General features: G+C 42.1%; 88 protein-coding genes and 1 tRNA gene (2 of these 89 cut by a window edge). 42 read left to right on the forward strand and 47 right to left on the reverse strand.

Going from position 1 to position 115,343, the window contains the following annotated elements; all coding sequences use genetic code 11:
* A protein-coding gene (locus tag AXF23_RS06785; protein WP_102048098.1) for a GYF domain-containing protein crosses the window boundary here: on the reverse strand, nt 1-412 show its 5' portion. Its footprint begins 458 nt before the window's first position; the window shows 412 of its 870 coding nt (coding positions 1-412); the start codon lies at nt 410-412; its stop codon lies beyond the left edge, outside the window.
* A 310-nt stretch (nt 413-722) separates the two neighbouring features.
* On the opposite strand from AXF23_RS06785, the gene AXF23_RS06790 reads away from it, so the two are divergent.
* A complete protein-coding gene (locus AXF23_RS06790) occupies nt 723-1,433 on the forward strand; it encodes a DUF421 domain-containing protein (protein ID WP_102048097.1) in 711 nt (236 codons plus the stop codon).
* A gap of 186 nt (nt 1,434-1,619) precedes the next feature.
* Complete coding sequence (locus tag AXF23_RS06795; protein WP_107624769.1) at nt 1,620-2,171, forward strand: isochorismatase family protein; 552 nt, start codon at nt 1,620-1,622, stop codon at nt 2,169-2,171.
* A gap of 191 nt (nt 2,172-2,362) precedes the next feature.
* Here AXF23_RS06795 and aroC read toward each other — a convergent pair whose 3' ends face one another.
* Entirely contained in the window at nt 2,363-3,451 is a 1,089-nt protein-coding gene (aroC, locus tag AXF23_RS06800) for a chorismate synthase (RefSeq protein WP_107624770.1), read from the reverse strand.
* A gap of 133 nt (nt 3,452-3,584) precedes the next feature.
* Nucleotides 3,585-4,187, reverse strand: coding sequence for an FKBP-type peptidyl-prolyl cis-trans isomerase (locus AXF23_RS06805; RefSeq protein ID WP_107624771.1), 603 nt, complete (start codon nt 4,185-4,187; stop codon nt 3,585-3,587).
* Nucleotides 4,188-4,528: 341 nt separating this feature from the next.
* On the opposite strand from AXF23_RS06805, the gene AXF23_RS06810 reads away from it, so the two are divergent.
* Nucleotides 4,529-4,897, forward strand: coding sequence for a hypothetical protein (locus AXF23_RS06810; RefSeq protein WP_199222169.1), 369 nt, complete (start codon nt 4,529-4,531; stop codon nt 4,895-4,897).
* Nucleotides 4,898-5,257: 360 nt separating this feature from the next.
* Here AXF23_RS06810 and AXF23_RS06815 read toward each other — a convergent pair whose 3' ends face one another.
* The 5 genes from AXF23_RS06815 to AXF23_RS06835 all read right to left on the reverse strand — a co-directional run bounded on the left by AXF23_RS06815 (nt 5,258) and on the right by AXF23_RS06835 (nt 11,394).
* The gene (locus AXF23_RS06815; protein WP_107624773.1) at nt 5,258-6,343 is read right to left on the reverse strand and encodes an ABC transporter permease; all 1,086 of its coding nucleotides are present in this window, start codon (nt 6,341-6,343) and stop codon (nt 5,258-5,260) included.
* A 7-nt stretch (nt 6,344-6,350) separates the two neighbouring features.
* Nucleotides 6,351-7,409 (reverse strand): ABC transporter permease, encoded by a 1,059-nt coding sequence (locus AXF23_RS06820; RefSeq protein WP_107625820.1) that lies wholly within the window; start codon nt 7,407-7,409, stop codon nt 6,351-6,353.
* A 199-nt stretch (nt 7,410-7,608) separates the two neighbouring features.
* Nucleotides 7,609-9,084, reverse strand: a complete 1,476-nt coding sequence (locus AXF23_RS06825) for an ATP-binding cassette domain-containing protein (RefSeq protein ID WP_107624774.1) — start codon at nt 9,082-9,084, stop codon at nt 7,609-7,611.
* Between the two features lie 8 nt (nt 9,085-9,092).
* Nucleotides 9,093-10,109 (reverse strand): HlyD family secretion protein, encoded by a 1,017-nt coding sequence (locus AXF23_RS06830; RefSeq protein WP_107624775.1) that lies wholly within the window; start codon nt 10,107-10,109, stop codon nt 9,093-9,095.
* Nucleotides 10,110-10,122: 13 nt separating this feature from the next.
* A complete protein-coding gene (locus tag AXF23_RS06835) occupies nt 10,123-11,394 on the reverse strand; it encodes a TolC family protein (protein ID WP_107625821.1) in 1,272 nt (423 codons plus the stop codon).
* A 180-nt stretch (nt 11,395-11,574) separates the two neighbouring features.
* On the opposite strand from AXF23_RS06835, the gene AXF23_RS06840 reads away from it, so the two are divergent.
* The 5 genes from AXF23_RS06840 to AXF23_RS15820 all read left to right on the forward strand — a co-directional run bounded on the left by AXF23_RS06840 (nt 11,575) and on the right by AXF23_RS15820 (nt 17,025).
* Nucleotides 11,575-12,447, forward strand: coding sequence for a helix-turn-helix domain-containing protein (locus AXF23_RS06840; RefSeq protein WP_107624776.1), 873 nt, complete (start codon nt 11,575-11,577; stop codon nt 12,445-12,447).
* Between the two features lie 706 nt (nt 12,448-13,153).
* Nucleotides 13,154-15,250, forward strand: a complete 2,097-nt coding sequence (locus tag AXF23_RS06845; protein ID WP_107624777.1) for a S8 family serine peptidase — start codon at nt 13,154-13,156, stop codon at nt 15,248-15,250.
* A 120-nt stretch (nt 15,251-15,370) separates the two neighbouring features.
* Nucleotides 15,371-15,859, forward strand: a complete 489-nt coding sequence (gene fldA, locus AXF23_RS06850) for a flavodoxin FldA (RefSeq protein WP_009012932.1) — start codon at nt 15,371-15,373, stop codon at nt 15,857-15,859.
* 48 nt (nt 15,860-15,907) lie between these two features.
* Nucleotides 15,908-16,267, forward strand: a complete 360-nt coding sequence (locus AXF23_RS06855; RefSeq protein WP_176414839.1) for a DUF2023 family protein — start codon at nt 15,908-15,910, stop codon at nt 16,265-16,267.
* A 578-nt stretch (nt 16,268-16,845) separates the two neighbouring features.
* A complete protein-coding gene (locus AXF23_RS15820) occupies nt 16,846-17,025 on the forward strand; it encodes a hypothetical protein (RefSeq protein WP_146156731.1) in 180 nt (59 codons plus the stop codon).
* Nucleotides 17,026-17,057: 32 nt separating this feature from the next.
* On the opposite strand, the gene AXF23_RS06860 is transcribed toward AXF23_RS15820, so the two are convergent.
* Nucleotides 17,058-18,317 (reverse strand): nucleotide sugar dehydrogenase, encoded by a 1,260-nt coding sequence (locus AXF23_RS06860; protein WP_009012936.1) that lies wholly within the window; start codon nt 18,315-18,317, stop codon nt 17,058-17,060.
* Nucleotides 18,318-18,625: 308 nt separating this feature from the next.
* Nucleotides 18,626-20,131, reverse strand: coding sequence for a glutamine synthetase family protein (locus tag AXF23_RS06865; protein WP_009012937.1), 1,506 nt, complete (start codon nt 20,129-20,131; stop codon nt 18,626-18,628).
* A 216-nt stretch (nt 20,132-20,347) separates the two neighbouring features.
* Here AXF23_RS06865 and AXF23_RS06870 point away from each other — a divergent pair, with 216 nt between their 5' ends.
* Entirely contained in the window at nt 20,348-20,869 is a 522-nt protein-coding gene (locus AXF23_RS06870; protein ID WP_107624778.1) for a GNAT family acetyltransferase, read from the forward strand.
* A 228-nt stretch (nt 20,870-21,097) separates the two neighbouring features.
* Here the strand turns inward: AXF23_RS06870 and AXF23_RS06875 are convergent, their stop codons facing one another.
* The 5 genes from AXF23_RS06875 to AXF23_RS06895 form a co-directional block, all read right to left on the reverse strand.
* Entirely contained in the window at nt 21,098-22,072 is a 975-nt protein-coding gene (locus tag AXF23_RS06875; protein WP_107624779.1) for an endonuclease/exonuclease/phosphatase family protein, read from the reverse strand.
* Between the two features lie 27 nt (nt 22,073-22,099).
* On the reverse strand, nt 22,100-22,894 hold the full coding sequence (locus AXF23_RS06880; protein WP_107624780.1) for a prephenate dehydrogenase: 795 nt from the start codon (nt 22,892-22,894) through the stop codon (nt 22,100-22,102).
* A gap of 212 nt (nt 22,895-23,106) precedes the next feature.
* Nucleotides 23,107-24,171 carry a bifunctional 3-deoxy-7-phosphoheptulonate synthase/chorismate mutase type II gene (locus tag AXF23_RS06885; RefSeq protein ID WP_107624781.1) on the reverse strand — a complete coding sequence of 355 codons (1,065 nt, stop codon included), beginning with the start codon at nt 24,169-24,171 and terminating at the stop codon, nt 23,107-23,109.
* A 74-nt stretch (nt 24,172-24,245) separates the two neighbouring features.
* Nucleotides 24,246-25,385: a pyridoxal phosphate-dependent aminotransferase gene (locus AXF23_RS06890; RefSeq protein WP_233251254.1), complete on the reverse strand. Its 1,140-nt coding sequence runs from the start codon at nt 25,383-25,385 to the stop codon at nt 24,246-24,248.
* Nucleotides 25,386-25,483: 98 nt separating this feature from the next.
* Nucleotides 25,484-26,314: a prephenate dehydratase gene (locus tag AXF23_RS06895; protein WP_107624782.1), complete on the reverse strand. Its 831-nt coding sequence runs from the start codon at nt 26,312-26,314 to the stop codon at nt 25,484-25,486.
* A gap of 645 nt (nt 26,315-26,959) precedes the next feature.
* On the opposite strand from AXF23_RS06895, the gene AXF23_RS06900 reads away from it, so the two are divergent.
* The gene (locus AXF23_RS06900) at nt 26,960-27,910 is read left to right on the forward strand and encodes an aldose epimerase family protein (RefSeq protein WP_107624783.1); all 951 of its coding nucleotides are present in this window, start codon (nt 26,960-26,962) and stop codon (nt 27,908-27,910) included.
* Nucleotides 27,911-28,026: 116 nt separating this feature from the next.
* Nucleotides 28,027-28,896 carry a hypothetical protein gene (locus AXF23_RS06905; RefSeq protein WP_107624784.1) on the forward strand — a complete coding sequence of 290 codons (870 nt, stop codon included), beginning with the start codon at nt 28,027-28,029 and terminating at the stop codon, nt 28,894-28,896.
* A 106-nt stretch (nt 28,897-29,002) separates the two neighbouring features.
* On the opposite strand, the gene AXF23_RS06910 is transcribed toward AXF23_RS06905, so the two are convergent.
* The 10 genes from AXF23_RS06910 to AXF23_RS06955 all read right to left on the reverse strand — a co-directional run bounded on the left by AXF23_RS06910 (nt 29,003) and on the right by AXF23_RS06955 (nt 43,800).
* Nucleotides 29,003-30,922, reverse strand: a complete 1,920-nt coding sequence (locus tag AXF23_RS06910; RefSeq protein WP_107624785.1) for a heavy metal translocating P-type ATPase — start codon at nt 30,920-30,922, stop codon at nt 29,003-29,005.
* Nucleotides 30,923-31,019: 97 nt separating this feature from the next.
* Complete coding sequence (locus tag AXF23_RS06915) at nt 31,020-31,232, reverse strand: heavy-metal-associated domain-containing protein (protein WP_107624786.1); 213 nt, start codon at nt 31,230-31,232, stop codon at nt 31,020-31,022.
* Nucleotides 31,233-32,087: 855 nt separating this feature from the next.
* Entirely contained in the window at nt 32,088-32,651 is a 564-nt protein-coding gene (locus AXF23_RS06920) for an AraC family transcriptional regulator (protein ID WP_107624787.1), read from the reverse strand.
* The gene (locus AXF23_RS06925; RefSeq protein ID WP_107624788.1) at nt 32,648-34,012 is read right to left on the reverse strand and encodes an MATE family efflux transporter; all 1,365 of its coding nucleotides are present in this window, start codon (nt 34,010-34,012) and stop codon (nt 32,648-32,650) included. Before AXF23_RS06925 ends, AXF23_RS06920 begins: the two co-directional genes overlap by 4 nt.
* Nucleotides 34,013-34,393: 381 nt before the next feature.
* Nucleotides 34,394-35,518: a UDP-N-acetyl glucosamine 2-epimerase gene (locus AXF23_RS06930; protein ID WP_107624789.1), complete on the reverse strand. Its 1,125-nt coding sequence runs from the start codon at nt 35,516-35,518 to the stop codon at nt 34,394-34,396.
* A 109-nt stretch (nt 35,519-35,627) separates the two neighbouring features.
* Nucleotides 35,628-36,584, reverse strand: coding sequence for an SPFH domain-containing protein (locus AXF23_RS06935; protein ID WP_107624790.1), 957 nt, complete (start codon nt 36,582-36,584; stop codon nt 35,628-35,630).
* A 102-nt stretch (nt 36,585-36,686) separates the two neighbouring features.
* Nucleotides 36,687-37,136: an NfeD family protein gene (locus AXF23_RS06940; protein ID WP_107624791.1), complete on the reverse strand. Its 450-nt coding sequence runs from the start codon at nt 37,134-37,136 to the stop codon at nt 36,687-36,689.
* Between the two features lie 549 nt (nt 37,137-37,685).
* The gene (locus AXF23_RS06945; RefSeq protein ID WP_107624792.1) at nt 37,686-38,588 is read right to left on the reverse strand and encodes a M48 family metallopeptidase; all 903 of its coding nucleotides are present in this window, start codon (nt 38,586-38,588) and stop codon (nt 37,686-37,688) included.
* A gap of 137 nt (nt 38,589-38,725) precedes the next feature.
* Nucleotides 38,726-40,036, reverse strand: a complete 1,311-nt coding sequence (locus AXF23_RS06950; protein ID WP_107624793.1) for an MFS transporter — start codon at nt 40,034-40,036, stop codon at nt 38,726-38,728.
* 11 nt (nt 40,037-40,047) lie between these two features.
* Nucleotides 40,048-43,800: a DUF4922 domain-containing protein gene (locus AXF23_RS06955; protein ID WP_107624794.1), complete on the reverse strand. Its 3,753-nt coding sequence runs from the start codon at nt 43,798-43,800 to the stop codon at nt 40,048-40,050.
* Nucleotides 43,801-44,026: 226 nt separating this feature from the next.
* On the opposite strand from AXF23_RS06955, the gene AXF23_RS06960 reads away from it, so the two are divergent.
* The 3 genes from AXF23_RS06960 (at nt 44,027) to AXF23_RS06970 (ending at nt 46,227) form a co-directional block, all read left to right on the forward strand.
* Nucleotides 44,027-44,296 (forward strand): hypothetical protein, encoded by a 270-nt coding sequence (locus AXF23_RS06960; protein ID WP_107624795.1) that lies wholly within the window; start codon nt 44,027-44,029, stop codon nt 44,294-44,296.
* Between the two features lie 145 nt (nt 44,297-44,441).
* Complete coding sequence (locus AXF23_RS06965; protein WP_107624796.1) at nt 44,442-45,263, forward strand: hypothetical protein; 822 nt, start codon at nt 44,442-44,444, stop codon at nt 45,261-45,263.
* 34 nt (nt 45,264-45,297) lie between these two features.
* A complete protein-coding gene (locus AXF23_RS06970; protein ID WP_107624797.1) occupies nt 45,298-46,227 on the forward strand; it encodes a cation diffusion facilitator family transporter in 930 nt (309 codons plus the stop codon).
* 221 nt (nt 46,228-46,448) lie between these two features.
* Here AXF23_RS06970 and AXF23_RS06975 read toward each other — a convergent pair whose 3' ends face one another.
* The 8 genes from AXF23_RS06975 to AXF23_RS07010 form a co-directional block, all read right to left on the reverse strand.
* Nucleotides 46,449-49,301 carry a M16 family metallopeptidase gene (locus AXF23_RS06975; protein ID WP_107624798.1) on the reverse strand — a complete coding sequence of 951 codons (2,853 nt, stop codon included), beginning with the start codon at nt 49,299-49,301 and terminating at the stop codon, nt 46,449-46,451.
* A 9-nt stretch (nt 49,302-49,310) separates the two neighbouring features.
* Complete coding sequence (locus AXF23_RS06980; RefSeq protein ID WP_107624799.1) at nt 49,311-50,639, reverse strand: thioredoxin family protein; 1,329 nt, start codon at nt 50,637-50,639, stop codon at nt 49,311-49,313.
* A 166-nt stretch (nt 50,640-50,805) separates the two neighbouring features.
* On the reverse strand, nt 50,806-51,279 hold the full coding sequence (locus AXF23_RS06985; protein ID WP_107624800.1) for a hypothetical protein: 474 nt from the start codon (nt 51,277-51,279) through the stop codon (nt 50,806-50,808).
* A 2-nt stretch (nt 51,280-51,281) separates the two neighbouring features.
* Nucleotides 51,282-51,914, reverse strand: coding sequence for a fasciclin domain-containing protein (locus AXF23_RS06990; RefSeq protein ID WP_107624801.1), 633 nt, complete (start codon nt 51,912-51,914; stop codon nt 51,282-51,284).
* Nucleotides 51,915-51,955: 41 nt separating this feature from the next.
* On the reverse strand, nt 51,956-53,503 hold the full coding sequence (locus AXF23_RS06995; protein WP_107624802.1) for a RagB/SusD family nutrient uptake outer membrane protein: 1,548 nt from the start codon (nt 53,501-53,503) through the stop codon (nt 51,956-51,958).
* A gap of 6 nt (nt 53,504-53,509) precedes the next feature.
* Nucleotides 53,510-56,995, reverse strand: coding sequence for a SusC/RagA family TonB-linked outer membrane protein (locus AXF23_RS07000; RefSeq protein ID WP_107624803.1), 3,486 nt, complete (start codon nt 56,993-56,995; stop codon nt 53,510-53,512).
* A gap of 379 nt (nt 56,996-57,374) precedes the next feature.
* Complete coding sequence (locus AXF23_RS07005; RefSeq protein WP_107625822.1) at nt 57,375-58,652, reverse strand: DUF3078 domain-containing protein; 1,278 nt, start codon at nt 58,650-58,652, stop codon at nt 57,375-57,377.
* A gap of 197 nt (nt 58,653-58,849) precedes the next feature.
* Nucleotides 58,850-59,533: a porin family protein gene (locus tag AXF23_RS07010; protein WP_107624804.1), complete on the reverse strand. Its 684-nt coding sequence runs from the start codon at nt 59,531-59,533 to the stop codon at nt 58,850-58,852.
* 1,108 nt (nt 59,534-60,641) lie between these two features.
* Here AXF23_RS07010 and AXF23_RS07015 point away from each other — a divergent pair.
* The 7 genes from AXF23_RS07015 (at nt 60,642) to AXF23_RS07045 (ending at nt 67,666) form a co-directional block, all read left to right on the forward strand.
* Nucleotides 60,642-61,520 carry a cell division protein FtsX gene (locus AXF23_RS07015; protein ID WP_089365814.1) on the forward strand — a complete coding sequence of 293 codons (879 nt, stop codon included), beginning with the start codon at nt 60,642-60,644 and terminating at the stop codon, nt 61,518-61,520.
* Nucleotides 61,521-61,613: 93 nt separating this feature from the next.
* On the forward strand, nt 61,614-61,856 hold the full coding sequence (locus AXF23_RS07020) for a DUF3098 domain-containing protein (RefSeq protein WP_089365815.1): 243 nt from the start codon (nt 61,614-61,616) through the stop codon (nt 61,854-61,856).
* Nucleotides 61,856-62,782, forward strand: a complete 927-nt coding sequence (locus AXF23_RS07025) for an undecaprenyl-diphosphate phosphatase (RefSeq protein ID WP_107624805.1) — start codon at nt 61,856-61,858, stop codon at nt 62,780-62,782. The genes AXF23_RS07020 and AXF23_RS07025 overlap by 1 nt, the downstream gene beginning before the upstream one ends.
* A gap of 21 nt (nt 62,783-62,803) precedes the next feature.
* Nucleotides 62,804-63,502, forward strand: coding sequence for a tRNA pseudouridine(55) synthase TruB (gene truB, locus AXF23_RS07030; protein WP_107624806.1), 699 nt, complete (start codon nt 62,804-62,806; stop codon nt 63,500-63,502).
* Nucleotides 63,503-63,523: 21 nt separating this feature from the next.
* Nucleotides 63,524-64,708, forward strand: coding sequence for an S-adenosylmethionine:tRNA ribosyltransferase-isomerase (locus tag AXF23_RS07035; protein WP_107624807.1), 1,185 nt, complete (start codon nt 63,524-63,526; stop codon nt 64,706-64,708).
* A gap of 1 nt (nt 64,709) precedes the next feature.
* Nucleotides 64,710-65,120, forward strand: a complete 411-nt coding sequence (folK, locus tag AXF23_RS07040; protein ID WP_107624808.1) for a 2-amino-4-hydroxy-6-hydroxymethyldihydropteridine diphosphokinase — start codon at nt 64,710-64,712, stop codon at nt 65,118-65,120.
* 113 nt (nt 65,121-65,233) lie between these two features.
* Complete coding sequence (locus tag AXF23_RS07045; protein ID WP_107624809.1) at nt 65,234-67,666, forward strand: C10 family peptidase; 2,433 nt, start codon at nt 65,234-65,236, stop codon at nt 67,664-67,666.
* Between the two features lie 313 nt (nt 67,667-67,979).
* On the opposite strand, the gene rpsO is transcribed toward AXF23_RS07045, so the two are convergent.
* Nucleotides 67,980-68,255: a 30S ribosomal protein S15 gene (gene rpsO / locus AXF23_RS07050; protein ID WP_004360506.1), complete on the reverse strand. Its 276-nt coding sequence runs from the start codon at nt 68,253-68,255 to the stop codon at nt 67,980-67,982.
* Nucleotides 68,256-68,462: 207 nt separating this feature from the next.
* Between rpsO and typA the strand changes: the two genes are divergently transcribed.
* The 4 genes from typA to AXF23_RS07070 all read left to right on the forward strand — a co-directional run bounded on the left by typA (nt 68,463) and on the right by AXF23_RS07070 (nt 73,718).
* Nucleotides 68,463-70,265 (forward strand): translational GTPase TypA, encoded by a 1,803-nt coding sequence (typA, locus tag AXF23_RS07055; RefSeq protein WP_107624810.1) that lies wholly within the window; start codon nt 68,463-68,465, stop codon nt 70,263-70,265.
* A gap of 346 nt (nt 70,266-70,611) precedes the next feature.
* A complete protein-coding gene (locus tag AXF23_RS07060; RefSeq protein WP_107624811.1) occupies nt 70,612-71,853 on the forward strand; it encodes a DUF1810 family protein in 1,242 nt (413 codons plus the stop codon).
* Nucleotides 71,854-71,877: 24 nt separating this feature from the next.
* Nucleotides 71,878-72,780, forward strand: coding sequence for a hypothetical protein (locus AXF23_RS07065; RefSeq protein WP_146156732.1), 903 nt, complete (start codon nt 71,878-71,880; stop codon nt 72,778-72,780).
* A 155-nt stretch (nt 72,781-72,935) separates the two neighbouring features.
* Nucleotides 72,936-73,718 carry a radical SAM protein gene (locus tag AXF23_RS07070; protein WP_107624813.1) on the forward strand — a complete coding sequence of 261 codons (783 nt, stop codon included), beginning with the start codon at nt 72,936-72,938 and terminating at the stop codon, nt 73,716-73,718.
* 160 nt (nt 73,719-73,878) lie between these two features.
* Here the strand turns inward: AXF23_RS07070 and AXF23_RS07075 are convergent, their stop codons facing one another.
* From AXF23_RS07075 to AXF23_RS07100, 6 genes are all read right to left on the reverse strand, one after another.
* Nucleotides 73,879-74,730 (reverse strand): hypothetical protein, encoded by an 852-nt coding sequence (locus AXF23_RS07075; RefSeq protein WP_009012319.1) that lies wholly within the window; start codon nt 74,728-74,730, stop codon nt 73,879-73,881.
* A 1,169-nt stretch (nt 74,731-75,899) separates the two neighbouring features.
* A complete protein-coding gene (gene lpxA / locus AXF23_RS07080; RefSeq protein ID WP_009012318.1) occupies nt 75,900-76,682 on the reverse strand; it encodes an acyl-ACP--UDP-N-acetylglucosamine O-acyltransferase in 783 nt (260 codons plus the stop codon).
* Between the two features lie 31 nt (nt 76,683-76,713).
* Complete coding sequence (locus AXF23_RS07085; RefSeq protein WP_089365824.1) at nt 76,714-78,093, reverse strand: efflux transporter outer membrane subunit; 1,380 nt, start codon at nt 78,091-78,093, stop codon at nt 76,714-76,716.
* A 21-nt stretch (nt 78,094-78,114) separates the two neighbouring features.
* Nucleotides 78,115-81,378 carry an efflux RND transporter permease subunit gene (locus tag AXF23_RS07090; RefSeq protein ID WP_107624814.1) on the reverse strand — a complete coding sequence of 1,088 codons (3,264 nt, stop codon included), beginning with the start codon at nt 81,376-81,378 and terminating at the stop codon, nt 78,115-78,117.
* Nucleotides 81,379-81,460: 82 nt separating this feature from the next.
* Complete coding sequence (locus tag AXF23_RS07095; RefSeq protein ID WP_107624815.1) at nt 81,461-82,795, reverse strand: efflux RND transporter periplasmic adaptor subunit; 1,335 nt, start codon at nt 82,793-82,795, stop codon at nt 81,461-81,463.
* A gap of 198 nt (nt 82,796-82,993) precedes the next feature.
* On the reverse strand, nt 82,994-84,418 hold the full coding sequence (locus AXF23_RS07100; RefSeq protein WP_107624816.1) for a CCA tRNA nucleotidyltransferase: 1,425 nt from the start codon (nt 84,416-84,418) through the stop codon (nt 82,994-82,996).
* A gap of 599 nt (nt 84,419-85,017) precedes the next feature.
* On the opposite strand from AXF23_RS07100, the gene AXF23_RS07105 reads away from it, so the two are divergent.
* The 10 genes from AXF23_RS07105 to AXF23_RS07155 all read left to right on the forward strand — a co-directional run bounded on the left by AXF23_RS07105 (nt 85,018) and on the right by AXF23_RS07155 (nt 95,904).
* Entirely contained in the window at nt 85,018-85,182 is a 165-nt protein-coding gene (locus AXF23_RS07105) for a single-stranded DNA-binding protein (protein ID WP_107624817.1), read from the forward strand.
* A 52-nt stretch (nt 85,183-85,234) separates the two neighbouring features.
* Nucleotides 85,235-87,277, forward strand: a complete 2,043-nt coding sequence (locus AXF23_RS07110; RefSeq protein WP_107624818.1) for a hypothetical protein — start codon at nt 85,235-85,237, stop codon at nt 87,275-87,277.
* A gap of 807 nt (nt 87,278-88,084) precedes the next feature.
* The gene (locus AXF23_RS07120; RefSeq protein ID WP_107624820.1) at nt 88,085-88,633 is read left to right on the forward strand and encodes a DUF1599 domain-containing protein; all 549 of its coding nucleotides are present in this window, start codon (nt 88,085-88,087) and stop codon (nt 88,631-88,633) included.
* The gene (locus AXF23_RS07125; protein ID WP_107624821.1) at nt 88,626-90,746 is read left to right on the forward strand and encodes a BT_3928 family protein; all 2,121 of its coding nucleotides are present in this window, start codon (nt 88,626-88,628) and stop codon (nt 90,744-90,746) included. The genes AXF23_RS07120 and AXF23_RS07125 overlap by 8 nt, the downstream gene beginning before the upstream one ends.
* 97 nt (nt 90,747-90,843) lie before the next feature.
* Complete coding sequence (locus AXF23_RS07130) at nt 90,844-91,509, forward strand: SPOR domain-containing protein (RefSeq protein ID WP_107624822.1); 666 nt, start codon at nt 90,844-90,846, stop codon at nt 91,507-91,509.
* A gap of 67 nt (nt 91,510-91,576) precedes the next feature.
* On the forward strand, nt 91,577-92,170 hold the full coding sequence (gene folE / locus AXF23_RS07135; RefSeq protein WP_107624823.1) for a GTP cyclohydrolase I FolE: 594 nt from the start codon (nt 91,577-91,579) through the stop codon (nt 92,168-92,170).
* A 33-nt stretch (nt 92,171-92,203) separates the two neighbouring features.
* Nucleotides 92,204-92,821: a DUF4840 domain-containing protein gene (locus AXF23_RS07140; RefSeq protein ID WP_107624824.1), complete on the forward strand. Its 618-nt coding sequence runs from the start codon at nt 92,204-92,206 to the stop codon at nt 92,819-92,821.
* A 56-nt stretch (nt 92,822-92,877) separates the two neighbouring features.
* Nucleotides 92,878-93,627 carry an exodeoxyribonuclease III gene (locus AXF23_RS07145; protein WP_107624825.1) on the forward strand — a complete coding sequence of 250 codons (750 nt, stop codon included), beginning with the start codon at nt 92,878-92,880 and terminating at the stop codon, nt 93,625-93,627.
* Nucleotides 93,628-93,636: 9 nt separating this feature from the next.
* A complete protein-coding gene (locus AXF23_RS07150; protein ID WP_107624826.1) occupies nt 93,637-94,389 on the forward strand; it encodes an SGNH/GDSL hydrolase family protein in 753 nt (250 codons plus the stop codon).
* Between the two features lie 33 nt (nt 94,390-94,422).
* The gene (locus tag AXF23_RS07155) at nt 94,423-95,904 is read left to right on the forward strand and encodes an MBOAT family O-acyltransferase (protein ID WP_107624827.1); all 1,482 of its coding nucleotides are present in this window, start codon (nt 94,423-94,425) and stop codon (nt 95,902-95,904) included.
* A 360-nt stretch (nt 95,905-96,264) separates the two neighbouring features.
* Here AXF23_RS07155 and AXF23_RS07160 read toward each other — a convergent pair whose 3' ends face one another.
* The 5 genes from AXF23_RS07160 to xpt form a co-directional block, all read right to left on the reverse strand.
* The gene (locus AXF23_RS07160; RefSeq protein ID WP_107624828.1) at nt 96,265-97,374 is read right to left on the reverse strand and encodes an energy transducer TonB; all 1,110 of its coding nucleotides are present in this window, start codon (nt 97,372-97,374) and stop codon (nt 96,265-96,267) included.
* Nucleotides 97,371-97,934 carry a DUF4251 domain-containing protein gene (locus AXF23_RS07165; RefSeq protein WP_107624829.1) on the reverse strand — a complete coding sequence of 188 codons (564 nt, stop codon included), beginning with the start codon at nt 97,932-97,934 and terminating at the stop codon, nt 97,371-97,373. The genes AXF23_RS07160 and AXF23_RS07165 overlap by 4 nt, the downstream gene beginning before the upstream one ends.
* A gap of 149 nt (nt 97,935-98,083) precedes the next feature.
* Nucleotides 98,084-98,536, reverse strand: coding sequence for a hypothetical protein (locus tag AXF23_RS07170; RefSeq protein ID WP_107624830.1), 453 nt, complete (start codon nt 98,534-98,536; stop codon nt 98,084-98,086).
* Nucleotides 98,537-98,846: 310 nt separating this feature from the next.
* Entirely contained in the window at nt 98,847-100,190 is a 1,344-nt protein-coding gene (locus AXF23_RS07175) for a nucleobase:cation symporter-2 family protein (protein ID WP_089365566.1), read from the reverse strand.
* A gap of 281 nt (nt 100,191-100,471) precedes the next feature.
* A complete protein-coding gene (xpt, locus tag AXF23_RS07180) occupies nt 100,472-101,044 on the reverse strand; it encodes a xanthine phosphoribosyltransferase (protein WP_009012297.1) in 573 nt (190 codons plus the stop codon).
* A gap of 222 nt (nt 101,045-101,266) precedes the next feature.
* On the opposite strand from xpt, the gene AXF23_RS07185 reads away from it, so the two are divergent.
* Nucleotides 101,267-103,342, forward strand: coding sequence for a TonB-dependent receptor plug domain-containing protein (locus AXF23_RS07185; RefSeq protein WP_107624831.1), 2,076 nt, complete (start codon nt 101,267-101,269; stop codon nt 103,340-103,342).
* Nucleotides 103,343-103,523: 181 nt separating this feature from the next.
* On the opposite strand, the gene AXF23_RS07190 is transcribed toward AXF23_RS07185, so the two are convergent.
* A complete protein-coding gene (locus AXF23_RS07190; protein ID WP_107624832.1) occupies nt 103,524-105,689 on the reverse strand; it encodes a family 20 glycosylhydrolase in 2,166 nt (721 codons plus the stop codon).
* A gap of 283 nt (nt 105,690-105,972) precedes the next feature.
* On the opposite strand from AXF23_RS07190, the gene AXF23_RS07195 reads away from it, so the two are divergent.
* Complete coding sequence (locus tag AXF23_RS07195; RefSeq protein WP_107624833.1) at nt 105,973-107,058, forward strand: hypothetical protein; 1,086 nt, start codon at nt 105,973-105,975, stop codon at nt 107,056-107,058.
* Between the two features lie 496 nt (nt 107,059-107,554).
* Here AXF23_RS07195 and AXF23_RS07200 read toward each other — a convergent pair.
* Nucleotides 107,555-107,632: transfer RNA gene (locus AXF23_RS07200), tRNA-Pro, on the reverse strand.
* Between the two features lie 123 nt (nt 107,633-107,755).
* On the opposite strand from AXF23_RS07200, the gene aroA reads away from it, so the two are divergent.
* From aroA to tsaE, 5 genes are all read left to right on the forward strand, one after another.
* Entirely contained in the window at nt 107,756-109,009 is a 1,254-nt protein-coding gene (gene aroA / locus AXF23_RS07205; protein ID WP_107624834.1) for a 3-phosphoshikimate 1-carboxyvinyltransferase, read from the forward strand.
* A gap of 54 nt (nt 109,010-109,063) precedes the next feature.
* The gene (locus tag AXF23_RS07210) at nt 109,064-109,462 is read left to right on the forward strand and encodes a hypothetical protein (protein ID WP_107624835.1); all 399 of its coding nucleotides are present in this window, start codon (nt 109,064-109,066) and stop codon (nt 109,460-109,462) included.
* A 64-nt stretch (nt 109,463-109,526) separates the two neighbouring features.
* Complete coding sequence (locus tag AXF23_RS07215; RefSeq protein WP_107625823.1) at nt 109,527-113,069, forward strand: type IX secretion system periplasmic lipoprotein PorW/SprE; 3,543 nt, start codon at nt 109,527-109,529, stop codon at nt 113,067-113,069.
* Between the two features lie 18 nt (nt 113,070-113,087).
* A complete protein-coding gene (locus tag AXF23_RS07220; RefSeq protein ID WP_107624836.1) occupies nt 113,088-114,704 on the forward strand; it encodes a T9SS response regulator signal transducer PorX in 1,617 nt (538 codons plus the stop codon).
* Nucleotides 114,705-114,938: 234 nt separating this feature from the next.
* Nucleotides 114,939-115,343: the 5' portion of a tRNA (adenosine(37)-N6)-threonylcarbamoyltransferase complex ATPase subunit type 1 TsaE gene (tsaE, locus tag AXF23_RS07225; RefSeq protein WP_107624837.1), read on the forward strand. It continues 6 nt past the right edge of the window; only the first 405 of its 411 coding nucleotides appear in the window; its start codon is at nt 114,939-114,941; its stop codon lies off the right edge, out of view.

The raw sequence follows: 115,343 nt of genomic DNA on the forward strand, positions 1-115,343 counted from the left end.
CGTTGACGGTGGCAGTTATAACCGTTGAGAGAACTTCCTTGTGCTGTTCGGCCTTTGGACAGGTAATTATCATCGTTGCAATCAAGACAACGAATGAAAGCAGCAAAACCAAGAGACAACCAGTGTGATGCTTCTTCTTTGGTGCATGTTGCGGTTGTTGATTTTCCTCTTGTGGTGTAGCTTGAAGGATGGGTCTTGCTTCTACGAAAGGTATCTCTTCCTTATTAGCAGCCTCGTTGGTAGACTCTTTATTCTCAAAGCGTGTGCGAAGCTCTTCAATCTGGTTTGCTTGCACCCATTCAGTACCATCTGTAGGCATTACCAATGTCGTAGACTCTAAGTTTCGCTCTACTAATTCGTTGAGGCTATAAGGCCCTCTTTTCTCCTCACCTACCTTAATATAATATTCCATTCTTATCTGTTTTTAATGTCAAAGATGGATTTCTCCATTGTTTAGGAGTCTATCCATAACTCTATCTGTTTGTTTGCTGCGAAGTTATATATTATTTCTGAACTGACAAAGGAGTTATTTCTTTTTTTGAATTAATAGTTAGCTCTGGTGCTGTTTATGGCTAACTTGTAGGGTGTCCGTAAGTTGAAAAGGCTGATTGGTAGTATTTTTTAGGCGTCTTACTTGTGAGTTCAGTATAAAAGATGTATTTTTGCAGCGATAAAAAGAGCGAAAACAGAAATTATAATAACGTCTTAACAACAACGAAAAAATGATTGATTTTGTTCAACCCTACCTTGCCATTGCCGTAAAGTTAATTACGGGCATGATTGGTATTCTTGCCTTCTTGCGCATAACTGGTAAGGCTCAGATGGGACAGTTGACCCCACTTGACACCGTGAGTGCCTTTGTGATTGGCGCATTAGTCGGTGGTGTCTTATACAACCCAGACATGTCTATCGGGCACCTTCTCTTCGCTTTAGCTGTGTGGACAGGCTTTAATATGCTCGTGCGCTTTGCTATGCGTTCAGCTCGCCTACGTCATTTAATTAAGGGAGAGAGTGTCTTTCTTGTGAAGAACGGTGTTATCAACTTCGGAAACTTCAAGCGTAACAGTATCGAAATGGAGCAGTTTCGTTTGCTATTAAGGCAGAAAGGCATCTTTTCTATGTTTGAAGTAGAGGACGTATTGTTTGAGGCTAATGGTTCAGTAACAGTCCTTCCTTCTGGTAAAGCATCTGAGTCTTTCCTCTTGATAAACAATGGTGAGTTTGTAGAGAGCGGTCTTAAGCATAGTGGACGTTCGCAGGAATGGGCGTTACGTCTCATCAAGAAGAATGGTTTTGAAGGTCCTGGAGACCTCTTCTGTATGGAGTGGACGCCAGGTAGGGGTATTTACTTTGTTACTTACGATGGCCATGTTAAGCGTGGAATGGTAGAAGTAGATGCGCATGAAATTGAGCCTGATAATGCACAAGTATAAAGGTTGAAATATAAAGTAGTGATACATGACAAGTGTGTCACTATTTTTCTATAATCTTCTAAGTGGTGGAAAGGTATTTGATAAGATATTAATATAAATAATGTTGGATAATCTTTCTGATTTAATCTACTTTATAACAGAAACGAAGAAGATATTAATTCTTATTATATAAAGGAATTATAGTATATGAAAAAACTATTGTTAATAGTCGATCCACAAGTCGACTTTATTACAGGCTCACTTCCTGTTGGAGGGGCTGCCAAGGCTATGGATGCATTGGCAACGTATGTAAAGGAACAGAGTGAAGAGTATTCGGTGAAGATAGTAACAGCAGATTGGCATCCTTATCATCATAGTTCGTTTGCTGATGAAGGTGGGTTATGGCCACGCCATTGTGTACAACATTCTGTTGGTGCAGCTATCTGGGATTCTTTGTTGGTTGCACTTAATGAGTCGAAGGGTGGTTTCACCTTATTATATAAGGGTAACAGCATAGAGAAAGATGAGTATTCAATTATGCAGAACGCCGAATCAGCAAATATCCTTAGTAGGTTGATTAAGGCGTTGAAGATAGAGCAAATAGATGTATGTGGATTGGCTGGAGACATCTGTGTACTGAACACAGCAAAGGACTTAAAAGAAGTCATCGGCGATGTAAGGCTTAATGTCCTTAAAACTTATTCCCCTTCTCTGGATGGTGGAGTCGCTTTAAGTGCCTTTGTGGAAACGCTAAAATAAAAGAGAAGATTATCTGTTAGCTCTGTTCCATTACAAGTGTGAAGATCTATAAACGCTTAGAAGGAGTTAAGTCTATATCCTCCGTAGCTACTATCTGTAGATGATTAGCTTGAGAGGATATGGACTTAACTCCTTCTATTCTTTGTCTTATTCGTTGTAGTAGATGGCAACTGTTGAACGAAGAGTACTATCTAAAGTCTGTTAGTCTTGCTTATTAACAGGGCGTCAAGTATTGTCATCGCAGCCATTGCCTCGACGATAGGGACAGCACGAGGTAGGACACAAGGATCGTGTCGACCATGTACATCCATCGTAATCGCTTCCCCCTCCATCGTTACTGTTTGCTGTTCCATGAGTAAGGTAGCGACAGGCTTGAACGCAACACGGAAGTAGATGTCCTCTCCGTTACTGATGCCACCTTGTATGCCACCGCTATGGTTGGTCTCAACATTGCATATTGGGTGATGCATACTATCGTTGGTAGGGAGGAAAGTGTCGTTTTGCTGGCTACCTCGCCATGCCGATCCAGCAAAGCCTTCACCATATTCAAAACCCTTCACAGCATTGATGCTAAGCATCGCAGCACCTAATTGTGCATGGAGCTTACCAAACTCAGGCTCGCCTAAGCCCACTGGGCATCCTTTGATAACACATGAGATAACCCCACCAATCGTATCGCCTTCATGCTTCACTTGGCTGATGAGCACTTCCATCTCTCTTGCTTTGAGAGGGTCGGGACAGCGAACTGGATTCGACTCGATAATACTTAAATCATATTTATGATAGTCTCTTTCAAGTTTGATGTCGCCCACCTGTGATGTATAAGCATAGATGCTGATACCCTGCTGGCGCAATACAAGTTTGGCCAACGCCCCTGCTACGACACGTGAAAGGGTGATACGTGCTGAAGAACGCCCCCCTCCTCGGTAGTCACGAATACCATACTTCGTGTAATAAGTATAGTCCGCATGAGATGGACGGAAGATGTCACGGATGTTATCATAGTCCTTTGAATGGTGATTAGTATTACGGACAAGAAAGCCAATAGGCGCACCTGTTGATTTTCCCTCAAACACACCGCTTAGCAGTTCTACCTGGTCTGCTTCTTTCCTATCCGTTGTGATATGGCTTTGTCCCGGTCGGCGACGTGCCAGTTCACGTTGGATAAAGTCTGTGTCAATGGTAATACCTGCTGGCATACCATCTACTATACCACCCACAGCAGCCCCATGGCTTTCCCCAAAGGTGGTTAGTGTGAAGAGTTTTCCGAATGTATTCATATCAAAGAGTCTATGAATGATTATCGTGGAATGGGATGTCTAATAAGAGAAACATGTTGTTTATTTTCTCTTATCAGACCTTGCTCTTTTCCTATAGCATTGTTAATGACGAATAGGAAAGGGTGCGTAATTCTTAATGACAGCCACAGCAGCTTTCTTCGCCTTCCTCATGACCTCCGCAGCCACAGCCACTTCCGCAGTCGCTACCGCAACCTCCGCCACATCCACCACCGCAGTGATGCTGCTTCAACTTCTCGAAGAAGTCTTTTACTTCCTCTTCGCTTGCCTTACGATTCTCGTAGACATGGCCACGGAAAATAAGGTCTTTGCCTGCAAGAGGGTGGTTGAGGTCGATAGTAACCTTATCGTCATCTATATCCAAGACCGTACCTAAGAAGCGTTGACCTTCTTCGTTCTGCAAAGGAACGACGGCTCCTTTATAGATGTTTTCGGCATCGAAGACTCCATTAGCTGAGAAGGTTTCTTTGTTAAAGTCTATAACACTGCTGGCATCATGCTCTCCGTAGGCCTCTGCCTTTGTGAGTGTGAACTCAAAATCAGCATCTTCCTCAAACTTAACAATCTCCTGCTCAAAAGCGGGTAAGGACAAGTCGCAACCCGTATAAAGCTCCATAGGCTTCATATCATCTGTTTCTTCGAAGAGTTTCTCCTCACCATTTACATTGCAATATAGTTTGTAGCTGACTACTACAAAACGATGTTTGTTATTCTCCATTACTGTTATTTTATTCCTTATTAAATATGTATATCTGCAAAGGTAATGATTTCAAATGGAATAAAACCTGCTTAGTTACTGTTTTTTCCTTTTCGTTGTGCTATTCAGTATGGTTTGTTAGGAAGAGGAGGGTAGAATTATCTTTTTTGTTACTGATATAAATCAAACGTATTGACGTGCGTCAAAAATATAAATAAAAACGAACTTTAAGTAACGAATAGTTATATTATATGCGAGTAATCTTGTAACTTTGCACTCGTAATAAGGACATTAATTACAGAATATAAGATAATAACAAGTCTTTCTGAAAGGCTTTAATTAAGAAAGAAAGGATAATTAACATGAAGAAGATTGTATTGACAGTAGCAGCGGTAATGAGTATGACTTTGGCTTTCGCAGCAGGTGAGAACGATAACAACAACACAACTACAAACACAAATGCATATAAGTTCAATGTTAGTACATACGCTTTGAGTCGTGCTTTGAACCTTGACTTCGACCAGGTAGACGTTGTTGAGGACATCAACCGCACATTTGCTACAGAGATGATGAATGCGTCTGTCGCTGAGGGTTCTGAGCGTGAGTCTAAGATTCAGAATGCTATCAAGAAGGATCTTTCTTATATGCGTTATATTTTGAACGACCGTCAGTATCGTGAGTACGTTAAGCTTCTCAATGTGACACTGAACAATCGTGGTCTTAACAAGTAAATTGTTTCCTCTCTCCTAAAAGGGAAGGGGTCAAATAAGACAATAATGAAAGCTATGAATCAGCATACTGGTTCATAGCCTTTTTTCGATAGTTTTCTTTATTACTTATGAGTATGTAAAGCTCACGCCTATTGCCTTATATCGAGTATAATTGTTTAGTATAAGCCTCTCTAAAAATAGCTTTAATCGCTATTCTCAATCGCTAACACCACACGTCCTGAGCTTTTGTACTATGCTATTAAATGGTTAAAGAAGGCTTTTCTTACCATTGAATAATACTTCATTATCCGTTAAAGACAAACGAATATGGGGAGAGCTTTATGAGATACCGAGAAATTAATGATAACTCAAACAGCTATTCTAATGATTCTTCTTATAGCTTTGTACAGCCCAACAACCCATGACAAGACCGATGCCAAGGAGTGCGAGGACCTGATGTAAGATGCTCTTTAAGTTTCCACCACGAATGAATACAGTGCGCATCGCATCTATGAAGTAGCTTACTGGGTTGGCGTATGTAGTGAGATAAGCTGCAGCTGGCATTGAACGAGTAGGAGTAAAGAGGCCAGAGAGCAAGAGGAGTATCACAACAAAGAACCACATGACAAGTATGGCTTGCTGCATTGTGTCCGAGTAGTTGGATATTATCAAGCCGAAGGACGAGAAGAAGAGGGCTAACAACATCGCTAAGAGATAGATAAGGGCCACATTACCCACAGGAGTAATGTCGTATAAAGCCCATGACAACAGTAGACAAACAGTGATAACGAAGGAGGCTATCAGCCAATAAGGGATTAACTTTGCAAGTATAAACGTCCATTTATTTACTGGTGTCACATTGATCTGTTCGATTGTACCAGCCTCTTTCTCCCCGACAATATTCAATGTTGGCAGAAAGCCTGTTGTCATCATCATTATTATCGCAAATAGTGCGGGAATCATATAACGCTTATAATTCAGCTGTCTATTAAAGAGATAGAACGTAGAAACGTTCGTTTGCAACGCCTGCAAAGTAGGGACAGCATTGGCCGTCACCATCTGTGAGAGGTAAACAGACCCTATCGATCCCTTCGTTCCGTTAACGGCATTGGCTGCAATGAGCACTTGCGGCTTGTTGCCCAAGGTCAGGTCACGACTATAATGTTGGGGTATCACCACAACGATGTCGGCCTCAGAATGTTCGATATCATTGAGGGCTGCGGTATAGGAAGGCTGTTGTCCGTGGAAAGAGAAATAGTTATTGGCTGCAATCTCATGTACCAACTGTTGTGAAAGAGTAGACCTATCATTGTCTACTACATCAACAACAACATTCTTCACCTCCATATTCATGACCCAAGGCATGATACACATAATCATGACGGGGAACATAACAATAAGGCGGGGGAGGAACGGGTTGCGTCGAATCTGTGTAAACTCCTTTCGTAGAAGATATTTCAGTATCATAATGAAATTACTCTAATCGTTTGTTAAACATGGCGAGCGATAGTCCGAGCAGGCCGATGAGCATACAGATTAAGACTATCATCTCGTGCATCACTTGCCTTACTCCCACCCCCATAATCATTAGTTTGCGCATAGCACTGGTATAATAACGTGTCGGAATGATAGCCGAAACGTATTGCAACACCTTTGGCATTGACTCAATAGGGAAGAACATACCAGAAAGCATCACGATAGGCATGAGCAGTACCATTGCTGATAACAACAAAGCAACTAACTGTGTTTTGGCAATGTTAGAGACGAGTAAGCCCAATGAGAGGGCTAAGAGGATATAGATAGTAGAGATAACGAATATCCAGAACACCGACCCCTGCAAGGGAACACCGAGTAGGCTGTTTGCCATAAGTAGGATGACAATTAGGATGATGAAGGCAAGTACCAAGTAAGGAATGACCTTTGCGATGACGATAAGTATTGGTCGAACGGGCGATACCAGCAGCACCTCCATTGTTCCCCTCTCTTTTTCACGAACAATAGAGATAGAAGTCATCATGGCACACACCAACATCAACAGTGTTCCCATGATAGCAGGAACGAAATTGTAAGCCGACTTCATCTGTGGGTTATACAATAGCTTCGTGTTTACTAAGCCGTTATTCGGATTCGTAATGACGGCATTGGCGTATTGAGTCCATTGTTGCGCCATATTCGGGTCGGCACCATCAACAATAAATTGTAGGCCTGAATGTCCGCTGGCATAGTCCTTTCCAAAGACGATAGCCAAGTCGGCCTTTTGGTCTCGGATAGCTTGTTCGGCCTCTATGGGAGTAGCAACAACCTGCTTTATCGTGAAATACTCCGATGCAGATAAGCGGTCGACAGCCTGCTGAGTAACGTAATCAGTATTACTCATCACTATCACCGTACGTACATTCCGCACGTCATTCCTAACGGCATAACCAAAGAGAAGCATCATGATGATAGGCATTCCAAAGAGAATCAGCATTGTTCGTTTGTCTCGAACAATGTGTTTAGCTTCCTTGATAATGAATGATATAAATTGTTTCATTGCTTGTTGGTTTCCTTTTTGCATGTTGTCATGCTCTTCTAAGCGATTTTCTCAAAAGCTCTTAAGCTTTCCACGAAAAGCTCTTAAGCTTTTTCACAAAAGCTCTTAAGCTTTCTCAAAATTATTCGCGAACTTTTTGTGGATTGTTCGCGAACATTTTCTAAATTCTTCGCGAGTCTTTTGTAGCATCTTATGTGACTTAGTCTGAACTTCTCTTCGCCTGTCGAGCTAAGTAGGTAAAGACCTGGTCAATATCGGGTTTATTGAACTTCTGTTTCAATTCCGTGGGTGTTCCAAGGGCTTTAATCTTCCCATCAACCATGATGGAGAGGCGGTCGCAATATTCAGCCTCGTCCATATAGTGGGTAGTAACAAAGACCGTTATACCTCTCTGGGCGGCATCATAGATTAATTCCCAGAACTGTCTTCGTGTAGCAGGGTCAACTCCTCCTGTCGGTTCGTCGAGGAAGACGATACCAGGAGAGTGGAAGATACTCACCGAGAAGGCCAATTTCTGTTTCCAACCTAAGGGCAGGCTTGACACTAAGCTATCACGATGTTCCGAGAAATTCAGGCGTTGGAGAAGAGCGTCTGTCTTGTGTTTAATCTCTTTATCGTCCATTCCGTAGATACCAGCAAACAGACTGATATTCTCTGCCACAGTAAGGTCTTCATAGAGAGAGAATTTCTGACTCATATAGCCAATGTGCTTCTTTATCTGCTCATAGTCTGTTCGGATGTCGTATCCCACAACCCTTCCCGTCCCACTTGTGGGCTGGCTGAGTCCTGTGAGCATGTGCATCGCTGTAGTCTTACCAGCTCCGTTGGCCCCAAGAAAACCGAAGATTTCCCCCTTTCTCACCGTGAAGGAGATGTCGTCAACAGCGTGGAAAGTGCCGAAAGCCTTTACCAGATGTTCCACTTCAATAACGTTTTCTGTTGTGCTTCCCACCTTGTTGTTATTATGCTTTTCATCATGTTCAAGGTTGGGAGGACTAAAGATGTCGCTAAACTCATGGAGTATCTTTTCTGGCGAACCAATACCTCTTATCTTGCCTTCCGATAGGAAAGCCACCCGTTCACAGCGTCTCACCTCATCAAGATAAGGGGTGGAGGCAACGATGGTTATCTCCCGCTTTTTCAGTAGGGAGAGTATGTCCCATAACTCCTTACGGCTAACAGGGTCGACACCCGTTGTCGGCTCGTCCAAGAAGAGAACACTCGGCTTATGAACAAGAGCACAGCAGAGGGCTAACTTCTGCTTCATACCACCCGATAGTGCCCCAGCCTTGCGGTCTTTGAAGGGTTCTATCTGCGAATAGATAGCCTTGATTGCATCGTAGTTCTCCTCAACTGTGGTGCCAAAGAGCGTCGCAAAGAAATGGAGGTTCTCCTCTACTGTTAAGTCTTGATAGAGTGAGAACTTCCCTGGCATATATCCAACCCGCTTTCTTATCTCCTTCATTTCTTGTATGACATCATACCCCTCAACCCTTACGGAGCCTTCGTTAGGAAGGAGCAAAGAACAGAGAATGCGATAGAGTGACGTCTTTCCCGCACCATCTGGGCCGATAACACCGAAGAGCTCACCTTTCCTTACAGAAAAGCTGACGTCTTGTAATGCCTGTACTTTGCCGTATCGCTTAGATACTTGGTTTACTTCTATTGCGTTCATCAGCATTGTTAAAACTTCACCTCACCGTACATACCTATCTTCACATAGCCATCGTTCGTGAATTGTATCTTAATGGCATACACCAAGTCGGCCCTTTCGTCGTCTGTAACAATGGTCTTTGGCGTAAACTCTGAACGGCTTGATATCCAGGTGACCACGCCATTATAGGTTTTCTTCTGACCTTTCCCATAGTCGGCCATGACCTTTACCTTCTGTCCTATCTTCACACGTTTCAATTGCTCGGAGGTAACGTATGCACGGAGAAACATCTTCTTGGTGTCGGCAATCTTGAAGAGTGGCTTACCAACAGGGACATACTCTCCAGCCTCAACATACTTCTCCAAGACCGTTCCTATAATCGGACTCCGTACGAAGGTGTGTGCTATTTGGTCGTCGAGTTGGGCTTGTTGTGTACGTACTCCAGCCTGTTGAGCATTGATACCAGCCTGTTGTGCGTCTATACCCTCCATCTGTGCCGTAATCCCTTTGTTCTGTTCGGCCAAAGAAGTGTTCTGACTGCTTATCTGTTCTTCTGTGGCAGCAAGTTGTTTCAGCAATACCTGTATCTGATAGTCTATGTCATCAACTTGCTTCCGAGCGACGGCTCCGTCCTGTAAAAGCTCTGCAAAGCGTTGACGCTCCCGTTGCTGGTTTGCAATCTGCTGTCGGATAGCTGCTACCTGCTTCTTCAAATCAAGTTGTTTGCTGCTCGTTGCCAGCTGATTAGCAGCCAACTGGCGTTTGTTAGCGGCTAATTGTCCGTGTGTGGCAGCAAGTTGTTCGTTGCTACTCGTCAGTTGTTCACGTTTCAAAGTGAGTTGTCGAGCATCAATCTGACCCACTGTCAAACCTCCATTCAACACCTCTCCTTCGCTCACATTGAAGTTCTCAAGCTGTCCAGTCGACTCTGCCGACACAGTTACCTCAGTAGCCTCAAATGTCCCAGTAGCGTCATAGTCTTTCTTGTCTTTCGCACATGATGCCATCATCAAAGCACCGAGGCTTATTAAAAGAAGCTTTTTCATATCTTTAGTTGTTTTATTCGTTGTTGGTGAACTTTAAGTTATACATCTCTTTGAGCATGTCAATCTCGTGTATAGCTTGCTGTGCCTTGGCAGCATTCTCATTGTTTATCTCTCTAAGCAAACTATTTACATCAATAATACCATGAGCCAGTTTCGATTCAGCTGCCTTACGGATATGGGTGCGCAAGTTGATGATTTCGTCGTCGTTCTGCATCATTTTGCGGTACCTATTGATATTCTCTTTCTGTTGTATCTCGTCTATACTGTTGTTAAACAAGAATACTTCTCGTGCATTCTCTATTTGTTCTCGTTGTAGTCTCAGTCTTGCTTTATCATTCTTATGAGTATAGAGTGCACCGATGTTCCACGATAGTTTTACGCCCACTAAGCCGTTCAGACTCCATTTATGTTGCATCATATCCTCAAACATATTGAGTCCCGGATAACCATAAAAGCCTTGTGCAAAGAGTCCTAAATGTGGCTTCAATCGTGCGTCTAAGGCTTTTTCTTGTACTTCAGAAAGGCGTAATTGATTATCAAAGAGCCTCATCTCTGGTCGGGTATTCGTTGATACAACTGCGTCAAGGGCTTGAGGTTTCTGCAGATGAGTAATTTCAATACCACAGAAGACGCTTAATATCCTATTTAACATCAGTTTCTGTGCTTTCAGACTCTCGTTTGCTTGCTCTGCGCTAAGCCGTTCGGCCCTCACGTTCTCATAGTCGCTTGTTGCTGCCGTACCACCTTTCACCATGGCGGAGAGTTTCTGCTCGCTCGATTGTAGCAGTGCTTTGACATCATCATTGAGTTTGATTTGTTCGTCAAGGAGCAAGAGTGAGAAATATAACTCATTGACCCTCTGTCGCACTTGGTACAGGTTTACCTCATTCTCAGCCTCCTGCACCTTTCCTTCCTGGCTGGCTATCTTACGCTGACCACTGATAGCACCACCGTCATAAATAGGTTGCTGTACATCAATAGATAGCTTATATTGGTCTTTCCTAAGACCTTTCATCTTCAGTCCTACCTGCTGGAACATACTTTGCAGATGGTCAGGCCATTCAGCAACAGCGCTCTGATAAGTAGCTTGGGCTGCTGCAGTCACCTGTGGCAACCACCCTTTCTGAATGTTCTTAACCGTTAAGTCGGTCGTCTTAGCTATCAAGTCATAACGCTTGATAATGGGATAGTGCTTCTCTGCAGCACGCTGACACTCGTCCAAAGTCTGTGCTTGTACAACTGATGCCGAAGCAATCAGCGAGAGGATTAATACCTTTATTCTCATATACTTTCCTGTCATTTATGGTCTAATTACTTTCATTTGACAAAGATAAGTTTATTCTGATACAGAATGGTAATGCTTTGCACCGAATAAATTGTCATATTGTACGATTTCTATATAATATCACCTCGTATTCACAAAGATAATGTTAAATTTGCAATCTAATCATACAATAAGGCAATTATGGCGGAAGTAAAGAACATCAATGCGCTCTCTATGGAGAGTATTGACCTTGATGAAGTCTATCAGCAACCCGAACAAGGAAAGATATTGATGAACGATGACATCGTATTTGTTATGGGTGGACATCTTCAAAACACTCGTTTTCTCTTGGAGGGAAAGATTTATCAGATGGTTGAACCTCGATTGATACTGGCGTTGAAAGGTCATGCTGATATTTGTGTTAACCTTCAAGACTGCCATGTTGAGAAAGGTTCTGTCATGCTCTTGCCGACAGATACGATTGTAGAAGTTAAAGAAATATCAGAAGATGCACGTGTTGTTGCAATAGTGTTCGGGGACGGCATGGACATTATGGACGAGATTGTTGTCAGTACCTCACCAAGTGAATTTGCCCGTTTGATGCGTATCGTGTATCTTGCATGGGACTTTCTACAGATTAAACCCTATAGAACTAAGACCATACAGAGTCTTTTGCAATCAGTGGTTACGGATATTCAATACATAAACGACCTTGAAGAGGGGAATACAAAACGTGGTTCGACATCACGTTCGCACGACCTTTTCTTGCAGTTTAAGCGCCTCGTGCATCGTCACTGTACGCATGAACGCTCTATTCCCTTTTATGCTGAACAATTGCATGTGACACCCCATCATCTGTCGGCTATCATCAAGAAGGCAAGTGGTAAGAGTGTTATGCACTGGGTTAATCGTGCTACTATTCAAGAGGCAAAAGTACTTTTAAAGACAAATAACGCTATGGGGTATGAGATAGCAGACCGTTTGAACTTCCCTAACGCGTCTGCCTTTTCCAAATACTTCAAGCGAGAGACTGGAATGACACCACGAGAGTATCAGGAGAAAATGACTTTATGATGGATACTCTCTGTTTTTCTGAGTAGTAGTCCCTGTGAGTTTGATGTTGTCATCGCATGATTTTTCATTTTACTGACCATGTTTGGCTCCCTTTCTTCCTATCTTCTCTGGCAGTGATGAGGCTCAGCTTGTGTTGTGTTAACGCTCCGAATGAGTTGTGGCAATGCCTGTCCGCCTTAGACAGGGAATACACTTAACGAATTGGCAAGCATAGACGAAGATAAAGCAGACAGTGTTGTCTTAACTCCATTCACGCCTATTCAGTTCTTAACTCCTTTCCCTCTTGTCAATATTTTTCGCTCCCCTCGATTCCAATACATGCTCTTCAAGGGGCAAGAAGAGGCCTAACTACATTCAAGAACATGCCCTTCTTGCGTGTTGAACATGCCCTTCTTGGGGCAAGAGGGGCGTCTTCTTCAACGCTATTTATAATCGGTTGATTTATTGAAGGTTATAGACTCGTTTGTAGAAGACTTTTTACTCCTTTTTTGAGGGTAATTAGTTTGAAATAATGTAATATATTTTTACGATTATGATAGTCTTTTTCCTGTGTGGAGTGATGTGTTAGAGGTCTCATTCATGACACCGGACGAAGAGATAGTTATGGGGTTGGTTATGTCTTTCTAAATAACTTTGCATACTCCATTTATTTTTTGTTCCTTTGCAGAAACATATTGATTAAGTAATTAAAACGCTATATCAGTCAATGAGATATTATCTATTTTCTATTCTGTTCTTCCTCGCTATCGGTCTAAACGCACAGCGACCACGTTACGACAAGATGTCGCCTTTCGTACGTGAGGCTATGGTGTCTTCGCTTACAGCGAAGCAACTCACTCGCTCTTATTCAGAAGATAGAGTGCTAACAGCCTTTGTGCGCATTGATGGAAATGCTGCCGAACTACTACATAAATATGGAAGTAAAGAACTTGCACGGGTAGGGAATGTTAGTATTGCAGCCATTCCACTCAGTCAGTTAGGTGCTTTGTCTTGTCATCGTCGAGTGAGTAAGATTGAAACAGGTAGGCGTTGTAGCATACAGATGGACACGACGCGACTGGTTGTCAATGCCGAGCCAGTCTATAGAGGGACGGGGTTAGCACTGTCATATACTGGGCGTGGGGTCGTTGTAGGCGTCCAAGATATTGGGTTCGACCTAACGCATCCTAACTTCTATACGTCTGATATGAGTCGATATCGCATTAAAGCATTATGGGATCAACTGTCTCGAGACACTATAGGGTCTAACCTCTTTGTTGGACGTGACTATGTTGGTGAGGAAAGTTTACTGCGATTAGGATGCCCTTTGGATGGAACTTCACAAACACATGGTACGCATACTGCTGGTATTGCAGCGGGTAGTGGGGCTGAAGGGGATGGTGTGCTATCACCTTATAGAGGGATAGCTTGTGAGGCCGACCTCGTCTTTGTTGATAATGCAGCAGACAATTACGGATTGATAGAACCAAGGGATTACTATAAGTACACCTATGCTACGGATGCACTTGGTTTTAAGTATATATTTGATTATGCTACCCAACATCATCAGCCATGTGTCATCAATTTTAGTGAGGGAAGTCCGCAAGACTTTCGAGGAGATGATCAATTATATTACGAGTTGCTTGTTGGATTAACAGGACCTGGACGTATCATTGTTTCTTCAGCTGGGAATGATGGTGCGAAGACCACCTATATTCATAAAGGTATTGATAAGGAACGTGCTGGAACATTTTTGCGTGGTAATTCAAAGAGCTTTGGCTGTACAGCTAAGTCTCGTCAACCTTTCATGTTCCGTGTGTCTATATATAATAAGGTGGAGTCTCCTAAAACGGTTGATGTGAGTACGGTGCGAGTGTGTTCATCTAAGGACTCACTTCTCACAGACTCTGTTCTCGTGGATGGAAAGATGTATAAATGGAGCGTTCTCGCCTTCCCTAATAGTTATAATCGCCAAGAAACAGCTTACGACTTACGGCTTAGTTGTAAGCAGAGGTTGGGAGATAATCCAAAAGTCTCGCTTCAAATCATGGGTAGAGATGCTGATGTTGAGCTTTATCGTACGTCTGGTGAGATGTTTACCGATGTCCTTGACCCTACTCTAAACGCTGGGGATTGTAGTAGAACAGTCTTCTCTCCATCCTCTTCGCCCGATGTTATCTCTGTTGGGGCAACTGGATATCGTACTCAGTTCATAAACTATCTAAATGAAAAGAAGGTCTATAACAATGGTACGAACGGTGTTCGCACACCTTTTTCAGCCATGGGTCCTACATTCGATGGGAGAATTAAGCCTGATGTAATGGCTCCTGGACAAAACATCATATCGTCGTATAGCTCCTTCTATATTAGTAATACGCATAGAGAGGATGGGTCTGTAAAGAATGACTTAAAGAGCGATATTCGTCGTTTCGAGTATAATGGACGTACCTATTCGTGGAATGCTAATGCTGGAACATCAATGTCTGCGCCCGTTGTGACAGGTGCTATCGCTCTTTGGTTACAAGCTGATCCTACATTGACAACCGCCGATTGCATGGATATCTTTGCCAAGACATGTACGCATTATGACTTATCACTTAGCTATCCAAATAATCTTTATGGATATGGACAGATTGATGTTATGGCTGGACTACAGGAGGTATTACGTAGAAAGGCTTTGGGTATCAATGCTATTGAGCGTAAGGAAGAACCATCAGATAATCGTATATTCCTCTTAGATGGTCGCTATGTGGGTACAGATGATAGTAATCTACCTAAAGGAATATACATAAGAAATGGAAAGAAGTTAATGAAATGTAATTAAAGACTCCCTAAAAGTAGGTATTTTGCACAAACCATCATTTTTAGGTATTGCACGTAATATAATTTCATTGTATCTTTGCAAGCGTAAAGAAAATAATGAATTAAATTAGTAAAAAGAAATATGAAGAAGACAATTGTTGTTTACGGTTCATCAACCGGTACATGTGAAAGCATTGCAAATACCATTGCTGAGAAACTTGGAGTTGAAGCTATTAACGTATCAGACTTTAATGCTGATGTAGTAGCAGAGAATGATAACCTTATCCTTGGGTCGTCTACTTGGGGCGCAGGTGAGTTGCAGGATGATTGGTATGATGGTATTAACGTACTGAAGAATGCTGACCTCTCTGGTAAGACTGTTGCTATCTTTGGTTGTGGTGATAGCGAAAGCTACTCAGATACATTCTGTAGCGCAATGAAGGAGATATATGATGCAGCTGAAGGTGCTAACATTCTTCCAGGTGTTTCAACAGACGGTTATACCTTTGATGATAGTGAGGCTGTTGTTGACGGTAAGTTCGTTGGCCTTGCATTGGATGACGTAAACGAAGATGATAAGACTGAAGGTCGTATTGATGCTTGGTTAGAAGCTATCAAACCAGCATTGTAAAGGCCTTATAACTTACAATATAATTATTCATACAAAGGGATAACTATGATGACAGATATGATGTCCGCCGATATGAAGGTGCTGATGAATCACATCTACGAGTACAAGAAAGGTGTTCGACAGATGGTCTTATATACTTGTAATAAGAAGTATGAGTCATTCGCCACGCTCCGTCTTGAGCATCAGAATATCCCATATATCATACAGCCGGTGGGTCGTGACCGTATGAATCTATTCTTCGGTCGACAGGAGTGTCTTGATGCCATCCGGCTGATGATAACCAAACCTCTTAACCAACTAACGCCCGAAGAGGATTTTATCCTTGGTGCAATGTTGGGTTATGACATTCGCGTACAGTGCGAGCGGTACTGTGAACGCAAGTGTCGCACCTGTAAATGTGCGACATAAGCCAGAATTATTAAATGATAATCTTGTTCGCGAAATAAATTATTTCATAATGTTTTTGTATTATAAATAGGCTTGTCGTGAGACAGGCCTTTTTATCTTTAAACGCTTAAGTATAGTTATTAGAGATACCTTTTACGCTATCTTGTTTATATGATATATGTCCCAACCATGATTTTATGCGTACTGTAAGTATGGTTATGTGTCTGGGTAATCTCCTTATAAGCATATTTGTCTTGTGAATAATACCACATTTAGCTTAAATGTACGTTGCGATTATATTTAATATTTGTCGTATCTTATTGATGAGTAGTTGGTTAAGAGTGTATAAGATGTGACAGATATGACAGGAAAAATAGTTTTACCTAAAAGTTGATAGAGTGATGTTTAGATTATAAAGGGTGGTAGAAGGCTCTATATGAAAGGTTGATGGATGATATTTACAGTATTTGGTTAGTATATAAAACAGCGAGGGTTCCCTGTTATACAGGTAATTTTATATTGACTTTGGAGAGTTAATAATCAATATGACCAAGTAAGAAATACTCACTTTTAGAGGTGTAAGTCTCATTTACTAACAAATGGGTATAACGTTCTTTGCTCACCTCTCGTATGCAGTACGCCATCAACAGTCATGGTGGTTACAGGTGACTCGACGAGTAGTGAGTATAGGACAAAATACTACTTGTCCGCACCTCGGAGGGCGTATACCAGCATCACTCATGGTGAAAGCTGTTAGCACCATGAGTGACGAGTATTAACACATTGGTTGGGGATGGAAAATAGGATGATATTAATCCCTTCTAAATATATCTCGAGTGTACACTTTCTCCTTCACATCATCAAGGCATTTATCATAGCGGTTGGCAATGATAGCATGACAACGGCGTTTGAAATCAGAAAGATTATTGACAACAAGACTACCAAAGAAGGTTGCACCGTCTTCAAGTGTAGGCTCATAGATAATAACTTGTGCCCCTTTAGCCTTAATGCGCTTCATAACTCCTTGGATAGAACTTTGGCGGAAATTGTCACTATTTGACTTCATTGTCAGTCGATAAACACCAATGATACATTCTTTCTCTTCGTCGGGATTATAGTCTCCACGGTCGTAGTAATCATAATAACCAGCCGTGTGTAACACTTGATCGGCTATAAAGTCCTTACGAGTACGGTTACTCTCGACAATAGCTTGGATAAGATTCTCTGGGACATCAGCATAGTTGGCAAGCAACTGTTTGGTGTCCTTTGGCAAGCAATAGCCTCCGTAACCAAAAGAAGGATTATTATAGAATGATCCAATACGTGGGTCAAGACAAACACCCTGTATGATATTAGATGTATCAAGCCCTTTCACCTCAGCGTAAGTATCCAATTCATTGAAATAGCTAACACGCAGTGCGAGGTAAGTATTAGCAAATAGCTTTACAGCCTCAGCCTCGGTCAATCCCATGAAAAGGGTTGGGATGTTCTCTTCTATTGCCCCTTCTTGTAATAACTGGGCAAATACATGGGCCGCACAGTCCAATCGTTCGTCACCTTCGGGGCGACCAATGATGATACGACTTGGATAAAGATTATCGTAGAGCGCCTTACTCTCACGCAGGAACTCGGGTGCAAAGAGAATATTATCGCACTTATATTTAGCTCTGATATTCTCTGTGTAGCCAACCGGAATCGTAGACTTAATGACCATGATAGCCTTAGGATTCACCTTCATTACGATTTCGATGACCTCTTCAACATGTCGTGTGTCAAAGTAGTTCTTTACTGGGTCGTAATTAGTTGGTGTGGCAATGACTACAAAGTCAGCATCTTTATAAGCCGTCTCTGCATCCATCGTGGCGGTGAGGTTTAAGTCCTTCTCGCTCAAATACTGTTCTATATAATCGTCTTGAATAGGCGAACGCTTATTATTAATCAGTTCCACCTTTTCTTTAACTACGTCAACAGCCATTACAGGGTGGTGTTGACTCAGCAATGTAGCTATACTGAGACCCACATAACCAGTTCCAGCCACAGCTATCTTTACGTCTTTAATATCCTTATCCATTGTTTTGTTCAGCTTGTTTGCAAAGATACGTATTTTTATTTGAATACTACAATCGATTATAAGAAAATCCTTGCAAAATCTCTCCTTGCATTTGATTTACTTGCCTCTCAGCTTTTTAGTGTTCTTTTGTTATTGTTTGTATGAAAGATAGAGAGGTGTAAGTGATAGATAGAAATGACTTACGTTCAGTGTAAATCATACTGCAACAGGTAAAAGACGATGATTATAAAAATCCCAGACAACCATTTTGTTGCCTGGGATTTTATGTTAGTACTAATCTTATTTACAGTTTAGATAGATGTTTTGTTTTATCCGCAGTGGAAGTACTGGCGAACAAGTTTTTCCATCATCATCTCCTTGCCCTCTATCTCTTGACGTAGTGTACGGTCATTGTATGAGCGGAGCTGTTTGATGATACCATCAATCATGGCAGGAGAGAACACATCATACTCTTCATAAACCTTGCGTTGACGTTCCAAGCAATCCGCTGAAGCAGCACAGCTATCAGGCAGTTGAGCCAATGTAGCATAGCGTTCAGCATTCTTTGGATCGTGGATGTCACCGTCAGCAAAGGTTCTCTCTGCCTCTGCCTCAGCGTTGGCCATCTCGAAGCCATGGCGACAAGCAACGCAAAGACCAGCCAAGAGCTGATAGATATCAGCCGAAGCGTCAGGTGAACGCATCTCGACAGTCTGCTTGATAGAGTAGTCACGTGCTGTAAGTGGCTCCACGTTGTTAGCCTTATGGCACATATCTTCGCCAGAAGTCCAGCCTAATGGTACACGAACAAGCACAGAACGGTTGCTCATACCCCAGCATACATTTGTTGGAGCCTCCTGATGTGGAACAAGACGGAAGTAAGATGTTGGGTTCTTATTACCAAAGGCAGTGATACTTTCTGCCAAATCCATCATACCCGCAATAGCCTTACGAGCGTCCAGTGACAACTTACCATTGTCTAACATCATATTCTTTCCGTCCTTCATTATGCGCATGTGGATGTGCATACCAGACCCGGCTTTGCCCACAGTAATCTTAGGAGCGAAAGTAATATCAAGTCCTTCCTCATAACCTAAGCTGCGGATAACCCATTTAGCAATGAGTAATTGCTCCGCACACTCGTTTGCAGGGACTGGTAAGAACTCAATTTCGTTCTGTTCATAGCAGCGTCCATTCTCCACGAAGTTGCCCACCTCAGAGTGTCCATACTTAATTTTTCCGCCACACTCGGCAATTAGTTGCATAGAGCGCATGCGGAAATCGTTACCCTTAGAGAAAGGTGTACTCTCGTGATAACCATGTTGGTCGTCAGCAGGGAACACTCCCTCATCCTCTCGGATAACATAATACTCTAACTCACCCATAGCCTGAAACTCCATGCCTGTCACTTTCTTAAAGGCATCCATAGCCTTTCGGAGCGTGTACTCAGGTGATGAAGCTAACGGATTGCCGTCACGATCGAAGAATGAACAGAGCATGCAAAGCGTTGGAATCTCTGAGAAAGGATCGATGAAAGCCGTAGAGAAACGAGGCATTACATAGAGGTCACTACTTCCTGCAGCAATGAAGCTGAAGAGTGAAGAGCCGTCAACGCGCTCGCCACTTGTAAGGATTGTCTCCAAGTAGTCGGGGGTGTGGAGCATGAAATTCAATGTTTTCAATCGTCCATCACCAGCAGGATACATAAAGTTTACCATTTTGATATTCAAGTCTTCGACAACTTGTTTGATGTCATCTTTCGTAAACTCATGTGCATTCTTCCCAAGGTGTGCTTCCAGCCTATTAGCTGAACGCGTAAAAAGGTTATTCTCCATTGTCATAGGTTTTATAAAGTTAGTATTCGATTCTGCTGACAAAAATACATATTAATTTCTTTATTCGCAATTATTTTACGTACTATTTTTCTTCACATCATTATTGGTAACCATCTTGTCCTTTTTCTTTTTGTGTCTTTTTCCTATCTATGTGAACCTTGATGTTAGGTTTTCTTTGTACTTTTGTATCGTTGGAGTAATAAAAGGAGATATCTTATGACAAAAAAGAAAACAATAAATCTGTCGAATGGTCGTACTGTTAAGAAAGCTTCTATAGGGGATTTGTCTGTTGTAATGGACTTTATTGAACAAGGGAAAGCAAAGATGATAAAAGCTGGCAATCCTAATCAATGGTCAGCAAACTATCCTGCTGTAGAGACCATAGAGCGTGACATTGTGCAAGGCGATTGTTATCTGCTTTATGAAGGAGGCAAGGCCATTGCAACATTTGTATTCAAAGAGGGGCCAGAGCCTAATTATCAGCGTATTGATGATGGCAGTTGGCTCGACGATCTACCTTATTATGTTATCCATCGTGTGGCATCTGCAGAAGGTGTACATGGTGTGATGGCAGACGTCATCAGCTATTGTTCGTCGTTTACCTCCTCCATTCGTATTGACACACATGCAGACAATCGTCCTATGCAAGCATCCTTGACTCGCTTAGGTTTTGTTTATTGCGGTGTTATCTATGTGGAGAATGGGGATAGTAGACGAGCTTTTCAACGTATCTTTTAGCTATCTATCACCGTATTACTTTGTTCCCTCTTTCAAAGTAAGTGATTGTTTACGTTTTAGACCTCTAAGTTCTCCTTCCTAATAATAAGTCTCGTAATTGATCGTTAAGTTCTTCTTCTGAATTATTTTCATGAAAAGAAGAATTTATTTACACGAACGGAAATATTTTTTTTCATGAAGAAAAATATTTTTCTTCATGAAAATAAATCAAAGAGAGAGTTGTTTGCTTCAATGGTGAAGACGTAGAACAAGTGGTAAATGGTCGCTAAATCCATTGTTAAAACGCATTCCATTATAGTTACGGCGGGGCTTTACTCCGCCGTATTTCGTATCTTCTTCTAACAAGAAGGGTGCATCATTGATACGACAACCAGCCACCCACGACCGTAGGTTATCACTAATGAGCATCTGGTCGAGGCTACCCCACTCTCCATGATAACGATAGGTTCCTTTCGCACCATTACGTCCCTGCACCCCTGCCGACACATTAAACAACCCATGGTCGTATGCGAGTAAAAGCGAAGGACTGTCAGCATAATCATTGAAGTCGCCCATCACCAATAGTTTCGGTTCTGTATAAGTACGGCGAAGAGAGTCTATCGCATTGCATAACCGCTCCATCACGTGTTTTCTAAAAGGTCGGGAATAAAGTTCGCCACCCATTCTACTCGGTGCATGAAGTAGGAAGATGTGTAGCGTATCACCGTTTTCTATTTCGCCTTCTACATGTAGGATATCACGAGTCGGGCGCATATTCTTCATCGGTTTGACGCGTAACGTATCCGCTTTAATCAAGCGGAAGGAGAAAGGCGAGTACAATAAAGCCACGTCAATACCACGAGCATCATTAGAGGAAGTCATCACATACTCATAACGAGCCTTACGTAACAATGAACGACGAGTAAGATCAAAGAGCACACTATCGTTCTCCACCTCACATAAACCCACTATATCGGGTAGCGACCAACCGCTGCTATCTTCCCCACAAGCAATGATTGCTTGTCCTATCCTATTCAGTTTCTGCCAGTATTTAGTACGTGTCCAATGACGGGGAGAGTCTGGCAAGAACTCATGGTCGTCTTTTAAGGAATCATGCCGAGTATCAAACAGGTTCTCGGTATTGAACTCAACAATCGTTAAACGTGTTTGAGCTACTGACAGAAGCGTACTCAACAGAAGAAAGGAGGTTAATAATATGCGCATAGTAGTTAGGTTTTAAGGATATAGCAATTATTTCTTTATTTCAATATCTCGTGCCACATGATTGCGAATCTTGGTTAGATAAGCTTTCATTTTAGCTGCATCTTTATCGTTGATAATCTGTAACAGTTCCTTTAACTCTGTGCGTATCTGTGCCACTTGGTCATACGTATAAGGATTGAATAGAATCTCTTGCAGCAGATAATCGTCTTCGTTCAATACTCCCTTAGCTATCCGCATGTGCCGTTTGAAGGTCGTACCTGGTGCATCTTGGTGTTTCATCACAGCCGCAAAGACGAAGGTAGAGACAAAGGGAATACTCAAAGAATAAGCTACAGTCTTATCGTGTTCCTCGAAGCTATACTCATATATATTCAAGCCGAGACTTTGGTAGAGGTCCTTAAAGAAGATTCGGCCCATATAATCGCCTTCACTGATAATGATTGCATTCTCTTCACTTAGCTGATTGAGGTTGGCGAAGGTTGGACCAAACATCGGGTGCGTAGAGACGTATGGGTGGCCACAGTGGTCATACCACGCTTTCAGGCCCGTCTTTACCGAACTGATATCAGACAAGATACAGTCCTTCGGTAATACGGGTAGCACCTCTTCAAATGCTGATAACGTATATTTCACTGTTACAGCATTGATGACAAGCTCTGGTAGAAAGCCTTTCACTTCCTCCAAAGACGTAAACCTCTGACAGTTATAAGTAAAGCGAAGACGGCGTGCATCCTTCTCGTAAGCAGCCACTTCATGGTCGAAACTGAGCAAGTCGATGAAGAAACTTCCCATCTTTCCTGCTCCCATAATTAGTATTCTCATGTTTGCTTGAGTGTTAGGTGATTGGTGTTGGGTGATAAATGATAGGTGGTGATGAATTGTTGTGTTGGGTGTTTACGAATTATAATGGTGACTGTTAGGTGATGAGTAGTGAGTAAAGAAAAGCACATTTAGGAGATTTTTACATAACGTCATTACATCCCCTTCATCACTATTCATCAACACCTAACACCCATCACCCAACACCCACTACCCTATTTATTCACTATCTCCAATTGTTGACGTACACTTTCCTCATGTATGAGTTCAAAGACTTGAGCAGCAAAGTTAGCATCCATACCACAAAGACTTGCTTGTGCACCACGCTTCTCAAGGATTTCATTGTACCGACCAGCCTGAAGAATGGTCATGTTGTGCTCCTTCTTAAAGGTTCCTATCTCTCGACAAATACGGAAACGCTTGGCAAGTAGACCCATCAAAGAGTTGTCTATCTCGTCTATCTGTGTACGAAGGAAACGCAGCTCTTCGGCGGTTGAGTTATGATCACGCACCACTAAGAGAGAAAGGATATAATCGAGTATTTCAGGGGTGACCTGCTGTGCGGCATCACTCCATGCCTTCTCTGGACTACAATGACTCTCAACAATCAGACCATCAAACCCTAAGTCCATCGCCTGTTGGCAAAGGGGCGCTATCAAGTCACGTCGTCCTCCAATATGACTTGGGTCACAGATAATCGGCAGACCAGGTATTCTTCGGCGCAACTCAATAGGAATCTGCCACATAGGAGCATTCCTATAGATCTTCTTTTCATAACTTGAGAATCCTCGATGGATAACTCCCAGTCGCTTCAAGCCTGCTTGATTAAGACGAAGAAGTGCCCCTATCCACAGCTCAAGGTCTGGGTTTACAGGGTTCTTAACCAATACTGGGATGTCTACTCCTTGTAAGGCATCGGCCAAAGCTTGCACCGCAAAAGGATTAGCAGACGTTCTTGCACCTATCCACAAGATGTCCATATCATACTTCAAGGCAGCCTCAACATGCTCAGGTGTAGCTACTTCGGTAGCAATCAGCATTCCTGTCTCTTCTTTCACTTGCTTCATCCATGGTAAGGCCATCTCACCATTACCCTCAAAACCACCCGGTTTCGTCCGTGGTTTCCATATACCTGCACGGAAAATATGGCATCCCTTGGCTGCAAGATTGCGTGCTGTAGACATCACCTGTTCTTCTGTTTCAGCCGAACAAGGACCAGCAATAACTATAGGGCGTTCCTTATCGCTCGGTAGTCGTAAAGGTTCTAACTCTAACTCCATAATTATCTATCTTTTAGTCTTTACTTTCTTAATTGTTCTCCAAAGGTAATATAAATGATGCATATAACCTTATTTTACCAGTCTAAAGATGCAATACGGGCGTACGCTTCCTTCATCTGCTCGTCTTTTGCACATAGAGAGAGGCGCACATAACGTCGACCATTACTCCCAAAGATGAAGCCAGGCGCTATAAACACATGTGCTTCATGTAACACACGCTCTGTCAGTTGTTCTGCATCAACATACTTCTCGGGTATCTTACCCCATAGAAACATACCGACTTGAGCCTTATCATAGGTGCAACCTAACAGTGTCATTATCTCTTCTGCGATAACTCGACGGGAGCGATAAACGGCTATGTTATAGTACTGATGCCACTCATCTGTATTCGTATTCATGGCTTCGGCTGCTGCTAACTGAATACCTCTGAAGGTTCCTGAGTCGATATTACTCTTCACTTTCAGTATCCATGAGATGAATGTTGGGTTGGTAACGCACATTCCAACACGCCAGCCTGGCATATTATATGACTTCGAAAGGGAGTTAAATTCAATACAACAATCCTTTGCGCCAGGTACTTGTAACAGGCTCAACTTCTCCCCTTCATTGAGAATAAACGAATAGGGGTTATCGTTAACGACAACTATACCATGTCGACGAGCAAAGTCTACTAAGCGTTGATAGGTCTCTCGACAAGCATTCCCACCTGTTGGCATATTCGGATAGTTGGTCCACATCAGCCGAACTCGGCTTAAGTCCATTTGCTCTAATGCATCGAAATCAGGTTGCCAACCATTGTCTTCCCTCAAGTCATAGGTGACCACCTCTGCTTCTAATAGTCGGGAGAGTGCTGTGTAGGTAGGATAACCTGGATTAGGAACCAACACCTGCTCGCCAGGATTTACGAAGGCCAAGGTGACATGTAGGATTCCTTCCTTAGAGCCAATGAGAGGTTGTACCTCTGTAGCAGCATTTATCTCTACATCATACCACCGTTTATAAAAGCCAGCCATAGCCGTACGGAGTTCTGACGTACCTATTGTAGGCTGATAACCATGCTCTGACGATAGGCAGGCTACCTCACAGAGTTTATCAACAGTTTGTTTTGACGGTGGCATATCTGGGCTGCCAATGGCCAAGGAGATGATATCCTTTCCCTCAGCGCTCATCTTTGCCACCTCCTTCAGTTTGCGTGAGAAGTAGTATTCTTGCACCTCCTACACTCTATTTGCTGGCTGTATCATAGGCAGTTGTTTTGTTGTCTTTTGTTATTGTTCCTCCTACTGAGGCATTGCCTCAGTACTCCTTCCCTCTAATTCTCCTTATACTCCCCCAATATCTTGATACTTTTCACCAAAGGAGTGATGGCATGTATTGCCTGACGATAGCGTGTAAAGTTATCGAAGGTCAAGTCTACATAGAAGAGATACTCCCACTCGTGACCGATAACGGGCAATGACTGAATCTTCGTAAGATTGATGTCATAGAAGGAGAGGATGGTTAACACCTTACTTAAAGAGCCTTCTTCATGTGGGAGAGAGAAGACTATACTCGACTTATCCACCTCTGTCAAGGAGCGTAGGAGGTCGGCTTTCTGTGGATGACAAGCCACCAGAAAACGTGTGAAATTATGTTTATTGTCTTCAATTGAGTCTTCCAAAATCTTCAGTCCATAAAGTCTTGCGGCGTCAGCAGAACATATTGCAGCACAACCATGGCATTGGTTCTCTACAATATAAGCTGCTGAACCAGCGGTATCGTCAGCTTCTACTGCCTTTATAGTAGGATGATTACTAAGGAAAGAACGGCATTGCATAAGGGCTACAGGGTGAGAATGTACCTCAACAATGGTTGACCAGTCATCATCTGGCAGACAACAGATACAATGCTGGATATGTAGACGCTGCTCACCAACGACCATTGTACCTGATTGACGCAGTAGATCGTAATTATGCAACAGGCTCCCTGCTATCGTGTTCTCTATTGCAAGCATAGCAATAGCAGCAGAATCACTCTTCACCTCAGCAAATACATCCTCAAAGGTAGCGCAGCAAGTGAGTTGTATCTGCTCATTTGCAAAATATAGATGGGCTGCAATATCGTGAAAACTCCCGTACTCTCCTTGTATAGCTATTCGTTTCATTCGCTTCTTCTGTCTGTTGGTTATCAACTAATATGTACTAAAACGAAAACGATCCCACTCTGTATTGAGCGGGACCGTTTCGTTATGTATTTCTAAAAAAACTTTATTCTCTTAAGTTGAAATCTATACGCAACTTCCCGCTTTGCACTTTTCTGCAAAGTAAAAATAGAAGTAACGGAAAGATACATAAAGTTTCTTCATATCTTCGATTTCGTTTATATTCGCCTGCAAATGTATTACTTTTATTCTTTACAAGCAAGTATTTTGAGAAAAAATTACTTTTTCTCCATCATTATCTTACGTTTTTTGCTATTTCTTTCTTATCGTTCTCTGACAAAGAACACGCTCAAACTCATATCTATTTACATCTATCTTAACCCACTAAAACAAGCATTTCCTATCGATTTAGGATATAACATCACTTAAATACGTCATGCCCTTCTATTAAAATAAGGAAATTCTAAGCAACATATAAACTTTTTTACTATCTTTGCATAAGATAGGCTGCACTCGACAAAATAAGAGCAAGCTCTCTTTATACTCGTTTGCACTATCTTTGCATAAGATAGGCTGCACTCGACAATACGAATGCAAGCATTCATTGTACTCGTTTGCACTATCTTTGCATACATAATAGAATGACCTATGAAACAGTTATATGCAATACTGACAGTAGCAATGCTTAGCGTTGTCCTCTGCTCACACGCACAAGATCAGGTTCAAATTCGACTTGTGAACAGCAATGGTATGGAGGCTGTCATCAGTAACTATGGTGCACGTCTTGTCTCTCTTACTGCTCATAACTGGAACGGTAGACTGGAGCCTGTCGTTAAGACATATACTAATAAGGAGGAGTATATGAAAGACAGAACCTTGGGAGCAACACTCCTCTTCTTTGGTAAGAATCATGAAGAGACCTTGTCAGGGAAGATGTGGGAGCTTGTTAGTTCTGACAACCAATCGGTTACACTACGATATGTGACTTCAGAAGGTGAGAACGGATTAGATGGAAAGTTAAACGTTACCGTTACCTATACCCTATCCGACCAAAACGCACTTGACATAGACTACCGAGTTGCGACGACTGCTAAGACTAACTTGGAAGTAACAAACGGTATATGCTTTAACCTTTCAGGTGAGATGCACCGCTCCATCATCAAACAGCATCTTTGGGTTGATGCTGTTCAGATGAACACATACAATGCACAAAGACAACTGACAGGTGTTCTTCAACGTATTAAAAATACTCCTTTCGATTTTACTAAACCAAGAGAAATTGGCGAAAGAATTAGAAGTACAAGGAATGGATACGACAATGCCTATCAGTTGCGACACCCTGATAATATGCAGAAGCCGGCCGCCATCCTCTTTGATGCACAAAGCGGGCGTGCAATGACAGTCTATTCAAGTGAACCAACCCTCAACATCAACACCTACGGAAAGGATAGTCAGGGGATTACATTACAACCGATTCACACGGGATACAATAGCGGTATGGAGAAAGTAAGTAATGAACTACAGCCTGGACAGGTACTCCACAGTGCCACAGTCTTCTTCTTCACAACCGATCCACCACTGATTATGCGTACGAAATAACACACATGTGCTAACGTCATGAGCATAGTTCAGCGTCATATCAACATCTTGAAAAAGCGCTAATTATCATTAAAAGACTTGGTGATTGGCCTTCAAATATTTATATTTGCAACCAAATGAAGAAATATAGTTTCATAATAGCGGCTATTCTCTGCATGCCTTTACATGCACAGAATACTAAAGAGAATCACAATGGGAACACTTCTACAGTGGAGCCCATCGAGTCGGCGCGTCTACAAGGGCCACGTGAAGCCACTGAGGCAGAGAAGGAATATGCCAGACAAATGGCTGAAGACCGTGCACAACAGGCACAAATCGACAATAATCTACCCCTTATTACGGAGAACGGACAGACCGTTACGCCAAACGACTACTATTATCCGGCTTGGGGATATGGTGTTGGACCATGGAGATTACACAAGGGTCTGAACATCAACCTTGGTGCTTCGGCCTTTGCGAGCTTTGGACATGGTAACAATCATGGTGCTGGTTTCTCACAGGACGTATCGTTGATGTATGTAACAAACCTCTCTAAGAAAGCTACATTGGCTGTGGGTGGATATGTAAACCACCTTACCTATCGTGGCGACAACTATTTCGTCGGTGGTGTCAATGCTGTCTTTGGCTATCAGTTCAATGAACATTGGAGTGCATACGCATTTGTTCAAAAGGCCTTCACATCCAACAACTTCGGCCAAGCCTTTGGTTATGGAGCCTACGGTTCACCTTATTGGGCAGGCTACGGTGGCTTCGGCTATTCTCCTTTCGGTTATGGTTATGCATCAATGGGATACGGATACGGACCGATGGGATGGGCTTACGGCACTGGAGTAAGTCGTTACATGGACAGAATTGGTGGTGGTGTGACTTATCAATGGGGTTCAAACAACCAGAATTCAGTTTCTGTTAGCGTAGAGTTTGACCGTCTCCCTTCTCAACATAATGGTTTCTATAATACCAATCGATACGATTATCCTGTGAGATAAAGAGGTATTACAAATACATAGAAAACAAATAGAGTTTACTATTTACTATCGTTCATTGCAGAACAAGTAATTAGTAAACTCTATTTTTTATAAGCCTAAATCAAACTTACTTCATCCATCTTAAGCGAAGACTATTAAGTACAACACTAACACTGGAGAATGCCATCAACGCACTTGCCCACGATGGGGTAATCTGCCAATCAATGCCGAAAGCATACAGCAGACCGGCTGCTAATGGAATACAAACAATGTTATAGATGAAAGCCCAGAAGAGATTCTCCCAAATCATACGTACTGTATTGCGACTCAACTGTATCGCTTCTGGGATAGCCGACAAGTCATCTCCCATGAGTGTCACCTGTGCTACATCCATAGCTACGTCCGTTCCCCTACCAATAGCAATACTTACGTCTGCCAAAGCCAAAGCTTGTGTATCGTTAATACCGTCACCTACCATTGCTACTCGCTTCCCTTCGGCTTGCAGCTGTCTAACAAGATTCTCCTTATCTTGCGGCAACACCTTACTATGATAGTGTTTTATACCAGCCTTTTCAGCCCAATAGCGAGCCGCCTCGTCCTTATCTCCACTCATCATATAGACCTCAATCCCCTTCTTCTGTAGCTCATCCATAGCCTCACGAGCATTAGGCTTTAATGTTTCACGCTCTTCAAAAGGAAGGTTATCAGCCTTTGTAAAATCAATATTCTTATTAGGTATGGTCAAAGTTCCCGTCTTATCGGTCACCAACACATCAACCTTACGCAGACTCTCTAAGGCTGCAGCATCCTTAATAAGGATTTGTTTCTGAGCGGCTTTACCAATACCAACCATCAGGGCAGTTGGTGTTGCCAATCCCATTGCACATGGACAAGCAATGACTAAGACGGCAACAGCTGACATGATTGCCTGTGGTAAAGCACTATTCCCTCCTATCAACCACCATAAAAGAAAGGTAACAAGAGCAATACAAGCTACCACTGGAACAAATACTAAGGCTGCTTTATCAACGATTCGTTGGACTGGAGCCTTTGAACCTTGTGCTTCTTGTACCATTTTAATTATGTGAGCTAAGGCTGTATCCTCACCAACTTGACGAGCACGCATGCGGAACTTACCTTGACTTGGTATTGTTCCTGCCAACACCTTTGAGCCTTTTTTCTTCTCCGCAGGCGTTGGTTCACCCGTTATCATACTCTCATCAACGTAGGCTGCATCAGCTGTCATAAAGCTTTCTGCCCATATCACCTCACCATCTACAGGTACCTTTTCACCAGGACGAACCTCCAAAACATCCCCAACCTCAATGGTTGAGAGTGGAACCTCCTCTATCTTGTCGCCATCAACGATATGTGCTGTCTTCGGAGCCATACCCATCATCTGACGAATAGAAGATGCCGTACCGTCTTTAGCCTTCTCTTCTAACAGTCTACCAGTCAAAACGAAGGTTATAATCATTACCGAAGCATCAAAGTAGGTGTGCCATACAACTCCCCTACTTGCCCATACGGCGTCTCCCCAAAACGTGTTAAACGCACTGAAAAGAAAGGCAATACCCGTAGACAAAGCCACCAATGTATCCATGTTTGCACTGCCATGACGCAACTGTCTAAACGAAGATACATAGAACTGCCGACCGCAATAAAGCATGTTTGCCAAGGCTATCAATAACGCAACCTGATTGGCTATATCACGTGAACCCAAGTCTATCCATCGCATAGACACACACATCACAGCTATTGAGAACAACCATGACAACGCAGTCTTACGCTTTAAGAGTACATACTCACGCTTCTCTATCTCGTCTACCGACGTCTCCTTATCTATCACTAAGTCATATCCAAGCGCATTGATTTCAGCCTTCATCTTCTCAAGTGAGATAACCTGAGGATTGAAATCAATCAAAGCTGAACGCCCAGGTAGCGAAACTGAAGCAGAATTAACACCCTTGAGTGTATTCAACTTCTTCTCTATATTGGCTGAACAAGCTGAACAAGCCATACCAATAACTGGAATTGTTTGTTTCATAATGATACTATTTTTATATTCCCCTTACCAGCGAAGGGGAAGGATTCTACAAATGAAAAGAGCATAAAAATATGCTCTTTAGAGTATAAATAAGCTGTTACAAGCTCAGCTCATAGCGTCCGCTGTTGTCTACAGCTTCCTTGATTTCAGAAGGATTAACCTTACTTTCGTCATACTCAACTGTGACATTGGCCTCATCAAGATTAGCTTCAGCAGACGCTACACCATTAAGTGTTTTTAAGGCATTCTCAACGTTGGCCTTACAATGTACACACTTCATACCGCTTACTGCATAAACATTCTTTTTCATAAGTCTTTCCTTTCTATTAAAATTATGTTGTTACTATTCTGCTTTATTCTTAACGCTTGCAAAGATACACATATATTATCTATCATCTCTTACAGAATTATGGATAAAAGTTATAACTTCTCGCATTCAGTCCATACGACTACTCAGCCCATGAAGATAGATTTCTTTCAACATCTCAATACGTTAAACACTTACTCTATTATACAGTTTATTTTTTAATTTAGTTTGCTGTCACATTTAACACTTCATGTAATCGACTGTAAACAAAGTAGTTAAGCACTCATAAAAGATGACAGTAATGACAGCAAAATTAGTTTCTACGAGAAATCATTACGATTGGATTAACTGCTTAAAGTTATCATATATAAGGTTGTAGACATCATTGAATTTGTTAAAAAATCAAGAAAAGGAGCTTTGCGCACGACTTTTTAAGTTCATGAGTTACACCTTACAAACATGCGATTATTCTGCTTTATATTCGTGTCAATCATAGTCTTCTTGTTATCGATTACGTTTGCAAAACATTGAAAGATATTTACAAAAACAAAAGAAACAATCAGATGTAAAAGAACAAAGTACGCTCTCAAGTTAAGTTAATAACCCACATGAAATCAAATAGTTATAAACAACCAAGAAGAAGGGCCTTAGTAAGCATCAAGAAGAGGCCTGTCAACACTCAAGAAGAGCATGTTCTCAAAGGTAGTTAGGCGTTTTCTTCAACCTTAAAGGGCATATACTGGCATCAAGAGGAGGGAAAAATATTTACAACGAACACCTTTCCATATCCTATAATAACATCTGTCAACGAACTTCACCCCAAGCTACTCCCGAAAAAACGATGCTTATTTCGACTACTTAAAGCTTATCCAAAGATGTTCGAGGAATATCTTTCATCGCCTTAAACCGACTGGGTGTCATACCCGTCACCGACTTAAACTGGCTGGAAAGATAGGCCACAGAAGAGTAGTTCATACGAAGGGCTATCTGCGTCAAGGTCAACTCATCATAACGAATAAGTTCCTTCACCCGCTCTATGCGCAACTCGATATAATAGCGTTCAAGGGTCTTCCCCTCTACTTCTGAGAAGAGTTTTGAGAGGGCACTATAATCCTGATGAAGCTCTGAGGATAGGTAATCGCTAAGATTGGTTGAACTCTGATTATCACGATAACGGACAAGTCGGATTAAAGCAGACTTGATTTGATCGATTGTCTGCTGTCGCTGGTCATCGAGGAGTTCAAAGCCGAGCTGCTCGAGGACTGTCCGAAGTGTCGAAAGCTGGTCGGATGAAGGTTCTTTCTCAAGGTCTACCTCACCCAACTCTACCTTTGTAGGACTTAGTCCAACACGCTGCAATGCTTGGCTAACAGCCATTTTGCAGCGGTCGCATACCATATTCTTAATATAAAGTGTACTCATACTTTTGTTTTCCTTTCTGCTGCTTCTCGTGTAAACTCACGGAAGGTGTAAACGACAATAGGTACTGTAAGCGTGAAGGAGAATATGTCGCTGACTGCTTGACACATCTCAACGCCCAACAGACCGAAGTGTGCTGGGAGAATAAAGATAAGCGGAATGAAGAATAACCCTTGTCGGGCAGCAGCCAAGATATTAGCGCGCCACGGCTTACGGCAGGTTTGTGCGAGCATATTACTTGCCAAGATAAGGGAGTTAAGAGGGAAGGCACAGAGCTGCCAACGCAAGGCCACAACGCCAATAGCAATCACTTTCGGGTCATCACGGAAAACTCCTATAAGACTGCCACTAATGATCCAGCCAATAATACATATCACTATAAGGAAGCTCGTACCAATTATTACCGTAAACCTGTAGGCTTCCTTTAATCTATCATATAGTCCTGCTCCATAGCAGAAACCGCAAACTGGCTGAAAACCCTGCCCCAATCCGATGACAACAGCAAAGCAAAGCATTGCGATACGACCCACAATACTCATCGCAGCAATAGCCGAATCGCCAAAAGCACCTGCTGCTAAGTTCAATGACATAGTAGCAATACAAGCTAAACCTTGCCTCATCATGGAAGGACTACCGCCATAGAATATCTCCTTATAACGCTGTAATGAGGGTGAGAAATTGCAAAAGTGAATGGCTATATTCTCTCCTCTGCGCGTCATTAAGAAAAGAATAACGAAGGACACAGCCTGTCCTATCACCGTTGCCCACGCTGCTCCGCTGACACCCAGACCGCAAGTAAAGATAAGAAGTGGGTCGAGTATCACGTTCAATATAGCTCCCGTAACAATTCCAAACATGGCAAACTTGGCATTTCCTTGTAGTCGCATCTGGTTGTTCAGAGTGAGTGAAGATGTTAAGAAGGGGGCACCAAGGAGGATGACTTGCATATACTCCTCTGTATAAGGAAGGATAGTAGATGTACTACCAAGCATCAAGGAGAGCGGAGTGAGGAATATTTCGCCAAGGATAAGAACAATGACTCCTACAAAAAACGAACTAAAGAAGCCTGTTGACGCCATCTTTATCGCATTTTCATGACGGCGTGCTCCTAACTCACGAGAGATATAATTGCCCGAACCATGTCCAAAGAAAAAGCCCATTGCTTGCACAAAGAACATCAGAGAAAACACAATTCCCACTGCCGCTGTAGCCTGAGTATCAATCTTACCGACAAAGAATGTATCGGCAATATTGTATAATCCCGTCACAAGCATGGAGATGATTGTCGGTATGGCCATTGTGATAATGACATGATGGACAGGTGCCTGCGTCAGATAAGTATAGTTATCTATATGTTTGTGCATAAACTTTTGCTATTTAAAAGACTCATGCAAAGGTACTAAATAATTCAGAATTGAGTCTTTAATAACCATAATTATAACATCTATCGAGTAGTAATTCTAAAATAGTAAATCATAATTACAGTTATTGACTAAGGTATGTTCTTTGATAGAAAACAATGAAATGGATTATACTCAAACTGTGCTTTGCGGGAATGTAGCTATTGTCTTGATACCAGATGAGTTTAAGTACGAAAACAATCGTTAACCTTTTATACTGTTACCGCATAGAAACGAAAAGGACAGATAGCTTCGCCTGTCTGCCAAAGAAACAACCTTAGCAAACAACGAAACTATCTGTCCTTGTTTTAGAAGGCTAACGCTTGCCCTCTATAGATAAGATGCTTACTGACGTTCGAGCAAGATTTGGATGACACGCTCAGCCGAACGACCATCCCAACGCTCTGGTACACCACACTTCTTCCACGTTCCTGCCACCATATCAGTTAATGCAGAACGAAGCAATTCAGGGTCTTCACCAACCAAAACGTTGGAGCCCACCTTTACTGTCTCTATATGTTCTGTATAGCTGTTGAGCGTGATACAGGGTACACCATTGAATGTTGCTTCCTCTGCAACATTGCCTGAATCAGTAATGATACCCTTAGCTTGGGCTGTAAGATAGGCGAACTCAAGATAACCCAATGGTTTCACAACATGGAGATTATGCAATTTAATATTCTTCTTCAAGCTGAGTGCCATGATAACCTGCACTGCTGAGTCACGAAGCGGAGCAATGATAGGCATCTCGCCTGCTGTCTCACTCAACACACGTAACATCTGTTCAAGATTATCTTGGTCGGCCAACAAAGCCTTACGATTCAATGTGAAGACGAGGTAGTTACCTTCCTTTAATGGTAAGCCAGCCAACTCGTCAATATCAGATAACGTCATTCCGCTGATACGCTCACGGTCGAAACGGATATTGTCAATGAGGATGTTACCCACCATATAAACCTTTGACAGCTCAGCACCCTCCTTGTTAGCAATGCTGTTATTACTAAATCCTGCTGTAAAGAGTATATCTGAAAGACCATCAATCACCAAACGATTGATTTCCTTCGGCATCGTTATATCAAAGGAACGAGTACCTGCTGCAATGTGGGCAAGCGCTATCGCCTGTTTCTTAGTTACTATAGCAGCAGCCATAGTAGATGCAAGATCGTCCACAACGATGACTACATCCGATGGATTCTCTTGTAGATACTTCTCAAACTTAGACATTACTTGACCCGTAAGCTCGTTCAGGTTCTCACATTCTACACCAAGATAAACATCTGGCTTACGAATAGAAAGATTCTCAAAGAGCTGGTCCTCAAGTGTAGGGTCAGTCTCACTACCTGCATAAACCAATGAATATGAAACCTGATGAGGGTTGTTACCCTCAGAAAGTCTATCGATTACCCTGATAATCGGTGCTACCTTTATGAAATTAGGACGTGCACCACAAAAGATACAAAGCTTTTTCATTTCTTGAAAGACCTACTCTATAAGACTCTATCATTCATGAGAACCTTACAGAGTAGATAGCTATATTAGTGTTTATATTTATTATTTGAAATAGAAATACCCCTTGGCTTTACTTAAACATGTCTTTAATTCCACCAATAGAACCCATCAAATTGCTTGCTTCGAATGGTAGGTAAACAGTCTTCTGGTTGTTGTTCTGGGCCAGTTCAGAAAGCATCTGAATATACTTCTGAGCAATGAGATAGTTTGCTGGGTTGGTACTCTGCCCAACAGCTTCCGTTATCTTCTGAATCGCAACAGCCTCAGCCTCAGCCTTACGGATACGAGCCTCGGCCTCACCTTCAGCTATAAGAATCTGTTGTTGCTTCTTGGCTTCAGCGCGGTTGATGGCAGCCTCCTTCTCACCCTCAGATTGTAAGATAGCTGACTGCTTATCACCTTCACTCGTAAGGATGGCAGCACGCTTATTACGTTCAGCCTGCATCTGCTTCTCCATAGCCTCAGAAACACTTGCAGGAGGCGTAATGTCTTGTAGTTCTACGCGGTTAACCTTAATTCCCCACTTGTTTGTTGCATCGTCAAGTACGGCCCGCAACTTCGTATTAATCGTATCACGTGAGGTTAAAGTCTGGTCGAGTTCCATCTCACCGATAATGTTACGGAGTGTTGTCTGCGTCAACTTCTCTATAGCATTAGGCAGATTATTGATCTCATAAACGGCCTTAAAGGGGTCAATTATCTGAAAATAAAGCAGCGCATTAATCTGCATTTGAATGTTATCTTTCGTGATCACGTTCTGACGATCAAAGTCATAAACTTGCTCACGAAGGTCTATAGCGTTCGTGTAGGTGTAACGTCCGCCTCGTATAGCAACTATTACCTTTGCACGATCGATAAAAGGAATAATGATATTAACACCTGGCTGGAGCGTCGCATGATATTTACCAAGGCGCTCTATAACTCTTGTCTCACTCTGTGAGATAATAACAACAGCCATCTTGGCAAATACTAATGCCAACACAACACTGGCTATTATAACATAAACTACAATATCGTTCATAAACATTAAAATTATTAATTCATCACTTTAATCTACTTTCGCAGATATCGAAGAGAGGAACATTAGGTTAATACTTGATTAATTTCTCGTGTACAACTCGGCGTTTGTTTAACAACGCTCAACCATTGCGATAATAGAGTCAAGGCGTAAGATACGTACTCTATCACCCTGCGTAATCTCCGAGCCATCAACTGACTGTGCCTTCCAAGAGTCACCATCAATCTTCACTCTACCATATCCACCAGCCTCAATGGTATCTGTCACCTTTCCTTCACGGCCTATCAAAGCCTCGACATTACTTACTCTTTTGTCTTTTGACTGATGCAGATATTTTATCGCAGCAGGCCGCAACAAGAATATACTCAACACTGAGAAGAAAAGGAAAACAATAACTTGAGCTACAATACTGTCAGTAAATAAAGAAACAAGTGAGCCAAACATCGCCCCTACAGCGAAGCACATAATGTATAAGTCTCCATTTAATATCTCCAAGATCATACAAACAAGACTCACTAACAACCATGTTAACCACAAGTTCTGTATCAGATAATCAATCATAGATATAAAGGTTTGATTTCGTTTGTAAAGATAGTAATAAAAGCTGACTTGGTCAAATAATTCAAGAGAAAAATATCACTTAAACAATTAGTAACCTTTTCTTTGATACGATTTCACTTACAATATTGTCTCTCAAATATGTGCTTTAGTGGCTAATCCCTCATGTTTCTCAGTTTTTTATAAGGGCTATTAAGCGCTTCGCAGCCCTATTCTACTGATATATTCGTGCTCAGCTCCAATGGTGATGAGGGCTGACACCATGCAACAAGCGGTTGATGAAAGTTCAACTTGTTTATCATTAGGAAGGGAAGGGGGCAACTATCTGTAAGCAACACATAGCTAAATAGGTACTAAACTACTCAAAGTTAACACAATAGACTTTGTCTATAAGAAGAGATACATGGGTTGGCACGCTATCTAAAGACCATCAATTTAGAACATTAACTCGCTCAAACAGATACATGTTAACCAAGAGATTACGGCTATCTGTTTACGTTCTTGAACGAAAACAGATAGCCGTAAGGATATTAATATTAGTTGTCAATCGACTTACCGACGCTTGTTAGAGCGATTGGAAGACGAAGTGCCGCCAATATGCAATGTATTTGTTGACTGTGAATAACCAGTTGAAGAGACTCGATTAGCACCTGCTCCATGGTAGTACTTCTCTGCTTCTGGTAACCATCTCTTGATGTTCTCGATACGACGAGCATCTGATGGGTGGTCGCTTAATATCTCTGAACGACTGCTGTTGGTCGCTGAGGCCATACGCTGCCAGAAGCTTACAGCATTCGCAGGGTCGTATCCTGCCATTGCAGCAAAGATGAGTCCCATGTAATCAGCTTCACTTTCATTATCACGACTGTACTTCAAGTTACGGAAAGAAAAGTATCCTCCTGCCACCTGTGAGGCTATGTCACCGACTCCACTACCAACGGCAGAATTCAAGACAGTGCCTAAGATACTCGTTCCCATCTGTTGGTTCATTTGCTTTGTTATCTGTTCTGCACTGTGTTTAGCCACGGCATGCGCAATCTCATGGCCTAACACGATAGCCAAACTTGCTTCATTCTGCGTGTAAGGGAGCAGACCTTCATAGACAACAATCTTACCTCCAGGCATACAAAAGGCATTTGCCTGTTTATCCTGAACCAGATTAAACTCCCATTTGAAGTTATTTATCTCATTCGCATAGCCATTATTGCGTAAATAAGTCTCCACTGCATTAGCAAGATTGCGCCCTACACGCTGAACCATAGCCGTATTCTTTGCATCAGTAGACCTCTTTGCTGATGCCATAAACTTCGCATATTCCTGATTACTAAGACTAAGAAGCTGTGCATCGGAAATACTAAGACGATGTGTACGGTTCGTCAAAGGAACCTTTGAGGCCGTTCCACAAGCTGTCATCAAAGCAACAATAGCTGCCATTAAAAAATACTTAACCTTCATACAATTTACTCTTTTTTATAACAATCTGTACTGCGAAAGTACAACAAATTTCGTGAGGAACAAATAAAATCATTACTTTTTTGTAAAGGTTAACGGCTAAATACAAACCATAATAACCCTCTCATATCAAGTAAGACCTATCCTTTACGCTTCCCTACCTCCTCCGTTACGGGTATAAAACAGGTCACGATAAGACTGATAACACCCAGCAGTGCTACCTGAAGGAAGAACAAGCGATAGCCAACATACTCTTGTAAGAACCCTGTAAACCACCCTGTCATCACCCAGGAGAAGGCAGTTATGGCCGTACCTATCGAGTAAGTAAAGATAGAATGTTCACCTTTTGTACAATGCGTAAGCCAAACGACGTAAACAATCAAGCCAAGTCCTGTTCCGAACTGTTCGATAATCATACAGATATTGATGATTGACAGCGTAGAAACAAAGTAATAGCTAAGATAGACAAAGACAAACTTTGGTAAGGTTAAAGCGACAACAAATAACCATAACCAGCGTTTCAGACCATCCCGACGAACCAGTCCTATTCCGAAGATACAGCCTGCTATCAACGAGAACGTCCCTATCGTCCCCGAGACTAAGCCTAACTCCTGTGGCGAGAGGGCTAATCCACCGTTGCTACCTGGGTCTATCAAGAAGAGAGGAGCAATCCTAAAGAACATCCCTTCTGGGATAAGGAAGCAGAAAAGGAAGCACAGGCTTGCCACATAATGAGGACGACGAACAAAGGCAGACTTAACGTCATGCCACCACTGACGCGTCACACCAGTCCATATAGGGAGGTTTGCATGCAGACTATCCTTGGGAAGGATGAAGATATGGAACCCCATCAAAGAAGCGACAACAGCAGACAGCACCCAATAAATCCTTGCCCATGAAGGTGCTATAGTCCTATTAATCACTTCTAAATTACCCGCTATTGTTATCGGGATAGCCATTCCTATAATAAGAGACAACAGCATATAAGAGATAGCTCGTACTCCAAAGAACCCTGGACGATGGTATAAAGCAGCTTCACGCTTATAGAGTCGTTCGACAGCAACGTCATGTAAGGCAGCCACAGTGGCTATTATCATCAAGAAGAAGACGGTCCATTCAAACCAATTAGCAGAGGTTGCGACAAGTGCTAAACCTCCAAGACTTATTGTCATAACAAACTCTGCGAGGATTATCCACGTATATCTACTCCAATAGCCCACGACGAGTCGTGCCAGTAACGGACGCAGAATAAATGGAAGAAGGAACCATGACGAAGTAAGTGTTATCGCTCCATTCGACAAACCCATACGATTGAAATAAACCAAGGAAGTCATCAATAAGATAACGTATGGTAGTCCTCGTGTCAGATAAAGCGTAGGCAGCCAAAGCCAATGGCTACGCCACCGACTCATAATAGGTATCCCATTGATAATCTTCTGGTCGTCACGCATGATGCTATTCGCTATTTGTATTGTGCTTCAATCGCTGCATTTTGATAATAATGGTGGAGGATTTCGGTATATAGATAGCCCTTCTCGCCCATCACAGCAGCACCAATCTGACACAAGCCGACCCCATGTCCCCATCCTGCACCCACAAGACGGAAGTGTTGTGGGGCGTTATTCACCACCTCACTACGTTCTACCACGAAAGCAGAACTGTAGAGATGACTCTCACTTAACGTGCGTCTTATCTCTAATTCCTTACCGATAATACGTGTGAACTTTGTTCCTACAATCTTCAAACGCGTGATACGACCACTCTTACCACGTTCTAAAGGTTGGAGGTCAATAATCTCTCCGAAATCAAGACCACTCTTACGACGGATTAGTTCAGCAAGTTCTGACTGCTTGAAGTCTACTGTCCAACGATAAAAGTCTTGTGTTTCTTGGTCATAGTTATTAAGCACCTGCCCCAAGACTGCCGCATCTTTTGTATTACAGAAAGCCTCTGGAGACGACAGAATCCACTCCTGTGCCGTCTTCTCATCAGTAAGATCAATCTCAGGGGCTGTTCCCAAAGGTGCATTATCTACTACAGAGAGCAGGTAGGGCTTATGAGTATTATCCCAACAGTACTCATATTCCTCCGAAACACCTCCACAACACTTACTGAAACGAGCATCGCAGATTTCCTTTCCATTCATCAACAACTGTCCACGTGTAGCCTTGATAGCCTCTTCAACATGTGGACTCGTTGCCTTCGTAATACCCTGATAACGTTGGCAATGGTCGTCTGCACATACATCAAACAAGGTATGTGCATCGCTATCATACCATACCACACCTTCTTCATCCGACACTTTTACAGGTGCAGATGCTGTCTGAACACCCATTTCGATGGATTTTCGTCTTCTCATCTGTACCAAAAGCCAACTGCGAGAGATTACAGCATGTGCCTTCAAAAGCTCTAATGAAGAGGTAGCACTCATCTCACTTGAGATAACACTTGCTAAATAACGTTCTACAGGTAGTTCATTAATAGCCCAGAGCTTATCTCCATCGACAACAAAACGTAGCTTTCCGAGGAAGGTTTGTGCCTCTTTGCGCTCCCAATGGAAGTCTACTCCGATAGTAACATCCTCCAAAGTAAAGGATATATCATCATTTTGCGGGGTGAAGCAAAGTTCTTGATAGACCGCAGAATTCCACAGAATCTGTCCGTCTTTGAACTTTACAATCTGCTTACCAGTCACCTCTTTGTTTCCTATTGTATAAGTACCATTCAGCTGGAAACGTATTTCGTCGCCACTAACGATACCTACCGAAACTATAGGTTCGTGCTTCCAATCATCGAAAGCGAGGTCAACCGCCTTATTGTGAATCCGTTTCACAACATCTTTCATTGCCTCATCTGACAGTGAGACCTCTTGTAAAACGTCCTTAGCACGCTCTGCTGTCATCCCTTCGAAGTCGCTCTGACGAGGCAATATCATCAATCCTGCCATATCCAAGCTACCCGGACTGACCAGACACTGTGCCTCTCCGTCAGCAGAATAACAATCAGGACGATGCTTCTCACGTGGGAATACGACTGAAATAAACGCCTCTCCACTGCGCCATGCCACGTTATTCATCATCGGCTCAGTCTCATCTTCCTTCATTGGAAGTGCTTCATATAAATGGCTGAACAGCTCAACATCATGCTTCTCTGTATGACTCACGATAGCTAAAGCAGGACAGATATAATCTTTTATCTCATAGATTCCCTCAGCATCATTCAGTTTTAAGAGTGGAACAGAGGTCTCATAAAGCCGTTGCCAGTCACGTTGTAAAGGAAGAATACCACTTGTTCCTGCCTGAAAGTGGAGGTGATCAGGAGCACTCGCCCCACACTTCGGACCATTATAGAACACCATCAGCTGCGGATAGGCTCTTAGCAAGCGATGTATCTGTACATAATTCTCTGCTATTGCCTGCAGTTGATGATGACGAGAAGGTATCGTAAAATGTACTGGAAGGATTGGGAAGGGATTGACAAGGATATCGAAATCATTCCCAAAAGGCAGAACAATCTGTTCTTTTGGACGATTCTTCTCACAAAGGAAGCAAGGACGCTTAGCCAGCGTAGCCTTATCAATCTTCGCCCCTGTACTTACCAAGCGTGCAGGATTGAATTGCGCAAGGGCTGAACCCACCTCACGCGTCTGCACACCCACCAACTCTTCAAAACGTTTTGCAACGTCTTTCCATTGGTTCAGCTGGTTATGAAAAAAATCAGTTAGCCCTTTCTCTCTGTCTCTATTCTGCTTTTGACGTGCAAGAATCTCAACTGTACGAAGCTGATCTTTATAATGATTGTTGGCATTAACCTTATCAATGCTCAGTACAGCATCACTATTTCCACCCCAACGACGGCAGAGATAAAGCTCATCGTATATCCTTCCAATACGAAAACGACGACTAAAAGCCAAGCCCATCGCATAGTCTTCGCCATAACTTGTATTAGGGAACTGATGCTGACGAACCAGAGGAGTGAAGAAAGCACGTGGTGCACCGAGCCCATTAATACGTAGGGCGTTGTTACAACCATTATCCTCTGTCCACTCATTATGGCTAATCAAACCCGGAGGAAGGGTATTAAGATCGAAGTCGCACATACGATAAGAACCGACAATCATTGCAGCCTTCTGCTCATGGAAAGCATTGACAATGACCTGCAAAGTATTCTCAGAGGAATAAAGGTCGTCACTATCCAACTGAACAGCAAAGCGACCGCAATGCGCATCATTGATAGCATAGTTCCAACAGCCACCTATACCGAGGTCTGTACGTGTAGGAATAAGATGCACAAGACGCTCATCAGCAGCCAAAGTAGAGAGAATCTCCGTCGTTCCGTCTGTCGAATGGTTGTCGACAACGATGACATTAAAAGGGAAGTCTGTCTTCTGTGAGAGTGCTGATACAACCGCATCGCGTACTGTCTTCTCACGATTAAAGACAGGAATCACCACTGACGCCTCCACTGGGAAAGTCTCAGCAGAGAAGTCTGGCTGTGCATATTGCGTTGTATCTACCAAGGCATTGATAGCAGAGAGGTGTGCTGTTGCAGCCTGCTCCATCTCAATCTGTACCTCACGGTTGCGTGGATTCACATAATCAAACTGCTTCTCGCCACTTGCACGTAGGTCGTCTTCCTCCTCCGTATAGAGATATTCATTCAGATGGAAAAGTTCTCCCTTACGGCTTAAGAACAGACGAAGAGCATACCAACCAGCATACTGATAATCTCTTGCAATCTCTTTCTTTGCTTCAAACTCTTTCAGGTAGTCAGTCTTAAGAAGTACTACAGAGCCAAAGTCGAAGTCATCACGGATGCTACCCAACTGATAAGCTGTAACGGGATGTTTGACCGTCTTGCCAGCTTCCACTGAGTAATGGTCAGCATAAACCATTGCTGCTTCAGTCTCTTCGGCCACCTGCAGCATACGTTCCAGGGCATGATAACCTAACGTGACAGGCCCCTGTTTCAAATAAAACAGGGCATAATCGGCTGTTGCTGTAATCGCAATAAGGCGCATAGTAGCAAGGGAAAGCAAGCTGCCTGCCTGCAGGTGATGGGTGTACTGAGGCAGTGCCTCAGTAGGTGGGACATCGGCAGCTAACGTGTATATACTCTTCACTACACCTGACTCGTGCAACTGTGCAGCGAGCGACTGCGTTATTGCAGCTGTACTATACGGTAGAAAGCAATCTATCTGTTTCTTCTTTTCCATCTAAAATGTGTTCTTTTATCTACTTGCAAAGATACTATAAAATCCCGTCTTACGCATGAAGTTTATGAAGAAAACGCCTCACTACGAATTCTTTTCATGAAAAAAAATATTTTTCTTCACGTAAATAAATATTTCTTTTCATGAAAATAATTTGGAAGCGGTGGTCATACTGAACTTTTTCCGTAACTTTGTACACAGATAAAAGACATTAGAAGATAATAAAAAGATGGAGAAAGAAAATCATATAGACCGTGCACTGGCATTCATGGAAAGCCTTGAAAGACTTGGTGCACAGCTCAAGAAGGCTGATGAACAGCAGAAACTAATGCTGCAACAGATGCTGACAAAAAGCCAGAACAACGAAACAAACACGGATGAATACCGTGAACTGGAGCAAAGAAGCAAGGACCTTCAAGCAATGATTAACAAGTGGCATCCTATCTATGAGGAACGTCTGAAAATGGTGAAGGAGGCACAGAAGGCAGCAAAGAAGTAAGGCTGACTGTAGAAGAACAAGACTTAAAGAAGTTCGTTTCCCCATCTGAAAAGGGAGTATGTGTCCCTTACTGCTACCCACTATCTCCTATGCAAGATTGCAGAACTCCGCATATACAAACAAACTCCCTAACTATCAAGAACAAATGAAGAAAGACTTATACAAAAACATCAGACTGTTCTTACTGGCTATCATGGCTGTTAGTTTGTTTTTCTCATGTTCGTCTGTTCCTTCTGGAATAGCTGAAGAGATAACTTATCACGGAGAACAACTACATCGTTATCTGACGATTATCAAAGACGTAACAACGAATCCGGAGAGGAGTAAGGATACACTCACCTATTATTGTAACCAAAAAGGACAGCTCATCATAGAGCGTGTGGGTACAGATAGCTTGCAGGATTACACTTACTCCTATGCTGGTGATACCATTCACATTCATAAGACGCATATTAAAGACCAGTTAGATGAACTCCTCGATGGCTATTACATAGTTAAGAACGGACTTATCGTAGAAGCGAATAACACTCCTGGCTACTACACATACACCTACGATAATAAGAGAAAACTCATTTGTCGTGACACACCGAACGTTATCTGTGGGAGAACAACCTATAACTTCCAATGGAAAGGAGAGAAGATGTTTCCTTATAGACCATTTAATATCACCTACAGAGAGACAGGACAGAAGGCAGCCTACCACAACTTCTATTTCTTGTGGATGTTTGGTAGTGGTATAAGAATACCTATCCCCTTCATCACTTTGGGCTATATGGGTGTTATTCCGAAAGGAGATATTAGCAGCTATAGCTTCAGTTCAAAAGATAAAGACTTCGATTTCAAGTCACAACTGACAACGGAGTATGATAAGGAAGGACGTCCCACGCGCATTGAAGAAGTGGTGACAACACTAAATAAGAATAACAAACAGGAAAGTAGTAAGTACGTTACAGAATACATTTGGTAGATAAATACCAGTATAGAAAAGCTTAAAACAAGATATGGAAAAGGAAAAGAAAAGTGAAGGAATGATGAGTGTTATTGCAGCGTTAGGTGCAAACATCTTAGTGGCTGTGTCTAAGTTTATTGGTTTTGCAGTGTCTGGTTCAGCCGCTATGTTGAATGAGTCAATCCATAGTATCGTAGATTGTGGCAATGAAATACTACTGTTAGTAGGCAACCGACAGTCAACAGCGAAGATATCAGATAAACATCCGTTCGGACAGGCACGTGCTAAGTATTTCTATAGCTTAGTTGTTGCAATGATGTTGTTCTTCGCCGGTGGTGCCTTAGGTATCATGGAAGCTGCTAAGAAGCTATTTCACCCAGAACACAGCTTGGAGAATACATGGCTCGTCATTGGTATTCTGGCCTTCGGACTCTTAGTAGAAACTGTCAGTCTAAGGGTTGCCTTCAAGGAGATTAAGGAACTGAACAAGGACAATCTATCACTTTATCGTTTCTTGCGAGAGAGCCGTCACAGTGAAATCCTTATCATCTTTGCAGAAGATAGTTGCGCTGTTGTTGGTCTGCTGATAGCCTTAGGCGGTACACTTCTTACCCACTTCACAGGTAATCCCTTCTATGATGCCCTCTCGGGTGTATTGATTGGTGTGCTCCTCTGTGCAGCAGCTCTTTTCCTCGCACGTGAGTTCTATAGTTTGCTTATTGGTGAGAGTGTCACGCAGAAGGATTTAACTCGTATCAAAGAGACATTCAACAGAACAGAAATCAACCGCCTCATCAACGTCAAGACCATTCACCTCGGTCCTAATGACATCCTTGTCACTGCAAAGATTGACGTCAAGAGCGAATATGAAGCGCAAGCACCTCAGTTGGTTAACGACATCGAAAAGAATATGCGTACCGCTTTCCCTGAGTACAAGATTTATATCTATATTGAGACGGATAAATATAAAGAGGATTATTAAAGACCTCTCCTCTGGAGCCTCTCCGAGATAGAGAGGAGTACTGGATAAGGTTATCAACCTACTCTACGACTACCTACTAATGATGAAGATGTCTGCAATAGGGTAAGTATAAGAATTGGGATAGATAAGACGCTATACCACTTCAGAATTAAAGAAAACACAAAAGAAAAAGGGATGCACGACTGCATCCCTTATTCTTTATACTCAATTGCCATTAAGACTTACTTAAACGTGCGTTTGCCCTCTTGTGCAGCAGGCTTAACGATAATCTCACGCTGCTTAGCATTTGTCATCACTTTCATAGCTACAGCTGTGATATCTTGTGGTGTAAGCGTCTTGAATACTGGTGCGGAAGCGGCATTATCATTTGGAGAAAGCTCGTTGCCCGTCTCAGCATAGATGTTCAACAAAGCCATCCAAACTGATGGATCACTGTTAGACTGTGATGCTGCACCAGACTGTTCCTCATCAACAGCCAAAGGTACCATTGCAGCCTTGAACTCATCTGCAGAGAAACGGCCAGCCTTTACATCATCAAGAATACTATAAACAAGGCTAACAGCTTTGTCTGCATTCTCTTTTGCAGTAGAAAGATGGATGTTAAGGCTCTCGCCAGCTACTGGCTGTGAAGTATAGTTGCTCTGTACACCTACGGTATAAGTAAGGTGTTCTTTCTCACGCAATACATCAAAATAGCGACGCTCCAAGAGTCCACGCATCACTTCCAGAGCAGCTTGCTCACGCTCAGAAAGTTTCTGCTTATTGGCAAATGAAATCTCAATCTCTGCCATACCACCTTCTGTCTCAGTCTCGAAAGTGCGCTTGATAACAGGCGTAGATGACGAGAAATCCATTGGCTGGATAGCAGTCTTCACAGGCTTACCTTCACCCTTGAGAGAACCAATATAGCGAAGAACCAACTCTTTTGCCTTTGCTTCTGGAATATCACCAATAAGACAATAGGTGAAACGAGACGCATCACCAAGATGGGCTTGGAACTGTTCCTGTAACTTATCAAACTGAACTGACTTAAAGAAAGTCTCATTCTGACGTGGATTCATCGCACTAACCGGATAAAGCAACTGCTGGATAGAATCCTGTACGGCAGCCATACCTGTTGTTGCACGATTCTCATAAACGTAGAGGTTACGCTGGACATACTTATCAAAGGCAGACTTTGAGAAGTTCTGACGTGACAGAATCAAATACAGATAGCTGAAGAAATCGTCAGCCTTGTCAACAGGTGCATTACCACCGATACCATCACTATAGTCTTCCAATGAGAGGGAGAGGTTGATATTCTTACCCTGTAGCCACTGCGCCAACTGATTTCGGTTGTAATTATATACACCTGACTGCATCAAGAGTGAACGCATTGCATTATAGTTAGCAAGTTCTTGTGCAGGAACAATAGACTTCCCACCTTCTGCAGAACCAGCAAAGAGGAACTTACCACTCAGTTCTGGAACGTAACGATAAAGAACTTTCGCACCATTAGAGAGTGTCCACTCCTTTGCCTGCAAAGTCTTCAACTGCTTTTCAGAAACAATCTTTCCTCCTGTCAGAGGGAAGTCAATCAACTGACTGATAGGCTTCATACCATCAGCATGAGCCATATCGCTGAATGAACTCTTTTCCTTCAATGCAGCCATAAGGTCATTCTCAGTGATATTCATCTCACTCTGCGACTTAGAATAAGTGACAAAAGCAAGGTTATTGTCATTAAGCAATGACTTCATCCAAGCATTCATGTCCTCAGCCTCTAACTCAACCAAAGTCTCAAGGTTACGGTTAATCTGTCCGCGGAAGTCTTGTACAGGAATATCATAGAGGAAGTTCTGACGGAAAAGCATCAAAGCATTGTCTGGTGTACCTAATCCCTTTGCTTCGAGGACATCCTTCATTCCATTATACATCTTCTCCTTCTCAGCATTGAACTCAGCAGCAGTAAAGCCTTGGTCGCGCAAGTTATCACGCACAGCTAACATCTGTTGAAGCGCCTTCTGTTCATTACCCTGATAGGGAACCATGTCCCATGCCATCTGATAATAGTTTCGTACCAAAGGAGATAGACTCACCTCAGCAGCAATATAACTCTCCTTATCAGCATTCTTCAACATCACAAAACGCTTTGGAGCCAATGTGTTGAAGAACTTAGTGAAGATAAACTGACGTACTCGGTCCTCTTCTGGAGCGTTGCCCTTCACCTCATAACGTTGATAAAGGCCAAAAGAAGCACTCTTGTTCTCTGGATCAATGAAACGCATATAGAGTGGTGTGCCATTGTCAGGTATCTGTCTTGTCTGTGGATTTACAGCAGGGGCTTGCTTAGCTGGTAATGTCTTGAAGACCATCTGAATATCCTTTTCCATCTGGTCGACATCAACATCACCGATAACAGCAATAAACTGCATATTAGGACGGTACCACTTATCATAGAACTGCTTTACCTGCTTCTGCTGAAAGGTCTCCAGAATCTTCTGTGAACCAATCACATTATGAGTAGCATAACCTGCATGATTATAAACAACAGGTGCAATGGCATCTGTCAGACGACGGTCTACTCCCGAACGATGACGCCATTCCTCAAGGATAATACCACGTTCCTTTTCAATGTCTTTAGGGGTCATCTTGACGCCATGGCACCAGTCACGGAGCACCCAAAGCATATTCTCATTTAGCTTCACATCATTGGTTGGTACGTTATGAACCGCATAACGCGTATCATCAACACCTGTGAAAGCCTCAAAGTCATTGAGGTTGTTACTGCGAAGGAAGTTCATCACACCATTAGGGAAGTGGTCTGTCGTATTGAAAGCCAAGTGCTCCAACACGTGCGCCAATCCCATTTCCTCATCATTCTCTAAGATAGCACCAACATTCTGGTAGAGGTAGTATTGTGCCTCACCAGTAGCAGAACCATCATTATAGATATAATAAGTAAGTCCATTTGCCAGTTTCCCCTTTCGCAATCCATTCATCTGCGCATTGGCAGGACTAAAGGGGGAAAACAAAAAGCCTATGAGCAGTGCCACTGGCACGCTCGATAGGCATTTAGTGATATTCTTGAACATAGTCATTGTTTACTTTTCAAGGAGTTCGAGCGTAGAGAGCTTCTGCTTGATTGCACCCTGCAACATAGCCTGTGGCATCTCCATATTCTCTAAACGGAGTGTCTCAGCAAATGCCTGGTTATAGTATTCACGTGCCTTGGTATAGTTCTTCAATTCACGATAAGAGTCACCTATCATTACCATATAGTTGACACGGTCCATCACAGCATCTTCCTGTGACAAAGCTTTCTCTGCCCACTTGATAGCTACCTCATGATCCTTAGCCTTCAGACTCTTGCCTGCAGCCATGTAAAGGTTCTGTGCAGCCTTACCATAGTCGGCTGAACGGAGGTTGTTCTCCATCTTACCAAAATAGGTTTCCATAGCTTTCACATAGCCATTTATATCTTTATTCTTATACAAGTTGTAGAGAGCATCAAAGTAGAGCTTTGCTTTCTCGTATGGAGTAATACCTGTCAAGCCAACAACCTCGTATGCCTTTGCATACTGGTTCTTAACTTTCTCTACATAGTCTTTATACTTCACGTTGCCATCTTTTGCCATATCCTCAGCGAAGATGTCGTTAGCCTCAACAATATAGTAGGCAGGTGCCTTACCAAGTTTCTTCATCCAGTCATCAAGGTGGTCGTTCATAAGGTCAATCATATACTGCTTGTGCTCCTTATCTTCATCACCCTCCAATGTTAGAATGATACGATAGTCATTCTCATTGATAAGCTTCAATGGTGCCTTAGCAGCTACATAGTTCTTATAAAGTTTCTGTAGACGGGTCACCCACTTATCTGCATCCATACCTTCCTGCGCCTGCAAGAATGATGGTGCCTTGAGAAGAAGTTGCTGCTGAACGTCAAGGTCGTTGTTGTCAGCCTTATACTTGTTGTAAAGTTCCTCAAAACTTACACTCTCTCCAGCAGCAATCTTAGCAGCTTCCATGAGTTCATCCTTATCCATCGCACCTGTATTCACAGACAAAGCTTTGCCATCTGGTGCAATAAAAGCTACTGTTGGATATGCTGCTACCTTGTAGTTTTTGGCGATATCAACATTCTCACCCTTCTCAGCATCTAACTGCAGACTGATAAAGTGTTCATTGAAATACTTTCCTACTTCCTCTTGTGTGAAAACAGTCTTTGCCATCTTCTTACAAGGAACACACCACACTGCGTAGAAGTCAACAAACAGTATCTTATTCTCTTGCTTAGCTTTTACCAAAGCTTCACTGAAAGTTCCCTTAAAGAACTTAATACCATTTGCTGCTTCTGTACCCTGCTGTGCACGGAGCTGAACTGCCATCATCAAAAGAGATACAAGCAGTAAGATATATCTACATCTTTTCATATTAATCTGTTTTTAATGGATTGTTTTATTCAATTTATCTATTTAACCATCATCTACTTACAGCATTGAGATTTACTCATGTCTGTCTTTCTCATACAATGACGAGAATACATATTCAATCAACACTGAACGTAGTATGTGCACTTGTCATTTACCATTATTAATATTAGTCGACAAGTAGCTTATCATCAGTCACGACCACCTTGAAGATATTCTCCAAGACAGCCTCATGGTCTTCATTATACACCTTGATAGAGAGATGATATCTACCATTAGGCAACTGTTGTGCAGCATCTTGCGTAACTACTATCAAGCCGCCAGTCACAGAAATCTTACCTTCCTTGTAGAGTTTCATAAACAACTGTGCCTGTTCTTGGTTGTCAGCCTTAACCCCAGACAACTCATAATTGATAGGGTTGGTTCCTGCAACACCTTGGATACGTGTAGAAACGAATGGCAGCTTGTATTTACCACGGTCACTCGTTGAGTCTACATTATGAAAGGCATTAAGTGAGTCGGGAGTAAAAGATGCTCCCGTTGTTCTCAGATAGCCAACATCCATTTTGCTACATGATACCATAAAACCTATTGTAAGGGCCATAAGGCATAGCAATGCGATTCCTTTCTTCATCTTTTTCATTTTTAAAAGTCGGTTAAGTTGAAGTCATATACAAGTGAGTGAACCACTCCCGTGTTTGTTTCAATATTACATGAAGCAACGTCAGAGGTCTTGGTAGTCGTCGGAGAAACCAAATGGATACGCAAAGGTCCAGCACCAGGAACACTGTTGTAAGACTCACGGAAGGTATAAATCCATAACTGTTTACCTGAAGCCATCTCAACAGTCTCACCCCCTTTACCGATAGGTGTTGATGCATCAGACGACTTAACACCCTCCTTAAAATCATCAAGCATCACTCGCTTGTTAGGTAAAACACTATTCAAGATAAACTTTTTACAGTCCGCAACAGGAATATCAGATACTCTTTCCATATTATTATCATAAAGATAACGACGGATACTATTGTTGGTAGGACCAAAGAACGTGATGTTCTTGCCGTACTGACTTGTACCTTGGAAAAGAGAAACTAAACCAGCACGCTCAGTCATCACGCAGAGAGAATCCCAGTTATAGCTATCGCGTTTGAAATATTCCCACATCGTCATATCGTGCTTACCATTGGCAAGACCAGTGTCATCGAAATTATACTGGGTACAACCAGAGAGCATCCCCATCGTCAGACACACGACTATTATATATATAATCTTTTTCATCTATCAAACAATATATTTATTGTAACGTTCCTAACCCATTATTAGTTATAAGCTTGCCAATAAGGTTTCTGTCGTAACTTGGTATTAATAATGTGTCCATCCTTATCCTGCCATGAATCCTTTGGGAGTGGAAGGAACAGCGCACCACCCTGAATATCCTGATTGGTCAGCAAGAGGAACTTACCCTGTAACTCTTCTTTCACATAACCATTACGGATAACATCAGCATAACGGGCATCATTCTCACCAATAAACTCCTTCTCTCTTTCAAGGAAGATGGCCTTCTTCAATCCTTCTGTATCGTATGTTGAAGGATAAGAGAGAGCACCAGCACGTGAACGAATCACATTAAGGTCAGCAATAGCTTTTGCTTCGTTCCCTAACTTCTGATAGCATTCAGCTCTCAAAAGATAGAAGTCTGCAAGACGCCAATAGACATAATCAGCATCTACCGTACGGTAGGTTTTACCACTTGGTGAATACTGGTCGGGATCCAATATTGCCTTTCTAAACTTATACATGATAGCATAATCCGTCCCATCAACCTCATGTGGCGTACCCCACTGATAGAAGAACGATTGTAGGCGTTGGTCAGTAGTATCTGGGAACAAGCTTTCTACTGTTGAAGTATAAAGCTGATAGGTACTGCTTGATGGTAGATCAGCTAACGTCTGGTCCTCTCTAACAGGCCAGCTCACAAAGTTCTGCGCCACCTCATTAGGTGAGACAACATTCTCAGAGCGAGTCTTATCAAAGTAAAGACTGAAGATTGCCTCAGGATTAGGTGTCTTCTCATTAGACAGATACGTACAGAGTTCTTCTGGAGAAGAACAAAGTTGATAGTTACCTACCTGTCCCTCGATAAGTTGTGTAGAGTAATCAATAGATTTCTGATAATCTTCCTGTGCATTACCCTTCAACTTATAAAGTTCAGTCACACTACCTTTCCATGCGTAAATCTGTGCGAGCAAGGCGGCAGCAGTACCCTTTGAGGCTGTCTGACGATTGGTAATAGCCACGCCATCCAAGTCTGTCAGCTTATCCCATGTAGGTAGAATATCCAATGCCTTCTTAGCATGTTCTATCGCAGCGTTGAGTACATCAGCTTGTGAAGACAAAGAGTAAGGCTTTATCTCAGAGGAGTTTTCAGTGATGATAGCCTCCCCATAACGCTGAGCCAAGAGGAAATAAGACAATCCGAGAGCGAACTCAGCCTGTCCAACATGGTACTTTCGACGCTCTTCCGGCAAGCCTTTTGTCTTATCTATATTATCAAGCAACAGATTAGACTCAAAGATAATGTCATAAAGACCCTTCCATGAATACTCGCTTGCTATGACTGTTCGTGGGTTCCACTCGCGCATCTGCTTGCCATCCAGTATCTCGTCAGCCTTAATGCCAGCTGTTGAAAGGACGTAGTTATTACCTACTACAGTATTGATATAATATAGAATAGAAGTGGTTGTTGCGTTCAGCTCTTTCTCTGTATTAAACGAGTTGCTGTAAGTCATTCCGTTCTCTGGCTGCAAATCAAGGCTGCAAGAGGACAGAAGACAACCACATAATGAGAGCATTATAATCTTCTTCATTGTCTATTAGAATTTTAAGTTAAGACCCAAAGTAACCTTTCTATTCAATGGATACTGTGTTCCATCATCCTTACCAGAATAAGGATTGATAACTTCAGGGTCTACTCCTGAATAATTAGTAATCAAGAACAGATTCTCTCCACTAAGGTATATATTAGCATCTTTGATGAAAGAGCCCTTCAACCAGTTCTTTGGTAACTGATAACCAATCACCAACTGCTTGAGACGTAAGAAACTAATGTTCTCAATGTTAGAGTCTACATTACCGTCAAACTGCCCTACATAATCCTTGTCAGCGAACTCAAGTGATGGATACTTCGCATCTCTATTGCTTGTTGTCCAGAAATCATTAGCGTGGAAGTAGTTCATGATAACGCCAAAGTCCTTTGTAAAGGTGAAGGCACTGTTCTTATACATATTCATCACCTTACGGCTGATGGTATAGCTGAAGAGTACATCAAAGCTCAATCCCTTCCATTCTAAGTGGCTATTCAGACCACCGTAGACTGCAGGAAGAGTACTACCAGCATAATAGAGGTCCTTATCATCAATCACACCATCATAGTTCTGGTCCTTAATCTTCCTACCACCCACACGCAATGGATTATTGATAGACTGAAAATAAAGTGGAATCTGCTTACCAGAAGCATTAGGATACATTGGGATATCTTCCGCCTTCTGAACGATTCCCTCATCCTTAAAGGTATAGATACCATAGACAGGGCGACCTAAGACTTTGTCATTAAGGTCTTCGCCATTGTATGTCTTACGTAACATATTCTTATTATGAGAAAGGTTGAAGCCTACGCTCCAATTCCAATTCTTCTTGCGGATAACATCATACTGAGCCTCGAACTCAATACCCTCGTTAGAGATTGCAGAAGCATTGTCCCACATACTTGTAGCAAGGAAGACATTACCTGGCAGATAAGACTGCATCAACAGCTTGCTTGAATACTTATAGTAATAATCGAGTTTGAGCTTCAAACGATAATCCAACATCTGCAAGTCAAGACCAAGGTCATACTGATCACTCTCCTCCCAAGTCAATTTCTTATTAGCCATAGATTGTGGGATAAGACCTAACGAACCATTAAATACATTACTCTCCTCCATCACGCCCAATGCCAAATAAGGTTCTTGGAACTTCTGACCAGACTTACCCCAAGAAGCACGAAGCTTACCGAAGCTCAACCACCAGAACTTCTTCATGAAATGTTCCTCACTGAATGCCCAGCCAAGACCCACAGAAGGGAATGTTCCCCAGCGTACATCCTTACCGAAGACACTTGATCCATCCGCACGGATAGACAACTCCGCCATGTAACGTTTCTTATAGCTATATGCCGCACGACCCAAGAAACTAAGCAATGACTGCTCCTGCTGATTGGTTAGGAAGCTTTGTGCAGCCCTCACAGTTCCACCATCGTTGAAGAGAGAAGGCCATCCCTCACCCGCAAACTTAATAGAGTTAGTAGGGCCACCCTTTGCTGTACCGCTTAGGTTCTGCAGCAAGTCATAGTTATAAGTCATACCAGCCATCAGCTCCAACTTATGTTCGCTTGGCAATGCAAGGTTATAAGTAAGGATATTCTCAGTCTGAATATTCGTCATAGCAATATTAGAAGCCTGTACCTCCGACTTCTTATCATACTTCAGATAATCAGGTGTAAACGTGTAGACACGTGTGAAGTAATGGTCAAGCGAGTAGGTAGATGAGAATTTCAGACCTTTTATAATATTATAGTTCAAGCCTACACTCAGACGAACATTATAATTTGAATTCGTCTTATCAATATCCTTCAACTGCCTTAACGCCACTTGTTCCGCGACACTTCCCTTACCCGGCAAGAGCGTAGACGTACGCTTCGGATCGAATGTCAATCCCTGCACACGTCCCCCATCCGAGCCAGCTTTCTGCGTAGCGTATGTCAGGTTGATACGTGTGAAAGCACTCAACTTCGTCGATAGGTTAAAGTCAAGATTACTCAACAAACTGAAACGACGGAAATTAGAGCTAATCATAATACCCGTTTCATCGTAGATACCAGCATTAACCATATACCTTATATTATCTGTACCACCAGCCAACAACAAGTCACCTTTGGTCACCCTACCTACACGGAAGGCATATTTCCACCAGTTTGTTCTGTTGTTATAGAAAGTGTTCAGTGAGTCTTGTGCTATTCCTGGCAGTCGACGATCTGGGTCTAACACCCTACCATTACGCCACAAGTAGTCGTATGCACCATCATTATCAGCATCCCAGCCGTATGAATCCTTATAAGAATCTGGATAAATCAGCTTATCTGTTATATAATCATAGTGTGCACCTCTCTGGTTCTTAGCCAAGAGAAGAGCTATGTCACGTTCACCCTTACCAAGTGTCTGCATTGGTGTACTTGGTAACCAAGAAAGAGATTGTGAGAAATTGAAGCTTACTTCTGAGCGTCCCGACTTACCTTTCTTAGTAGTAATGAGGATAACACCATTACCAGCTCGCGAACCATAGAGTGACGCAGAGGCAGCGTCTTTAAGCACCTGCACAGACTCTATACTTGAAGGGTCAAGTCCTGACAGTGGGTTAATACCGCCCGTTGCATCCCCAGCACTACTTGACACTGGTATACCATCAATCACGTAAAGCGGTGAACCATCGTTGATACCCTTCTGATTGAGAGAGCTAAAGCCGCGAATCGTGATGCGAGAGCCACCACCACCAGGTGAACCAGACAGGTTAGTCACGTCTACACCAGCCATACGACCCTGCAAGAGATTCTCAATACTTGCTGTTGGTGCCTTCTGCAAATCTTCAACTTTAACAGAGGCAATGGCTCCCACCTGTTCACGTGTATTCCTCTTACCATAAGCAACGACCGTAACCTCACCCATAGCAACGGCAGATGACGTCAGGATAACATTCATCGCCTTACCAGTATGGTATTTTAGTGTCTTTGCGTCATAGCCTACACTGGAGATAGTGATAGTTCCTTCCTCTTTTTCTACAGGCATAGAGAAATTACCATCTACATCGGCAGTAACACCTTTCGACGTCCCCTTAATCTGTACAATAGCAAAAGGTACGCCCAACCCGTCCTTGTCTTTTACTGTTCCATGAATGGTGTATTGTCCCTGTGTAGCATTTTTCATCTTGAACACATCAATCACCTTACCGTCAATATTATAGACAAAAGATGAGTGAGCCAACAAGTTTTCTACAGCACTCAGTTCGTCTACATCCTCAAACGAGATGGTAAGAAGCAACGTATCGTTCTTAACATCATCCGTGTAATTAATCTTGTAGTCTCCCTTTGTAGAAATGAAATCCAAGATCTGAGCAACACTCTTATCCTTAAACGAAATCGAGAACTTCTTTCCTGCGACTTGTGCAGAAGCAGGCGAACTCCACGAAAGCATCAAAATAAAAGCTGTCAGAAACACCAAAGAAGGCAAGCTTCTTAAAGTTCTAAACATGTGTTGATGATACTTCATTGATTAGTCTTTATTGTTATTACTTTTGATATTAACTTATTAAACAAATTAGATTACTTCACAAATGCGCTCTCAACGATTCTACATAAAAAAGGTATTAATATTGATTGCGATGCAAATGTACATAAAAATATTGGATATCAAAGCCAATTGGACATAAAAAAAGTAAAAGAAAAATAGCTATAACAAGACATCTCACCCCTTCTCGGAAAGGAGAAGAGACTTCTAAGATAGAACAGATGCCTACCTATTAAACACGAATAGTCCCTTTACTTTCTCCCTTCTCTATACGTAGAGGAGTACTCTCTCGACGCATAGAGGTGTATTGTCAACAAAGCTTATTACAGGTTTCTACCCCTTCTTTGTTCCAATCGTTATATCAGAAACTATACTGAAATCCTATTGATGCAAATTCCTTCAACTGCCAGAAGGCATAATGGTCATCACGACGTACTCCATCATCAAAACGAGGATAGATGAATACTCGACTTGAGATGTATCGGTTGAAGCGGAAGGTAAAGGTATTCTCCCACTCTAACTCTGTGCGCTTATACGTAGAATAGCCATACAGACGAGTCTTCCAAGTCAACGACTCCATCATCTTCCATTCTAAATCTACAGTAAACTCAGAACCGAAGTCATGCAGGAAATGATTACCATCCTTGATACCCAAACGGCGAGTCAACTCCAACATGCGAGTGTACTTCATGTTATAAGCCAAGGGAGCTAAATGGAAGTTACCCTTCAAACGATGGTTCATCCAGTCGACCGAGTAATCCATACCGATAGAGAGGTTTATGTTCAATGGAGCAACGAAAGCTGAATATACCTTTGGGTCGTTAGACCGATAAGAACGACTAAATTGTGTATTACCAATAAATTGCACCGTATAGTACCACCGCTTCGTTGCCTGCAAGCCAAGTTTTGAGGTAAGACGTATCAAGTCTTCTGTACTCTTGAAACTATGCAAAGAGTCTGAACGACTACTCTGTAAACCGTATTTCAGTTCCAAGCGGTTTTCCCATTTCAATTTCTGTTTATTGTTATAATTGGCCTGCATCACCAAAGAAGCCAATGCTGAATAGTTACTTTCGCCACCTCTATACCAGTTTCCAGAAACATAGTTCTGCAGGAATTGCAAAGCATAATCACCATTAAACGTCCAGAAATTAGGTCGTTTTATCATAACCTCCACTGGCACTGTCGTTGGCTCAACAGGTGTTTCTGGCACCTTCTCAACTAATATTGGGTCATGATGGATTGGTGCGTTAATATCGTCCAACTTTGTCTGCTGCTGCTGTACCATCCTATCAGTCCCTCTGACAAGGTCAGGGCGTGTCAGATAAAGGTGCATCAACTCTGACAAAATAGGGTTGTCATTTCTATCTCGTGTGAACAATTTCTCTGCAACATTACCGTAATAGGTCAGTGGTAGGAACAATCGCATATCATTCCTACGCAGTCTCTGTTCACGACGTATCTTAGGCTTTTTAGACGTAAAAACACTGTCTTTTAATGCGTTCAACGAGTCAACATACGCTTGTATCTTATCCATTGATGGTCGTTCATCGCTACGAACAGGGACAGGATGACTCACTTGAGCAACAGCACCCAAGCATATTGTTAAAAACAATGTGATTAAAAAGTTCCGTTTCATCATACTTAATATAATGTGCAAACTTACAGTATTTTTTTCAATTTACGGCCCTATTTACTGAAAATCTTAATCACTATAAGCAATTTACCCATATAATTAGTTGTCTTCCACTTCATCCTGAAATGAAAGACAACTAACTCTTACATCCAATGGTTATGGTATTTCTTGAATAACAAAGAATACTCCTTAGCGTTGTCTTAAAGATTTAATTTATAACCTACAGACACCTCAAATACGCTGTTACGAGAAGAGTCGCCATACTTGTAAATCTTAAATACGCCCACATGATATAATGCTCCTAATACAACGTTTTCGTACTCATAACTTACGCCAACTGGTATAGAAAGACCAAACTTACGCATACGATTCTTCATATCGATAGTAAACTCATCCTCATGGAAGTTAGACTTTTTACCCTCCTTATCTACTTCAAACGACTGTTGTATTTCATTACTTTTTGCACTAACCAGCAAGGTTGGCTCTATACCAGCCTTTACTGAAAGTCCTGGTAACAGGTAACTATGGATTAAAATCGGCATGGTAACATAATTCATTCGCAAGTTACGACCATAAGACACATAGTCCTTTCCTTTATCATCTTTGAGCTTACAACCTGCTTGAACAAATGATAAACCTGCGGAAAGACCTACGACATCAGAAGCCTGATACATCACATCAGCACCTCCAACAAACCCTAATAATGCATGAGGTTTAACCTCTACAATCATGTTATCGCCCACTTCGTAAATACCAGACCCACCTAACAAAGAAGAAATTGACACTCCTACATGCGGTATCACTGACCATGTACCCGGCTTGTTCTGTGCCATTGATACCAAAGTTGATGTAACAAACACGATTAGAACTGCTATTCGTTTCATAGGTTTTGTATATTATTTTGTTAAAGATTATATCCGTTAAACGTATTTCACATGATTTTATTGCAATACCTTATACTATTTGTGAGTCTTTCATCCCCCGAAAGTTATATATCGAGTTCTAATTACATGCCTAATATTGAGAAATATTGCAATTAAAGTCTTTGATTTACACCAAACCTTACCAACGGATAACAGCCATAACACAGACAAAAGATAGCCTCTTCACAGCTTTCTATGATACGAAAAAATCTTTACATCTACATTCTATATATATGTCTTAAAGACCACGAAGACTCCCCTACAATCATCTTTATAATCAACAACATATCAAATGGTTATGAACTCGTTTCAAGAAGAGGCCAAATTAGGGGCAAGAAGGGCGTCTTTTAGGGGCAAGAAGGGCATGTTCTTGAATGCAATTAAGCGTCTTCTTAAACCTTGAAGGGCAAGTGTTGTTTTGGACAGACAGGAAAAAGATTTACAAACGCAAGCTTGTTGGCAATTAAAACAAAACCTTTAACCTCCTTCCCACCCCATCTTCTTCCAACGTTTCAATACTTAAAACATAGCATGCGGACAGCCCACACAGCATGTATCGAAGTTCGTCCCGTATGATGCGAATGGCAGGTGAAACCGAATTAAAGAGCTACTACAGTCCTTCATCATTTAAGTATCTTTTATCATTCTGCTTATTCTTAAGAGAAACAGAAAAACATGTCTTACCCACTTGTCCTACCGCACTCGGAAAAGTAGCAAGCAGAAACATCCTTTTCAAGGGAGTTTTGAATTTGCTGTCATATCTGTCATCGAATATCATCACCTAAGTCACTAACTGACAGTAGGATTACATGAAATGTTAATTATGACAGCAAATAAAAATAAAACTATTTTCGTAGTTTACGGAATAGTATCTCTTCTGTTAGAGTCGCCCAAACCCTGAATTGCTCGGAAGAATTTCTTTTAATCAAACCGCTCTCCCCCACCCTTCCACAGTAGCGTGTGTAAAAGTTTCATCTATTATCTCTAAATAAAATATAATTTCTTTTGTCATTACCTTATTTTGCTGTATCTTTGCAACAACTTTGGTGTATTATACCTTATTAAAGAAATGGCAAAAAAAAGAAACAAAGCCCGCAGTCGTCATAGTCTGCAGGTTGTCACACTATGTATCAGTACAGCTATGGTGCTGATGCTGATTGGTATGGTCGTACTTACAGGCTTTACCAGTCGCAATCTTAGTTCTTACGTGAAGGAGAATCTTACTATCACCATGATTCTCCAGCCTGATATGAATACAGAGGAGAGCTCTGCTCTTTGTCAACGTATTCGCAACTTGCATTATATCAATAGCCTGAACTTTATCAGCAAGGAGCAGGCTTTGAAGGAAGGAACTCGAGAATTGGGTGCTAACCCTGCCGAGTTTGCAGGTGAGAATCCGTTTACAGGAGAGATAGAAGTACAACTAAAGGCCAACTATGCCAACAACGACTCTATTCGTAACATCGTTCAGCAACTACGAACCTATCGTGGTGTGAGCGACATCACCTATCCACAGAGTTTAGTAGAGAGTGTAAACCAAACGTTGGGTAAGATTAGTCTGGTGCTGTTAGTCATTGCCGTCTTGCTCACCATCGTCTCCTTCTCTCTGATTAACAACACTATCCGTCTGAGTATATATGCACGACGCTTCTCAATCCACACGATGAAACTCGTTGGAGCATCATGGAATTTCATCCGTGCACCATTCTTACGACGCGCTGTATTAGAAGGACTCGTCTCTGCCCTATTAGCTATTGCAGTCTTGGGGGTTGGGATATGCTTCCTCTATGATTACGAGCCAGAGATTACAAAAGTATTGTCGTGGGACGCATTGGTTATCACAGCATTCGTTATGTTAGCCTTTGGTGTGATAATTGCAACCTTCTGCTCATGGTTGTCAGTAAACAAGTTCCTGCGTATGAAGGCAGGTGACCTATATAAAATATAAACGAAAAGTAAATAAGGTAAAAGATTTCTTAGGTGGTGAAGGCTGTCTTGTCTTAACTCCCCCTAACGCTCTTGAACTCCTCAAACAAACAATATGGACAAAAGAAATTTAGCTTTTGGTAAGACCAACTTTATCTTGTTGGCTATAGGTATAGCCGTTGTTATTATCGGCTTTATCCTTATGAGTGGTGGATCCTCCACAGAGACGGTATTCGACCCAAATATCTTTAGTGCTCGTCACATCACAGTAGCACCTATCGTCACCTTTATTGGTTTTATCTCTATCATTGGTGCTATTCTTTATCAGCCGAAAGAAACGAAAGGAATGGAGGACTAATGACACTTTTACAAACGATTATTATCTCTATTGTCGAAGGACTGACGGAGTTCCTTCCAGTGTCATCTACGGGTCACATGATTATTACACAAAATCTTTTAGGTGTACCATCAGGTGACGAGTTTGTACATGCCTTTACCTTCATCATACAGTTTGGTGCTATTCTCTCTGTCGTATGCTTATATTGGAAGCGCTTTTTCCAGATTGACCATACACCTGTACCTGCTGATAAAACTTGTACTTTCAAGAAGAATATTCATCCAATCCGCTTTTACTGGTTATTGTTCATTGGTGTCCTAACTTATACTTTCAAGAAGATTATTCATCCAATCCGCTTCTACTGGTTATTGTTCATTGGTGTCCTACCAGCTGTTATCATTGGCTTAGCAGCTAAGAAAAGTGGTTTACTTGACTGGCTACTCGACTCTGTTTGGGTGGTAGCAATAATGCTCGTTGTGGGTGGTATCTTCATGCTTTATTGTGATAAACTGTTCAATAAGGGAAAAGAAGAGAATCAGGTAACAGAAAAGCGTGCCTTTAGCATTGGTCTTTTCCAGTGCTTATCGGTTATCCCTGGCACAAGCCGCTCTATGGCTACTATCGTTGGCGGTATGGCAAACGGATTGACACGTAAGCGTGCAGCAGAGTTCTCATTCTTCCTTGCAGTACCTACTATGGCTGGTGCAACACTGCTCGACCTACTTGATTTATTAAAAGGTGACAGCACATGGGCGTCTACTCATAACCTTATAATGCTCGCTGTAGGCTGTGTTGTATCATTCATCGTTGCGCTATTGGCAATGAAATGGTTTGTAAGTTTCCTTGCAAAGTATGGTTTCAAGTGGTTCGGTTGGTATCGTATCATCGTTGGCCTTATCATCATTATAATGCTGCTCTGTGATATTCCACTGAATATGGTTGACTAATCTCATATACTTATCATACTAATGAACTTCAAAGAAGGAGTAATCATCCCTATTGACAAGCCCTACGGAATCACCAGTTTCAAGGCGTTAGCACACGTACGCTACCTTTGTACACAGGCGAATGATGGGAAGGTAAAGATTGGTCATGCCGGTACATTAGACCCTTTAGCGACAGGAGTTCTCATCCTGGCAACGGGTAAGATGACAAAGCAGATTGAGACTTTGCAGACTCACACAAAGGAATATACAGCGACCTTACAGCTGGGTGCAACCACACCGAGCTACGATATGGAACATGAGGTAAATGAAAATTTCCCAACAGAACATATTACAAGGGAGCTGATAGACGCTACACTACCTCAGTTTGTGGGTGATATCGAACAAATTCCACCCACTTATAGTGCTGTGAAGGTAGATGGTAAACGTGCTTTCGACTATCGAAGAAAAGGTAAGGATGTTACGTTAAAACCTAAGAACATTCGCATTGATGAGATAGAAGTATTAGTGTTCGATGCAGAGAAGATGCAACTATCAATTCGTGTGGTTTGCGGTAAAGGTACTTATATTCGTGCATTGGCACGCGATCTTGGTCGTGCGTTGAATAGCGGAGCCTACCTTACAGCCTTACGCCGCACACGTGTTGGAGACGTAAGAGTAGAAGACTGTGTCAATTATGACCAGTTTGACGCATGGCTCCAACAACAAACAATAGAAAAATAATAAACTCCCCAATATATAAATATGAAGCTTTCACAGTTTAAATTCAACTTGCCAAAAGAGCAGGTAGCCTTATATCCACATTCTTCTGAACGTGTTCTGACACGTACTGATGGTAGCACACAGACCTTCACCGTCACTCGTCGTGATGAAGGTAGGCTGATGGTGTTACACCGTAAGTCAGGAAAGATTGATATGTTCAAGGCTGATATCAACGGTGAACCTACTGAAGAAGACTACATCCGATTCAAAGATGTATTCAACTACTTCGATGAGGGAGATGCCTTTATCTTCAATGATACGAAGGTATTCCCTGCTCGTCTATATGGTACAAAGGAGAAGACTGATGCGAAGATTGAGGTATTCCTCCTTCGTGAACTCAATCAGGAGATGCGTCTTTGGGATGTATTGGTAGAGCCTGCACGTAAGATTCGTATCGGTAACAAGCTTTTCTTTGATGAGTCTGGTACGATGGTAGCTGAGGTTATAGACAATACTACCTCTCGTGGTCGTACTCTCCGCTTCCTTTACGACTGTCCGCACGATGAGTTCAAGCGTGAGTTATTTGCTTTGGGAGAGGCTCCATTACCACGCTACGTCATTGATAACCGTCCTAAGGAGGCTGGGGAAGAGTTTGCACACGCAACAGCTGACGACATGGAGAATTTCCAGTCTGTCTTTGCAAAGCATGAAGGTGCCGTCTCAGCACCTGGTACAAATATCCATTTCTCTGAACACATGATGAAGATGATGGATATCAAAGGTATCAAGAAGGCCTTTATCACACTACATTGTGGCTTAGGCACCTTCCATGATATTGAGGTAGAGGACCTTACAAAGCATAAGATGGATTCAGAGGAGATGCACATCAATGCTGACGCATGTCGTATCGCTAACGGTGCTAAGCAGGCAGGACATCATATCTGTGCTGTTGGTGCAAGTGTTGTCAAAGCTACAGAGACAGCTGTTGGCACTGATGGTATGATAAAGGAGTATGATGGTTGGACCAATGAATTTATCTTCCCTCCTTACAACTTTGGCTTTGCCGACTCAATGCTGGTAAACTTCTATCATCCATACTCAACTTTATTGATGGAAACAGCAGCCTTTGGAGGTTATGACCTTGTGATGGAGGCATACGATAAGGCGGTGAAGAATGGTTATATGTTTGGTTGCTTCGGCGACTCTCTACTGATTCTTAACGATTAACATGCACATAGTTTATTTATCCCTCGGCACCAATCTTGGTAATAGAAAGGCCATTATGCACGAGGCGATAACACGAATAGAAGGAAAGATTGGCACAGTATTGCGCCAATCTTCTTTCCATGAGACAGAGCCTTGGGGCTTTGAAAGTCCTAATCTCTTCCTCAATGCCTGTGTATGTGTCTCTACCTCTCTTGCTCCCAGACAACTATTAGAGGCGACACAAGCCATAGAAATAGAGATGGGACGAGTAAAAAAGTCTATCAATGCACAATATACAGACCGCATCATAGATATTGATATCCTGCTTTATGACAAGCTAAGTATCAATGAGCCTGACCTTATCATCCCCCACCCTCTTATGGAAGAACGTGATTTCGTTATGCTTCCCTTGAAGGAGATATGGGAGGAGTAAGCGCTCTTCACACCGTAAAATAAACTAAATCTATTTGTCGGAAATATTCTTAAACTTATACAACCCTGACGTAAAATATAACAAACCAAAACTTTGACTAATAAGATAAACAAATGAAAAGAACTTTATTATTAGTACTAACTGCGTTTTCTAACATTCTACTTGCTAACGCAGAACCCATCACCCAAGCACGAGCTTTGAGTATAGCTACAAAATACATCAACAACCCAAAACTATCGAACGATACCCCAAGAACCCGCTCATCACAAGCTAATGAGCAACCAGCTTATTACATTTTTACTAATCCAAACGACAAGAAATTCGTTATTATCTCTGGAGAAAGTAAACTCAACGAGCTCGTGGGTTATGGAGATAAGATGACAGAAAACCCCAACGACCAGCCTCCCTACTTCAAACTGTTCTTAAAGGAATATGAACGTGTTGTAAAAGAAGTGCGTTCTAAAGCTGCGACTACTACTCCACAGCGTCCTATCAAACGAAAAGTAGAACCCTTGCTTACTTGTAAGTGGAGCCAGTATGACCCTTTCAATAAGTACACCCCACTAAGTAATGGACAGCATACACCTACTGGTTGTGTTGCAACAGCCACAGCACAGGTGATGTTCTACAATAAATGGCCTAAGAATCGACCACAAGATTATATAGCATCAACAGGTGATGATGCTAAGAAAAGCGCTACTTATTGGTGGGATGAAATGAAGAACACGACTAATGAGATGAAAACGGAACATTCTCGACAAGCCGTTGGCGTGTTGATGTATGATATTGGTAAGGCTGTCCACATGAGATACTATATTAAAGGAAGCGACTCAAATTTACAATATGCTTGCAATGCACTTCGTGATAAGTTCGACTATACTGTACGTTATCTTGACAAAAACTTCCTTCCTGCCAATGACTTCCTCAATGAGGTGATGCAAGAAATCTCAGATGGATATCCAGTCTTAGTAGTAGGTGGACCACATGCCTTTGTTTATGATGGCTATGATGAGCAGGGGCTCATTCACACCAACTGGGGCTGGGGAGGTGAAAACGACGGATACTTCGACATCAACATAGTTACCCTTAATGTTTCAGGCTTTGCTCTCAATAGTGGAACATTCTGGGACGACATCTCAGTTGTCTTTGCCCATCCTAATGACGGTAAGGCTACCCCTTTTAAGGATATAGAGCGCGGATTAGATGCAAGAACCACCACTTCACTCACTATTGACAAGACAGAAGCAAACCGTTCTGAAAGTTTTAGTGCAAAGATTGAGAAGTTGGGCTCGTATAGTTCGGTGAAAGGTGAACTTGGTGTATTCACTGGGAAGGTTGCACTTGCCCTTTATAATGACAAGAACGAACAAGTAAAAATCTTCAACTCAACTGCAAGCGACCAGACTTGGGCATCTATTTTTACTTCCATGTCCTTTGATGTTGCTGATATTAACTTTAAGGGTATTGCTGACGGAAACTACCATTTAGTACCAGTATTCTCTGAGATGCTCGATACCAAGACAAAGGAACACGGTGACTGGAAGCCAATCAATCACGCCAATGAGATAGAAGTAAAACTCACTCCAAATGCAGTACAGCTTAATACAAACAACCCAAAGGATGTAGTTGTGATTGAGAAAAGCCCAAGTGTACTCTCCCCTTTCTATGAAGATGCAGGAAATGCTGCCTTTAGTTTTACAATGTACAATCCTGGAAGAGAGGAAGTACGTGGCGACTTGGTGATGACACTTACTAATCAAGAGACTAAAGAGGTCTTTAATGTCTATCTACTTACGCCTAACGTTGTTGCACAACGACTTGGCTATTCAACCTTTATTATCAAAATGCTGACGCTTTATTATAGCTCAGGTAAGGTAGGAAAATTACCCAAAGGTAAATATGACGTAACGCTATCGATAAAGGTTAATAGAAATGGTACGGACGTCAATGTACCTATTAAGATGAAAGAACCTTTCAAGATTGAAGTATTGCCTAAGCCAGACAATGGAAATATTCTGTTTACTTTTGTTGATTATTATGCGGATGGTGAATACACTAATTACAGTACCTTCCAACTTAATAAGATAAAGAATATCAGTCTGCAAGTACATTCCAAAGTATCTGGCTATCAGATTAGGAATGGCTACCGTGGACCTATCCATTATCGTCTGCTCGATTTGACAAGTAACAAGTGGATAGACTTGGGTACCATCAATAATGTCTATCTTCCATGTGATGCAGACAACAATGCAGCACAGACACGTATCACCTTTGCTGCTTCTCAATTAGAGCCTAATCATTCATACGAGATACATATTGAGGTTGAAAGAGATGGAAAACGAGAAGACATTTGGAATCCAAATGTGTTACGCAACACATTCTCTACGATTGATGAGTTGAAACCTAATGGTATTAACTTGCTTAAAACCAAGCAGAGCAGAGCACTGAACATATTTACCTTGCAAGGGCTTCGCCTATCACAGCCTTGGGAAGAACTCCCTGCAGGTATCTATATCGTAGATGGTAAAAAGATAATTAAGAAATAATATAAGCTAATCCTATCTTATAACAGATACAGCACGCATAGAGAATGTGAACTTCTTAGGAAGAAATAAGAAAGAAATCGGTCATTGAGTATTATTATTAAATACCCATTGACCGATTTCCTATAAATAGAAAGATATAGTAATTAAGAAAACCTTTACATAGATTCTTCCTTTCCTTGCGTCCTTTTAAAACTTAATCAACAATATAGCAAAAGTAAGATAGCATGAATAGTAAATGAAAAAAGGTAAGAAAGGAAAGTATGGACAAGCCAACCTTAACTTTCTTACCTTTATTTCGTTGCTTCTTAAAAGCTTACTTACGGAGACCCAAAGCCTTGATGATAGCACGATAACGCTCGATGTCACGATCGTAGAGATAATCGAGCAATGCACGACGCTTACCTACGAGCTGTGTCAATGAACGAGTTGTAACGTAGTCCTTGCGGTTCTTCTTAACGTGCTCAGTCAAGTGCTTGATACGATAAGAGAAAAGAGCAATCTGGCTCTCAGCTGAACCTGTGTCAGTTGTACTCTGTGCCTTACCATACTGAGCGAAGATCTCTGCCTTCTTTGTCTTGTCTAAATACATAATTTGTTTGTGTGATTAATGTGATTTGCAATTACATCTTTCCATCGTTAGCCGCCTTAATCACAACGGGTTACGACATCAAATGCATCGGACGTTCCGAAAATGCTGTGCAAAGTTACAACTTTTTATTGGAACCACAAACGTTTTCCATTTTTTATTCGTACTTTTGCACCATAAATTTAGCGTAAGCTTTTTTAAGGTAATTAAATGCAAGATATTCGTAACATCGCAGTTATTGCGCACGTAGACCACGGTAAGACAACCTTGGTTGATAAGATGATGCTCGCAGGAAAACTTTTCCGTGACGGACAAGACAACAGTGGAGAGGTTCTCGACTCTAATGACTTGGAGCGCGAACGAGGGATAACAATTCTCAGTAAGAATGTAAGTATTAATTGGAAAGGAGTAAAAATCAATATTCTCGACACCCCAGGTCACTCTGATTTCGGTGGTGAGGTAGAGCGTGTATTGAACATGGCAGACGGTTGTCTGTTGCTCGTTGACGCTTTCGAAGGTCCGATGCCACAGACTCGTTTCGTACTACAGAAAGCCCTACAACTTGGTTTGAAACCAGTTGTTGTTATCAACAAGGTAGACAAACCAAACTGTCGTCCTGAGGAAGTATATGAGATGGTATTCGATCTCATGTGTGACCTCAACGCTACAGAAGACCAGTTGAATTTCCCAGTTGTCTATGGTTCAGCTAAGAATGGTTGGATGAGTGAGGATTGGAAGAAGCCTACAGATAACATTGAATATCTACTTGACCTTATTATTGAGGCCATTCCAGCCCCTAAACAACTTGAAGGAACACCACAGATGTTGATTACATCTTTGGACTATTCAAGCTACACCGGACGTATTGCCGTTGGTCGTGTACATCGTGGCACACTGAAGGATGGACAGAACATCACTATCTGTCATCGTGACGGAACACAGGAACGCACTAAGATTAAAGAGCTTCATACCTTCGAAGGTATGGGACATAAGAAGACTGATACTGTAGATTCAGGCGACATTTGTGCCGTGATTGGTCTGGAGAAGTTTGAGATTGGTGATACTATAGCTGATTTTGAGAATCCAGAACCACTGCCACCAATCGCTGTTGATGAGCCAACAATGAGTATGCTCTTCACCATCAACGACTCTCCATTCTTCGGAAAGGAAGGTAAGTTCTGTACCTCTCGTCATATCAGTGAACGCCTCAACAAAGAACTTGAGAAGAATCTTGCACTACGTGTACGTCCTATGGAGGACGCAACAGATAAGTGGATTGTCAGTGGTCGTGGCGTTCTCCATCTCTCTGTGCTCATTGAGACAATGCGTCGTGAGGGGTATGAGCTACAAGTTGGTCAACCACAGGTTATCTACAAGGAGATTAATGGACAGAAGTGTGAGCCTATCGAGGAGTTGACAATCAACGTTCCAACTGATTTCTCAAGTAAGATGATTGATATGGTGACTCGTCGTAAGGGTGACTTGCTCGGTATGGACGCTGAGGGCGAACGTGTGAACATTACCTTTGAAATACCATCACGTGGTATCATTGGACTACGTACCAACGTCTTAACAGCCAGTCAGGGTGAAGCTATCATGGCACACCGCTTCAAAGATTATCAGCCATTCAAGGGCGAGATCGTACGTCGTACAAATGGTTCAATGATTGCGTTGGAAGCTGGTACTGCCTACGCTTACGCTATCGACAAGCTACAAGATCGTGGTAAGTTCTTCATTGATTCTGGTGAGGAAGTTTATGGCGGACAGGTTGTTGGTGAGCATGTTCACGACAACGACCTCGTTATCAACGTTACGAAGGCAAAGCAGTTGACCAATGTTCGTGCATCTGGTTCTGACGAGAAGGCACGTGTCATCCCTAAGACCGAGATGAGTCTTGAGGAATGTCTTGAGTACATCAAGGGCAACGAGTATGTTGAGGTAACTCCAAAGAACATTCGTATGCGTAAGATAACGCTCGATCATAATGATCGTAAGCGTGAGAGTAAAGAATAAATCTTATTTCAATCATAAGACGAGGGGCGACTATCCGATGGGGGTAGCCGCCCCTTTCTTTATTACTAATTTTTTGTTTATTGTAGTTGCTGTCACTTTTAACACTTCTCGTAACAGTCTTGTAGTTAGTTGATTATAACGTCAATATTATGACAGTAGTGACAGCAACCTTAAAAATGACCATCTTCTTATTTTGTCCCTTCCGTTAGTTTTCCTCTATTTTCATTTGTTTCATTAATGGATTATAGCTATTTTTGTATTCGAGTTTGTAGCCTTTTGTATAACTCCTGTTTGTTATATCAAAGGTAAGATATTATTGATTAACAGATATGTAAAGTAATAGTTTATGTTAGGAGCAATAGTTGGAGACATCATAGGGTCAGCCTATGAGTTTAATAATACGAAGCGGAAAGAGTTTCATTTGTTTACTCCGAAGAGTAAATTCACAGATGATACGGTGATGACGTTGGCTGTGGCTCGATGGCTGTGTGGCGATAAGGAACATCGCAAAGAAACACTGGTTCGACACATGCAAGAGCTTGGTAGACGTTATCCAACGGCTGGTTATGGCGGTAGTTTTATGCGTTGGTTGTATAATCCAGAGCCTCAACCTTATAATAGCTATGGGAATGGTTCTGCTATGAGGGTGAGTCCCGTTGCGTTCTATGCGCATAGTTTACAGGAAGCATTAGGTCTTGCGAAGATATCAGCAGAGGTGACACACAATCATCCCGAAGGCATAAAAGGAGCACAAGCAATTGCTTCCTCCATTTATCTTGCACGTCATGGGGCAACGAAGAGGGAGATTAAGAGCTATGCAGAGGAGCAATTTCATTATGATTTAAGTCCGCAATTGGATGATATCCGACCTACTTATTCCTATGATATGTCTTGTCAGAATACTGTCCCACAGGCTCTTTTAGCATTCCTTGAGGGTGCCAACTTTGAAGATGTGATACGTATTGCGGTTTCCTTAGGTGGTGATTCAGACACAATAGCAGCGATGGCTGGGAGTATTGCACAAGCATTTTATGGTATTCCTCAAAACCTTGCATCCTATTGTTATGCACTGCTGACACCTTACTTACGCACAATTCTCAATAAGTTCGAAGAAAGTATAGGAGTGCTGACTCCCGACCCTTTCGACATTGAAAGATTTATCAAGGCTCAGAACGATGACAATACCTACCAACAAGCATTGAAAGAAATCTTGCAAGGGCATAAAACCTCCCATTGGATATGGTATATCTTCCCACAACTGAAAGGACTTGGACACAGTACCTACTCGCAATATTACGGCTTAGCAGATACGGACGAAGCTCGTACATTCCTTGCAAACCCTTGCTTGAATGAACGATTACGTGAGATAACTAACGCCCTACTGATATATAAAGACAGAAATATAGAACGCCTCATGGGTAGCTCTATTGATGCCTTAAAACTAAAATCCTCTATGACTCTATTTGATGCCATTAGTCCTAATGACATCTTTAGCAAGGTTCTTGACGTCTTTTACGATGGCAAGAAAGATAAAAATACAGTTCAAAAGATAGGCAAGACTTTCAAAGGTCATACTTCCAACAACTAATCCTAACTATAATAAATTGACATCATGAATATTAAAGAAGCCATTTGCCTATATCGGTCTACATTTAGACTGAACAGAAGATTCATTGCCTTAATTGCTATGATAGTGTTATCTTTTCAGTATATGCAAGCCCTTGACACTGGTAGTAGACAATATGAGCCAGAAGGCCAAAAAGGAAATACCGATCCACTCTCAGCATTCTATTCTCATGGCTTACCCCACGATGCTTATCCTGCAGCTTACAACGGTAGTGACATTCCTTATGCACAGTTAAGCCCTAAAAAGAAGCAAGACTATCTTGCCATGAGTTGTCTGCAATCAGGGAGCGGAGCTTTCGGAACCTATTATTTCTTTACCCAACCTATAACAAACTCAGACGGAGATAGCGACGAAACATATTACAATATCTACATGTTTGATAACTCATCAAAGGTATTAACCAAGATTTTCTCTCACCATGTAGACACATATACAGAAATGCAGGTAGACGATATCTCATGGGATTATGATATCAAAACTTTTAACAAACCATACATTTCCAAGTCGGGTACAAAAGGTATGTTACGTATTAAAAAAGCAACTCCTGTTGTCGTATTATCTTGTACAGATAGAGGCATTACGCCACATGCTTCTCCTCTAACCGTTATCATTAACCCTACCGCACATAAACACAAAGTGCTTACAGAAAAGTTCCTTGGTTTCGTTAGCATAGACGACAATACCCTAATGGTAGCAGAGCAAGGACTAACAAAACGAATAATACTTACAACATCTACCGTCGCTGTGAACAAAGATCTACCAACTCCAAAAGGGGTAGATATCTTTTACAGGACCTATCTTACACCTTCCATCAATATTTATTCTACGACAGGAGTAAAGATTGGAAGTAACAGTCTTCCTACTGATGAGGTTGATTGTCTAAGATAAAAAGTAGGTATCAAAATAATTGGAAACGACATCATTTCCAAGAAAAATACGTACCTTTGTTGTAACAAGATTATGAAAGGAAAGACAACAGATAGATGAGCTCTCATCTACTCAGTCACATCCTACCCCATAAACCATTTATAAAGACAATTTCAATGAGCACGATTATCTATCCGTCCCCTATATTTGGCCCCGTTCATAGCCGCCGCCTTGGTATTTCCTTAGGTATTAACTTGATGCCAGCGGACGGTAAGATATGCACCTTCGACTGTATATATTGCGAATGCGGATTCAATGAAGACCACCGCACAAAGACTCCCCACCCCACTCGTGAACGTGTTGCTGAGGCTTTGGAGGCAAAATTGAAGGAAATGCAACAGGACAATATCCACCCTGACGTTCTGACTTTTGCTGGCAACGGAGAGCCTACTTCTCATCCACACTTCGCTGAAGTCATCGACGATACAATTCGTCTACGCAACATATATTGCCCACAAGCAAAGATTTCTGTCCTCAGTAACTCTACGTTCATTCATCGTCCGAAGATTCACGAAGCACTGTCAAAGGTAGACAACAACATTCTGAAACTCGATACTATCAATACTGAATATATCAATAAGGTAGACCGACCTACGCAGCCTTCCTACGATATTCATCATATCATAGCAGATATTAAGGCCTTCAACGGCCAAGCTATTATTCAAACAATGTTCTTGAAGGGGACAACCGAAGATGGTTATGACGTCAACAACACTACAGAAGAGTTCGTTGCTCCATGGCTTGAAGTTGTCAAGGAGATTGGACCTCGTGAGGTAATGATTTACACTATTGATCGCGAAACACCCGACCAACACCTACAAAAGGCTACACACGAAGAATTAGATGCTATCCGTGACCGTGTGATTGCATTGGGAATCCCTTGCACAGCATCGTATTAACATTTCTCTATTCTTAATATCTGTATCACGAAAAGATTCCTAATATAGATTAGCTACCCAACACGAAAGTATAAACCAACCATAATGGACGCACTTTTGATGCGTCCATTTTATTTTAACGAATGTATAAATCCTACGTCTATTATACTTATAAACCAAATTACTTTAAGCTCAGTTGAGGATTGCTTGCATTACCAGAAGCCTGTAGAGCCTCTTGGTATGTCATAACTTTCCCTACCTCTACAATCTCACCATCCGTATTGCAGACAACACGCTGATACTTTGTATCAACCAACATATCACCATCAAAAACCTGCTCCGCATTTCTGTAATAAGAGAAAGTATTGTTACTCTCTATTGTGACTTTTCTCAATGGGTTAACATCAAAAGTCGCATTACATATATGAAGAGCCTCATTACATATATGAAGAATACTCGTCTGACCATCTTTATCTACTAAGTTTGTAGTTTCAACCAGTGTGTAAGGACTCTTAGCCAGCTCAATTTCCATCATCTTAGCCTTGCTCGTTCCTAAAGGGATAACCTTTAGATAATCGCTAACAGTCCCTTCTTCATTGGTAAGCTGGCTGATGAGCATCTTATCATCAGGCATAATGATATCTTCTTTGGATGATGCATCGACTAATACTCCATCTTCATCATACCATGCATACTCTTCTGTGATACGTACATCACCAGACTTTGACTTTGGTGATTTAACAACAAAGATACAATTATTATCTGAGAGCACCGTTGTTTTACCACTTTTGACATCATACAATCCAAGTGTATAAAGCGAACGACCTTCTGATGTCTTCTTTTGCGATTGTTTTTTAAAGATAATCCATTGCTGCCCTTCAGAGCAATCCATAACCTCCCCACCCTGCTTCACAATTTGATTACAGGGCTTAATCAGCTGATTTTTACTCTGCGCAGAACTTACCATTGGAACACTCAAGATTAAGCCTAAAGCAACCAGGACGTATCTGGTTATCAACTTCTTTAAGTTCATACTATTAATTTAAGTAAGTTATTATATTAAGATTTTATTTCTTACAAATAGATTGTTTATATTCTGGGACAAATATAATGCTATTCTTTTATATTACAAACATTTTTGAATATTTTTTCATTACCTCCTTTATTTTATCTTCAATAGATAGAATATTTACATCATCATACACAATTTATACCTTGAACATAATTAAAACGACAAAAGAGAAAGGTTAGCGCACAGAGAAAAAAGGCTAAAAAACGCCGTAAGGAACAATAGAAAGTGTTTAAAAAGTAAGCTCAATAGTCTATTTAACAATAAGTAAACAAATAGTCTACCATCATTCCCGAATTATTTTCATGAAAAGAAAAATCACAAGTAAGGCTACGCACGCCTTCAATTGCACATGAGAACGCTTGAAACTAACAGCCATAAGGACGAAAAAAGCGGTTCTTCCGTTAAATGTGTGGACGCTTTTCGTAGTGCTTTAACGTAAGATCCAAAGTTACTCATTAAACAAAAATATAACTGAGACAGTCAACTATCTATCCTATTTTCATCCTCTTTCATTGAAAATCTTTTCGTTTTAAGACTTCAAAAATCTGCAGACAAGAGGATTGAAAAATCATTACATAATTTTAAAGAAAATACCTATAACTAACGGCAAAAATACACACATGAAGCAGGTTTACAATCAACAGCGTATCAATTAGTTATCAAGTATAAAGTAAAAGGTGCTTAATTGGACTTCAAAAGGGCGTTAGCAAGGGTCTTAAAGAGCATCTTTTGCAAGCCAAAAGGGCGTCTTTTAGAAGCCAAAAGAGCATGTATTCAAAATTATGATGTGAAATATTATAACAGAATAATAAGTTATTAGCCTAATTAGCCCAATTGGACTAAATAGCCTAATTAGGCTAATAGGAATAAATTGTTTGTAGACGACAGATAGACATCACACCTAATTACATTTATCATATTGTTTCCCCTCCCTTTATAAAACCATCTTATTGGAGGCAAGCTTACCATGTATGTGGATTAATCTCATTCTATGAACAATCTACACATTTAACGGAAGAACCAAAAAAGCACCTATATAATAAAAATAAAAACCTATATAATAAAAACAAAAAAGGAGGGCTAACCTTGCGGTTAACCCTCCCCAACATTAAAAATTATAGGTATGAAAATTATAATTTACTAATGATTCCAACCTCTGTACCTCTAACAAAGTCGATAATATTACTTATCTCAGTTGAGGAAGGAACCTGTTGTTCTATTTGTATACATGCATCAAACACCGATGTTTGACCATAGAACAAAAGACGATAAGCATTAGCGATATGCTTGAGGGTCTTCTCTTCTACACCAGCAGACTTTTGAATCGTGGTATTAACACCATGGAATCCAACTGGAGAGCCTCCCGCAATAATATAAGGAGGGACATCACGAGAGAATGTTGTACCCGCTTGTACCACAGCATACGACCCAACACGGGTGTTAGCCTTCTCTACAACGTTAGAAGAGATGACTGCACCTGTGTCAATAACACAATCGCCAGCAATCTTCGCACCATACCCAAAGACACAGCGGTCGCCAACGACGGTATCATGACTGATGTGTGCACCCTCCATCAAGAAGTTATCTGAACCAATGACCGTCTTACATCCACGGTGTGTAGCACGGTTTATCACTACATTCTCACGGATAACATTGTTGTTGCCAATTATCAATTCGCTCTTTTCTCCTACGAAGTTGAAGTCCTGTGGCAATGCAGCAAGAACAGAACCTTGGTGCACTTTGTTCCCATTCCCCATTCTCGTACCATTCAAGATACTAACAAAAGGAAAGATAACACAGTTATCACCAATGACAACATCGTCTTCTATGTAAACAAATGGAAATATCTTACAGCCATCTCCAATCTTTGCTCGTGGAGAAATCTCGGCTTTTGGACTAATTACACTACTCATACTTTTGAATACTAAGAATTAAACAAACTTATTACTTAGAGCCACCACCGAGTGCATTATACAAGTTCACGATAGATTGTAGCTTCGTAAACTGCTCACGAATCTGTGAGATTTGAGCATTAAGTAAACTCTGCTGAGCAGTGATAACCTCAAGATAGGTGCTTGAACTTTGTGCATAGAGCATCTGCGTATGTTCTACATTTTGCTTTAAGACATCTATTTGCTGTTGTTGTAACTTCTCTTTCTCGTTAGCAGAGTTGTAGGCTACAAGTGCATTACTAACCTCTGAGCCTGCCTTAAGAATACTGTTTTGCCACGTGTTATACGCTTGCTTATACTTGTCTTCAGCCACTCGTAGACCAGCTTTCAGCTGTCCACGCATGAAAACAGGCTGTGTAAGACTACCCACTACGCTCAATAACAACTTAGCAGGGTTTACCATGCCGTTGCCATTACTCCAACCTCCGGTAGGAGAAATGTTCAATGCTGGATAAAAACGGCTACGTGCCTGCTGTACATTATAGAAGCATTGAGCCAGCGCCATCTCGTTTGCATGCACATCAGCACGATTGCTTAACAGCTGAACACCAATGCCTCCTGCAAAATTCGTTGGTAGACTCTGATTATCAAGGCTTCCACGTACAATCCCTTGAGCAGGTTCGCCAAGAAGAAGACTCAGTGAGTTCTCTGTCTCACGAATCTGACGACGAATGTCTGCAGCCTGTGTCTGTACGCTATAGTAAGCCGCCTCAGCACTCTGAACACTCGTTGAACGAGCACGTCCAAAATCCATCTGCAACTTCATCATGTCCCAAGTGTTCTTTGTCAGACCAGACATATCATCGACAATCTGCTTCTGACGATCGAGCATCAACAATGTGTAATAGAGATTAGCTACGTTACAAATAAGACTGGTTTGTACTGCCACCTTATAATCCTTTGACTGAAGAAGAAGCATTTGTGCGGCTTTCTTCTGCGAACGAAGCTTCCCAAAGAGGTCAACATCCCAACTTGCAGCAATAGGAAGCGTGTAAGACTGTGTTGAAGAGGTATGCGTTCCAAAATGAGAAATCGTACCTGTTGGTGCGAAGACTACCGATGGTAAAAATGCCAACTTCGCCATCTTAACCTGCTGCTCAGCAATATCCACATTCAAAGCAGCATTGAGCAAATCAGGATTATTATTAAGAGCTTTCTCAATAAGTGCCTGTAATTGAGGGTCGGTAAAGACACTACGCCATGACAGGTTACCGAAATCGTTAGCCCCTTCAAGTGCGGTCTTGTCATCAACAGGGTCACGCACAATCCCATTCGTCTTAACGTCTGGACGTTCGTAATTGCCATAGAGGCTCTTACAGCCTGTCAATGACAGGGCTGCAAGGGCTATGATGATTATATTCTTATTCTTCATTATTGTTCTTTTAATATAGTACTACTCTTCTACCTTATAGTCATGTGCAGGACCTTTAGCAAATTGTTCAAGTTCCTTAATGACGTCATGATTAGCCTCATCTTCAAACTCGAGAGGCTTAATACGCTCCTGTAAGTACTGGAAGCCAGCGAAGAGAGCTGGTACAACAAATACCTGACAGAGTGTACCAATCAACATACCTCCAACGGCAGCAGCACCTAATGTCTGGTTACCATTACGGCCTACACCACTTGCGAACATCAATGGCAACAATCCAATAACCATTGCCAAAGAAGTCATCAAGATAGGACGAAGACGTGCACCAGCACCTAAGATAGCCGCATACTTTATCGCCATACCCGTACGACGGCGTTCAAGAGCAAACTCAACGATAAGAATAGCATTCTTCGCCAACAATCCAATCAACATAATCAAGGATATTTGCATATAGATATCATTGTTATGTCCAAACAGCAAGGTGAAGATGAACGCACCTGCAAGACCGAATGGTATTGACAAGATAACGGCCAACGGAAGGATATAACTCTCATATTGTGCACTAAGAATCAAATAGACAAACACAATACAAAGCACGAAGATCATCGCCGTTGAGTTAGAAGACTCTTGCTCAGAACGTGTCAAACCAGAGAACTCGTAGCCATATCCCTGTGGTAATATCTGCTTAGCAACTTCCTCGGCAGCCTTAATGGCCTGACCAGAAGACACTCCATTGGCAGGTGTTGCACTAACGGCAATAGAAGTAAACAGGTTGAAACGAGTGATATTTGATGGTCCATAAACACGCTTCAACGTACAGAACTCACTCACAGGAGCCATACCAGCCGTTGTACGAACATAGATATTATTCATGCTCGACTCGTCCATTCGACTCTCTGCTGTTCCTTGTATCATCACACGGAAAAGCTTACCGTATGCATTGAAGTTGGATGCGTACATACCACCATAGTATCCCTGCAATACAGAAAGGATAGCTGCTGGAGATGTACCAGCCTGCTTTGCCTTCGCAACATCAACGTCTACCATGTACTGAGGATAGTTAGGATTATATGTAGTGAGTGCACGGCTAAACTCTGGACGCTTGTTCAGCGCAGCAATGTAATCCTGTGCTATCTTAAAGAACTTATTCAAGTCGCCACCAGTCTTATCCTGCAAAGAGAAGGAAAGACCATTGGTCATACCATAACCAGGAATCATTGGCGGTGCAAAAGCAATAATCTGTGCGCCCTTGATACTTGAAGTCTGCTTATAAATCATACCCAAAACCATATTTGAAGAAGTTGGGTCAATAAACAGTCCGGCAATACCAGCCCCATCAAAGACAGACTTAATGCGTTCTATCATGCCATATTCACGCTCAGCGAAAGGCTTCAACTTAATAATAAAAGTCGACTGGTTAGAACCCTGTCCTGCCATGAAGTTATAACCAACAATCTGTTCACGGCGCTCGATATAAGGGTTACTTGCCAACATCTTATCCACCTGGTCGGTCACCTTCTGCGTCTCTACTTGAGAGGTTCCAGGAGGAGTACTAATCATGACATATATACTTCCTGTATCTTCGTTAGGTACAAGACCTGTCTGTGTAAAGGTCATTGTCAGAACAAGAGCTATAACACCAAGGACGACAGATACACCTGATATCCAACGATGATTGATAACCTTCTCAACGGTTTTCTGATACTTACTATTAATCTTCTCATACTGAGCATTGAAAGCAATGTGGAACCTGTCTACGCGTGACAGCTTCTTGTGTTCTTCATCATCACCATGAGGCTTCAAGAAAATAGCGCAAAGTGCAGGTGATAACGTTAAAGCGTTCAAAGCAGAGATAACGATTGACACGGCCATTGTCACACCGAACTCACGATAGAAAGTACCTGAGGTTCCGCCAATGAAAGATACAGGAACGAACACTGCTGCCATCACCAAAGTAATAGAGATGATAGCGCCTGAAATCTCGTTCATAGCATCTATGGCAGCTGTCATAGCACTCTTATAACCTAAATCGAGCTTAGCATGAACAGCCTCAACGACCACAATGGCATCATCGACCACAATGGCAATCGCTAATAACAATGCTGACAGGGTTAAAAGGTTGATGGAGAATCCGAACACCCATAGGAAGAAGAAGGTTCCAATCAATGCCACTGGTACGGCAATCATAGGGATTACTGTTGAACGGAAGTCCTGCAAGAAGATATAAACAACGAAGAATACCAGCACAAGGGTGATAACCAATGTGCGAATAACCTCCGCAATAGATGCAAAGAGGAACTCTGTTACATCCTGCTCTATCGTAACCTTCATTCCTGGTGGCATCTGCTTTTGAGCATCAGCCAAGGCTGTCTTCACATCTTCAGCTATCTGAGTAGCATTCGAACCAGCAACCTGGTTGACCATACCTAACACAGCTGGTTGGCCATTGTTACGCATGGCAACAGAATACATCAAGCCACCTAACTCTACCTTAGCGACATCTCGCAAATGTAAAGTCTGGCCATTTGTATTACTTGAGATAATAATATTACCATACTCTTCAGGCGTTTTTAAACGTCCCTTATATCGCATGGTGTACTCGAATTTAAGCTTGCTTTGCTCACCGAAAGAACCTGGTGCTGCTTCTATATTCTGTTCTGCTAATGCACCAGAAATATCAGAAGGCACAAGACCATACTGCTTCATCTTATCTGGCAGGAGCCAAATACGCATAGAGTAGGTCTTCATACCCGGTGTGCGTACGTCACCGACACCATTGATACGCTTCAACATTGGCACGATATTGATATTGTTATAGTTCGTCAAGAACTCATCATCATATCGTCCGTCATCTGTTGTCAATGAATACATAACAACAGTTGAGCTCTGACGCTTTGACACCGTCACACCCGCACGTGTTACCTCAGCAGGCAACAACGCCTGTGCTTGTGACACACGGTTCTGTACATTGACTGCTGCCATATTAGGGTCTGCACCCTGCTTGAAGTAAACAGTAATCATTGCCATACCAGCATTGGTTGCTGTTGACTCCATATAAGTCATGTTCTCAACACCATTGATACTCTCCTCCAATGGTGTAATAACTGAATTCAATACGGTCTGTGCATCAGCTCCTTGATAAAATGTCTGAATAGAAATCGTAGGAGGTGCAATATTCGGATATTGTTCAATAGGCAGTGATATCAGACCAATTATACCCAAAAGGACAAAGAAGATGGATATAACAGTTGATAATACCGGTCGTTTAATGAAATTCGTAAATGTCATAATACCTAATTATTTATTTAGGGTTTAGAAGTATTGAATGAGTTAAGCAATACATCATCGCCTATCATTCAACACTCATCACCTACTTATCGTCGCCCTTCATTGCTTTAAGGAAGCCTGAGGCAGAACTCTGCTTCTCTCCCAATTTCTCTGCTTTCTGAATGGCTTTATCATACTCTGCAGGGGTTAGAGCCTTAATCCATGTACCATCTTCAAGACTTGAAACGCCTTTACTTACAATACGATCACCCATCTTAAGACCACCTGTCACGATATAGTTGATACCATCATTCTGTGGGTCAATGCTTATCTCACTATAGCGTACTGTGTCTTTAGCATCAACCTTGTAGACAAAGACCTTATTCTGAACTTGTACGGTAGCCTCCTGTGGTATCAACAATACACGATTGTTAGTCTTTGCTATAACTATCTGACCACTTCCACCACTCTTCAGTAAGTGTTCTGGATTAGGGAAACGAGCAATAACACTTACTGTTCCTGTTGTAGGATCAATAATACCACTGGTCTTAACAACGACTCCTTCATGATTATAGGTTGTTCCATCAGCCAATATCAAGCTCACACCTGGGAAAGACTTGATGGCATTACTCAATCCATTATTAGTACGACTGAGCTTTAAAACATCCGCTTCTGTCATAGAGAAATAAACTTCTATTGAAGAGTTATTGCTGACTGTGGTAACAGGCTGTGCTGAAGAAGCACTTACCAAAGCTCCCTCCTTATATGGGAGGCTACCAATATAGCCTGATGCGGGACTCTTCACATAGCAGAAACCAAGGTTATCTTTAGCTGTAGCAAGCATAGCTTGAGCCTGACGAACAGCTGCTACTGCTTGAGTCACAGCTGTCTTAGCTGCTACAACACTACTCTGTGCTTGACTAACAGCCGACTGTGCCGTCTCGTATGCGTTCTTTGCAGACTCCAACTCATACTCGCCAATCACCTTATTATTATATAGGTTCTTGCTGTTACTATATGTTAAACGTGAAGTGGCAGCCTGTGCGTTGGCAGAATTGAGGCTTGCATTTGCCTGAATGACACGAGCTTGTGCACCTGCAACACCACTTTGCGCTGATGCCACCTGCGCCTCTGCTTGACGAACTGCAGCCTGATAAGTAGAGTTATCTACTACAAAAAGCACCTGACCTGCACGAACATACTCACCTTCATGTACATACAGTTTTGTAATAAAACCGCTAACCTTCGGACGAACCTCAACATCCTGTACACCCTTGATGGTTGCTGGGAATGTTGTCTTCAACTGTGCATTAGCTGCACCAATCGTTACTACTGGATACTCATTACTTGTAGGAAGACCCTGTTGGCCTCCCTTACAACTGGTAAGTAACACTGCCGCTGCTGCAACAGCAGCCAGTAAGACACCTTTTTTCTTCATACCTATAATATTAAATATTCTTTTTCTATATTCTTTCTCACAAATAGTAAGACTCTAACTATGTACCTCTAAGGGGTTTTATCAGTAAGTCTAAGCCCTTATAAAACCAAAACTAAGTGTTTTAGTTTTCGGTATGCAAAGATACACATTTTTATCCATTGACATCGAACAAGCACTTACTTTTTTAACATTTATTATTTATATCAATCCTAACTCTTTTGCTTTTACTTGTAACAAAGCTAATAGTGGCTCACGCTCATTGGGTACCTTATTATCAAGAACAGCATCCTTCAATGTCTTTTTCAGTTCTCCCACCTCTCTACTCGGCTTCAGACTAAACATCTCCATAATCTCATTACCGTCAATACAAGGCTGTAACAAACGCTTATAATCACGGTCTTTCAGGTCTTTTAGTTTCTCACGAACAATACGAAAGTTATCTAAGAAGCGCTGTTTTCGTACCGCATTCTTACTTGTTATATCTGCTTCACAGAGCGTCATCAGGTCGTCTATATCATCACCAGCATCATTCATCAATCGCCGAACGGCTGAGTCAGTCACCTCTTCATCGGCTATGACTATCGGACGCATGTGTAGGTCTACTTGCTTCTGCACATATTTCATCTTACTATCCATCGGGAGCTTTAGACGTCGGAAGATTGTTGGGACCATCTTTGCACCCACAAAGTTGTGGTTATGAAAAGTCCACCCAGCCACTGTATCCCATCGCTTACACTTTGCTTTCCCTACGTCATGTAACAAGGCTGCCCACCGCAACCATAGATTATCCGTATGCTTGCAAATATTATCCAACACTTCTAAGGTGTGATAGAAATTATTCTTATGTGCACGTCCATTTCTTGTGTCTACAACGTCAAGTGCTACAAGCTCTGGAAGAATAAGCTGCAGGAGTCCACAGCGGTATAACTCAATAAAGCCCTTACTTGGAGTTGCCGTCATCATAATCTTATTCAACTCCTCTTCTATGCGTTCCCCACTGATAATCTTAATTCGTTCTGCATTACGCTCCAAGGCTTCAAAGGTCTCGTCTTCTATGAAGAAGTTGAGCTGTGTAGCAAAACGAACACAACGCATCATGCGCAATGGATCATCAGAAAAGGTTACATCTGGATCGAGAGGAGTACGGATAATTCCATCCCAAAGGTCATCAATGCCTCCAAATGGGTCTACTAACTCGCCGAAGCGTTCCTTATTCAAGCAAACAGCCATCGCATTAATCGTAAAGTCACGGCGGTTCTGGTCATCCTCTAATGTGCCATTCTCTACTACAGGTTTCCTACTGTCGTGGCTATAACTTTCCTTGCGTGCCCCGACAAACTCCACCTCTATGTTCTTATACTTTACTTGCGCTGTTCCAAAGTTACGAAAGACTGACAAATGCGCCTTCCTCCCCAAGATGGATTTTAACTCACTTGCAACCTGAATACCACTTCCTACAACCACAACATCAATATCGTTTGACGGACGTTCCAAGAACAAATCACGCACGTAACCACCTACGACATAACATTCTAAGCCAAGTTTATCTGCTGCAGATGAGATGTGATGGAATATGTCTTTATCTATAAGCTGTGCCAATTCGGCATCTGAAAGATCTCGCATAAAATAATGTTATCTTTAATAATAAGAGTCATGCAAAGATACATAATTTCCTTAACTCTCACAAGACTAAAAGTAGGTGAATACGCTTTTTACAACTAACTATTTTCACAATAACGCAAGTTACAAGTATAGACAAGCATGATATAAATCAAGTACATTGGTAAAAAGAATACACAACATTCATCTTCACGCTTACAAAAGTGGCTAAACTTAAATGGAAAGTACCATTAGGCAAACGTTAACATATCACAATAAAAGCTGTTTGATCACGACCGATGCGTTAATTAAAATTTCGTTTTAGAAAGTTTCCAATAAGCTTTTTTACTGTTTACAGAAGAATGATTAACTTTGCAACCCACTAAAAAAAGCGACGGTAAAGGACTTGGTAATAAGTCTTTAAGACCGTGTAAAGATAAAATAACCACCGAATACAAATTTGTGATATCAGTACTTAAGGACTCCATCTAACGGAGATGTCCAGGAGAAAAGGACTGACGACAAAGTAAAAGACATAAAGAAGTCGGTCACGGATAACAAAAGAAACAAAAGGAAACTATGATATCCAAAGAGAGTAAATAGGATAACAAAAAGGAGAAAAAATGAAGAAAGTATATCAAAAACCATCTACCCTTCTGGTCAAAATGGAGACAGAAGGTGATTTCTTAATGGATAGTGCGCATGGTACTCAGCACGAGGGATTTACAGAAACTCACGACCCTAACCTCAGAGTTGAAGATGGTACTGACGATGACTCACCATTTTAACCACAAAGGATTAAGCTTATCACAAAACGAACAAAAAATCAAAAAGTATTATATGAAACAATTTAAAGCATACTTACTGTGCTTAGGACTTGCACTTATCACAGTATCATGTTCTCAAGACGATTTCGGAAACGGCGACAGTGACAGTGAGGAGCTCGTTGAGATGAGCTTTATTGCAGGATCTTCACAGCCTGTCACACGTACAGTACTTGGCTCAGACGGTGCAACTGTTACTTGGCAAGCAAACGATAAGATTGGTATTGGTTTTAAAGGATACCAACCCAAGAATTACCCCTTCACAACTCCCACCGCAGGAAGCGACGTACATTTCTGGGGAAAAGCACCAAATGTCAATAACGTATCATACTTCATGATGTATCCTTATCAGCAGGATGCAAAGATTTCAGCAAACAGTAACACCCAAGCAATATACCAATACAACTTTCCAAAGGAACAAAATGCCATTGCAGGCACATTTGATTCAAAGGCGAATGTATCTGTTGGTATCATTCCACAGCGTGGAAAACCATTCATTGCATACAATGTTGGTGGTTTGCTCCGCTTTACCATCAAAGGAACTTCAAACGTAAAGCAGGTAAAGTTACTTGCTATTGGGCAGGAGAACCTTGCTGGTAATTTAAAGTCAACCATCACTTTTGCTAATGATGGAAAGATTAGTGCGGCTAAAAACGAGTTCACTAAGGCTTCTCCAGTGGTAAACCTCAAAGCCGAGTCTGGCACTCTTGAGGAGAATAAGGCATATTACATAGCACTCCCTGAACAAAAGCTTTCACAGGGTTTGACGCTTGTCTTTATCATGCAGGATAGCAAAGCTATCTTGAAGAAGGTTAAGCAAGAAATCAACATTCAGCGTGCCAAGGTTTACGACCTCGGTGAGATGACGCTTGATGCATCTAAGGCTAAGGCTTTCATCCTCAAAAACCAGGGTTTAATTGAGGCTGTTGGTGCAAAGGTATCAGGCTTAACAAGAACCGCAGATGGTCACTTGGATATTTATGCTGCAGACAACTTGGAGAAGATCCTTTCTTACAAGGGAATGTTAGAAGTCAATAACAAAGACAACTTCACGTCAATTGATGAGCTACAATACTATCGCAATATTAATGGTCTGAACCTTCAAGGTAACAAGAATCTTGCAGGAGAGCTTAATCTCAACAAGTATCCACAGCTCACTGGACAAATAGTAATTAGTGGTAGCCCACTGGTCACAAAGATTAATGTGACAGGATTAGATAAGATAACACAGTTACAAGCGCATCATCTGGATGGAATGACTGAAGTTGTAACAGGTGGTAACACTAAGCTCAACTTATTCGCAGTGTATAATAACAACAGCCTTCAGTCGGTTGATGCAAGCAATATGCCTACATTAACAACCTTACAGACATATTATAGTCCCAATATACAGACTATCAACACCACCAATTCACCAAACTTGAACGACTTTAATGGTCTCTCTAACGGTAGTCTTCAGAACTTCATCGGATTGTCAGATAACTCAAAGCTGCAGAGATTTTGGGCATCAGGTTCAAGGATTGAAAGCTATGACTTCAGCAAGATGACAAACCTAAGGGATGTCAATCTTGCAAGTGCTGCAGTAAAAGAAATCAAAGGACTGTCTGCTGCTGGTGCTAACTTGAAAGAACTTCAGCTATCAAATACACATGTAGGTTCATTGGATGTATCAAACAATCCAAACCTCACAAAGCTTGACTTATATAATGTAAGGGAGATGTCTGCATTGGATGTAACGCATAATCCAAACTTAATATATTTGCGAACAACCTTTATCCCATTTACATCTCTCGACTTATCGAACAATACAAAGTTGGAAGAGTTAAGTATTGCGCATTGTAGATTTTCATCATTTGACATACGTCACATGCCAAACTTGGCGAAGTTTTTTGCTGGTAGTCAAGAGCCAAATGGCTTCTTGGCAAATATTACAGTCACAATGACTGCTGCACAAAAGGCTAAACTGGAACAAGTAAAGCCATTCAAAGAAAGTGCTAACGATGACAGAGCCAATCACGATGACACTAATAGTTGGGTAAAAGTAGTAGTAGCACCATAAAACTATACTGCGTTTACACATACATCCACAGAGCGGGAACACCTTTAACAGGCGTTCCCGCTCTTTCATTTTATAATCTTTCGTATAGTTTTAGGCAAAGTATTACGAATATTGAAAGACTTTTTTTAATATCAAATCCCGCAGACAAGGATATGAAAAATCATTACATAATTCCGTATAAAACATCTATAAATAAAGGCAAAAACACTGATAAAAAGTGAGTATACAACCAACAGAAAATCAATTAGTTATAAAGTAGCACAAAGAAGATGCCTAATTAGACTCCAAAAGGGCCTTAGTTAGACCTCAAAAGGGCCCCTTCTACAACCCAATTAGCCGTCTTTAAGAAGCCAAAAGAGCATATATTGGTTTCGAACTGCATAAAATATTTTACAAACATCACACAATAAAGGAAATAAGTTGTTTGCAGAAGACGAGTAGATAGGGTATCAATTTGTATTTTACCCTGCAGTTTATCCTCCTTTGTGAGACCAACAGATATAAGAAAGTAATACCATACAAGTGTATAACCCTTTATTCTATTCACAACCAATAATTTAACGGACGAACCTTAAGGAATACGATTTCTCTCAAAAAGACTTAGGATTAAGACTCTCAGAAAGCCTTGTAATCCGACCGAAAGACACCTATCTATCTTCAACACAAAGACTGACAAAGGATATTCAAGTCCTTGTTGCAATCGCTCACAATGATTTACGAACCAACCTTAAAGACAGGAATAGTTGTTAATTCATTCGTTTATTACAGCGAAATTACGTATTTTTGCAGTCAAATCAATATAAGACTATGGCAAGTCAACTGACAAAGACACAGCAGGAATTTCAAGATGTACTCGCTGAGTGCAGAAGTCTTTTCGCAAAGAAGCTCCATGACTATGGTGCTTCATGGCGCATTCTGCGTCCTTCTTCCCTTACTGATCAGCTCTTTATCAAGGCGAAACGCATCCGTTCTTTGGAGATTACGGGTGAGAGTTTAGTAGGTGAAGGTATTCGTCCAGAGTTCATTGCGCTGATAAACTACAGTATCGTAGGACTTATCCAGTTGGAAAAGGGCTTTGTCGATAGCGTTGACATGACCCCTGACGAAGCTTTAGCTCTATACGATAGATACGCAAAAGAGGCCTACGAATTAATGATTAAGAAAAATCACGACTATGGCGAAGCATGGCGCGATATGCGTGTCAGCAGCTATACCGACCTTATCTTGACAAAGATCGAGCGTATCAAAGAGATAGAAGACCTTGGTGGAGCAACGCTTGTCAGCGAGGGTATCGATGCCAACTACATGGATATAATGAACTACGCAGTCTTTGGAACAATCAAACTACATGAATAAATTAAAGTCCATACTGGTAAACTTAAGCCGCACACTACTTGCTTTGACATTCATCTTCTCAGGCTTTGTCAAGGCAATTGACCCTTTAGGTTCGCAATATAAGATTGCAGAATACTTAGAGGCAGCGCAGTTGTCGGCATATATACCAGACTGGGCACAGTTGATGTTATCAGTCGGATTGTCAGCAATAGAGTTCACCTTAGGTGTGATGCTCTTGCTTGCTATACGTCGCCGACTCGCCAGCAAGCTCTCACTCATCATGATGGTAGTGATGACGCTCGTGACCCTTTGGCTTACTGTAAGCAATCCAATACAAGATTGTGGATGCTTCGGTGATGCCATTCACCTTACGAACATGCAGACTTTCATTAAGAATCTAATTCTCTTGACAGCAGCTATCATCCTTGCATGTTGGCCGCTTTATCAAGTTCGCTTTGTATCAAAAACAAACCAGTGGATAGCTTTCTACTTCACAATTGTCTTTATTGTCACAGCCTCCACACTGAGTCTTTATCATCTGCCTATCTTTGACTTCCGTCCTTATTACATCGGACAGAATATCAAAAAAGGGATGGAAATTCCCAAAGGGGCTAAGCTAACGACTTATAAGACGACCTTCATTTGTGAGAAGAATGGCGTAACAAAAGAGTTCACTGAGAATGATTACCCTTACAATGACTCAACATGGGTGTTCAAAGATACGCACCAAGAGATACTTGAAAAGGGTTACGAACCACCTATTCACGACTTTTCAATTACAGACGAAAAGACGGGAGAGGACCTTACTGACAGCATACTAACCAAGGATGGATATACCTTCCTACTCATTGCCCCTGTATTGGAGCGTGCAGACGATAGTAATTTTGGTGAGATAGATGCTATCTATGAATATGCTAAGGAAAATGGATATGGCTTCTATGGATTGACAGCAAGTACGGATAAAGCCGTAAAACATTGGCGAGACATCACTGGGGCAGAGTATCCTTTCTATACAACTGATGGGACAACCTTAAAGACTATCATCCGTAGTAACCCTGGTTTAGTACTGCTTTATAAAGGTACTATCATCAACAAGTGGAGTCATAACGACCTACCCAAACAAGCAGAACTGAACGCACCATTGTCACTCATAGAGATAGGACGCGAACCAGAGAATGAGACATGGACAAAGATAGTACTGATACTTATTTGCTATATCTTCCCACTGACCCTTCTCATCGTTGCAGATCGCATTTGGTCATGGACAAGATGGGTGAGAAAACGGGAGGAATGGCTTAAGCAGAAAGAGCAATGGATAATACAGAAAGAACAATCAAATAGATTATATCAACTTTTAAAACGTAAAAGACAAATGAGAAAGAAAATTGTAGCAGGTAACTGGAAGATGAACGAGACCCTGCAAGAAGGTGTTGCTTTGGCAAAGGAAATTAACGACTCATTGAAGGCAGAGAAGCCAAACTGTGATGTTGTTATCTGTACTCCATTCATTCACCTTGCAAGTGTTGCAGAAGTTTTAGACGCTGAGGGCGTTACTCTCGGTGCTGAGAACTGTGCTGATAAGGCTAAGGGAGCTTACACAGGTGAGGTTTCTGCCGCTATGGTAAAGAGCACTGGTGCACAGTATGTAATCCTTGGTCACTCAGAGCGTCGCCAGTACTACGGTGAGACAGCAGAGATTTTGAAGGAGAAGGTACAGTTGGCTTTGGCTAACGGCTTGAAGGTTATCTTCTGCTGCGGCGAGACTCTTGAGGAGCGCGAGGCTGAGAAGCAGAACGAGGTTGTAAAGGCTGAACTCGAGGGGTCAATCTTCCACCTCACAGCTGAGGAGTGGAAGAACATCATCTTGGCTTATGAACCAATCTGGGCTATCGGTACTGGTAAGACAGCTACATCTGATCAGGCTCAGGAGATGTTAGCTTATATCCGCTCAATCGTTGCTGAGAAGTATGGTAAAGAGGCTGCTGAAGACACATCTATCCTCTATGGTGGTAGCTGTAACGCAAGCAACGCTGCAGAGTTGTTCAGTAAGTCAGACATTGATGGTGGTTTGATTGGTGGTGCTTCACTGAAGGCTGCTGACTTCAAGGCTATCATCGACGCTTGGAAGAAGTAATTAAAGAATATCTAAGAGGCTGTATCAATCTGTCACTCGGTCAACAACCCTTGGCATCTTTGATACAACCTCTGTTTCACTTATCACAGACTAAAGAATGAAAAGACTCCTTACAATCATAGTTCTTATGCTGACTTCCATTGTGGCTGCTAATGCCCAAGGGTCGGTAACGGTATCACAGAGTGCCGAGATTGACGCATTGGTGAATGGTAAGAAAGCTTCAAAGAAAAATAATAAAGACCGACAGAAAGTAGAGAGTCAAAACGAGAGCGCACGTCCAGCTATCAAGACACCAGACACGAGACAGCTGACTGTCCCGAAGCTAAACGAGCATAAACCAGAAATAGCACGCCCTGACAACAGCACCTTACAACCAGTTAGGACCAAGATGGTCAAACGTTTAGTCAGAAGACCGCACGTCCCTTCATGGGATGAAGTAGACGAGACGCGGATTGTGACCAAACGTATTAAGAAAGGAACACAGAAGGTTAGAGGCTTCCGAGTACAAGTTTATAGTGGTGGTAACACTCGTATTGCTCATCAACAGGCTGACAAGGCTGGTCAGAAAGCCAAGGAGCTATTCCCAGACCAGCCCGTTTACGTACATTTCTATTCGCCCCGTTGGATGTGTCTTGTGGGTAATTTCACTAACTATAATGCAGCTAAGAAGATTATGCGGACGCTTCGTACAGAGGGTTATCCACATGCCAATGTAGTCCGTATGATGGTAACCATTAAGACATCTCAGGTCGTAAGTAACTAAAGGTCCTACCTTTTATTAATAGGGCGAAGGACCAGAACATATACAATTAACAAGAAACTATAATAATATGATTCCTGAATCACCATTCCGAGAAGGGTTAGACGAACTCGCATCACACTACAACCAGGTGCTTACTCTCTTAGGAGAAGACCCAGAAAGAGAAGGTTTGGAAAAGACTCCAATGCGTGTTGCAAAGGCAATGCAGGTACTTACGCGTGGTTATACACAAGACCCACATAAAGTATTGACCGATGCCTTGTTTGAAGAGAAGTATAATCAGATGGTTATAGTCAAAGACATTGACTTCTTCTCTATGTGCGAACACCACATGCTACCGTTCTATGGGAAGGCTCATGTGGCGTATATTCCGAAAGGATATATTACTGGTTTGAGCAAGATAGCACGTGTTGTAGATATCTTCTCACATCGTTTACAAGTGCAGGAACGCCTAACGGAACAGGTGATGCAGTGTATTAATGATACGCTGAAGCCACAAGGTGTGATGGTTGTCATCGAAGCAAAGCACATGTGTATGCAGATGCGTGGTGTGGAGAAGCAGAACTCTATCACCACAACAAGTGCTTATAGCGGTGTGTTTGAATCAAGTAAGACCCGCAACGAGTTTATGGACTTGCTACGCGGTGAGACCAAGAGAATATAGAAGAAATAAACAATAAACTTAAAACCCAAAGTTATGAGAAAGACTATAAAAGCCACAATGATAGCCATTTGTGCACTTGTGATAACATTGTTTACGGCAAGCTGTTCAAAAGACAACAATATTCCTGACGCAGAAAAGACTGCGGAACAAGCGCTCAACAACATGGTCGGCACCTATAATGGCACTTTGAGAACTGATAATAACACACCCAACTCAGTCTTGACAATAGTCACTTGGACAGCAAACAAGAACTCTACTATTATAGTTAACGACTTTCCTTATAATTTGTTAGCGAATGGTGTATCAAAGAATACGTCATCTCCACTGTACACAACCCTGCTGAATGCGAAGAAAGCACCCCTAAAATTCTATATTACAACACTCCTACTACAAGATGACTACGTGCTTTTCAACTTATCGCCTAACTTCAAGTTTGATGTAACAGTAGGTGGTGAAACCTACGAGTTAACAGGCGTTGTTGCCTATAGGAATAATCTGTTTTATAATAGCTACACGATGAGTAGATCAGAGATGGCAATACAATTCACTATAAACAGCTTAGTGAGAATAGACAAGGCACACGCAACTGCAACTAAACAGGACGACTTTGACACACCTGTCAGCTTTTCTCTTACAGGGAGAAAGATATAAGACAACAACAAGTTCATTAAGATTAAATTAAGAATAACAGCTAAGAAAGAAATACAATGAAGTTTATTTCATGGAATGTAAACGGGCTTCGCGCCTGCGTAGGGAAAGACTTTGAGCAACAATTCAAGGACTTAAACGCTGATTTCTTCTGTCTTCAAGAGACGAAGATGCAAGCGGGACAACTCGACCTCAGCTTTCCTGGTTATGAATCTTACTGGAATTACGCTGACAAAAAAGGCTATTCTGGTACCGCTATCTACACTAAGCATAAGCCGTTGAACGTCACCTACGGTATTGATATTGATGAGCACGACCATGAGGGACGTGTGATTACACTCGAGATGGATGATTTCTACCTCATAACCGTCTATACACCGAACTCACAGGACGGGCTTCGTCGATTGGACTATCGCATGAAGTGGGAAGATGACTTCCAAGCTTATCTTCACAGACTCGATGCTATTAAGCCCGTTATCGTATGTGGTGACATGAATGTTGCCCATCAGGAGATAGACCTTAAGAACCCAAAGACCAACCACAAGAATGCTGGTTTCACAGATGAAGAGCGTGAGAAGATGACCCAATTGCTAAGTAATGGCTTCATCGACACCTTCCGTACCCTTTATCCAGAGCAGGTTACTTACTCTTGGTGGTCGTATCGTTTCCGTGCAAGAGAGAAGAACACGGGGTGGCGTATCGACTATTTCCTTATCTCAGAACGTCTCAAAGACCGCCTTGAAGACGCCAAGATTCATACAGAGATTATGGGAAGCGACCATTGTCCTATAGAGATCACCTTGAAATAAGACGCTCGTATGCAGGCCCAGATAAAGACATTACTCTTGATGGCTGCTGTCATGGCAGCCATTATTGTCTATGCCGTTATCCCAACAGAGATAACTTTGGGCAGCTATACCATCCGCAAAATTACCCTTGCCAACCTCAGTCAACCACTTATTGAGAGGTCAAAACCCATAAAGCATACCGTTAAGAAGGTGCGTCGCAACCAGACTATCCTTTTTATAGGAGACTCTATGGTGGAAGGACTATCACGTAGGTTGGGTGATTATGCAGGTGAGAACGGCCATAAACTATATACCGTCATCTGGTATAGTTCTACTACTGAGCGCTGGGGAACAACCCAAACATTAGAGCACTTCATTGCAGAATACAAGCCAACCTACGTCCTTATCTGTCTTGGAAGTAATGAGTTATTCATCAACGACCTTGCCAATCGCACGCAATACGTACAGCAGTTGGTAAAAAAGTTAGGTAATCTCCCCTTCGTATGGATAAGTCCTTCTAACTGGAACGGCGACACTGGCATCAATGATGTTATAGAAGAGAATGTCGGGAAGGGCCATTTCTTCGACAGTCGTAACCTTAAACTCAAAAGAGGTAGCGACCATTATCACCCTACCTGGGCTGCAGCAGCCTACTGGATGGATACCGCTGCGAAGTTTATTAGGAGTAAGGAGTGTGCCAACCCACTGCTACTTAATAAACCCAAAGCCCATCATAAGGCTACGAATACAAAGCTTTTACAACCTTCCTTCGAGGGTTATTAAATAGGAAAGAAGCAGCACTTAAACGATTGATAAATGGCAGAGATAACACAGCTGACAACCGCCTTATTCGATTTCTTGTCTTCACAAGACAAGAACTGGTCGCTGTGTACATTTCCTTTCATGGTTTCCTTCCTTGTTTTCTTCGCTATTTACATCGGATTAAACCGCTATCGACCGATGTGGACCAAGGTCTACGTCATTGCTTTCAGCCTTTTCTTTGCTTTCAAAGCGAATGGAATATTGATGTGGCTATTGCCTATCATCACCATTAGCTCATGGTATCTCACTCGCTTTATGATGCGTTTAAAACGGGGAAAAGTGCGTAAAATCGGACTTGCCCTCGTCGTTCTATCAGAGTTAATACCCCTACTCTACTACAAATACACAAACTTTACCCTTGAGATATTCCATGAACTCCTACGTAGTAACTTCTCTCCTGAGAAGATGCTGCTGCCTGTCGGTATCTCTTTCTTCACCTTTCAAGCTATCAGCTACACCGTTGATGTCTATAAGGGGCGCTATCCCAAGACAGCAGAACTCATTGACTACGCTTTCTACCTTACCTTTTTCCCACTCCTTATCGCTGGTCCTATCACCCGTGCTGAGGTATTACTTCCACAGGTTCAAACGCCGAGAAACAAGGTCGACGACCGCCTTGTCTATAAAGGACTATGGCTCATCATCTGCGGATTAATAAAGAAAGCCCTCATAGCCGACTATATCGCACAATACAATAACATTGTTTTTGATGCCCCAGCAAGCCAAAGTGGCTTCGGTGACCTGATGGGTGTATTAGGTTTCTCAGTACAGATTTACTTCGATTTCGCAGGCTATAGCGACCTTGCCATTGGTGTTGCTGCACTGATGGGATACGAATTAAAAGACAATTTCAGATTCCCTTATCAGAGTCTGAACCTCACTGAGTTCTGGCATCGTTGGCATATAGCCCTCTCCACATGGTTCCGTGACTATCTTTACATCCCATTGGGAGGAAACAGGAAAGGCGAACTACGCACCTACCTCAATAGCTTCTTAGCAATGATTGTGGCTGGTCTTTGGCATGGCGCATCGTGGATGTTCGTCGTATGGGGTGTACTTCATGGTATTGGACTGGTCATTCATAAGTTCTGTCGAAACAATGGATTGGATAAGATACCAGACAATAAATACACAAAAGGTATCAGTTGGTTTATTACGTTTAGCTATGTTTCCCTTGCATGGATATTCTTTCGTGCGGCGGACATAACGACTGCTACGACATTAATCAGCAATATCCTGCATACTATCAGCCTCTCAGATGCCTACACCTTCCTAATGGAATACCCACTATGGTTGGCCGTTGTACTCATAAGCTTAGAACTTCATAGCATCCGAGAGGCTGACTATAACTGGCTACAAAGTAAGTTTATCAATTCTTCATGGCTCGTGAAGCTGTGTATCTTTGCTGTTATTCTGCAGTTGGTAATCAACCTCAGTCACCATAGTATTCAACCTTTCATCTATACACAATTCTAAGTAAGCCCCAAGAGGACCGACAACTATGCCATTATAGTGGCACTTATAGGGCTAAGACCACCGTCTTCAATGGGTCTTCTAAAGGAAGACTATAAGTCACAAGTCCAACAGAAAAAGACTTGTCCCTCCCCTTCTTCAAATTATTTTCATGAAAAAAAATATTTTTCTTCATGAAAATAAATATTTCCACTCATGAAAATAAATGTTTCTTGTCATGAAAATATTTCACTTCTGATAATGAAGAATCACAAAGAATACACATTTTTACTCCCCAAACTGTACCCGTTTAGCAGCTTGTTTGCCGTTATTTCCACCGAAGACAACAAATGAAACAAATCATTATGGAGCTTATAACGACGCTTATTGGAAATGAAGAATAAGCGGGAGGTTATATCTGCAAGCCACAGGTTTACCATTGTGCATAGCAGGTTTCCAGCCTGTCAACAGTTGAAGAGCTGCTGCAATAGCACGATTTAACTCGATGTTATTAACCGTTAGAAAGGTGATATCTTTCAATGAACCATCCAAATCGACAATAAAAGAGACGAAAGTTTTATTCACAGGAGTCGTTTCGGGAGTAATACTCGTATAAGAAAGACTCTGCCCAATAGCGGCCGCTACATTCCCTTGAAACTGTGGCAATACTTCAGGGAACACCGAGTCAGTAGGTAAAGTAGTATATACAGCCTCCATAGGAAGATTTGTATTGCCTTCGGTTGATACCTTTTGCTTCATCCATCGCTTAAAGTCTTTAGAGAAAAGTACGTCGACCATATCATCAGTCACGTCTGAATAAACCCCTCCACTCTTGTCTACACCGAGGTCGAAGCGTATGTTTTGTCCTTCCAAAGCAAACTGATTAGGAAGGTGATCCCAGTCTATCGAGTCTGCTGTATGCGTGTTCGCCATATAATCTAATAGTTCACAGAACTGACTACGAATGTTAGCATCCTGCCACATACGTGTCTGATTGAACACATCCTTCTGTGTTAACACCTTCTTATTAATAAGGTCAAAGGTGAAATAAGAATACTTTTGCGTAATAACCCTTGTCTCGTTACGCTCCTCCAGACGGGCAAGGAAAGACACATACCGTCCCTGTTCTAACCATAGACAGCGCAAACCCATATCATAATAACGCCTTTCTGTCCCCGTATCGTCCTTTATCGCATGCACTTCTTTACCTTGTAAGGACTCGAACTTCTTCCACCCAGCATCATAACTATCTGATGCCCGTCCAAAAAAGAAGGCCGTAAGATACTGTTGTAACTCGGTCAGCACAGAACCACTCAAGCCCTTTGGCCATTCCAAATCCTTAGAGACAATCGTCAGCTTATTACCCTTCTCATACAGATGACGCGACGTCTCATAGAGCATAGCATCCTTAGATGCAATTGTTCCTGCCGTCTGTCCGTAGGCCACAAGGCTTACGAACAGTGACAGGAACAAAGTATAAAGTCGATTAATCATAATTTCATAAATGTTGTCTGCCGTCTCTTACTTGCTTTTTGACCCTTTGGTGTAAAAACATCATTAAGCTCCATCACACCAGAAAAGCTGATAGACTCCTTTCCACTGGGGTTGACGATAAGTGAGACAGTAGCATTGTCGAATACTTCAAGAACTATCTGATAACTCTCAAAATCATTACGTGTTGTCATGAAGATGCGCCGTCCGTCCTTCATCGGTTCTTCCTTATAACTCGTTAGAGGTTCAACAAGACTCAAGCCTCCGCCGCGTCCGTAAGGAATTTGGTAGACTCTACCGAAGTAAGGGAGAAAGAGACCGACAGAGTCACCGCTCACCTCCATCCCCCAGTCATACTGTAAATAGACTGCAGGACCTCGCATTGGATACATACGATCGACGAAGATGCGATAACGATGCTCTCCTAAGTGAGCCTTCACAGCAGCGGTTCGCAACTGATTCATCTTCTCCTTTGGTACAGGATTACCTTCGGAATCATAATAGGTAGTAGCACAACCTGCAATAAGGACCGCTACAAAAAGAAATAAAAATAACCGTTTCATTGTCTACCTCTCTTTCTTTTAAGTCGTTATAAATCCACTCTCATTTGTCCAAGAAGCTCCAGAACATGTTTACAAGACGATATATCGAACATAAAAAAGTGAATGTATGAACCTTAAAGACTTTTTTTTCAAATCTAAAAGTCGTCAGACTATTCTATCTTCTCTATCCTTGGCGCATCCATCTTCTCAATAGATGGAGCTGTCTGCTTGGCAGGAAGATCAGAAGAAGGAGCTACGTCTGGTGCTGGAGCAGCAATAGGAGCATCATGATGGGTCGTTTGTTCCCTCTCAGATGAGGCCTTGCCTTTTTCGTCTTTAGCGTTCTTATCTTTCTCAGCATCAGCTGTCTTATCCTCATCGGTCGTTTCCTTTTCCTTTGAAGGCTTCATGTCTGGCCAAAGATAATTACCGACAATATCAATCGTGTCCCTATCTGCGTTACGTTGTTGCACCTCTTCCTGCTCTTCTTCAGTCATGGGAGCATCGTCAGCAGCCACAATGAAATTATAAACTAACCCTAAGACCAAGAGGACAACCAGCCCACAAAGGACTTTAAAGGTCAACGACTTTCTAAATTTATGTTGTTTTTTTTGATCTGACATAGCCTTATTACTTTTCTTTTCTAAGGAGTTCTCTATTTAAGTTCATGGAGAAATGCAATCGGTACATTCTCCTTCTATCTTTTGCAAAGATAAACATTAAAAAGGAGAATGTACCGAAAGATTATTAAAAAATATGCTTTTTGCAGCAGTATTTAGGGGATAAAAGTGTTCTGAGACAGGATTTCTTTATTCGAAATGGAGGCTGTTCTTCATTACAAAACAGCCACAACACTGTTCCCTACAGCTGCCTTTCATCTACTGAGAACACGTGAATAGCGATAGATTCACTGTCGTTAAGCATCATTGTTGTCTATTCCTTAATACGGATAAGAGCATTGGCAATGATAGCGGTAAGGCCACCTGTCGTGATACCACTTGAGAAGATTGTCTTAATCATAGCGGGCATCTTATCAAGTATATTAGGTACTAACTCTACGCTCAGACCCATAGCAAAACTAATAGCCATAACCAACACTGCTTTACGAGTAATCTCTGTTGAAGCAATGATACGAATACCTGCAGCGGCAACAGTACCGAACATCAACAAGGTAGCACCTCCTAAAACAGGAGCAGGGATAAGTGAGAACACCCTACCAACCACAGGGAAGAGTCCTAAGAGTACTAATGCACCTGCAATGAAATAGCCCACATAACGGCTGGCAACGCCCGTAAGCTGTATCATACCATTGTTTTGGGCAAAGATAGAGTTAGGGAAACTATTGAAGACAGCGGCCAATAAGGAGTTGAAACCATCTGCTAACACTCCACCCTGTGCTCTCTTCAAGAAGACAGGACCCTCAACAGGCTCGCCAGAGATAAGCGAGTTGGCTGTAATATCGCCATAAGCTTCAACTGCCGTTACAAGGTAAATGAGCCCAAGACCTATGACTGCACCCAAATCAAGCCTAAACCCATATTTAAAAATGGTTGGGATAATAATCCCACCACTACCTTTAAGCGTTGAGAAATCTATCATCTTGAGTGCATAAGCAGCCACACAACCTATCAGTAAGCCCAATACTATGGACGCCATACGTAGGAATCTGTTGCTTGAACGATTGAAGAATATAATGCTCACCAGTACCAACAAGGCCAGACCAAGGTAGCGCATAGAACCGAATGTATGGTTATCTATGGCCGTCTGACCACCTCCACAGGAGCTGATACCAGCCTTAATAAGACACATACCGATAAGGGTAACGACAATACCTGACACCAATGGCGTGATTATCTTACGTGTATAAGGTAGGAGACGACTCACAACCATCTCTACAACAGAAGCTACGAGACAGGCACTGAAGATGTAACTGAGGCCTAACTCGACGTTCATCTTATGATTAACCATACCCAGCATACCTGCTCCTATGATTGGACTGATAAAAGAGAAGGACGTTCCTTGAATACAAAGGAGACCAGCACCAATCGGACCAAACCTACGACACTGAATTAAAGTAGCCAAGCCTGACACGAAGAGAGACATTGACACGAGGTAACCAGTGGTCGCCAAGTCGAATTTCAACGCCGAACTGATGATGAGAGGAGGTGTGATAATGGCTACGAAGATGGCTAACAGGTGCTGCAAAGCAGCAAAGACGGTTTCACGAAGCGGTGGACGATCATTCAGACCATAGATAAGTTCCTTTGACTTTTCCATTCTTTTCTATTATTAAATACTATAACTGAAGGTAAGATACCATACTTTTATAAAACGAAGATAGCAACTTTGGCTCTACCAAAGTTTATCTTTACACTAACTGAGTATATATGCAGGAGTCACTTAAAAGACGTTTCTATAATTCCAAAAGACACTCCTTCAAGACGAAGACCACTATATAAATAGGAGAAGACTACTATATAAATAGAAGCAAACTACTATATAAATAGGAGAAGACTACATTATATAATAAGAAAGGTGGGCACACAAGCCCACCTTATTTATACTTCTTTCATTTTAATCTCACAGTTATCAAGCGACTCGATGATAGCTAAGCTCTCACAACGAACGCCTTCCGCCTCAATCACCTCACGCCCATGTTGGAATGCTTTCTCTATAATGAAGCCCATACCAACCAGTTCTGCGCCAGCCTGCTTACAAAGGTCTATAATCCCTTTTGCCGCATTACCGTATGCTAAGAAGTCGTCTACGAACAACACCTTATCACCTTTACCAAGGTACTCCTTGGAGATTACGACATGATACTCCCTTTGTTTCGTAAACGAGAAGACCGTTGTTGAAAGCATGTCACCCATCGTTGAGGGTTTCTTCTTCTTCGCAAAGACCACTGGAAGGTCAAGGAGAAAACCCATCATAATGGCTGGTGCGATTCCACTCGCCTCTATTGTGATAATCTTATTGATTTCTGTTGATGCATAGCGGCGGATGAACTCCACGCAAATCTGCTTCATCAAATTAGGGTCCATCTGGTGATTAATAAACTTATCTACCTTCAAGATACCATTTGGGAAACACTTTCCATCCTTTAGGATACGGTCACGTAATGCTTTCATTGTGCAATTAATCGTTTTTCTACTTCGATAATTAATTGCCTACAAAAGTAGTAAAAATCTCAAATATAACATACATAAACGATGCTTTTTTCTATGTCTTACCTGCATAAAAGCTGATAATTATCGATTTACCCACGCTCTTCAAAAAAGTTTTATTACTTTTGCACTCGTTTTGCCGGTAAGGGTCTTTTACCCTTCCGACCTTTTATTTAATTATAAAATATGTACAAACCAAAAAATCAAAAGCGCAGTGTTCTGAAGTTCAAACGCTTCTCTAATCACGGCTACTCGCTCTTTGCCGTTCTTGGCAAGGAGGTTTTGATTGGTGTACTGAGTGTCGCTACCTTACAGAACGCTACAGCCAAGGGCATTAGCGTTAAGACTGAGAAGGCAGAGACAGACTCAACATTCGCCAACCGAGGTGTCTTGATGCAGGAAGTGAACGTGACAGGAACACGAGCACCACTGACAGTAAGTCAGCAGGCGAGAATGGTAACTGTACTAAGTCGTGAGGATATCCAAGCGGCACCAGTACAAAGTGTAAACGATTTGTTGAAGTATGCCGTCGGTGTTGACGTCCGACAGAAGGGTCCAATAGGTGCTTTAACCGACATAAGTATCCGTGGTGGCAACTCAGAACAAATCACTGTCCTCCTTAATGGTATTAATATCTGTGATGCACAGACAGGACATAACTCCTTTGACTTCCCTGTTGACATCAGTGAAATCGAACGAATAGAAGTCCTTGAGGGCCCAGCAGCCCGCGTTTATGGTACATCTTCTTTATTAGGTGCTATAAACATCGTAACCAGAACACCACAAAAAACAAGTCTCTCTGCCCATGTTGAAGGTGGTTCCTACGGCTATCTCAGTGCTGGCGTACGTGGTAATATTGCATCGAAAGACCACTGGAACAATCAGCTATCAGCTTCTTACACCCGCAGTGATGGCTATCTTCGTAACAAGGCGGGCAACCTCAATGCCGACTACCGCACTGCAAAGGCCTTTTATCAAGGAAATTATACAGATGAGGACATGGTCGTACGCTGGCATGCAGGTATGAGTCTGAAAGACTTTGGATCAAATACTTTCTATTCAGCAAAGTACGATGACCAGTTTGAACACACTTTCAAGACCTTCACAGCCATTCAAGCTGAGAACCTCCGAGGCCGCTTCCATATCCGTCCTTCTATCTATTGGAACCGCAATATGGACCGTTTCGAACTCTTCCGAGGTGCTGCCAACAAGTATCCATTCAACTATCATCGCACTGATATATATGGTGTTAACCTCAATGCTTACTTTGATTGGAACCTTGGACGTACTGCCTTCGCAGCAGAACTACGCAATGAAGACCTCGTCAGTGGTAACCTTGGCGAACCTCTCTCTCGTCCAAAGCATATCCACGGGACTGACAGAGACTACACCGTAGGGCTAAATCGCACGAATATTCAGTTTGTTCTTGAGCATAATATCATCCTTGACCGCTTCACGCTGTCAGCTGGCTTGACGGCTGTCAAGAACAGTCAGGCAGACATGCCAATGCATGTTTACCCAGGCGTTGACGCAAGTTATCGCATTGGAGACGCTTGGAAGTTATATGCTTCCTACAATTCATCACTCCGCATGCCGTCTTTCACCGAGCTATTCTACTCTGTTGGCGGTCATAAAGCCGACAAGCATCTCCGTCCGGAAGAACTTTCTGCATTCGAGGCAGGTGTGAAATACGACAACAAAGGTGTCACTGCTAAGGCAAGCCTTTACTGGAACAATCACAAGAACCTTATCGACTGGATTAGTGATGGAACATTAGATGCCAACGGAGCAGTACTATGGAAGAGTGTAAATTTCGGTAAGATAAAGCATTTCGGAACCGAGGCTTCACTCGACTTCGACCTCTATCAGCTTCTTCCTTCCCAAAAGTTCTTTAAGAAGTTTGGCGTGGCTTATAGCTACATCCACCAGAAGAAGGTTGATAATCAAGGTTATGTGAGTAAGTATGCGTTGGAATATCTGAAGAACAAGTTTGTCAGCAATCTTCAGTTGAACCTCTGGCGCAACCTTGATCTTGGTTTCTACTATCGCTTCCAACACCGAATGGGAAACTATATCGACACCAACAACCAGCTACAAAGGTATAAGAGCTATGGAGTTGTGGACAGTCGAATGAGTTGGAAAGCCTCAACATGGACCGCATACGTTGAAGCCAACAATCTATTTGGGGCTCATTACGTTGACTATGGGAACGTTCCACAGCCAGGCGCATGGGTCGTTGCAGGTGTAAGTCTGAACCTTTAGCGAATTATTTTCATGAAAAAAAATATTTTTCTTCACGACAAGAAATATTTTTTTTCATGAAGAAAAATAATTATCATCACGAAGAATAATTCATTACCTTCGTGATGATACTTTTATTTATAACGGTATGTCGTCATCGTAAAGACTTTCTTTTTACAGACTGACAACACTCATCAACACTCTATCTTACGTTTACTGCAATACCACGACGAAGCATATCATCCGCCAGCGGACGAACTCGTGTGAGGAACTCCTTATAATTTCTATGTTCAGGAACACTCCATCCTGCTTCAGCCAAAGCGGCTGCACGTGGGAAAGCTTGATAGTAAATACGCTCCGTGGAGTTGATACATTCGCTCCAAAGCGTACCACTCACACCGAGCAGATTGTCACGTACAAACACGCTATCCTGCCCCCATGCTGGGTCAAGACGATAGGTCTGTTCGAGCGTAGTGACCGGCATTCCCCAGTTCTTCTCGGGCATATCGCCTCGCTGCTGTGGATAGTCAAGGTAACAGTGCTCGCCCGGGCAGAGCATAATCTTAGCCTTATTGCGTACGGCAGCATCAATGGCTGTCTTCGTCAAACCATGTCGCCAAGCATAGACCACACAGCCCGGTTGAATCGTCTTAAACTCCTGCTCATACCAATACATCGGTGTCTTACCCAACGACTGCAGCTTATTAATCACACGATCAAATAGATATTGCTGCAACTGCCAGTTCTCTGTGTATCCTTCTTTCTGCTTCAATGCCTTACAAGCAGCACAATCTGACCATGCACCCAAAGGCGGCTGACCAGCCTCATCACCCCCTAAATGGACGTATGGGGCAGGGAACACATCGGCTAACTCAGTCAGGACATTATCGAGAAACTCATAGACAAATGGCTCTGCAGGGCAAAGCAACTCATTGCTCACACCACAAGTCAAGCGGATAGGGACTGGTTTCTTTGTACAAGACAGTTGTGGGAAACAGTGGACAGCAGCCACTTCGTGACCAGGAAGTTCAATCTCTGGTATCACCATGACATGATAGGTCGATGCAAAACGAACAAGTTCTCGCATCTGGTCTTGGGTATAATAGCCACGAATACGCTCTGGCATATCATCCATACCGACACGGTCGGAGGCCTTCTCTATAAGCTCTGGGTATTTCTTTATCTCTATTCTCCATCCTTGATCGTCAACAAGATGAAGGTGGAGAGCATTGAACTTATAGCGTGCCATCTCTACGATAAATCCCTTTAGGTCATTGAATGGGATGAAATGGCGCACTGGGTCGACCATTAACTCACGGATTGCCGTACGGGGCTGGTCGACTATATAGAGTGAAGGAAGCTGTATCGAACGGGCTGAAACACCGTTACCTATACAGAGTTGTTCGAGTGTCATCAGTCCATAGAATACCGCTGCAGGTGTGCGTCCTTTAATCGTTATACCCTTATCGTTCACCTGTAAGGTATAAGCCTCATCATTGGTAAGCGACTTGTCGAGTACAAGACGCACCATCGGACCAGCTTTATGCCTCTTCTTATAGACTGTTCGTTCACCGAGGATACGTTCTGCTTGCATCTTTTCGTTACTCAGTTCCTGTGGAGCCTCTACCCCAGCAACATCTTTCCATTGAAGAGCAAGCTTGGATTTATATACCTCCAACTTCAGTGGACGGGGTACAAGGAGATGCTCTGGGTCGCATACATTCTTCGTTTCGTGATGGCTGAAGAAGTTACGCCAGCCCGATGCGTTACGATAAGCCTTCTTTGCTTGTGTCGGGACTATCAATTTCACACGACTAAGGTCAATACCATCGAAAGCATTGTCAGCACAAACAGGAGGAATGACAGCTGAAAGTCGTACCTCACGCAATCCTCTACAATTAGCGAAAGCAAAGGCCCCTATACGAGTAGTGCCACCGAAGTTCAATCCAGTCAATTGACGACATCCATTAAAGGCCGAGGCCTCTACGACACGTGTCGTTGCGGGGAAAGAGAGTTCCCCACCAATCCCATCACATGCAAAGAACGCTTGACTACCGATAGAATCAAGTTTTGTAGGGAGGATGAGAGAAATAAGTCGATGACAAGAGTGCATTGCGTTGCGTGGTATCACCGTACAATTCGTTTTCGAAAGGTCAAGTATTGTCTCGTTTACCTTCACATCTCGTAAGGTTCTAAAGTTCTGTGCATTAGCCATCTGACCTAACAACAGGCAAGCAAAGAGTATTGACACGCCCTTACTTGCAACTCTTCTCCAAGAGAGGAGACTATTAAGTCGGTTCCTTTTATTAATAAACTGCAGAGGAGTCTGCCATAGATTTGCCCAAGAGATTACGCTCATTGTAGCCATTTTCTTGTTTGATTTAATTACGTAATACAATAGATTTTGGTTTTATCATCCCAGTAGAGTTGGCAAAGATACAAATAAGATTTGAGATAAAAACATTTTCCTTTAACATAACATATAATTCAACAAACTATTATAAACATTGCGAGATATTGAAGAAATTTATTATCTTTGCCCTACTCTTTACTCAAAGAAGTAGGGAAACGGTCTGTAATAGCCGACAAATATAACCACAACTATATCTCGAAACAGTATAGAAACAAATATAACTAAAAACATAAATGACATGGAAAAGACGTCTGAAAATCCTCAGCAGATAGAAACACAGGACAATAAGAATGACAAGAACAAAGCAACACCTGCCTATACACAACAACAGTTAGAGGCTAACACGCAGATTAAAGGGTTTCTTGCCATCTATCTCCTTACGGCTATCATTGGTGTTGTCTATAGCTTATTTCTTGGTTTGAAAGCCTATAATATATTAGGAGAAGACCTATCGAGCAATATTGCTATCGCAAATATATTTACCATCTTTACGCTTTGCTACACAGGAGTCTACACCATTTATGCCTTCATCAAACGCAAGGCTAATGCCGTGTTCTATGCTAAAACCTATGCAGGACTGATGCTCTTCGCTAATATACTGATACTCATCACCTCCCTTACAGAAGGACACTTGACGGCTGACTGCCTGGTTTATCTCGGTGGTCTCTGCCTCGGAATCAGCTGGATGGGCTATTTGTTTGTCTCAACCAAGGTGAAAGAGCTTGTTCACTCAGCCTGTCGTAATGCCCCACAAATGAACCGAGCAGTCATAATAGGCCTGTTCACCACATCAGTCGTGCTATTCCTCTTAGGAACACCAGATTTAGTAATGAACTTTACCACCAAAGCTAAGCAGAAAAAAGAGATGCTTAGTAGGAAGCTACAGCCTAACCAACGTACCAATGGAGTGTTTATCTTTACAATTCCAAAAGGTTTCACCTGTAATAGACAACAGCCTAAAAAAAAGTTACCTATCGACCCTTTGTTCGAATTACACAATAAATACGTTGGTGGTGCGGGCCTAACTGCATTCTATTTATCTGATGAATATACTGAAAAAGTTTATTGGAGTTGGGAAAAGGGAATACTCAAAAGTTTCGATGACGTTTCTCCTCAACTGATAGCAGAGGGTCAGGAGAAGATTAATGGTAATACTTGTACATACCGTATCAGGAAGATTGAGAAAAAAGGAGAAACTATCTTCTGGCGTTACTGTATCCTTATTGATAAGAAGAAAGAGAAGGGTTGTATCATATCTGCCTTCGACAATGGTGTATCTGTCGGTTATATCACCGAACTTACCAAATCTATAAAATTCGAATAAACACCTTTCTTTCTAAGGTAAGAGGTGAGGACAGTGGGAAGGTAACCCCTACTTTCCCTCCTTTACATTATAGCGTAACACGCTGACAACCTGTCCCTATACGAACGCAACACAACTTTTTGAAGAGTTATAAACCCTCCTTACGATTAGTGCTAAGCCCCCACACCGTGCATGTTCAGCCTCCGCAACATGCGTGCTGGGGCTTTGTGCGATGAAAAAGAACTGTAAGGAATGATTATAGTGATGCTCTCACCGTATAAAGAAATGTGCCTTCTCTTTTATAATCGTTATCCTACTGTATTTTAGGAGAAGCATGATAAGTTAAGAGTCTACCCAAGCCACAGACACATTCTATGGTTAATCAAAATTCATCTCTCGACTTAGTCTTCAATAGAGAACGACACCTACAATAGATAAACAGGATAAGAAAGAAATAAGTACACCTCTTTTAACAAAAAAAGGGACTGATAAACAGCCCCTTTGTAACAATGTTTCTTGGTCGGGATGACCAGACTCGAACTGGCGACCACTGGTCCCCCAGACCAGCATTCTAAACCTACTGAACTACATCCCGTATCTTTTAAGCAGTGCAAAATTAGTTACTTTCCACCATATTAGCAAACTTTTGGACTTCTTTTTCTCTATTCCCAAGTTTATTTTGTACTTTTGTCGTAGTATAAATCTGCACTAAATACACATGCAATACATCGTAAGTTGCCCCGAACATATTGATACTTCTATCATGCTTCCAGCATCAAAAAGTATCAGTAATCGTGCCCTTATTATCCAAGCACTCACAAAGGGAGGAATGATGCCTGAGAACTTATCTGATTGTGATGACACTGAGGTTATCATCCGTGGACTTGGTAAACAATCGGAAATCATAGACATCAAGGCGGCAGGAACGGCTATGCGCTTTATGACAGCTTACCTTAGTGCTACGGAAGGAGAACACACGCTTACAGGAACGGAGCGTATGAAACACCGTCCAATTGGTATTCTTGTGGATGCACTGCGCTATTTAGGGGCAGAGATTGAGTATGTTGGCGAAGAAGGCTACCCACCTCTCCATATCAAAGGTAGGCAACTTGAAGGGGGAACATTGCAGATAGCGGGTGATGTTAGCTCACAGTATATCTCTGCTCTACTGATGATTGCACCTATTCTGACGAAAGGCTTGGAACTAAAACTAACGGGTAACATTATCTCTCGACCCTATATAGACCTCACATTGCACCTTATGCATGAGTTTGGTGTAGCTGCCGAATGGTCTGACTTTGATACGATTAGAGTGAAGCCACAGCCCTATCAGCAACGAGCCTATACGATTGAAAGCGACTGGAGTGCTGCAAGTTATTGGTATGAGATACTTGCGCTGACAGATGACACCCAGTCAAAGGTAGCTTTACAAGGACTGAAAGATGGGTCAAGACAAGGCGACTCGACGGTAAGATACATCTTCTCACTACTCGGAATAAAGACGAGTTTTAAGGAGAAAGGCGTTAACGGAATGCCTGAAGCACTCTTAACCCGCCATTCACGTATGTTGAATAGAATGGACTATGACTTTACCAATCAACCAGACTTGGCCCAAACGCTCATTGCCGTATGTCCTATATTAGGAATACCATTCCATTTTACAGGCTTAAGAACCTTGAAGATAAAGGAGACCGACCGTATTGAAGCCATGAAAAGAGAAATGGAAAAGTTGGGATATATCCTCCATGAGGAAGAGGGGACGGCATTATCATGGACTGGTGAACGTTGTGAACCCATGACACAGCCAACGATTGACACCTACGAAGACCATCGCATGGCTATGTCGTTTGCCCCATTGGCTATCAAGTTAGGCGAGATACGCATCAACAACCCAGAGGTTGTGTCTAAATCTTACCCTCATTACTGGGCCGATTTACGCAAAGCAGGATTCAAGATACAGCAAGTAGATTAAGCAACTCCTATCAGAGTGTATCAAAGAAGCTAAAGAAAGCAAAGGAAGTAAAGAATGAGTATATTTCTTATTGGCATAGGAGCTCTATTTATATTAGCGATTATTGCAGCAATAGCGACAAAGTTCACTAAAAGAAAAGCAGGTGAACCTGATGTCATGATGCCCACCTCTGGTGACTGTTCATCCTGTGATGGGACAGATGACAAATGTGAACAAGTATGTATGATGGAGGCCGCAACAAAAGACATAGAGTATTATGACGACGAAGAACTTGACCGTTTTCGTGGTAGACCATCTAACCAATACACTGATGCGGAGGTGGAAGAGTTTGCTACCGTACTCTATACAATGCAGCCCCATGAGGTGAAAGGCTGGAATAGAAGCCTTATCCTTCGAGAAATCAATCTACCAGATCAAATCAAGGATGAGGTGATAACAATGATAGAAGGTTAAGTTCGTTATCTGTACCTATCGTAGTTTGAAGGCGCTTGCAATAGTACTGAACATCAAAGGAAACGTGAAGAAAAGAGTAATAAGACATATCATCCCCTCTTTGTTGGCATTCTGTGTACTAACAATTATTAGTTGCTCAACAAAGAATAACACCGCGCAAACGCGTTGGTGGCATGCCTTCAATACCCGTTATAACGTTTATTATAATGGTGCACAAGCCTATATTGACGGTTCATTGGAGAAGGAGAAGGGGAATAAAGATAACTTCACAGAGTTCATCCCACTCTATACTGTCGGCAATAAGAATAGTCGTGACTTAGGAAAGGGTAACTTCGATAGAGCTATAGAAAAGGCTGAGAAGGCGATTGCAAAGCATAGTATCAAGAAAAGACCAGAATGGACAAAGAGCAGACGAAAGACGGAAAAGGACATAGAATGGCTATCGCGCCGTGAATATAATCCCTTCCTATGGAAGGCATGGATGCTCATGGGGCGTTCACAATTCCATAAAGGTGCTTTTGAAGAAGCGGCTGCTACCTTTGCTTATATGAGCCGCATCTACAAAGGACAACCTGCAATCTATGGGAAAGCAAGGGCTTGGTTAGCTAAATGTTACATAGAACAAGACTGGCTCTATGATGCTGAGGATGTCATTCGGAATATGCAGCGCGACTCTTTAGATTGGCGAGCTGTGAAGGAGTGGGACTATACCTATTGTGATTACTACCTCCATTCGGGTGAGTTGGAAAAGGCTGTTCCCTATCTCCAAAAGGTTATCAAACATGAAATGCGTAAGAAGCAGAAGGCTCGTGAGTTGTATCTACTTGGACAGGTATTGGCTTCGCTCGGTAGAAATGAGGATGCTTATAAAGCCTTCCAACGTGTTATTCGCACCAATCCTCCCTACGAATTAGAGTTCAATGCACGCATTGCTCAAACCGAAGTGACCGCAAAGGGACAGACAAGAAAGATGATTAGTAAACTCAAGCAGATGGCTGCTTCAGATAATAACAAGGAGTATCTTGACCAGGTGTATTACGCTATGGGCAACATACATCTTGCTAATCAAGACACCCTTGCAGCCATTAATGCCTACGAGCAAGGTAACAAGAAGGCTACAAGAAACGGTATTGAGAAAGGCGTACTACTACTCCACCTCGGTGATCTATACTGGGCTAAAGAGCGCTTTGGAGATGCTAAACGTTGCTATGACGAGGCTATCGGACTGCTTGACAAGGACCGCAAAGACTATGAACAACTCTCTGAACGCTCAAAGATATTGGATGAGTTAGCACCTTATACGGATGCCGTACAACTTCAAGACTCCCTTCAACATCTTGCTAAATGCTCTGAACAAGAACGAAATACAGCCATAGACCGTGTCATCACAGCCCTCAAAAAGAAAGAAAAAGAGGAACGAGCACTACAAACAACACAGGACAATGGACAGCAACAAGACGTGTATGGCAACTTTGGGAACAATAACCTTGGAACACCTAAGCGTGTAAACAATAGACAACAACAAGGAAATACATGGTATTTCTATAACCCTACGGCTGTTCAACAAGGTAAGATAACCTTCCAACAACTATGGGGTAAACGCGAGAACATTGATAACTGGCAACGTAGTAACCAAAGCGTTGTGGGGAGAATAGGTAGTACTAACATGCCTACTGACTTCACAGACCAACAAAGAGACTCTATCATGCGGGCTGAAGCACGCCAGGACTCTATCAATCAAACGGCCGACTCGCTCAAGAATGACCCTCACACGCGTGAATACTATCTATCTCAGATACCTTTCACTACGGAACAGTTGGAAGCAAGTAACAAGATATTAGAAGACGGACTACATCATTCTGGTGTTATCTTTAAGGACAGACTCGACAACCTTCGATTAGCTGAAAAGGCCTTAAGGCGGGTGAGTGACAACTATCCCGACTATGATCAGATGGATGATGTGTACTATCATCTATACTTACTCTACATGCGCAAGAATGAACCACAGCTTGCTGAGAACTATGTTACACGTCTAAGTCAGAAGTTCCCAAAGAGCAAGTGGACCACACTCCTTACTGATCCTTACTATAAACAGAACCTTCGTTTCGGTGTGCAGATAGAAGACTCCCTCTATGCGGCTACCTACGAAGCCTTCAAACAAGGCCGATATAGTGAGGTAGCAGGTAATGCTCGCATCTCTGAATCACGCTTCCCTATGGGCGCTAACAGGGATAAGTTCCTCTTCATTGGAGGCTTGGGAAAACTGAACAATGGCGACCCTACGGGCTGTGTCAACGACATGAAGGAGGTTGTGAAGAAGTATCCAAGCAGTCGTATCAGCGAGATGGCGGGTATGATTGTCAATGGTGTACAAGCTGGGAAGAAGCTACGTGGAGGCAAGTTCGACCTTGACGACATCTGGAACTATCGTGCAAACGTAATGAACGATAGCGATAGCATACAGCAAGCTAAGTTCTCTTCTGAACGTGACATAGACTTTAAGTTCCTGTTAGTGTACCATCCTGACTCACTGAAAGAGAACAAGTTGCTATTTGAATTGGCACGTTTCAACTTCACAAACTTCCTTGTTCGTAACTTTGAGATAGAGGTAGAAGACCTCAATGGACTACATCAGATGCAAGTATCGGGCTTCCGCAGCTTCGATGAGGCTTATCAGTATGCACGTCAATTGTTTGCTTCCAAGCTTGTTGTACAACAGATGGGTAAGTCGACTAAGGGGATTATCATCAGTGATAAAAACCTTAAACTAATAGGTACTACTTATAGTTATAAGGACTATGAGACGTTCTATGCAAAGCATTTTGCACCATTAGTCGTGACGCAAAGATACTTACTCAGTGAGCCGGCTGAGGTTACAACACCACGTGAACGCGACCTACAACAGGAGATTGAACAGAAGCATGCAAATGACCCTGACCTCTATCCTGACACACAGGACGTACCTGTCGACAACACTATGACGATTCCTTTGGAGGATGCTAAGACTACAAAGACAGAACAGAAGGTGAATGAACAAAATAACAACACCTTTGAGGTTCCCGTAGAGGAGAAGAAGTCTGCCGTAGAAGAGAAGAGGGAAACAACGAAACAGAAGCCTGTTGTTGAGGAGAAGAAGCCTCTACCAGAGGAGAAGAAGCCTGTCTTAGACGACAACAGTACTTACTTTATCCCAGACGAGGAACCTGTAAAGGACATTACTCCTAAGGTACCAGCCAAGACTACGAGGTCAACGACTCCTGTGAAGCCTGTCATACCAACAAAAGAGACAGATCCCGTCACTCCGAGCAAGCAGTCTACTACTGTCGTACCTACCAAGCCAACGTCTCCAGTAGCACCTGTAAAGACAACAAAACCAGTGGCTAAAGACAAGCAGGCTAAGCCTACCGTAACGAAGACGCAACAGCCTTCTACGCAGAAGCCACAGACCGCTCCTGTGCAGAAGAAGAAGGTTTCAGATGACGGTCCGATTATCTATTTCGGCGATGACGTACCTCAACAAAACAAGACAAATAATAAGAATAATAAAAAGAATCAGCCCATCCAGAACGACATCGAAGATGAATACTACGATTTGGAGGGGTTCTAAGGAAAGGAGATAACAGCTATGAGCAATGGATTGTTACTTTGGGTAGATGATGAAATAGAGTTGTTAAAGGCGCACATCATCTTCCTTGAGAAGAAAGGATACGAAGTGGTGACGGTTAGCAATGGTGCTGACGCCATCGACCAATGCCAAACACAGACATTCGACCTCGTTCTCTTGGACGAGCAGATGCCGGGCTTGTCTGGTTTGGAGACTTTACAACGAATTAAGGAAATTCAACCTGCCACCCCTATCGTCATGGTTACGAAGAGTGAGGAGGAGGATATTATGAACCAAGCGATAGGTGCTAAGATAGCAGATTACCTTATCAAGCCTGTAAACCCTAATCAGATACTCCTTACACTGAAAAAGAATGTTCATCAGAAGGAGATTGTCACAAAGGTGACTCAAAGTGGTTACCAACAGAACTATCAGCAGATTGCTATGCAGATAGCCGACTGTCGCACATTCGACGACTGGAAAGACGTGTATAGAAAACTTGTTCATTGGGAACTGGAGTTGAGTAGTGCGGATAGTAACATGACTGAGATGCTGAAGATGCAGAAGGAGGAAGCCAACAACGGCTTTGCTAAGTACATCGCTAAAAACTATCTTGACTGGGTTGCCCCACAGGACAATAAACTAAGTAACAGCTTCTCTAAGCTGACAGGACATAAGAAGAAACCATCCAACAACAACGATAGTCGTCCGCTGCTCAGTACTGACATCTTCAAAAGTAAGGTTTTCCCACTCATAGACAAAGGTGAGAAGGTATTCCTCATCGTCATTGATAACTTCCGACTCGACCAGTGGCGTATTCTCTCAAAGGAGATTGGTGACATGTTTGATATCGATGAAGACCTCTACATGAGTATTCTCCCAACGGCCACACAGTATGCCCGCAACGCCATCTTTAGCGGTCTTATGCCGAAGCAGATAGCTACGATGTTCCCTGAACTATGGGTAGATGAGGACGAGGAAGAGGGTAAGAACCTTAACGAGGAACCGCTTATACAAACACAGATAGACCGTTATCGCCGTCACGACAAGTTCTCTTATCATAAGATTAACGACTCTGCTGGTGCCGACAAGTTCATGCAGCAGTATAATAACCTTGCACAGAACGATCTCAATGTACTTGTAGTAAACTTCGTCGACATGCTTTCTCACGCTCGTACAGAGATGAGAATGATACGTGAATTGGCAAGTAACGAGAACGCATATCGCTCTATTACGCTTAGCTGGTTCCAACATAGCGTGTTAGCAGACGTATTCAAAGAGTTGGCACAGTCGGACTATAAGGTCATTATCACGACCGATCATGGGTCTATCCGCACCACCAATCCAGTAAAGATTATCGGTGATCGTAATACGAATACCAATCTGCGTTATAAGTTGGGGAAGAGCCTCAACTATGATGCACGGCAAGTATTCGCTATCAAGAATCCTCATCTTGCACAGCTCCCTGCGCCAAATCTCAGCACAAGCTACGTCTTTGCTACTGGCGACTCGTTCTTTGCTTATCCGAACAACTATAACTACTACGTCTCTTACTATAAGGATACATTCCAGCATGGAGGCATCTCTATGGAAGAGATGATTGTCCCATTGGTAACATTAAGTCCGAGGAAGCGGTAAGAGGGACCTCCCCCAACCCTCCGAAGGAGGAGTGAGTCCCCTAAAATACACTTAAGACTGGGATAGAGGATATATCTTATTAAAGACACGCATACTGAATAGCATAAACATCGGTTGTATTGTAATTGTTCGCACATAGTGGTCTATAAGATTCACAGAAACCTATAGATCAATCCGAAAAGAACGAACGACTCACAACCAACTATCACATAAACAAAGTAAAAACAAAGCAATATGGAAATTACAATCAAAAGTCTCGACACCATCCATGAGGCTGCAAAAGAATTTGTCAAGGGGATGGGCGAAGGTAAAGTATTTGCTTTCTACGGAAAGATGGGAGCTGGTAAAACCACTTTCATCAAGGCTCTTTGTGAGGTCTTGGGCGTAGAAGATGTCATTACCTCCCCTACCTTCGCTATCATCAATGAATATACTGACGGTAAGGGCGACCCTATCTACCACTTTGACTTCTATCGCATCAAGAAGTTAGAAGAGGTGTATGACATGGGATATGAGGACTACTTCTATAGTGGTAACCTCTGTCTGCTTGAATGGCCAGAGCTTATTGAGGACATCCTACCAGAGAATGTCATCAAGGTTACGATTGAAGAGCAGCCTGATGGGACTCGTAAGCTGTCT

This window comes from Prevotella sp. oral taxon 313 (assembly GCF_003043935.1).
GTDB lineage: Bacteria > Bacteroidota > Bacteroidia > Bacteroidales > Bacteroidaceae > Prevotella > Prevotella jejuni.

Coding starts and splice junctions, on each gene's coding strand:
- AXF23_RS07100 (WP_107624816.1), bottom strand. CDS start 84,418: ATGCGAGATCTTTCAGATGCCGAATTGGCACAGCTTATAGATAAAGAC.
- AXF23_RS07125 (WP_107624821.1), top strand. CDS start 88,626: ATGAATAAATTAAAGTCCATACTGGTAAACTTAAGCCGCACACTACTT.
- AXF23_RS06915 (WP_107624786.1), bottom strand. CDS start 31,232: ATGAAAAAGAATGTTTATGCAGTAAGCGGTATGAAGTGTGTACATTGT.
- AXF23_RS07185 (WP_107624831.1), top strand. CDS start 101,267: ATGTACAAACCAAAAAATCAAAAGCGCAGTGTTCTGAAGTTCAAACGC.
- AXF23_RS06930 (WP_107624789.1), bottom strand. CDS start 35,518: ATGAAAAAGCTTTGTATCTTTTGTGGTGCACGTCCTAATTTCATAAAG.
- AXF23_RS06935 (WP_107624790.1), bottom strand. CDS start 36,584: ATGTTTATGAACGATATTGTAGTTTATGTTATAATAGCCAGTGTTGTG.
- AXF23_RS07060 (WP_107624811.1), top strand. CDS start 70,612: ATGTTAGGAGCAATAGTTGGAGACATCATAGGGTCAGCCTATGAGTTT.
- AXF23_RS07045 (WP_107624809.1), top strand. CDS start 65,234: ATGAAAAGAACTTTATTATTAGTACTAACTGCGTTTTCTAACATTCTA.
- AXF23_RS07090 (WP_107624814.1), bottom strand. CDS start 81,378: ATGACATTTACGAATTTCATTAAACGACCGGTATTATCAACTGTTATA.
- AXF23_RS07165 (WP_107624829.1), bottom strand. CDS start 97,934: ATGAAACGGTTATTTTTATTTCTTTTTGTAGCGGTCCTTATTGCAGGT.
- AXF23_RS06870 (WP_107624778.1), top strand. CDS start 20,348: ATGACAAAAAAGAAAACAATAAATCTGTCGAATGGTCGTACTGTTAAG.
- AXF23_RS06830 (WP_107624775.1), bottom strand. CDS start 10,109: ATGAAAAAGCTTCTTTTAATAAGCCTCGGTGCTTTGATGATGGCATCA.
- AXF23_RS07025 (WP_107624805.1), top strand. CDS start 61,856: ATGACACTTTTACAAACGATTATTATCTCTATTGTCGAAGGACTGACG.
- AXF23_RS07075 (WP_009012319.1), bottom strand. CDS start 74,730: ATGAACTTAAAGAAGTTGATAACCAGATACGTCCTGGTTGCTTTAGGC.
- AXF23_RS07065 (WP_146156732.1), top strand. CDS start 71,878: ATGAATATTAAAGAAGCCATTTGCCTATATCGGTCTACATTTAGACTG.
- AXF23_RS06790 (WP_102048097.1), top strand. CDS start 723: ATGATTGATTTTGTTCAACCCTACCTTGCCATTGCCGTAAAGTTAATT.
- AXF23_RS07020 (WP_089365815.1), top strand. CDS start 61,614: ATGGACAAAAGAAATTTAGCTTTTGGTAAGACCAACTTTATCTTGTTG.
- AXF23_RS07140 (WP_107624824.1), top strand. CDS start 92,204: ATGAGAAAGACTATAAAAGCCACAATGATAGCCATTTGTGCACTTGTG.
- AXF23_RS07010 (WP_107624804.1), bottom strand. CDS start 59,533: ATGAAACGAATAGCAGTTCTAATCGTGTTTGTTACATCAACTTTGGTA.
- AXF23_RS15820 (WP_146156731.1), top strand. CDS start 16,846: ATGGGTATAACGTTCTTTGCTCACCTCTCGTATGCAGTACGCCATCAA.
- AXF23_RS06825 (WP_107624774.1), bottom strand. CDS start 9,084: ATGAACGCAATAGAAGTAAACCAAGTATCTAAGCGATACGGCAAAGTA.
- AXF23_RS06975 (WP_107624798.1), bottom strand. CDS start 49,301: ATGTTCAAGAATATCACTAAATGCCTATCGAGCGTGCCAGTGGCACTG.
- fldA (WP_009012932.1), top strand. CDS start 15,371: ATGAAGAAGACAATTGTTGTTTACGGTTCATCAACCGGTACATGTGAA.
- AXF23_RS07035 (WP_107624807.1), top strand. CDS start 63,524: ATGAAGCTTTCACAGTTTAAATTCAACTTGCCAAAAGAGCAGGTAGCC.
- AXF23_RS07220 (WP_107624836.1), top strand. CDS start 113,088: ATGAGCAATGGATTGTTACTTTGGGTAGATGATGAAATAGAGTTGTTA.
- AXF23_RS07145 (WP_107624825.1), top strand. CDS start 92,878: ATGAAGTTTATTTCATGGAATGTAAACGGGCTTCGCGCCTGCGTAGGG.
- AXF23_RS06910 (WP_107624785.1), bottom strand. CDS start 30,922: ATGAAACAAACAATTCCAGTTATTGGTATGGCTTGTTCAGCTTGTTCA.
- AXF23_RS07070 (WP_107624813.1), top strand. CDS start 72,936: ATGAGCACGATTATCTATCCGTCCCCTATATTTGGCCCCGTTCATAGC.
- AXF23_RS06905 (WP_107624784.1), top strand. CDS start 28,027: ATGAAGAAATATAGTTTCATAATAGCGGCTATTCTCTGCATGCCTTTA.
- AXF23_RS07170 (WP_107624830.1), bottom strand. CDS start 98,536: ATGTCAGATCAAAAAAAACAACATAAATTTAGAAAGTCGTTGACCTTT.
- AXF23_RS06810 (WP_199222169.1), top strand. CDS start 4,529: ATGAAGAAGATTGTATTGACAGTAGCAGCGGTAATGAGTATGACTTTG.
- AXF23_RS06970 (WP_107624797.1), top strand. CDS start 45,298: ATGGAAAAGGAAAAGAAAAGTGAAGGAATGATGAGTGTTATTGCAGCG.
- AXF23_RS06855 (WP_176414839.1), top strand. CDS start 15,908: ATGACAGATATGATGTCCGCCGATATGAAGGTGCTGATGAATCACATC.
- AXF23_RS06860 (WP_009012936.1), bottom strand. CDS start 18,317: ATGGATAAGGATATTAAAGACGTAAAGATAGCTGTGGCTGGAACTGGT.
- rpsO (WP_004360506.1), bottom strand. CDS start 68,255: ATGTATTTAGACAAGACAAAGAAGGCAGAGATCTTCGCTCAGTATGGT.
- AXF23_RS07120 (WP_107624820.1), top strand. CDS start 88,085: ATGGCAAGTCAACTGACAAAGACACAGCAGGAATTTCAAGATGTACTC.
- aroC (WP_107624770.1), bottom strand. CDS start 3,451: ATGAATACATTCGGAAAACTCTTCACACTAACCACCTTTGGGGAAAGC.
- AXF23_RS06920 (WP_107624787.1), bottom strand. CDS start 32,651: ATGAGTACACTTTATATTAAGAATATGGTATGCGACCGCTGCAAAATG.
- AXF23_RS07085 (WP_089365824.1), bottom strand. CDS start 78,093: ATGAAGAATAAGAATATAATCATCATAGCCCTTGCAGCCCTGTCATTG.
- AXF23_RS07130 (WP_107624822.1), top strand. CDS start 90,844: ATGAAAAGACTCCTTACAATCATAGTTCTTATGCTGACTTCCATTGTG.
- truB (WP_107624806.1), top strand. CDS start 62,804: ATGAACTTCAAAGAAGGAGTAATCATCCCTATTGACAAGCCCTACGGA.
- AXF23_RS06925 (WP_107624788.1), bottom strand. CDS start 34,012: ATGCACAAACATATAGATAACTATACTTATCTGACGCAGGCACCTGTC.
- AXF23_RS06845 (WP_107624777.1), top strand. CDS start 13,154: ATGAGATATTATCTATTTTCTATTCTGTTCTTCCTCGCTATCGGTCTA.
- AXF23_RS06815 (WP_107624773.1), bottom strand. CDS start 6,343: ATGATACTGAAATATCTTCTACGAAAGGAGTTTACACAGATTCGACGC.
- AXF23_RS06900 (WP_107624783.1), top strand. CDS start 26,960: ATGAAACAGTTATATGCAATACTGACAGTAGCAATGCTTAGCGTTGTC.
- AXF23_RS07155 (WP_107624827.1), top strand. CDS start 94,423: ATGGCAGAGATAACACAGCTGACAACCGCCTTATTCGATTTCTTGTCT.
- folK (WP_107624808.1), top strand. CDS start 64,710: ATGCACATAGTTTATTTATCCCTCGGCACCAATCTTGGTAATAGAAAG.
- AXF23_RS07015 (WP_089365814.1), top strand. CDS start 60,642: ATGGCAAAAAAAAGAAACAAAGCCCGCAGTCGTCATAGTCTGCAGGTT.
- AXF23_RS06985 (WP_107624800.1), bottom strand. CDS start 51,279: ATGAAAAAGATGAAGAAAGGAATCGCATTGCTATGCCTTATGGCCCTT.
- AXF23_RS07150 (WP_107624826.1), top strand. CDS start 93,637: ATGCAGGCCCAGATAAAGACATTACTCTTGATGGCTGCTGTCATGGCA.
- AXF23_RS06995 (WP_107624802.1), bottom strand. CDS start 53,503: ATGAAGAAGATTATAATGCTCTCATTATGTGGTTGTCTTCTGTCCTCT.
- folE (WP_107624823.1), top strand. CDS start 91,577: ATGATTCCTGAATCACCATTCCGAGAAGGGTTAGACGAACTCGCATCA.
- AXF23_RS06960 (WP_107624795.1), top strand. CDS start 44,027: ATGGAGAAAGAAAATCATATAGACCGTGCACTGGCATTCATGGAAAGC.
- AXF23_RS06895 (WP_107624782.1), bottom strand. CDS start 26,314: ATGAAACGAATAGCTATACAAGGAGAGTACGGGAGTTTTCACGATATT.
- AXF23_RS07000 (WP_107624803.1), bottom strand. CDS start 56,995: ATGAAGTATCATCAACACATGTTTAGAACTTTAAGAAGCTTGCCTTCT.
- AXF23_RS06950 (WP_107624793.1), bottom strand. CDS start 40,036: ATGCGTGACGACCAGAAGATTATCAATGGGATACCTATTATGAGTCGG.
- AXF23_RS07160 (WP_107624828.1), bottom strand. CDS start 97,374: ATGATTAATCGACTTTATACTTTGTTCCTGTCACTGTTCGTAAGCCTT.
- AXF23_RS07110 (WP_107624818.1), top strand. CDS start 85,235: ATGAAACAATTTAAAGCATACTTACTGTGCTTAGGACTTGCACTTATC.
- AXF23_RS06940 (WP_107624791.1), bottom strand. CDS start 37,136: ATGATTGATTATCTGATACAGAACTTGTGGTTAACATGGTTGTTAGTG.
- AXF23_RS06885 (WP_107624781.1), bottom strand. CDS start 24,171: ATGGAGTTAGAGTTAGAACCTTTACGACTACCGAGCGATAAGGAACGC.
- AXF23_RS07005 (WP_107625822.1), bottom strand. CDS start 58,652: ATGAAACGGAACTTTTTAATCACATTGTTTTTAACAATATGCTTGGGT.
- AXF23_RS06965 (WP_107624796.1), top strand. CDS start 44,442: ATGAAGAAAGACTTATACAAAAACATCAGACTGTTCTTACTGGCTATC.
- AXF23_RS07175 (WP_089365566.1), bottom strand. CDS start 100,190: ATGGAAAAGTCAAAGGAACTTATCTATGGTCTGAATGATCGTCCACCG.
- AXF23_RS06990 (WP_107624801.1), bottom strand. CDS start 51,914: ATGAAAAAGATTATATATATAATAGTCGTGTGTCTGACGATGGGGATG.
- AXF23_RS06835 (WP_107625821.1), bottom strand. CDS start 11,394: ATGAGAATAAAGGTATTAATCCTCTCGCTGATTGCTTCGGCATCAGTT.
- AXF23_RS07210 (WP_107624835.1), top strand. CDS start 109,064: ATGAGTATATTTCTTATTGGCATAGGAGCTCTATTTATATTAGCGATT.
- AXF23_RS06805 (WP_107624771.1), bottom strand. CDS start 4,187: ATGGAGAATAACAAACATCGTTTTGTAGTAGTCAGCTACAAACTATAT.
- AXF23_RS06840 (WP_107624776.1), top strand. CDS start 11,575: ATGGCGGAAGTAAAGAACATCAATGCGCTCTCTATGGAGAGTATTGAC.
- AXF23_RS06955 (WP_107624794.1), bottom strand. CDS start 43,800: ATGGAAAAGAAGAAACAGATAGATTGCTTTCTACCGTATAGTACAGCT.
- AXF23_RS06865 (WP_009012937.1), bottom strand. CDS start 20,131: ATGGAGAATAACCTTTTTACGCGTTCAGCTAATAGGCTGGAAGCACAC.
- AXF23_RS06880 (WP_107624780.1), bottom strand. CDS start 22,894: ATGAGAATACTAATTATGGGAGCAGGAAAGATGGGAAGTTTCTTCATC.
- AXF23_RS06820 (WP_107625820.1), bottom strand. CDS start 7,409: ATGAAACAATTTATATCATTCATTATCAAGGAAGCTAAACACATTGTT.
- lpxA (WP_009012318.1), bottom strand. CDS start 76,682: ATGAGTAGTGTAATTAGTCCAAAAGCCGAGATTTCTCCACGAGCAAAG.
- AXF23_RS06875 (WP_107624779.1), bottom strand. CDS start 22,072: ATGCGCATATTATTAACCTCCTTTCTTCTGTTGAGTACGCTTCTGTCA.
- AXF23_RS07105 (WP_107624817.1), top strand. CDS start 85,018: ATGAAGAAAGTATATCAAAAACCATCTACCCTTCTGGTCAAAATGGAG.
- AXF23_RS06980 (WP_107624799.1), bottom strand. CDS start 50,639: ATGAAAAGATGTAGATATATCTTACTGCTTGTATCTCTTTTGATGATG.
- xpt (WP_009012297.1), bottom strand. CDS start 101,044: ATGAAAGCATTACGTGACCGTATCCTAAAGGATGGAAAGTGTTTCCCA.
- AXF23_RS06945 (WP_107624792.1), bottom strand. CDS start 38,588: ATGAAGGTTAAGTATTTTTTAATGGCAGCTATTGTTGCTTTGATGACA.
- AXF23_RS07195 (WP_107624833.1), top strand. CDS start 105,973: ATGGAAAAGACGTCTGAAAATCCTCAGCAGATAGAAACACAGGACAAT.
- AXF23_RS07095 (WP_107624815.1), bottom strand. CDS start 82,795: ATGAAGAAAAAAGGTGTCTTACTGGCTGCTGTTGCAGCAGCGGCAGTG.
- AXF23_RS07190 (WP_107624832.1), bottom strand. CDS start 105,689: ATGGCTACAATGAGCGTAATCTCTTGGGCAAATCTATGGCAGACTCCT.
- aroA (WP_107624834.1), top strand. CDS start 107,756: ATGCAATACATCGTAAGTTGCCCCGAACATATTGATACTTCTATCATG.
- typA (WP_107624810.1), top strand. CDS start 68,463: ATGCAAGATATTCGTAACATCGCAGTTATTGCGCACGTAGACCACGGT.
- AXF23_RS06795 (WP_107624769.1), top strand. CDS start 1,620: ATGAAAAAACTATTGTTAATAGTCGATCCACAAGTCGACTTTATTACA.